Origin of the sequence: Acidaminobacter sp. JC074 (assembly GCF_022496765.1) — a bacterium.
In the GTDB taxonomy this organism is placed as follows: Bacteria; Bacillota; Clostridia; order Peptostreptococcales; family Acidaminobacteraceae; genus JABXKX01.
Genome location: NZ_VANV01000009.1, coordinates 57672 through 172585 on the forward strand (window position 1 = coordinate 57672; position 114914 = coordinate 172585).

Here is a 114914-nt window from a genome sequence, read left to right on the forward strand (position 1 = left end):
TGTCAGCAACAAGTGCTTGATCTGACTCTAAATTGGTAATCACAACTTTTAAGGGATTCACAACCGTCATAAAACAAGGCGCCGATAGTTTGAGTTCTTCTCTGACAAAATACTCTAAAAGCTTGTAATCAATAGTCGACTCATTTTTAGGTACACCTATTTCCTCAAGAAAATCAAATATCATTTTAGGTGTGATGCCACGCTTTTTTAACCCCTTCAAAGTAGGTAGCCTAGGATCATCCCAGCCTTCTAATACACCAGAAGCAACCAATTGCTTTAAGTATCTTTTTGATGTCACCACGCCTGTTAAATTAAGTCTTCCAAACTCAATTTGTCTTGGTAGTGGTTTATCTAAATTTAAATTATTTAAAACCCATTCATATAGGGGTCTATGGTTAACAAATTCATTAGAACACAAGGAATGCGTAACACCCTCAATGTAATCTTGAATTGGGTGGGCATAGTCATACATTGGATATATACACCACTTATCACCTGTACGGTAATGGTCTTTCTTTAAGATTCTGTAGATAACAGGATCTCTCATATAAAGATTGGGACTGGCCATGTCAATCTTAGCACGAAGCACACACCCGCCTTCTTCAATTTCACCCAAACGCATCTTTTCAAACAAGTCTAGATTATCTTCAATTGACCTGTCTCTATAAGGACTATTTGTGCCTTTTTCTGTTAAGGTCCCTCTATAAGTACGCATCTCATCTTGCGTAAGATCACATACATAAGCCAAACCTTTATTAATAAGCTCAAGTGCATAGTCGTATATTTGGTCTGAGTAATCAGAACCAAAATAAGCTTCCTGTCCATAATCAAAACCCATCCACTTGAAGTCATCTTCTATGGCATGAACATACTCTATGTCCTCTTTTGTAGGGTTGGTATCATCAAATCTCAGATTAAACTTGCCATCAAACTTCTTGGCCATCTGGTAAGATATATTGATAGCAAATGCTGACCCAATGTGTAAATACCCGTTAGGCTCTGGTGGGAACCTGGTTACAATCTTATTATGTTTACCTGCTTCTACTTCTTTTCTAATTATTTTTTCTATAAAGTTCATTTTCTCCTCCTTCTACTATATGCCAACATGTTTAAAAGTTCTGTTGATATATTTGAAGAACAAGTTCAACGAACGAATTTATCTCATTTCTTGCCCCATGATTCATCACTCTCCTTTATTTTAAGAGCTATTGTATAATAAATACCTACAATGTGCAAGTCTTATTTTGTCGCTATAGCACGTATAGGTGAGCCATCTGCTTGTTTGATCTTAAGCGGCAAGACATGAAGTGTAAATACATCATCTAACCGATCTAGGTTAGTCAGATTTTCTATCATAACCATGTCCTCTTTTAAGAGAATTTTATGTACATCAAAATCATGATTGTCCATAAGATCCACTGAAATACAATCCACACCTAGTCCCTTTAAATGAAGAGACGCTAGATAATCAGCAGCTTCAGTTGTGAGCGCTGGAAACCCATTAAAATAGTCTTTCCTTCCCCACTTCTTATCCCAACCAGTCTTTAGAAGGACAAAATCCACATCAGATAAATCATACTTCTTTAAATGGTCTAAAGAAACATCTCTAATGCAGTCTGTACAGTCAACGACTATGGCATTTCCAACAAAGTGATGGACTGCAAAATCGTCTAAGTTTTTACCCTGATCAAGCATATGGCTTGGTGCATCCATGTGGGTGCCGGTATGAGAATACATGGTCAAAAGTTTTTCTCTAAAACCGTCCTTTTCCATGGTACAAGCTGTCACCAGCTTTGGTTTTTCTGTACCTGGAAACACAGGCATTTCCTCTTCTAAAATATGTGTTAAGTCTATGACTCTCATATAGCCTCCTTTTATATAAAACTTTTTTGAATATTCACACTTTATTTGAGTATAATAAGAATAACCACTATTTGACAAGGAGAACACTATGAAATATCTATTCTTATCTTTATTTTTAATCATCAGTCTCATCAATGTCTTTACTCAAAACAAAAGATTTTCTCCAATTTATAAACGTATAACCAAACCACTGATTATCCCGTTTTTAATACTCTTTTATATGCAAACAGAAACCTATAACAACTTACTGGTCATGGCCTTATTATTTGGATGGATAGGTGACGTCTTAATTATATTTCATCACTACCTTAAAGATGGTCAAACATACAAGATTTATCCTATTATCAGTGGCCTTGCAGCCTTTTTAATAGGACATGTTTTCTACATTTTTCTATTCAAAGATAATGTGGTATTTTCACCACTTATACTTGCCTACATCATTGTTTATATAGCTACCAATATCTCACTATTTAAGATAGGGCTTTTAAAATCTGAAAGTAGCCTGCTTAAAACCAGTCAGAAAAAGCTACTTAAAACAGCCATTCTCCTCTACTCTTTTGTTATTTTGACCATGTCATATTTTAGCTTTTATGTCAATGCGACTGTCTTTTTAGGCAGCCTAAGCTTTTTAGTATCCGATACCATCCTATCTTTAAAAGAGTTCGGTCAAGTCAAACTACCAGAAGAAATGGTGATGATTACCTACATTTTAGCCCAGTTTCTAATTGTTCTAGGAAATATTTAAGCACTTAGATTAAGTCTCTAAGTGCTTTAAGTCCAGTCTCATAGTATACATGCTTTCACCTGGTGGATAATCTTTTATCTCACCAATAACATAAAAACCAAATTTTTCATAAAAATCTCTTGCCTGAAAAGAAAATGTTTCTAGACATATAAAATCCACCTGGGCTTCCTTTGCTATTTCAATGAGCTTTTTAAGCATCTTCGAGCCAATACCCGCATGCCTATTACTTGGTCTAACAAAGAACTCATCTAAATAAATCATCTGCCAGTACATTCTTGCAGACAAGCCACCAATTAATTTTTTATCCTCTTTTTCAGTAATCAAGATGTGCTTAACATAGCCTTCTTGCCTAGAAGCCTTATGATAGGGCGAGTGATCATCATTAAATGAACGTATGGACTTTTTCAGTTCATCTATGATGTCCTGTTTCTTCTCATATTTAATATCCATTAATCCTCCAAATAAGTAGATGGTCCAGGATATTTAGCCATAGCAGTCTTATGCTTCTTAAAGCCTAGTTTATCGTAAAATTCTTCAGCAACAAATGAAGAGGTCAGTCCAAATAATAAATGTTCACCCTCCATCAAATGGTCCATAATGCCCTTACCAATGCCTTTTTTCTGATAAGAAGGTCTGACACCTATATCATGAATCCAGCCATAACATTCACCATCAGAAATCATTCTGCCAGCACCGACAATGGTCTTATTATCCCAAGCTGTAACCACCTTATAAGTGTTTAGAAAGGCTTTCTTGATTTTATCTGCTTGGCCTGCTCTTGCTAAGCCTATAACACCATCTACTTCCGTGTACATATCAACAAGTGACGTCCAATCAATGTCTTTTGTTCCTAGTTTATATTCAATCATATAACCTCCTTATGCTTTAATTATACCTCTCTTTATTAAGGTCTAAAGCTATAATTTGGTTTTAGTCGTTCTTATCAGACATGTACTTGCTGTGAAAAACATGTCTAAGTCCTCTTGTCATAATGAGTGGAATGACTGACAAATGGGTTTCGTTATCAAAGATTGTCATGTTTAGATCTTTATAGCCCATGCCCTTAAGTTTTTCTTCCATCAGCTCTACATTAGAAACCATGCCTGCAAAGGCAGGTTCATAAATTGCTTCTAGGCCACCTACACCTAAGAAAATTTCAGCTTGACTGTTAAATGGATTCATCCACTTAAAGATTGATGATTGATCATAATAGATAGATGGACTGCCAATGATATATTTCGAAAAGATTTTTTTCTTTTGAAACAGGCTGTACAAGGCAAAGAGTCCACTGTAGGAATCACCAAATAATACCGACTCCTTAACAGGATACTTACTTTCTATATAAGGCATAATTTCACTTGTCATAAAATCATAAAACGCACCTGCCCCTCCACCTAAATCAGAATCTAATGACTTAGCGTGTAGATAGTCTCTGTCTCTTAGTGACATATGTTTGGCATCATCTGGATAGCCTATACCTACAACAATAATTTCAGGAATCTCCTGACCAAACTGAAGAAGATTAGAAACACCTTTAAAGATTTCATAAAATATATTGCTATCAAGAACATAAACAAGTGGATAGGTCTTTTCTTTTTCATAGCCAACCGGCAAACAAATAGATATTTTAAAATCATCTTCTATAACTTTACTATGTAAAATATATGTTTCTTCTTTTCTTAATTTCATGATACCCCCTTGTTTTAGGCTATCATATCTGTTTTTTTGAGTCAACAAACAACCAAATCCTCCGCTCTTCATAAACTCATAGCATCATCATTATCTATTTCTAGTTATATGGCCTTCTTTTATGATAGAATAGGTTCAACAAAATACCTTTTGAAAGAATGCTTGACCAGATACAAGCTGGTTTAACTTAATGGAGGAAATATGACGACTAAAAACAAATTAATCTATGGTACCATGGGCCTCGGTGGTGGCTGGGACAAGAATCCTATACAAGAAAAAGATATCCAGCAAGCCAAAGAAATGATTCAAACATGTTTAGATACAGGCATCAAGCACTTTGATCATGCAGATATATACCAGTTTGGTAAAGCTGAAACATGTTTTGGAAAGGCAGTAGAAGAACTGAACATAGATAGACAGTCCTTGATTTATCAAACGAAAGCCAGCATAGATTTAAAGAAAAGTGTGACTGAATACAACCAATCAGGCAATTATATAAAGACTCATCTAGATGACTCTTTGAAAAGACTCTCTACGACTTATGTGGACTACTTTCTGCTTCATAGACCCGACCCACTTACCCAGCTAGACTCATTAAAAAGGTCACTGCATAAGCTTAAAGATCAAGGAAAGTTTTTAAACTTAGGTGTTTCTAATATGAATCACCAGCAAATTGAAATGTTATCTAACAAGTTGGATATGCCGATTGTTGTCAACCAATTGGAAATGAGTTTATTAAAACATGGTTTTGTTGAAAGAACAATTCTTGTCAATCATGAAAACAATCACAAGGTGGATTTTCCAGAAGGAACCATAGAATATTGTGTGCGTCATGATATAGACCTTCAAGCTTGGGGGTCATCTAGTCAAGGCATCTTTTCTAAAACAACACCGGCTAGTATAGAAATAGAAAATACACGAAAGTACTTAAGAGACTTGGCTGAGTTAAAGAATACCACAATCGACAGTTTGGTCATCAAATGGCTGATGAAACATTTCGCTTCCATTTCCCCTGTGATTGGGACAACCAATAAAAACAGGCTTATGAAACTGGCGGATATGCATGCATATAACTTAAGTAGAGAAGAATGGTACAATATACTATTTCAAATTAGAGGAAAACAAATACCATAATCTTGTTTGTAAGGAGGTCCTTGACCTCCTTTTTAAGTTGAGAATACAATTTTTAAAAAAGTCTCTGATCAAAACTACCTTACTATTAATTTTTCATTTAAGGCATCTAAAACTTTACTAAGAACACATGTTCGTGTATAATGAAGGTGTAACTAGATAGATTGTAGGTGATGTGTTGAAAGTAGTTTGTAAACCAATAGAGATGATTGCTTGGTTTGAAAAGGACGGAAAAGTTCATCCTATTAAGTTTCGACTCAAAGAAGATGATCAGAATCAGGTAATCCCCATCGAACGTATTCGGTGTGTTAAACTAGAAAAGCTGGGTGGCAATCAGATGTATGTATTTGAGTGCGAAAGCCACTTTAAAGGTATTATGAAAATTTATGAAATCAAATATGAAATGGATACTTGTAAATGGATGCTCTTCAAAATATAAAAGGTCGCTTCAGCGACCTTTTGTCACACTTGTGACATTATCCTTTATAATAGACAATTGCAGTTTTTACGAATCGCCCTTCTTTTAAAGGTTTCGCCGGCCCAGGAAAATAACCATAGTGACCCATTATATAACGAATCATGGAACCAGAAACCTGACGGTGGCGATGATTCAACTCTAAATCATACTCATGATTCATATAGCCTTCTAAATCATAAACAACCGCTTCTAAGGCAGGACGTCCATTTTTAGTCGACCTGATCATCTTATCTATATTTTCCTCTTTTATAAGATGGTTAAATATCTTCTCAAGCGTTTGATTATCTGAAAACGATTTAAAACGTTTGGATTCTAATAGATACAGTTGAAAATGCATCACACCTCCAAAAGAACCTGTCTTAACTCATCTAAAGACTTAACAGAATAAGTTGGCTCTATATCAAATCTTTTCACATAATCATGTCTGTTTATCCAGCAGGTATCAATGCCAAGTTTTGAAGCCCCCATCATATCTGATGAAGAATCTCCGATATGAAGAATTTCATCTGGTCCACATTCAAAGTAGTCCATCACAGCCTTAAACATCATGCCATTGTCATTGGCCTTATAAGAACCAATACGTTCTGAGATAAAAACACGGTCAAACTGAACGGCCCTTACATGTTTTTCTAACATCTCCATATCTGCATCCGTTACCAAACAAGTCTTATAGACTTCATGAATATCTCTTAAAAAAGCCTTGCTATCCTTATACCAAACAGCTTCATTATGAGCCTGTAAAAAGACATTCACAGCTTCCTTATAATCAAAATCCAACTTTTCTTTTTCAACCATTTCATGAAAGCATTTGCTAAAGATTTCTCTTAAGGTTTGAAACTTTTCATCGTAGCTTTTAACTTCGTGAAATTGATTAACCAAGTACTTGCTCATAAAGCCTGCATGACTTTCACAAAGTTCTTCTGTATATTTTTCTTTTAATATGCTTTCCCATATATTATTTTTTTGACAGCTGACATCTACAAGGGTTTGAAACATGTCAAAACTGATTACTTTATATTTTTTCATAGTCACCTTCCAGTTACATCATACAAAAAAGCACTCCTAATGACCACTATTTTACATAATAATTCATGAAAATACACTTTTTTTATGTTTGTGATAAAACTGTGACATAAAATTTTTATACTATAATCACAAAATGGAACTCGTCTATTTAGAAAGGAGGAAAATATGACAAGTATCAGTAGTTACTCAAACGTCTACATGCAGCCTCGCCCTAATCCACCTAAAGTTGATACCAATAACGATCAATCTTTAGATTTAGAAGAACTTGAATCTTTCTCTAAAAAAGTAAGTGACAAGCAAGGGACTTCCTTTGATGCAGCTGAAGTTATGGCTAAATACGACACTGACCAAGATGGTTTGATTAGTAAAGCCGAAGGCAGCAGTCTCAAAGAAGACAATGCCTTCAATTTGGAATCCCCACAGGACGCCCAAATGAAGATGATGTCTTCTAGACCACCTAGACCGCAAGGCGGCGGACAAGGCAATATGAATGTTACTTCTACAAGCGATCTTGCATCAACAATGCTTGAAGCACTTGAAGAAGATGAAACAGATGATTCAGATTTAACAAGTCAATTGCTTAAAGCTTTAGATTCTAGTGCTACAAGTACATACTCGGCTGCTGAAATCGCAGAGTACGACACAAATGGTGACGGTCAAATTGATTCCATTGAAGAAGCTCTGATGAAGTTGACTTCAGAAGATTCATCAAATAGCGCCTTATTTGAAAAAGCTTTAAGTGCTTATCAAGATCAATTATCTGATATGAGTGACCCGAGTGATTTTAATACTTTTACCATCTAAAAAAGAGTTCAATTGAACTCTTTTAACATTTTTTCTCTATGGCCATTATATATGGCGGATTATTTCTTTGATTGATAAAAGATGACTTCATAACACTGTAGTCCTTCTGATTTAATCCTTTCAAGTAAATGTCTAATGCTTCAGATTCCTCAGCGCCTTCGTCATGACCTGGATAAACCACCACCCATAAAATACCATGGGTTTTTAAAAGTCTTAAAGAAGCCTCAATGGCTTCGAGTGTTGTTTCTTTTAATGTGGTAATAGTCTTATCAGCCTTCGGTAAATAACCTAAGTTAAAAATCACAAAATCCACAGGCCCATCAATATAGGTTTCCATGTTCTGATGACCGTCGCAAATCAGCTTGTAATTGCTTCTATCTTCTAACTGGGCTTTTGTCATTTCAATGGCTTGTTCTTGAACATCAAAACCATAAACCATGCCCTCAGGTCCAACTATGTCTGATAAAAACTTTGTATCATGACCATTGCCTGTTGTAGCGTCAATACATCTATAACCTTCTTTAACCACCATCTGTAACATCATTTTTGTCATAATGGTTACATTTTCTATAATTTTTCCTCTCATAAGAATCTCCTCTAAGCCATTATACACGACATATAGATTATTTAGAACAGGCATTTAATCTCTAGAACCATTTGATCAAAATGCCATGCATCCCCTTATAATAAATCATTTTACGTCCCTTTCTAAACAAAATAATAGCCGAAACCTCTTTTAGTGATGATATGATTTTTCTTATTTTCAAAAGAGTTCAGTTTTTCTCTTAATCTGCTAATGGTCACATCAACCGTTCTGATATCACCAAAATAGTCATAATTCCATACATCAGTTAGAAGTTGTTCTCTTGTAAAAACCTTATTGGGATGTCTTGCAAAGTATTCAAGAAGCTCATATTCTCTAGCCGTTAATTCAATCAAGCTACCATCACATTTGACTTCTAGGTTTTCTCTGTTAATTTCCAGGTTGTCAAAAATAAGAAGATGTTCTTCACTGATAGGACTCCTATCATGACTTGGATGTTCATAGACCTGGACACGCCTAATATTGGCATCCACTCTTGCAAGAAGTTCACGAATATTGAAAGGTTTGCTGATGTAGTCATCCGCTCCTAAGCTAAGGCCTAAAATCTTATCCGTCACGTCTTCACGCGCCGTCAACATGATAATCGGTGTTGTCATTTTTGTTCTTAGTCTGTTACAAACTTCAAATCCATTGATCTCCGGAATCATGATATCCAGTAAAACCAGGTCTGGTTTTTCTCTAGACGCCTTTTCTACTGCTTCAGCTCCATTGTATGCTTCTAACACCTTATAGCCTGATTTGCTCAAATGAAACTTTAAAATATCTACAATGGCTTTTTCATCATCTACAACCAATATCTTACTCATGTACGCCCCCTTTACAATGACTAACAACTTATTATTCCATAAAATAATCCTATTATTTGAGATTTAAAACTTTTGTAATCAAACTGTATAAAAAGAAACAATGATAGACTACAATTGAAGATGGAGGGCGTATGATTAAAGGCATTATTATATTCGGACCTAATGGTTCTGGTAAGACTACATTAGGAAGAGAACTTGCAGAAAAACTAAATTATAAGTACATGGACATAGAAGATTATCACTTCTTAAAATCCGACATTCCCTATACAAAATTTCGTTCAAAAGACATCCGCAATCAATTGATTTTAGAAGACATGGTTAAACATGAAAAATTTGTGTTATCTGCTTTAACCGGTGATTTTACAGACCAAATCATGTCTTTTTATGATTTAGCGGTCTACATATCAGCACCACTCGAAGTGCGTTTAAAGCGCATTAAAAACCGTGCCTATTTACAGCACGGCGAAAGAATCTTAAAAGGTGGCGATATGCATGACCAGGAAAATGAGTTTTTTAGTCATGTGAAAAACAAATCACTTGTGTCCATCGAAGCATTTAAAGATCAACTTAAGTGTCCCATCATTTATTTAGATGGGGAAAATAGTCTAGAAGATAATCTTGAAAACCTCTTAAACTCTATATCAAAGATCTCATATTAGGGTACTCATCATCCCCTACACCACCTGACATGGCATGGACTCTTGTCCTTACCAAACTGGCTCTTGAAATAATTTCTTTTCCAAATCGTTCCCTTAGATCGTCAATGGTCTGGTCCAGTCTTTCTATTTTTTCATCTTCTGGCTTTAAAAGATAAAGCTGTCTTGGTAGTTCTTCTTGCAATTGAGAAACCCTGACACCTAGATGCCTTATGGGTGTACCATCCCACAGCAAATCAAAAAGCCTTTTGGCTTCTTCATAAATATCATTGGTACTTGAAATGGTATATAAGAGCTTATGCTGTTTTTGAACCGTATTAAAGCCATTGGTCTTAATGTGAATGGCCACCACGCTGGCTCGCATTTCAATAGCCCTTAAACGCATGCCAACACTTTCAGACAAAGAAAGCATATAGTTATAGGCATCTATTCTTTCCGTTATATCATAAGGAATGGTCGTTGAGTTACCAATACTCTTTACTAAACTGTATTTGATGTCTCCCACAATGGAAACATCTCTTCCCCAAGCGAAATTATAAATAAGCTCTCCATGACTTTTTAAAATATGTCTTAAAAAAGCCAAATCGGAATTGGCTAAATCACCAACTGTATAAATACCATACTTAAGAAGTTTGGCCTCTGTTGCCCGTCCAACCATAAAAAGTTCCGAAACTTCAAGCGGCCATAACTTTTTCTCTACTTCATCAGGAAAAAGTGTATGAACATTATCTGGTTTTTTAAAATCAGAAGCCATTTTTGCTAAAAGCTTATTGGTTGAAATACCTATATTTACTGTAAAGCCAAGTTCCTCTTTGATCCGGTCCTTAATGGCTGTAGCAGCTTCTACAGGCGAACCAAACAAATGCTCTACCGATGTATAATCTAAAAAACATTCATCTATGGAGAATATCTCCACAGAGGGTGAATACTCTCTTAATAGAGCCATCATGGCCTTACTGGCCTTTGTATAAACATTGTATCTAGGTGGCACCGATACCAGGTGTGGACATAACTTAAAGGCGTCCACCAACGTATGTGCTGTTTTCACACCGTATTTTTTGGCTGGTATGGATTTAGCTAAAACAATACCAGACCTCTTTTTTGGATCCCCTCCTACTATAGAAGGTATTTCTCTTAAATCAATGGTTTCCCCATGTTGCAAACGGTCAATGGCTTCCCATGAAAGAAAAGCCGAATTGACATCTATATGAAATATTATTCTTGACATACCATCACTCCCACTTCCATCATACCAAACATACGTTTGGTTTTCTATATCAAATCACCACAAACGCTACATTTCATTATGAGAAGATTTGAATGTTTTTCTCACTCTAATATGATATAAAACAAATCATTTTCACATTTTGAAACATCTTGTTTATTTTTTCACATTTAGGATATGAGTAACATGATAAAAAGGAGGCAGTATGAAACTTTTACAAAAATTATTACTTATTATCTTATCACTAATCCTTATAACAAGTTTAGCGATTGGTATCTTTTCTTACTATAAAGCATCAACAAGTACCAATGATTTAATGATGAGTAAAGTTGGTGACCAACTAAAATTAAGGACAGAACTTATTGAAGAAAAAATAGCCAATACACAAAATACGATTTCACTTATCTCAAATGACAAACGTATAATGGATGTGCTTTCTGGCGGTTCTAAAGCTGAAGCGACAGAGGCATGTACGACTACTCAGAAACAGTACTCTGAATTGATCAGTTTAGTTTCCGTTGTTGATAAAAGCAATGCGGTACTCATTGCTGATGAAAAAAATGCAGGTGTTGTAGGTGCGGATTTAAGTCAAAGAGATTACATAAAAGATGCCATGAAAACAAAGAAAATGGTGGTCAGCGACCTGATTGTTTCTAAAGCTTCAGGTTCAAAGGTCATTGCCATCTGTCAGCCTTACTTTATAGGCAATGAATATCAAGGCTCTGTTGTAGCAACAATTGATTTCGCACTTATTTCAGATGTCGTTTCCGACACTAAAATCGGTACCAAGGGATACGGTTACATGATTGATATTACTGGTGATAATGCTGGTACATTTGTAGCCCACATCAATAATGAATATGTGGAAGACGAAACAAGTATGTTCAGCTTTGAAGATAAGGCCATTCACGCTGTAGCCAACAACATCATTAACAAAGCTTCAGGATCTGAATATTACACATTTGATGGTGTTTCCAAATATGCACAATACGTCCAAGTTGAAAACTGGGGTTTTGTTATTACAGCTGATGAAAGTGACTTAAATGCGACTTCTATTTCCATTAGAAATGTGATGATTATTACCATCATCATAGGCATTATTGCAAGTAGCCTTATTTCTTACTTCTTGGTTAAAAACATCATTACCCAGCCTATTACTCAACTAGAAAAGGCCATGAGTCAAGCAGGCGCAGGTAATCTGAACGTTGATGTTCAAATTCATTCCAAAGATGAAATCGGTAGCCTTTCAAGGTCATTTATGAAGATGATTGATTCTCTAAAGGATGTCTTAACAACCATTAATATCGCTTCTGAACAAGTCTTAACAGGCTCTCAGCAACTTTCTGATTCAAGTATGTCTTTATCTCAAGGGGCAACAGAACAGGCAGCCTCTATCGAGGAGCTGACTGCAACCATTGAACAGATTTCTGTACAGACAGAACAGAACGCACAAAATGCCAACAATACCAAACGTATCGTTGATGAAGCTAAAATACATGCAGAAACAGGCAACAAGCAAATGGATGAAATGCTTCAGTCAATGGCTGCCATTGATGAATCATCTAACAATATATCTAAGATTATAAAAGTTATAGATGATATTGCCTTCCAGACAAATATCCTAGCCTTAAATGCAGCTGTAGAAGCAGCTCGCGCAGGTGAACATGGTAAAGGCTTTGCAGTTGTTGCAGAAGAAGTTAGAAACCTTGCAGCACAATCTGCTGATGCAGCCAAGGAAACGACAGTTCTAATTGAAGGTTCCATAGAAAAAGTAAAAGATGGTACGACCATCGCCAATGATACGGCTGAATCACTTAAGAAGATTGTTGATGAAATCAACTCAACCACGACCCTTGTTACTGAGATTGCGGAAGCTTCTTCAGAACAAGCCTATGGTGTCAATCAGATCAACGACGGTATCACCCAAATATCAGCAGTTGTACAAACAACCTCTGCAACTGCAGAAGAAACAGCTGCTGCAAGTGAAGAGCTTTCAGGACAAGCTGCTATGTTACAATCCAAGGTTGCCACATTTAAATTATAGATGCAAAAAACCATCAGCCAAGCTGATGGTTTTTATAATGCTATAAATAAGATGCCTGTATGAAATACCATAGGCATGATGATGTTGTTGAAACGAAAATACATCTTCTGTAATATCAGCTGAGTGGCAAGACCGATAAGTATATAAACACCCAACTCACTCAATGTGATGCTTTTAGTTACAAAAGGTACCACACTGTATAATAAGCCTAGAATAATGCCTGCGATAACAATGCTACCCCATTTGCCAAACGAAGCCCTTAAACGATTGGCAGCATATCCTCTGAAGATGATCTCTTCACTTATTACGATTATAATGATTTTCAATAACAAATCTTGAGTATAAAATACCAAAGATAAAATCATCAAACCCAGTATCCATAAAGATTTTCTTTTACTCATACCAAGTGATGTTAATGTAGATTCCTGAAAATAAACCATACTGATCACACCAAAACATGGTACAACATACATAAAAATATTTACTATGAAGTTTTCTCTAGTTAATGATATACCAGATACAGTTTTGGTCCAGTAGACCAAAAGATAGGCAAAGAGCAAATAGATGAGTAAGAAACTCGTCGCAATCATCCCTTCTCTATCTGTGTGTTTCAATTGATTTCTTTCCAAATTTAGCCTCCACATTTCTGCTTCAGCATAACATGATTGTATAAAGGAATCACTTAAATAATCTGATTATGAATTAAACTTAATACCTTGATGTGATTATTAAAAACTTTGTAACGAAGATTCATAGTATCCAATAATAGTTAACGTTTCAGGAAAAAAATCATATGCGAACTTTTATCAGTTATAGGTTCTACAGTGTTGATATCACCCGACTCTAACATGATATTAAAGGCATTGTTTTTTATAAAGTCTCTAATCTCATCAACAGTCCAAATCTTATAGTCTCTGGCTATCTGTATTCTTCTCTTAATACGGTCATCCTTGAACTCAGTTACAACAATATGATCTTGTCTGGTCATTTCAAGAAAATTGAAATGACTTCTGATTCTATTCTCCACCCTCATCTTAGTTCTTGGATTTTCTAAATACTCAACCTTTTCTTTATCCTGATCTACAATCAAGCGATTGATATTTGGATATTCACACTCTATGACAAAGACGCCTACATCTGATAAATGTCTTTTAACAGATTCAAACATATTGTAAATCTCATCCTCGCTCATAATAGAATTGATAAGGTTACCTGCCGCAATGATCAAATCATATTTTTCATTTAAGTCAAATGAACACATATCCCCTAATACTATGGTTGTATTCTTTTCTAAATCATCATCTAGTTTTTCCTCATGAAGATGGATCATATCTCTATGAATCTCTAAACAAGTGACATCGTAACCTTCTTTTGCTAAACCAATACTAATGGTTCCACTACCTGAACCAAGTTCAAGAATCTTACCACGATATTTGTGGGCAATGTTAACATAGGCGTCCACATCTATCTGATTTCTATTTGTTAAATCACTCACTTCTGATAGTAAACCAATATACCGTTTCAATTTAGCCTCCTTATGCTTTAAGAATCATTTCATCCATTTCATTTATCAAGCTTTTCTTTTCTTCTTCGCTAAACTTCAGTTGACTTTTTAGCTTTCTTGATGTTTCATCAATATTTCTATCAAGTCTAGAAAGTTTATCAAGTGCACCATTGATCTTATCTTGTACCATCATATCCATAAAGAAACCATCAAAGAAGTAGTCTGCAAATCCCATATAATTTGCGATATCTATATTAGACGTCATGGTCATGTTTACATCTGAAAGTTCCTTAGAAAGTGTTTTCAGGCTATAGTTAAGTTCATTGATGATGTTTTGGGCCGTAGACATATGGTCTCTTTTGGCCATTGTAACCAATAGACCGCCTCCCATCATGTCCCAGACACCTAAGTTTTTAGCATCTTTTAACTCATTTAACGCCGAACCAGTTTTTCTTTTCACGGCATTACTAGCACCAATGGCTTCTGACAGTTCTTTTATGTCTGATTCAAGACTTCTTTTCTTGTTTTCCAAGCTTTCTAACCGCGTCCACAAACTAGGATTTTTAAGAGCTATTTCACTTTTCTTTTCTTCTAGCGCTTGCAGATAATCAGCTTGAACTTGGTGCTTTTGGCTGACTTGTTTTTTAAGCTCACTTATTTCATCTTGAAGTGACTCAACTTCAAAAACAATTGTATCATAAACCCTTTTGGCTTCTATAGCTTCAAGTTCTTCTTTTTCAAGCTTTTCCTGTCTATTGTTAAATAAGGTCGCCACAAAAGATTGAAAAGAAACACCAGCTATTTTTTCGACGTCCTTGTTTTCTTTTTTTAATCTAAGTAGAGCATCATCTCTTTTACTGATTAAATCTGACAGATCTCTAGTTAAACTTGATAACCTTTTTTCTGAGTGATTAATTTGAGCCAATGCTTGTGTAAGTTGTTCCATTGTTTGATTCATCTCTTACCCCATTTTCTCTATCATTCTAATAACTGAACGTTCCTTGGTATACTCTTCTATTTTATTTACAGGCACCCATTTTAAATCATGAGATTCATCTGAAACCTTTAAGGGCCCCCTATCATCTGCTTCGTAGATAAATCTAATATCATAATGATAATGCGCCTGCTCTGACTTTCTCTTTGGAATCAAGTGTACATCTACATCATAAATACCTTCTTCAACAAGTGTTAAGTATTCTAAACCCGATTCTTCAATACCTTCTCTATAAGCAGATGATTCTACACTTTCGTCAAGCTCAGTATGGCCACCCAGTTGTACCCATATGTTAAGCTTCAAATGGTGTGTAAGGAGTACCTTATCCCTTGTTTTGTTGACAATCCACGCAGAACCTGTGATATGACCTTTTGGATTGACTTTGCCTAAATAATCATCCGTGCTCTTTAAGTATTCAATGGTCTTTGTCACCATATCTCTTTCCTGTAAATCAAATGCCCTATATCTTTTTAAAGCTGCAATTAATTCTGTTTTCAATATTACCTCACTTTACTTGTATCAAGCCAGTCCAGACCAGTGCTATAATCAAAGCCAAATAAGGATACTGCTTAATATATCTAGAAGAATCCTTGTAGAAGACTTTTAAACCAATATAACCTATTAGGATTGAAAGCATCGCCAAAAGATCTGGCAACCAGATTTTCCAAGTACCTGACTCTATATCTTGTAGGACTAAGCTGAATAAGGAGGTACTTGTCGGCATGCACATCATCAGTAAATTGAAAAGTGCCACACTTAAATAAATCCATCTACCTTTACTCATCCTTCACCTCTCTTCTATTATACGCTAAGATGGTCTATATGCTAATGGTCAAGGAAGAATTTCTCAAAAAAGAAAAAGGTGACATGGTCACCTCAATAAATTAAATATAATTGCGTCTTATTTGTCTTCTCTTGTGTTGCCCATAAATGCGATTGCAAGCATACCTGGTCCTACATGTGAAGCAATTGTTGCAGACAACTCAGAAATGATAATCTGCTCTTCTTCCATATGCTCCAGTAATTGCTTTTTAAGCTTGATAGCCTCGTCTTCTACATGCCCATGACCAATGATCAACTTGTCATACGCATGGCCACTGAAATGTTCTTTGTACTTGTCAATGAGAAGTTTAATTGACTTTTTTCTACCCTTGACCTTTGCATAAGGTTTTAAAACCCCTTGTCTGTTAACGATTAAAATCGGCTTAATATTCAAAAGTGTACCCACAGCCGCTTCCGCTGGTGACACTCTACCACCATTTTTAAGATGGTGTAAATCATCTACTGCAAACCAGTGGTTGGCTTTCATTTTATTGTCTTCAAGCCAAGACTCAACTTCATCAATAGAAGCGCCACTTCTTACCATATCAACAGCTTTAACTGTTAAAACACCTAATCCAATAGATGCAGAAACTGTGTCCACCACCCTAATATCAGCATGAGGGTATTCTTCTTTTACAAGGTCTGCACCCTGTCTGGCATTATTAATGGTCCCACTCAGACCTGATGAAAATCCTATGTAAATCACAGTATCATGATCTTTTATATGTTCTTTAAACTTTTCAGCAAATCGATAAGCGTTGATCTGTGCAGTTGAAGGCAAAATTCCTTCTTTTAACTTGCCATACAAGGCTTCATGTGTAAAAGTCTTACCTAGATCATCGTAATACTCAAAACCATCAATGTTTACCGGCATACCAATGATATCTAGAACATCCTTATTACTTTCTACATAGCTTAGCGGTAAATCACAACAGGAATCTACCACGATAAATGTCTTCATACTTTCACCTCCTCATTTAACATTATAGTCAAATAGAATCAAGTTTAAATGAGCTAGGAATAATTTTATACTAAATTAATATCCACTTAAGAAAGCTTAAAGCTCAAGATAAACTCAAATCATCTTAGCTTTTGTTACTTATGAAAAATTTGTGTTTAAACAAAAAAAAGAAAATAACACTTTGGTTATCTTCTATACAAGCCCTTTTCTTTTAGATACTCATAAACCACTTGATTTTCTTTTAGGTATAGGTCTCTTGCAATTTCCTTATCACCAGGAAGCGTAGGATCAAAAGCATATTGAGCCTTTATGATGTCACATTCTTCTATGGTGCCGTCTTCGTAGATTTTAAAATGTTCATCAGAAAACTCATGGCTGATGCAGTAAAACTCTAAGTAATTGCCTCTATCATTTGTATCTTCAATAAATCGAATTTCCCAAGCGTCTTTTTTAATCACATGGCTGTTACTGCTATCGATTACACAGTCTTCTAATAGAAGACCCCACTTTAAGAATCGATTGGCAAATGCACGCTTTACATCTTCTTTAACTCTATACATAGCATCACCTCTATTATTTATATACCTGTTTTGTGGCAATTTAAGCATTTTCTTTGTACAATTGAAAAGAGGTGACTGATGAAGATAGATCGATTAATTGGAATTTTAATGCTTTTAATTAACAGAGACAAGCTAACAGCAAAACAACTAGCAGAACACTTTAACGTGTCTGTTAGAACCATACAAAGAGATATGGATACACTAACCCTTGCTGGCGTACCTTTGTATGCAGAAACCGGCTCAAAAGGCGGTTATCAATTGATGGAAAACTATAAGCTTAGTAAATCTTATCTCAATAAAAATGAAGCAGATATTTTAATGACTTTTTTAAAAGGGCTAGAACAGGCCGCTCCTTATTCTGATGTCAAATCCATGATCAACAAGTTTGATGCACTTTCAGAGAATCAAGGTTCGTTAGATAAAATGGTCATCCACCTAACACCTGGTCTTGATAACGATTTGTTTAAAAACCATTTAGCATGTCTATCAAATGGCCGAGACTTAACTAGAAAAGTCAAAATCACTTACTTAAATATCGACTATAAAGAAACTACCCGCATCATTTGCCCTTATACACTGGTCATGTACGGTAGTGTTTGGTATGTCTATGGCTACTGTGAACTCAGAAATGATTTTAGGATGTTTAAACTTTTTAGAATCCTATCTTGTGAACTTTTAGATGAAAGCTTTGAACTATTAGAATTACCATCGCCACTGCCATGGGAATCGACCATAGACAGTCGCCATGAAGTGGTAAGAATCAAACTGGAAATTGACAAGAAACTACAAGGCAAACTACCTGAATACTTCGACCCTAAACATATGACCATCTTAGAAGACAAGATACTGGCCACCATCAACTTTCCTTTAGATGAATGGGTCTATACCCTCTTAATGGGCATGGTGCCTTATGTTAAAATACTTGAACCTGATTGGCTACGAAGAGAATTCGTTTCTAGATTAAATAAATCCATCGTTCTGAACAACTATGACATATAGGTGTCATAATTACCTTGATAAAATGTATTCAAGGAGGAAATGAATATGAAAATATGTCAATCGTGTGGTATGCCTATGAATGATGAGGCAATGTTTGGTAAGAATGCAGATGGTAGCAAAAACGAGGAATACTGCCTTTACTGTTATCCTCAGGGTCAATTTAACAAGCCTGATGAGACTTTTGAGGAGATGGTTGAAACCTGTGTGCCTTTTATGATGAAAGAGGGGCATACAGAAGCTGAAGCTAGAAAATACCTAACAGACAATCTTAAAAACTTAAAAAGGTGGCAATAGATTCCTCTATTACCGCCTTAAGTCTAAAGTTATTTTATTAAACACTTCTATGGAGGTGTTTATTTCATTTTCATAGGCTTTCTTAGCATAATTATCTACAGCCTTTACATCTTTCGGTCCATGATGCATGGTAACTGGACCTTTTATACAACCACCCTTACAGGCCATACCTTCTATAAAGACATCCTTTAATTTCTTAAACTTCAACTGCTTAAGGGCCTTATCACACTCTTTGATACCATCACAGTTGATGACATCTAAAGGTTTATCTGTTAGGTCCTTATAATAGGACACAACAGCACTCGAAACCCCACCAGAGGCAGCAAACTTTCTGCCATGATAAGACGCATTGTTAAGGGGTGATCCTTCTAAAGTTTCAAGATCAATGCCTTTTGCATCAATTAAGGCATCGAGTTCTTCAAATGTTAGCACATGAGCGATTTCAGGATAAGATAGTTTCTCATGTTTTTTGGCTATACAAGGTCCAATAAAGACAATCTCACTTTGAGGATCTATCGATTGAATCAAACGAGCCGTTGCCACCATTGGTGAAACAGTGTTTGATACAGAAGTCAAAAGCTCTGGATAATTTAACTTGATTAAGTTAACAAAGCCTGGACAGCAAGAAGAAGTCATTGAATCGGTCTCTTTTTCCATGAATTCTTCTACCTCATGTTTAACGATTAAATCAGCACCGAGGGCAACTTCTACAACATCTCTAAAACCAAGTTTTTTTATCCCGGTTATCACTTGTTCTAGGGGAACATATTGAAACTGTGTTGCAAAAGCAGGTGCCAAAATAGCATAAACATTAGAAGAGCTGTCCAAAAGCTTTATCACTTCCAAAATCTCTGATTTATCTTGAATGGCCCCAAAGGGACAGTTATAAACACAAGCACCACATGAAATACATAAGTCATAATCTATAACAGCGGTCTTATTCTCATCCATATGAATGGCGTTTGTCGGGCAACCTTTTCTACAAGGACGCATAACATCTGCAATGGCACTGTAAGGACAGGCGTCCTTGCACTTGCCACATTCTATACACTTTTTATGGTCAATTTCTGCTTTGCCAGCTCGAATGCTGATAGCATCCACTGGACAAGCGCCTACACATCTATGGGCTAAACAGCCTCTGCAGGTTTCTGTTACAACATATCTGTTGACCAAACATTGGTCACAAGCTGAAGGCAACACTTCAACTATTTCTTGTTTGTTTTTATTACCACCCATGATCAGATCTATACGTTCACATGTAACTGCTCTCTCATGGTGGACACAACATCTTACACGACCTTCAGGACCTGGATTGATCAATTTAGGGAGCTTAATAATCTCTTCAATTAATGTGTTTTTCATGGCTGCTTTTGCCATCAAACTCAATACTTCATGTTTTACTTTCTGTACTTCATTTTCATATTGTCTCATCTCATCACCTGTCCGTATCTATTAAGGTTACAATTTTCCCCATTGTCCTTAATTCCTCAACAATACCTTCCACCACCTTAACCTTTATACTTAAGTCGCTTGGGAAGTTAGGATTTTGGTGCGCTGGATTAATGGCATGTCCCATATGTATGTTGATGTGGGTTGAATCTTCAATAAGCAGTTTCAAAAGTTTACTAACACCATCTTCTTGATTGAAGATAGGTTCTTCACAAGAAGTGTTTAGCCTTTTGAGTTCGTCATAAACCATCTTTAAAGTCAGAACCCCTTCTGTCACAAGATCGATGCCTCTTATTTTGGCTATTGGAGGTATCTTAGGATCCAGATATTTAATATCCGTAATGATCTCTCTTTTAAGTTCTCTAGATACAATATTGGCTGCTGTACCGCCACAAACAATCTTTTTACCTTGTTTCTTAATAAAGGTCTCAACAACATCTTTATCTAAGTCACTATCTGTAGGTGGTCCAGTCAACAACTGTATCTTCTCAGGCAGCCTGATCTTAATGGCAATAGCAGTTGTATCATCACCTGGTTTATTGTCATAAAGCTTATGACAGACTTCAATAAGTCTTCTATTTAACTTATCAGCCGACTTGAGCTCTTGATTTTCTATGTATTCAGCTACATGTCGCCATTCCCATCCATGATTTAAAAACTTACCTACACCTGCATGGATAACCCCGTCTGATACCACAATGATTTCATCTCCAATTTGAAGTTTAAACTCAGAAACCATGACTTTTTTCCCCGATGAATAAATTGGTTTCTTATCAACCGTTCTTAAACGGTGTTTCCTTAAAAGAAAGGTTGGTGGATTATCAAACTCAATAATCTTGCAGTTTAAGTCTTTATCTATGTCTACAATGGTAAATGTTGCATAGGCAATTTTTCTTACCTGACAGACAGGCAAGGTATTGGTGATGGTATCAATGGTATCTTGTAATGTAGCCCCTTTATCCAACATGGTAATCATAATCTTACTTGTTAGGGTTGCTAGGATATTGGCTTTTACACCCGAACCAAGCCCATCAGCGAGTACAACAATGGTCCTATTTTCTGATTTTATGACTTCTACCTTATCACCACAAAGTTCCTCACCATACTTATTTAAAGAGTGATAAGACAAATCAACATAATGTGCATTTATCATATCTTGTCCTCTCCTAAAACGATGTCTCTTAACTTGTTAAGACCAATCTTAGTCTCTGCAGTGGTCTCACCAAGAAGACTTGCAATTTCCTGAGCAACTCTCATCTGCTTGTTAATGACCTCTTGTACCGTATCAAGGGTCTGTGTTTTCATCACAGTCATCTCTTCTTTTTTTCTTTCCTCATAAGTCACATCCGTAAGAATCCCCACATAAGTTTTCCCCTCATGTATACGGATTAGATTCATAAAAAAAGTCTTGTCCACATGGTCTAGATATAGCTTTTGACTCACATGTTGTGTTTCTGGATCTCTGAGCTTATCAAATACATCGCTAGAGATGACAGCATGTATAGGCCAACCATCTAACTTAATCTTATCTTCATTAAAGATCTGATTGAATGCAGGATTGACCTCCTGAATTCTTTGCTCCTCATCTAATATACAAATAGCATTTGGACTGTTATCAAAGATGATACTTTGCAAGCTTTCTACCTTATGCTTTAATCGATCCATACACAGATCAATGTCTGAATAACCCTTAACAACTGCAATTGCCTTGTTATAACATGTTTTATAACCACATGCACCGCAATTGATTTGGTCACTTTCCGTGTATTTCCCCATATCCATTAAAACATTAAAAACTTGTGCTTCATCGACTTCCTGATTCACATAGGTCATATCCTTAAAAAGACGGGTAATTTCAATGTCTGTAACTTCTTCGAAATGATCCTCAGTTTTTTGATCCATATAGGCAATCAGTTTTTCCATTCTTCTAAATGTATTAGGCGCTTGCTTTGGTATTTCTGGACCATTTAAACAGCCGCCGGAACAAATATTAAGTTCTGCACAAAAGCCGTTAATAGAATCCGATTCGACTGCTTCTAAAAAACTGTTGCACTCTTCTATGCCTTGCAAATGAAGGTGTTTGTAATCCGCTTGTGAAAGTCTCCCACCAATTGGAAAAGATCGTCCTCTCATGGTAGATGGTGTATCAAACTCAGACACTTCAAGTTCTTTTAAATCTATTTCAGCTTCCTCAAACCATTCCTCAAGCTCTCTAAAAGTCATAACTGCATCAATGGCATCTTCAAACTCTGAGGCCTCTGCTTTTTTGGCTATACATGGTCCGATGAAGACCGTTTTTATATCACCGTATCTTTTCTTCATATCACGACCATGAGCCACCATTGGTGAAATGACAGGCAAGGCTTGGTCTGTGGATTTTCCAAAGTTATGCTGGAGTAAATACATACCTGACGGACAGCATGATGTAATGATGTTTTTCATAGCTTGGCTTTCAATAACACGGTCATAAGCTTGAGATACAATCTCAGCCCCTCTTGCTGTTTCTTCTACATATTCAAATCCTAAATTCCTTAAAGCCTTGGCCATTTGAAGTGGGTGGTCCATAACAAATAAACCTGCAAAAGATGGCGCTATAGAAACGGCTACCTTATTTTTACCAGCCAACAATGTTTTTACTCGGTGTTCATCTTTATGAATTGTTAGTGCACCTTGTTTACAGTGAACCAAACACTGACCACACTTGATGCATAGATCGTCCACAATATGTCTGTTATTAGGTGTGAATGCTATTGCCTTAGTAGGACAAAATCTCAAGCATTTAAAACATTCATCACATTTGTCTGAATGAAATTCTATAAATTTCATACCATCACCCCTTCATGACCTTGTCCATGACCTCATTAACTGTTAATGGTGATACTGAAACAATTTCCTTTTCATCTATTTCTACTGAAACAGCTTGTGAGCACTTTCCTAAACAGAACGATGACTTTAAAATGACTTCTTCTGTTAAATGATGGTCATCAAGGTATTTTTCAATACCTTTGATGACATCATAAGAGCCTTTTAAATGACATGCGCTGCCGATACAAACTTTTATTATCATATCTGCTCCTTATGCTTTAAATGCATTCATGTACATTTCTTTTATTTCACTGATTAATGGGTATCTAGGGTTGGCACCAGTACACTGGTCGTCGAATGCCTGAATACTCATATCTTCTAATGATTTCATAAACTTCACTTCTGAAACACCAGCCTCTTTAATAGAAGCAGGAATATCTAAAGATTTTTTAAGACCATCAATTGCCTTGATTAAGTTCTCAACCTTCTCATCATCTGTTTTGCCGCCTAATCCTAAGTAGTCAGCTATTTGAGCATATCGCCACTTAGCATTTGGATACTTGTATTGAGGGAAGGCAGCTTGTTTTCTTGGATTATCAACTGCATTAAATCTGATGACTTCACCTATAAGCAGTGCATTAGCCACACCATGTGGTATATGGTGTTTAGAACCTAATTTGTGTGCCATTGAATGGCAAACACCTAAGAAGGCATTGGCAAAGGCCATACCAGCAATCGTTGAAGCATGTGCCATTTTTTCTCTGGCTTCCACATCCTCAAGACCCGATTCATAAGCTCTTGGCAAGTAGTCAAATATCAATTTAATGGATTCTAATGCCATACCATTTGTAAACTCTGAAGCCAGTACAGAAACATAAGCTTCTAAAGCATGTGTCAAAGCATCTATACCTGATGCAGCCGTTAATGATTTTGGCATGCTCATCATAAGTTCAGCATCTACCAAAGCCATATCCGGTGTTAACTCATAATCTGCAAGTGGGTATTTAACATCTGTTTTTTCGTCTGTAATAACGGCAAAAGGTGTTACCTCAGATCCTGTACCTGCTGATGTTGGTATAGCCACCATCATAGCCTTTTGGCCTAGTTTAGGGAATGGATAAACTCTTTTTCTGATATCCATAAATCTCATAGCAAGATCTTCGAATCTTACCTCAGGATGTTCATATAAAACCCACATAATCTTAGCTGCATCCATTGGCGAACCACCACCAAGGGCAATGATTGTGTCAGGCTTGTAAACAAGCATCTCTTCAGCACCTTTTCTTGCAGTCATAAGCGTTGGATCCGGCTCCACATCATAGAAAATCTTATAATCTATGTCCATTTCTTCTAAATGATTGGTTACTTTTTCTACAAAGCCTAAATCATAAAGCACCTTATCAGTTACTATAAAGACCTTTTTCTTGTTCATATCTTTTAGATCTTTTAGGCCAACACCTAAACAACCATACTTGAAATATACTTTTTCAGGAACTCTATACCACAACATATTTTCTCTTCTTTCTGCAACATTCTTAATGTTTAATAAATGTTTTACACCTACATTTTCAGAGATTGAGTTACCACCCCATGAGCCACAACCTAGTGTTAATGATGGCGCTAATTTGAAGTTGTATATATCACCGATAGCGCCTTGAGAAGATGGCATATTAATAATGGTTCTACCTGTCTTCATTGTTGCACCAAATAATTCGATTCTGTCTTTTGATTTGACTTGATCCGTATAAAGTACAGACGTATGTCCAAAGCCACCAAGCTCAACCAATCTTTCAGCCTTTTTTAGAGCTTCTTCAAAAGTCTTTACCTTGTACATAGCCAGCACTGGTGACAGCTTTTCATGTGAAAATGGTTCAGAAAGTTCTACTGATGAAACTTCTCCAATTAAAACCTTAGTTTTTTCATCAACTTTTATGCCTGCCATCTCAGCAATCTTGCTTGCGCTTTGACCAACTATATCAGCATTTAATTTGCCATCCTTTAGGATAACCTTTCTCATGGCCTCTGTTTCTTTCTTACTTAAGATGTAAGCCCCTCTTAATAGAAACTCTTTTTTAATGTCTGCGTATATAGAATCATGGACAAGTACTGATTGCTCCGATGCACAGATAACACCGTTATCAAAACTCTTTGATAACAAAATTGAGTTAACTGCCATTTTAATATCTGCTGTTTCATCGATAATTGCAGGTGTGTTACCAGCACCAACACCAATGGCTGGTTTACCTGATGAATAAGCCGCTTTTACCATACCCGGACCACCTGTTGCTAGAATTAAGTCCGTTGAACTCATAACCGCCTGAGTCAGTTCTAAAGAAGGTTCATCAATCCAACCAATGATATCTTTAGGCGCACCTGCTTTAACAGCTGCATCTAAAATAATTTTTGCCGCTTCAATGGTTGCCTTCTTGGCTCTTGGGTGAGGTGATAAAATGATACCATTTCTAGTTTTAAGTGTTAGTAATATCTTAAAGATTGCCGTTGAAGTTGGATTCGTTGTTGGAATAACTGCTGCAATAACACCAATTGGTTCTGCTACCTTCAATAAGCCAAATGAGTCATCTCTTTCTATAACTCCACATGTTTTTTCGTCTTTATATTTGTTGTAAATGTATTCTGATGCAAAATGATTTTTAATCACCTTGTCTTCTATAATGCCCATACGTGTTTCTTCATGGGCGAGTCTTGCAAGATCAATTCTAGAATTATTAGCAGCAATGGCTGCTTTTCTGAAAATCTCATCCACTTGCTTTTGATCAAACTTTGCAAAAGTCTCCTGTGCTTTTCTTACATCTTCGATTTTCTTATTTAATTGCTCTACTGTTTTTACTATCATCGTAAACTCCTTTCAAGCTCAAGTTCGTCCTTACATCGTTAATATTATCACAATCTTTTCTAAAGTCTATACTTTTCAATCAAAAAAACAATTACAAATACGACATGAAAACGATTTTTATGTTACAAAATTGTAACACGACAATCTAAAATCAAAATATTTCATTTAGTTTTAGAATTTGTTACATTTTAGAAATCAAATTATTACATATATGAAACAATCACCTTCCCATTCATTGTTTTACCTTAAAATCACTTCGTTATTATTTTAACAATATCATTTAAAAAAGAAAACACGAAAAAAGGATGGGGGCGTCCATCCTTTTTCTATGATTCGGGAAGTAATCTGTACAATATATTTTGGGGCTAAGTTATGTTATAACTTGTATAAATCATAACACCATTGAGAATAATTATCAATAAACTTTATACTTTCTTAATGAAATTGATTCTCAATTACTTTTCTATCCTATCCACCACAATAATTTCTGTAAAGCCTTCACTCTCTAATCGGTTCATCTTCTTACCAATCTTGTTTTTCTTAACTTGGTATATAGAAGTAATTTTACCTTGTCCAGTTAAGTCCTGAGATAACTCAACCGCTTTTTCTAGATATTGATCATCCATATATACAAAGGCAATCTTCTCTTGTGTATCTACAGAAACACCTTTAGATTTTAGTAAGTCTACAATTCTTTCAAAACCAATAGAGAAACCTACAGCTGGGATCGGGTCATTTTGGTACTTGTTAAGTAGGTTGTCATAACGACCACCACCACCAAGTGAACCTTTAAACTCACTTGACTGTACTTCAAAGATAGCGCCTGTGTAATAACCCATACCTCTAACAAGCGTAGGATCAAATTCAATTGGATAGTACTTAGAAACAATATCAATGATTGTCTGAATCTCTTTTGCTGCTTGTAAATCCATATCAGCAAGCTTTGTATCCATTCGAGCTATTAAGTTATCAATTTGAGCCTCTGATAAGTCTTTGCCAGCAAGTTCTTTTCTTACACCTTCAATGCCAATCTTATCTACCTTATCAAGGATGATACAAACAGAACCAAATAAAGATTCGTCTATATCAGCTGATACAACCATATCCTTTAAAAGTCTTCTATCATTGATCTTGATTGTAAAATTATCAAATCCTAATCTTTTAATAGCCTCAGGTACTGTTGTTAATAACTCAATTTCTGAAACAATTGACGCTTCTCCAATAATATCAACATCACACTGCATGAATTGTCTGTAACGCCCCTTTTGAGGTCTTTCTGCTCTCCATACATCACCAATTTGAATGGCCTTAAAAGGCGTAGGTAAATCATTTCTATTGTTGGCATAAAATCTTGATAATGGCAGTGTTAAGTCAAATCTTAAACCTAAGTCTGACAAATCTTCTTCTTTACCATTTAAATCTAATTTGTCACCTCTCTTAAGAATCTTAAATAACATTCTTAAGTTTTCACCACCATCACTGTTTGTTAACAAGTCGATGTTCTCAACAGAAGGTGTTTGAATTTGAGTAAAACCTTTTTCCTTATAAGTATTTCTAATTGTATCTTGCACATAATTTCTAAGTGCCATATCTTCAGGTAAAATGTCCTGTGTGCCTTTAGCGGGCTTTGTTCTAAATTTCATACGTGCTCCTTTCAAAAAAATAATAAAAGCCATGTGTCTCACATGGCTTTTAATCTCGTTAAACCATCATAGACACAACAAATGGACCTGCATCTATGATCTCATAAATGCACGTCTAGCTATGATGATGATGTTTTTTAATCTCTAAATATAACATAATCCACCTCTAACGTTTGCATCATTATAACATATTTATCTAAAAGTATTCAACTGCTTAAGTCAGATTCAATTAACTTCCATAGAAAAATAGCCTTTAGTATAGAGCTTACCATTGATTTGAAGTGTAAGCGTGTAATCGCCAGTATAAAGTTTCTTTGTAGTCATGACTTTAAAAGGATGTTTCTTATGGATTTTTAAGTGGTCATATTTTTTTAGATTCGCCTTTTTGATCTTAAAAACCTTGCTTGATCTTTTACCACCAGCCATAGGATAATCTATCTGATAATCTATCATGGCTTTCATGTCCTCAAGCGCTCTTATTTCAAATTCAAACTCAAGAGATTGCCCGATATGAATAGAAGGTGTCAAAACTCTAAGGTCATCTATTTCAAACTTTGCATCATGTTTATAGCCCAGTAGGTCTAAAGCGCCTATATGGCCTTTTTTAACAAGGGTTCTGGTAGAATGACTGATGATGTAATCCATTTCCTTTTTTTCCTGTTTAACAGAGTCCTGCCATCTAGATAAAATAGATACCACTACATCAGGCTCTATTTTCGACAGGTCGTTCAAGTGATTAGCAACCGACCGCGTCACGTAGCGCTCCTTGTCATCATACAGGTTATCTAGGACACTTACCGCTTTAAGAGGATCAAAATCTATGGCTTTGCCCCAAGGCAGTTTCGGTCGCATCCCTTCACTAGAAAGCCTTCTTTGATTAAAATCATCACTTAAGGACCACTCAAGCATTTGTTTGAAACTTTGTTCTGGAAAATCATTGATAAAAGCCCTGATGGCAAATTCAGCTGAAAATACCTTGGTATATTCTCCGAGCATGATTAAGGAATGGTCCAAATACTTTTCATTACAACCATGTTTTTCTACATACTCACTGAAGGCGCCATAAACAAAAGATTCCTTTCCTTTAGTAACTTGACATGCCTTAAGCATAATATCGGTCGCTAAAAGATAATCACTCGGCAAGAAGTCTTCAAGTTTTTCTGCCATAAAGGTCATACGTTCTTTTAACTCTCTTGAATCAAAACCTGAGACACACTCTTCTATATAAACATCACACTCAAAATCTTCATAGACCTTCTTAATGGATGATGCCAGTTCCGATACAGTCTCTCTATTAAACAGTTCATCTTTTAAAACATAATTATCCGCCATTTTATTCTCCTAAGTTTAAGTGTTTTTTAAAGAAATTTCTAAAGGCCTGACTTTGACTATCACCATCATTTTTTCTTGCCTTCATATCATATACAAACTCGCCAGTCTCTACATCTTTTGTTATGGAGTTTAAAGGAAAACCTTCTACTCTTCTTTCATGGCAGGCATCAGTCAAATAAAAGGATTTAAAAGATATATCTTCACCCTGATGTTCATAAATGTGGTCTTCGTCTAAAACAAGTACAATACCATTTATATATTGTCCTTTTATCTGACCACCATTAGATTTTGCGAGACACCTATAATGTTCAATCATTTGATCATCGTCCATATGGACACCTGTATATCTTCTAATATAAGTCCCCGGCTGTTCTAGATGAGGATCTTCAACAAAATACAGGCCAGAGTCTAGTGAAAAGACAGGCATTTTAAAGGCTTTATAGTAGGCTAAAGACTTGATTCTTGCATTATCAAGAGGCTCACGTCCATTTTCATCAATTTCAGGTAAGTCTCCTGATAGGTCATTTAAACCAATCACTTCTATGCCTAGTGGAGCAAGTGTATTTCTCATGCCATTTAGTTTGGCTGGGTTACCTGTACCGTATAATATCTTAGTCAATTAAACCTCCTACTACATGAACCAATAAGTCGTCCTTGATGGCTTGATTCATGGTCACTATATACATAACCTCTTCATTGATTACTAGAATTCTACTTTGATCTGGTCTTATCTTGTAAACTTTTACATCTTCATAATCTATCACAGATGCATCAATATCTGGTTTTACTTCATCAGAATGTCTGTAGTTATAATCAAATATGAGTGGTATCATCATATCTTTTACCCAAGCATATTTTGTTTGAATATATTCCACTTCAAGATAAATATAGTCATCTTTATTCTCATGACGGGCCAAGTAATTAAAACTAAGGGGTACTAAAAGAGTAGATTCAACTTGGTCTAACTCTGGTTCAAAAGCATAGTCATAGCCTAAGTCCTCGTAGTTTAATATTGACACATCAGGCATATCATACACTGGTCTTTCAAAGTCAAGGTGACTACCAACAACAGAGAACATGATAACCACACTGCCTATCCAGGTAATAAAGAATAAGGCAATTAAAATTATGGTGTTTACTAGTCTTGAGTGTTTTATTTTCTTTACCTTTAAGAAGAATAAATAGAAGACACCCCACATGCAAGCTTGAGTTAAAATAACTGTTATTAAAATATAAGTTGGAACACCTCTAAATATGATGTTAGCAAATGTTAGAATCAAGTATAGGGTGCAAAATATCATAGAAGATAACCTGATACGATTATTTCTTTTAATGACCTTCAATGAATCATAAAGAATGGTCTCTCCCTTTTTAACTCTAAAGTGATTTCTTATAATAAATCTCACACTTGGGAGTAAACAAATCAACAACATACCACTAAGTACAAGAGGGGTTAAAAAATTAAAGGTTAACTGAGAATCCATAAAATCTCTATAACTGAGGAAGTTTACATGCATCATCAGCTGAAATATTTGTAGCATTAAAAGGACAATTAACATGGCTTCACTTCTTAGAAAACCTTTGAACAAGGATGAATATTCTGATTTTGCATCTGTATGTATGGCCACTACATGGTTGTCTTTAGATTTACAATAGACATGAAATAAATTGTTATGACAGACATGTTTCCAGCCACTATCTTCACAAAATTCCTGGTAGAGGTCATGTTTGTCTTTATTAGGATAGTCTACTGGTAGTTCTGCCTGAAACAGTGTCACTGAAAAATCAAGTTCTGCAGGTTGGCATTTTTGAAACTTATCAAATGCACCTGTCACATTTTCAATCATCCAGCCTTCAGCAGCCATTTTTTCATAACGTTCTTCTAAAAGTTTTAACTCAGACGTATAAATCATCCTTAGTTTCTTTTTTTTATCTCTCTTAATCATATCATTTTTTCTCCATCAGCAATCAAAGTTTTAAGTCTTTTAATTTCTGCATCTAATAATTCATATCCCTTGTCTGTTAATTGATAAGTTTTCTTTTTACCTGATGTTTCAACCCTTTGAACAATATCTTCTTTAACAAAACGGTCCATCAAATTATAAAGCGTACCCGGTCCTACCTTGACTCTGCCCTGGGTAACTTCATCAATTTTTTGCATGATGCCATATCCATGTAGAGGTTTTTTCAAACAAAGTAGTACATAGTACATGGGTTCTGTTAAGGTTTGCAATTGCCTTCTTGCCATAAAAACTCCTTTTATATCGAGTATTGATATATTCATATTATATCAATACTCGATATAAATCAAGCAAAGAAGTCACTTTGATTGACATGTTACTCCAAATTGAACAAGAGATTTCTCTGGTTATACAGTTTGCCATTGTAGGTGAAATTATGAATTCAGGCATGAAATGCATACCCAGCGCCAAACTGAGTGAAGTAACTGATTTAGGGATTGTTTATGAAGATGCTAAAGGTGACAAACACACTTTAAATGCTGACAATGTCTTATTCGCAACAGGTCTAAAAGCAGAGAATAATTTATACAATGAACTTCTAAAGGATTATGTTGATGTTTATCCTGTAGGTGACTGCACAAAAGGACACGAACCAATATCGGTTCATGTCCTTTTCTTATAATTCTTTTGCTATATTATAGGCATCTGACATTGCCTCTATGATTCTTCTAGGTTTCATAGCATCACCCACTCTGTATACTTCTTCGACTTCATTGTATAAGGCATCAAATAATGAGTTGTCAGTCTTATAACCGATAGCAACTACTATAGTGTCCACCTTAATGGTTTGACTACCTGATTGATCCTCAATGACAAGACCTTGATCTGTAATCTTAGATACCTTTGAAGCAAGTCTTGGCTTGACTGTCATTTGGGTAAGTTCTTGGATGATATCAAACTTGTTAAAGACTGTTACATCTGCAACTAGCTCTGACTGCATTTCTACAATTTCTACTTGTTTTCCTTGTTTTGCAAGATAATAAGCAGCTTCAGTACCAACTAGTCCACCACCGATTACTGCAACCGAATCACCAACTTCAACTTGACCCTTAAGCACATCTGAAGCTAGCACGGCTTTTTCCATGCCTTCAAGCTGAGGTACAATCGGCTTAGCGCCATTAGCCATTATTACTACATCAGGAGACATATTCGTGACAAAGTCACTGTCCACTTTTTGATTTAAAATAACTTCAACCTGCGACTTTTCTAATTGTGTCTGAAGGTATCTGTTAAAATCGCCAATCATATATTTATAATCAGGTGCAGCTGCTTCATGAAGCATGCCACCTAGTTGTTTTCTTTTTTCTACAAGTATAACTTCATGGCCACGCTTAGAGGCCGTAATTGCTGCTTGCATACCGGCAGGTCCACCACCTACTACAAGTACCTTTTTAGAAACGACTGCCTTTGAAAGCAACGCATCTCTTTCCTTACCTAAAGTTGGATTAACAGTACAACCAATATACTTTGCCTGCATAAGAATTCTTTCATAACACTCCATGCAACGAATGCAAGGACGTATATCTTCTAAGCGCCCCATTCTCAGCTTGTTGGCATAACTTTCATCTGCTAGAAACTGTCTTGCCATACCGATAACATCTGCTTCCTTGTTCTCAACAGTTTCTAATAAAAAGTCTGGCTCACCAAACTTGCCATCTATAATGACAGGTTTAGAAATCTCTTTTCTAAACTTGCGTACATTCTCTAAAACCATACCATCTGGATAATGTGCATTCGGTGTCATTTGAATAGGATTTAAGTAAGAACCATTTCGTATATGAAAACCATCTATGTTCATCTTCTCAATTTCTTTACAAAGATCAATTGTTTCATCAATGGTTCTTGAACCTTCCACGCAGTGGTCTAAAGCCATACCAACGATTATTGGATAATCCGGTCCAACATACTGTCTTGCTGCTTCTAAACACTCACTAAAGAATCTCAAACGATTTTCGAGGGATCCACCATATTCATCAGTCCTTCTATTCCAACATGGCGAAAGAAACTGATCAACTGTATTTACATGAGCCAGTAAGTAGAGTGCATCAAAACCTGATCTTTTAACTCTATCAGCAGCCTTACCATAGGCATCTACTAAATACTTAATCTCTATCTTTGTAAGCTCTCTGGCATACTCTGTTGGCTTAAAAATCAACGGATTCGCTGAAGCTGATGCTGGCCACTGTTCAGTTAGTGGATGTTGACAGACAATACCTGATCCAGCTGATAACTGGGCTGCAATCTTTCCTCCATAACGATGAATACTTTCAGTTAACTCAGCCATTTCCTTAACTCTTTCTTCTGAATCCATTACAGGAAAACATTGATTCAAAGGATATGGATCTAGTGTTTTCTCAGCCTTTATATGACCAGTGATGATTAAACCAACACCACCCTTTGCCCTTCTTTTGTAATACTCAACATGCCAGTTGGTATATGTCGCATCATCATGATCACCTTCGAAAAAGTGTGGATTCATTGGTGACATTGCCAATCTGTTTTTAAGTTCCAGTCTGCCAAAATTAACAGTCTCAAATACCGGTGCGTATTTCTTCTTCATCATAGCCTCCCTTAATCTCTATTCTTGATTTCTATATATTCCGTTTTATTTTAGAACAAAACCAATACATAAAAATGAACATTATTGTAGACTTGATGAAGAATATTGCATGAAAAAACCAGAATCAACTAGCAATTCTGGTTAAATATTATAGTTTTCGCTTTTCTACAAGCGCTTTTTTAGGAATCGACGGAATGCCACCATAACCCTCAATCACTAAAGAGGCTGCTGCATTACCTGTTTTAAGTGCTTGTCTAATCGAGTTTTTATCCAGATTATCAAATCCAACTTTAAGTATCTCTGATACAGTCGCTCCAAAGAAGGAATCACCTGCACCAGTTGTATCTTTTACTTGACTCTTAAAACCTTCTACAATGCCAGTAGACGATTCATGATAGTAAAGACTGCCTGCTTCACCTAAAGTAACAGTCACTAATTTGATGCCCATATCGTATAGCTTTTTTGCAGCCTTCTTGTAATCACTTTCTCCAGTTAAAAGAACAGCTTCTTCATCAGATACTTTGATCATATCTGCATACTTGATACCAAGCATCATCCCTTCAACGGCCGCTTCCTTAGATGGCCATAAGGCCGGTCTGTAGTTTGGATCATAAGAGATAAGCTTACCTTTTGACTTGGCATAGTCCAAGAGTTCAAGAACCGTAGACTTTGAAGGTTCATCAGTAAATGACAGTGATCCGAAGTGAATCACTTTAGCCTGATCAACTAAGTCATAAGGAATATCTTCTTTTGACAACATAACATCTGCACAACCTTTTCTATAAAAAGAGAAGCTTCTGTCACCATCATCTGTCAAATGAACAAATGCCAGTGTTGTAGGTGTTTCGTCTGATAAGGTCAAGCCATCTACATTGATACCCGCATCTACTAGGGTCTGTCTTAATGTTTTTCCAAACTGATCATTACCTACCTTGCCAACAAATGCTGTACTTGCCCCCATTGAAGAAGCCATAGCAAGCATGTTGCAAGGAGCACCACCAGGATTTGGTTGAAAGCACTTCACTGAATCTGTTTTAACTGGTGTAAAATCAATTAAGAGTTCTCCTACAGCTAAAATATCTATCATTATAAAACTCTCCCATATTCATTACAAAGTGGGTGTAAAATAGCCTCATCTTCTTCCACTGTTGAAAATCTTGCAACTGGCTCTGCATTATAGTTGTCTGTATTGTCATCATTAATAGATGATACTTCACCACAGATTAAGTCACCCATGCCTTCTTTAGCCCAGAATAAGTGGTATACATAAGGTCTAAGTGTAATAGATTCACCTGGCATTACATGTACTTCTTCACCAGCTTTAAAAGTATGTCTTACACCATCTAAGTCAATTTGCACGTCAGAATCATAGTCTACATCACCATTTTCAAGCGAGTTATATAGTTTAATTGCAAGGACGCCGCCACCTCTGTTGATGATATCTTCAGTTTTACTTGCATGGAAGTGATTCGGTAAACGCTGACCATCTTTTAAGATAATTAGTTTTTCAGCATATGGTACACCTACTGTATTATCTGTTAAAGAACCATTTCTTAAGGTAAATAAAACAGCCCCTAATTGATCAAATGTATCCATACCGTAATCTGTAATATCCCAGCCTAACATGACTTCTTTAATTGTCTTCAGACTCTCAGATTTTTCATGCCAGTCCTTCATTGTCCAGTAACCAAATGGCGGTAGTTTAATTTTGTTTGCTTCTAATAAGTCTTTTGCCCATACTAAGGCACTGTTGATTTCCGATCTTTTCATTTTACACCTCAATCTCTAATTTATACGTCTTAAAATCTATGTGATTTTCATCTAAGTCTCTGCACTCACCTACATAAAAACTAGGTGGTGTATCCGAAACACTCGAACAAGTCTCTACATGAGGATACCCTGCTTTCATGGTAAAGAAACTTAGATAAGGATCATTGGGTTTAAATATCACTGACATAAAGTCATCTGGTGATAAAGTCTTGTTTTCAATTTTTTCTTCTAATACGGTGTGATGATGTATAGACATAGTAATGATCAAGTCTGTCTTATTAGGTAAGTCAATTAACATAAAATCTTCATGATCATTATGATATAAGAAGTTACTAGGCTCTGATGAGTTGATGGTCACACATATAAGCTTATGTGGTCCAAACTTGTCGTCACACTCATAAACTGAAGCATGTTTAGACTGCCCCTTCTCAGTTTCTAAAATATCTTTTCCCGGACGAATGCGTCTGATGACACCGTATGATTCTAATTTCTCCAACACCTCTTCACTAACAGGGATTGGTTTTACTTTAATATTCATAAGACCTCACTTTGTTACACTTTGTTACTAACTAAAATCAGTGTATCATCTTTTCTGGAAAAGGTCAAAAAAAATCTAGACCAAAAGATCTAGATTCTCTAATAAATGATGTATAACCAAGGCAATACTGCCAATGCCTTCTACTTCTACACTACCTCTTAAGACAGGTGTATTAGAAGAATAGTTTGAAAAAACATTTTTACCCACAGATTCTATCGCCCCGTTAAAAACGTCATCAGAAGTAGCAACGATACCACCTAATATGATGGCTTTAGGGTTATGTATATTAATAAGATTAGACACACCAACACCAAGGATATGTCCTACTTGACTTAAAAGTGCCTTTTTATAACTGACATCACTTTCTAAGATTTCAGTGTAACTAGTCGCCATAGTGCCTTCAGCCTGAAATAATTTAATGATAGAACCCGCTGATACATACATCTCCAGGCACCCTCTGCTACCACAATAACAAGACCTACCATTGTAATCGATGACATGATGACCAAACTCTCCAGCAACACCATTAAAACCTTCATAAATGGTATTTTCATGTACAATACCACAACCGACACCTTGATCAACGAAGACATATATAAAGTCATCATAGTTTTTACCATGACCAAACCATAGCTCTGCAAGTGTTCTGGTTCTTGCTACATTGTCTACATGAACCCTGAAATCCATTTGATTTTCAAACCAGGCCTTAACGTCCATGTTCTCCCAACCCTTTAAAATGGAATAAGGGATGTCTTTTACATATTTGAAGTTTGTACCTGGTGTACCAATTCCGATACCACCTACTTGGCTTTCTTCTATAGCGTGCTTTTCAAGCAGTGAAAGTACTTGATCTTTTACCTGAAAAAGAATTTGGTCTGGTGTACTGTCTGGTAACTCCTCTGACGCCCACGAGTCAATAATCTGACCTAACATGTCAGTCAAAATAATGGTGGTTTTGACAGCTATTTCTACACCAATAAGGTACTTAAATTCTTTATTAAGAGAGATAAGATTTGGTTTTCTTCCACCTGACGAATCACCTTTACCGATATCTACAAGCACCTTTTGACTGATTAACTCATCCACAAGTCTCATCACACTCGGAAGGGCTAAGCCTGTCTTTTTAGCCAAGGCTGATCGGCTGATTTCTTTATGTTTAAAGACCAACTCTAAAATTAGTCGACGGTTCATTTTCTTTAATAATGCAGGTTTCCCTGACTGATATTTTGAGGCCATATAACATCCTTTCTTCACAAATCATTATATTGCCAATCATATAATTAATCAAATAAGATGACTTCTTAATAATTTTATTTCTTCAGCATAGCCACTTATTTCATTCGGTGTTTCCAAGTTAAATGGAACATCTCTAAAAACAGGATGATTGATCATTTTGATGACGCCATCTAAGCCAATAGATCCCTGACCTATTTTTTCATGACGGTCCTTGTTAGATGCAAAAGGCATTTTAGAATCATTTAAATGGACTGCCTTTAAACGATCTAATCCAATAATCGTATTAAAGTCATCTAAGACTTTATCTAAGTCATTTACTATATCATAACCTGCAGAATACAAGTGACAAGTATCTATGCAAACACCTAGGTTTTCATTGTGTTTAACACCTTGAATGATCTGACTTAACTCCTCAAAAGACCTACCGATTTCTGTGCCTTTTCCAGACATGGCTTCTAAACATACAATGACATCCGATGGCTCTGTAATAGCCTCATTAAGCGCCTGAATGATATATTCAATGCCCTTTTCAGTACCTTGTTTCACATGAGAGCCTGGATGAAAAACATAAATAGCGCCAGGAATCATTGCCACTCTTTTTAGGTCGTCCTTTAAAAGTTCTTTAGCATATGTTCTTGTTTCTTCTTTGTTAGAACATAAATTCATGGTGTAAGACCCATGAGCCAGTAAGTGACCAAAATCATGTGTCTCCATAAGTGTTTTTAACTTATCTAAATCACCTTGATCTAAAGCCTTGGCCTTGCCCCCTCTTGGATTTCTTGTAAAAAACTGAAAAGAATTGGCCCCAATAGACACCGCTTGTAAACCTGCCTTATAAAAACCATTTGCAACTGATAAATGACATCCTAATTTCATAATTTCTCCTTCACTAAAAAAGCAAGTCCTAAGACTCACTTTATACTATGGCTAGTTTAACCTTTTAACTCTTAAAAATCAAGACTGGTCGTAATCCACCAATTCTCTATTTTGCTGTTTGATCCTGTCTTTTAGAATTTCATGTTCAAGTTCAGCACCTTTTTTCAAATAAGTAAAGGCTTTCTTATAATTCTCAAGGGATTCATAAACGTCTGCATATAGCTTGTAGACGATAGATTCATCTCTTTTAGAATGATGTTTAAGGGCAACAACCATAGCTTCCTGTAAATGCCTAAATGCATAGTCATATTCTTTTTTAATAAAGTATATTTCACCTATAAAAGCATTAAGTTTAGAAACGTTTTGGTAATCGCCAAAATCTATAGCCTGCTTAAGGGCTCTGTTGTATATAATAAGTGCTTCATCATACTGCTTTAGCCCCTTGTATGCCCCACCTATGACCATGTTGGCTACTGATTTAAACATGTCCTCTTGACTGTCTTCTAAAAACAACAAGGCCTTTTCTGCGCTCTGGAGGGCATCTTCATGATAACCAAGACCTTGATAAGCAAGTCCTAAAGTCACATAAGGTACAAACATTCTATGAATTTTTTCCTCACTCATAAAGTCTACAACATGCTGGCATATCTTGATGGCCATTGTATAGTCTTCTAAATAGATATAAGTTTCAGCTATGTTGTTCATAAGCTTGCTATAGTATTTTTTATCATAGTCGTAAGACAAGTCTTTTGATTTATAAAGATACTTTAAAGATTCACCAAAATTCCCCATCATACCAGCAATGGTTCCTAAAGAAAAATAGGCTCTTGAAATCCCTTGCTTGTCTTCAATTTTTTCAAATAATTTTAAGGCATCATCAAATAGGTCTATGGCTTTATAACGTTGACCTTCTTTTAAAGCATAAGATCCTAGTCTTAACAAAGACCAAGCCTCCCCCTTCTTATAGCCCTCTGCCTTAGAAAGCTCATAAGCTTCATCTAAAGCTTCTTTACCTTTAACAGAATCCGTATAAATTTTCTGTCTTGCAATTTCAAGTAATCCATCTACTTTTTCCATAAGCGCCTCCACTATTTTTATACCCTATATAGGAGACTTCACTCATTGTATTTGAATTTTGTAATACCATAGAATACAAAAGAAGGACCAAGGTCCTTCACTAAATGATTTCAGTATGAACATTTTCTGCATATGCATAAGCCGCTAAATAGCTTTTCATATCCTTTAAAGCATCTTCTAATCCCTCACCAGTCCCAAATGCATGTATGACCATTAAGACTCTTTTGGTATCTTCAGTGACCATGGTTCGAAGTGAATCAGATGTTGCAGACCCAAAAGGTCCCAAATCATCTTTTAAAACCGGCAGGTTCTTGATATTTAAAATACCTCTTCCTATGCCTTCATAAACTTCATCAGCCCCTACTCCATAAAGTATATGACCCTCAACTTTATCTAAATCATAAGCACCAACACTCCAAAGTGTTTTTAAAGAAATGATGTTGTTGATATCTACAACATTGTTGACATGGTACATGCCCTTGTCTTTAATCAAACGCCTAAATAAAGAGTCTGATGAAATCCTATATCTAGATGGATCTTTACCCAGCTTTTTATAGATGTCCCTAGAAGCTTCTAAACTTTCATTTCTGTAGTTTTCAAGTGTAAAGGCTTTAACTCTTTGAACTTGTTCATCTAATAAGGCCAAAATATTATCACATGACGGCTTCACTTGAACATCTGCCGTTAAAATACCTAGCTTTACAGGCAGACCAGTTTCTATTATTTTTTCAGTAATCTTTATCATCATAATCTCCTTCAACTCATCATAACACACCTTATGAAACATGAGAATAATTTTATTGTCAACTCTTTATAATACCAGTTGACAATACCACTTAAATAACCTATTCTTATGTGGGAGGCATTATGAAAAAAGCAATCTTAAAATTATTTGATTTACCTTTAGATACTCTTATGTCACAAGCAGATGACTTAAGAAGAAAATACTATAAAAATCACTTCGACTTATGTTCCATCAACAATATAAAAAGTGGCAAATGCAGTGAAGACTGTAGCTTCTGTTCACAGTCTATTCACTTTAAAACTGATAGCCCGGCTTACGATCTAATCGACCAGGTCAAGGCATTTACAGAAGCCAAATCTTTATCTGACCAAGGTGTACATAAACATTCATTGGTTTCTAGCGGTCGACACTTAGATGAATTGGATCTAGAAAACTTACTGCCAATTTACAAAACATTAGATCAAACACCACTGAGCCTTTGTGCATCACATGGTTTGATTACAGAAGAACAAGCACTTAAACTGAAGGCCATCGGCGTTAAAAGATACCACCATAATCTAGAGTCATCTGAGTCTTATTATCCTGAGATTTGTACAACTCATACCTACCAAGATAGAATTGACACCATTAAGGTCTGTCAAAAGGTTGGTCTTGAGGTTTGCTCAGGTGGTATATGGGGACTTGGTGAGTCTAGACAAGATAGAATCGACATGCTCTTAACACTTAAAGAACTAGACGTTGACTCTGTACCCATCAATATACTCTGTCCAATTAAAGGTACACCACTTGAGGACATGGCACCTCTTGATCCTGAAGAAATTATGAAGACCCTTTGCATCTACAGAATTGTCCTAAAAGACAAGGAAGTCAGACTGGCTGGCGGCCGTGTTAAACTAGAAAATCTAGAACAGGTATACAAGTGCGGTGTCAACGGCATCTTAACAGGTGACTATTTAACCACAACAGGATTTAGCGTAAAAAAAGACATTGAACTATTAGTAGAACTAGGATACACAGTTTAAGCCACTTCATTGAAGTGGCTTTATCAATTCTAGGAACTTCTTTTCCGTAAGGATCTCGTTGGTTACCAGTTGACCATCCAGATAAAGTGTATAGGTTGTAAATGGACATGGCGCTTCTTTGGCCTTTTGTACAGAGTCTAAATGGATAATTTGAAGTGGAAAGCCTTTAGATTTGGCAGCTTTTTTAACAATGTCTACATATTTTTCAGTGTAGGGACACTGGTGGCTGTAGTAAAGCTTATTCCCTTCAACTAGACCCACATGGTCCATAAAAGTCGGTTTATCAGATTTATTAAGCGGTAAATACAAAAGTTCATAATCAAGGACAGTATCAGCTACTTCAAAACCCTGTTTCTTGAGAAAGATTGGATCTGATAAAAATGTCTTTTTCTTATGAGATGACAAGACAAGCAGACCATCTTTTTTCATGACTTTTGCGTCTTCTATGGCCTGGTCTAAAAGCATCTTGCCATAACCCTGTTTTTGATATCTTCCAGATACCCAGAAACAATTGATGTAAAGATAGTTATCCGCCTTAACTGGTGCAAAGGCATATTCAGCCGGTATATACTCCATAAACACCTTGCCTCTAACATCTAGTTTTCTAAATACCAAGCCATTTGAAAACTGTTTTTTCATCCATTCTTTTTTTAATACAATTCCTTCATCTTTTGATGACAAAGAACAACAAATATGTTCACTCTCAATATTCAATTCATCTACAATTTTAAACATAAGCACCTCCCTTAACTTAAGTATACACCACCAATTACGACATGGGTATGTCATAGATCCGTCACTTTTAAGCACTAAATAATCATTTTACTGTTATTAGCAATAATTTCTCATTTTATAGGATACAATATAAATATAAGGAGGATATTTATGGGATTTTTCAACATTAAAGGTGATGAACCTACAGGTAATGAACCACTGAACATAAGAAAGGATCCAAGTGATTCAAAGTTTAATCTTATAGCAGGGATTGTAATTGTAGTGGTATTTGTAATTGCCTTCTTATTCTTTGCATAGAAAAAACCGTTTCAGCCGAAACGGTTTTTGTCTTATTTTAATACAGCCAAGACAAGCTCTCTTAAAGTCTTACAAGCGACTGCTGTAGACATGCCTGAATGATCATAATGTGGTGATAATTCTACAATATCTGCACCGACAATATTTAGACTCGACAAAAAGACCAGTGCTTTTATAAGCTCCTTATAGGTGATGCCACCCGGTTCTGGAGTCCCTGTCCCTGGAAATATTGAAGGATCAAGTACATCTAGATCGATCGTCACATAAACTGGTGTATCTCCTAAGATGTCTTTAAGTTTTTTTATAGACTCTAGAGAAAAAGGATTAAAATCCGTATGTTCTTTTGCCCATTCAAACTCACTTTTTTCACCTGATCGAATACCGTATTGATGGATCTTTCCTGGTGATACAAAATCAGCCACACGTCTAATAACTGTTGCGTGAGAAAACTTTTGTCCCATATAATCTTGTCTTACATCTGCATGAGCATCCAAATGAATGATATGCATATCAGGGTATTTTTTAAAGACACTCTTAACGACAGGCAGTGTCACTAAGTGCTCTCCACCGATCATCACTGGTTTTTTATGGTCTTTAACCAGTCCATCCGTATATGTTTCAATGATACTTAAAACTGTCTGTACTTCACCTAAAGGAAAGAACATATCCCCTGCATCATGAATAGAATGGTCTTCTAAATCCATATCCAAATAGGGGCTGTAAGTTTCTATACCTTCCGATTCATTTCTTACATGCATAGGACCAAATCTTGTACCAGGTCTGTATGATGTTGTGCCATCAAAAGGAATGCCAAAAACAACTACTTCAGATTGTTCATAGGCATGATCCATAGCCATAAAAGGTCTGCCCTTATCGATATTCATTTTAAACCTCATCTAACATATCTTGTGCAAATGTTGGTAACATAAAGCATCCGATATGAATATTTGTATTATAGTACTTAGTCTTTAAACCTAACTTATTCCAAGCATCTAAATCAGCGTCCTTTAAAGGATCATACTTCTTAGATGCAAAACCAAATAGCCAGTGGCCTGATGGATAAGTCGGCATATGGAATTGATATACCTTTGAAACTGGGAATAGTTTCTTTATTTTTGAATGAGAACGCTTCATTTCTTTAGCATCTCTATCATAATATGGACTCTCATGCTGGTTGACCAAAATACCTTCATCTGTTAAGGCTCTAAAACAGTTGTCATAGAAAGCCTTTGAAAACAAACCTTCTCCAGGTCCAATCGGGTCTGTAGAATCAACTAAAATCAAGTCATAAGCTTTTTCTAATCCATCTACAAATGCCACACCATCTTCAAAGTATAGGTTTACTCTTTCATCTTCTAACTTAGAAGCTGTAATTGGCAAATACTTTTGAGACAGTCTTACAACTCTTTCGTCTATTTCTACCATATCGATTTTTTCGATTGATGCATATCTAGTTAACTCTCTAACGGTACCACCGTCACCACCACCAATTACTAAAACCTTTTTAATATTAGGGTTGGTTGCCATTGGTACATGTACAATCATGTCGTGGTAGGCAAACTCATCTTTTTCATTTACCATCATTAAACCATCCAATGTAAAAAACTTACCGAACTCATAAGAGTCAAAAAAGTCTATACTCTGGAATTCACTTTGCTCACTATGAAGCTGTTCTTTAACTTTTATAGAAAATCTTACATCATCAGTATGTTCTTCTGTATACCATAATTCCATTTTAGTCCTCCTTTATACAATAAATATAATCACCATTGGTATCCTCTAATCCAGAGAGTGTACCATTTTCTTTTTTTAACAGTTGAATATAGTCTACAATTTCTTTTGTGATATGTTCACCCGGTGCTAAAATCGGGATCCCAGGTGGATAAATCATGACAAACTCACCAGAAATTCTCCCAACGGAACATGACAAGTCGAGTCTTTCTTTTTCAGAATAAAAAGCCTGTCTCGGTGAAAGTTTAACACCGGTAGCACTAAAATGCTTAAAGTCTAGTTCCAACTTATCTTTCCTGTAATTGTTACTGATAGCATAGAGTGCCGAAACCAGTTGGTTGACTTCCTTGTCTGAATCACCTATGCTCAGGATGGCTAAGATATTATGTGCATCTCCCATCTCGATCTGAATATTATAGTCATCTCTAAGGATTTCATACACATTTAAACCAGTTAATCCAATCCCTGTTACATTGATGCCTAGTTTGGTCTTATCAAAACCATAACAGCCTTTTTTAGAAAAACTATCCTGATCAAAAGCAGTCAAGCCATCTATACGATTAATCTTTTCTCTAGCTGACTCAGCAAGAGCAATGACTTTATCAAATTTATCTTTACCTTCATCGACCAAATACTTACGAGTCAAATCAAGGCTGGTCATCAAAATATAAGATGCACTTGTTGTTTGAGTTAAGTTGATAATGGTCTTTACATGATTTCTTAAGATCCGTCCATTATTCAGTAATAAAACCGAACTTTGAGTTAAAGAACCACCCGTCTTATGCAGACTAGAAGCCACCATATCTGCTCCTAAGGCAATTGCCGAACATGGAAAATCATCATGAAATGGAAAATGTGCACCATGTGCTTCATCTACAATGACATGCATGTCATGTTTATGCGTAAGCTCTATAATTGCTTCTAATTCTGAAACGACACCATAATAAGTCGGATTAATAATGAATATAGCCTTAGCATGTGGTGCTTCCTTAACAGCTCTTTCTACATCTTTCAGAGAAAGGCCCGTCACCATCCCATAGTCTTCCTCAATATGAGGGTATATATAATGAGGGATAGCCCCACTTAAAATCAATGCATTTATAGCAGACTTGTGGACATTTCTCGGCATGATGATGGTATCACCTTCAGATACAGCACTCATGACCATAGACTGAACAGCTTGAGAAGTACCGTTGACAATAAAGAAGGCTTCATCAGCACCATAAGCATCTGCCATTAAATCTTCTGCTTCTTTAATAACACTGATAGGATTACATATGAAATCTAAGGGTTTCATAGAATTCACATCTGCTGCCATCACTGATTTGCCTAAAAAGTCCCTAAGATAGTCATTGCCTCTTCCTCTTTTATGGCCAGGCACATCAAAAGGAATCACACGTGAATCAATGTGATCTTGTAAAGCAGCATATAAAGGCAATTTCGAATGGTCTAGCTTATAATCATGTCTACGCATAGTTTTTACCGTAATAGATTTCTTCCATTTCAGTTCTAAGTTTCTTTCTAATTTCTAAGCGTTCTTCTTCGCTTAAGTTTATTTTTTCTGTTGAGAATAAATAATTATCTAAATCAAATTCTTTCAAAAGCATTTTTGTATGGAATATCTTTTCCTGATACACATTGGTATCAATACAGGAATATGCCGCCAAAACATCTTCTGGTATATAGTCTTGAATTGAAGTGATCTTGTGATCTATAAAATGTTTGTTGCCATTTAAATCTCTTGTAAAACCCCTCACCCTATAATCCAAGTTAAGAATGTCAGAATCAAATGAACTTATTAAAAGTTTTAAGGCTTTTAGTGGTGATATTTCGCCACAGGTTGATACATCAATATCAACTCTAAAGGTAGATATACCATCATCCGGATGACTTTCAGGATAAGTATGTACTGTAATATGACTTTTATCCAGATGGCCTACAACTGAATCCCTAAACTCTAAGATACCTTTGTTACACGAGTCATCTAGTTCCTCATCTGTTAAAGGTTCTTCTGAAATTAAGATTGTTACACTGGCCCCTTGAGGTTCATAATCTTGTTTTGCAATGTTTAGAATACATGCCCCAATTGTTTCAGTAACTTGACTTAAAATATCTGTCAAACGCTTTGCATTATACTGCTCATCGATATACTCGATATATCTTTTCTGATCTTCTTTTGTTTTTGTATAACAGATGTCATAAATATTAAAGCTTAAGGTCTTTGTCAGGTTATTGAAACCATATAATTTTAACTTATTGTTCAATCACTTATTCTCCCTTCAAATTAAACAATTTAATACAAATAAATACTAATCATATTATCATTTCATGGCGGTAAAAAGTCAACAAAATTTTACTTCCAGACCATAAATATTTATGTTATTTCTACATTAAGAAAATCTACCCACTTTTTCATCATGAAATCATTCAAATTTCAATAGTTTAAGACACAATTATTTTACTATAAAAATAAGAGCAGATCTTTGCTTTTTTACAAAGTCTACTCTCTATAATATATACTTATTCATCTAAAGAAATTAATCATTACATTTATGCTACTTTTTATCATTTTCATATATTCTGACAGCCTCTTTAACCGCTTCTTTAATACCCTTTGAACTGTAAGTTGCACCTGATACAATAGCGACTTCTGAAGAATTATTTTCAATCATTTCTTCTATGACGGACTTAGCACTCTCCATATAATTAGTCGTATCTGTGTGACTTGTTACGACGACATCTAAAATCTCATCCTTATAAAAAACAACACTTACATCAACTTGGCCTTTATAACCTTCACCACTGGATTCAACTACTACAACGTCTTCTGGATACTTTGACATATCTACCGCTTCACTAGCAGCACTTGTATGATTCATTCTAATTGTTGCAAATGTTAAAATAAGCACCAGAAAAATCTTGATTATTTTTGGTTTAAAATCCGGTTGAAGAGCACCTTTTACAGGACATGCGCCAATGCATTCATGGCACCTGATACAGTTTAAATCATTGATTTCTTTTCTTTTCGTAATCTTTATAGCCATGGCACAGTTACGTTCACATTTTTTACATTTGACGCACTTGTCATTTCTTGTGATTGTGAATAACCTTCCAATTGACAACAACGAATACTGGGCACCATTTATACAGAAAAATCTACAGAAAAATCGATCTATAAAGAGGCTCATCAGTGTAAATAAGCATAAAGCTACAAGTGATATTATCTGTATGGACTTAAATGTAATCAAGGTTTGCATTGTAGAAAAAGGATCTAGTATGGACAACTTTACAACAAGAAATCCTAAACCAGTCAGTGAAACTAAATAGATTAAGTAGCGTGAATACTTTAGGATATCATTTAACTTATCAGAAACCTTGATAGGTTTTATTTTAAGAAACGACCTAATCCTAGCCGCTATATCCTGGACAAAGCCAAAAGGACACATCCAGCCACAAAATACTGGCCCTATTAAAATACTTAAAACCAAAATAACCAACCAAAATCGTGTTAAAGTGCTCATACCTATAGCGATGAAAACTATGAGTGCTGTTAACTGTACCAATGACCTTACCTTCGATAACATTTTCATATAACCTCCAAGTTATTGTTTCCAGGAAATATTATCACACACCTTTTCTCATTTGTCAATATTGTTTCCAAGAAACTTTATTTACAAAATCATTGGTATATGTTACTCTTATTTGGGAGGCATTATGACAAGTAATAGCAAAGAACAATTAATTGAAGACATGAAAAAACTCATCAACACACTTATTGATAACCAGACATCAAGTGATGATAAAGAAATAAAGTGGATGTATGACCACTGTCAAAATGATGCGCTAAAGCCCATCATCAGAAAAATGACAGTCTTAATGCTGCATGTCCTTGAATCCATTGATGCACATGAAAATATCAACTGTAAAGTAATCTCTGAAGAAACAAACATCCTAAAAGGGACAGTTTCGAAAATTGCAAAGAAACTACTAGATTTAGGCCTGGTCACTTACGAGTATCAAGAAAACAACAAGAAAGAAAAACTTTACAAGTCAACAAAACTCGGCAGTGAAATGTCTATTTTACATATGAATATGCATAAGGTTTATCATAAAGCGCTTATTTCACACCTATCTTCTTTCTCAAATGAGGACTTTGACACCACTTCAAAGATGATTAAGGCCTTTCTTGACTTTGATATAAAAAAATAAAAAATCCTCCTTCACATAAAGTTGTGATTGGAGGATTCTATTATTTAAACTTAAATGACTACTTTAAATTTTATTCTGCTCGACTAGTTTATGCATCATCATTTCATACAAGTCATTAATGAAAGAGAACTCTTTTACATGTGGGGCATACTTTGCACGTATTAAGGCCTCGTCAAATCCATCAGACTTATCTTTATTGTCATCATTAAGATTTCTTACACATGTATCTAAACAATCCACTGCTTTTGCAAACTTAGCCTCTCTTGATTCTTTAGACTCATACTCATGTATGATTCTTGAAAATCTTTCTGATTTGGGTATCAATGATTTAATCTTATCAAGAGCTAGTGCTTCTTTTTCATCTTTTCCCTTAAGTTCCTCAGGATTGTTAAACTTAGCATCTCCTGCAAATACTTCAACAAGGTCATGATACAATAGGTATTCCAGTACTTTCAGTCTATCTAAAGGCTCATCTATATAATCTATTAAAATATCTGCAATCAACATGCATGACCACGAGTGTTCAGCAGTTGACTCCTTTCTGCTACCTACATTGAGTCCTCTATCTACCAGTTTTAACTGCTCCAACTCCTGTAGGCATCTTATCAACTTATCCATGTTCTCCTCCCAAAATCAATGATTTACTTTCATACATATACTAACATACTTGCTTCTAATAGTATCATACCTACAAGTCAAAAGCCCAGTTTCCTGGGCTAATTTTAAAGTAATATGTGTGATTTTTCTTTAATCTTAAAAGTCTTCAAGTACTTGTTTTCCATGGGTATCCATTTACTTTCAAATACCTTAAGCTTGTCTTTGCCGTTTCGTCTTTCTATCCGGTCTCTCTGGTCTGACTCTGTCACCAAACAATAAACATTCAAATCTGAATAATCACCGAAATAAGGATGCCGACTGTATGAACCTTCTACAATGATAAATGGTCCTGATTTAACCACGAGTTCTTCAGTATAGTCCATCATTCTACAGTCAAACCTGGTATAGGAAAAATCTCTACCAGACCTTAAGTGGTCTACTACCTGATCTTTAAAGCGTTCATAATGAACATTACCTCCAGCCTGATCAAGTCGCTCTTCTGAACGAAGGTTTGGTGGCAAGAAGAAATCATCCATATGTACAACACTCGATTCTAGGACTTTTCCTAAAACGCCTGCTAGTGTTGTCTTTCCAGAACCTGCTGGTCCATCAAAACTAATTACAAATGGATAATCACTATCCATATTGGATATTTTCTCAAGAAGTGGTATCAAACGTGTATAAGTATTATCTACTATATAGAACTTCTGACCTTCTTTATCAGAAGAGATCTTGAAATCATTAGATACTTCATATCCTCCAGCTACTTCTTGTAGCCATTTTTCAAACTCTACTCCTGAACAAGCTTGTGTTAAATCAGATAACTTTTTTAACCACTCTAGTGGCAAGCCTTTTTCTTTCCAGAAGCTGATAGATACCAAAGAACATTTTTCCAACTTCTTTAATAAAGATGATTGATCGCTTAAGTTCATATCCATAACCTCACACATTAAAATCTTACTTCTTGAAGTTTCATTATTTCACTCTTCAATGAAACGACTAAAACTGGTATCAATATCAATTGCAAGATAATACCCGGTATAGCAGTCACAAATGCTCCCGCTAGGAACATTTCCCATGAGAACATAATACCAAAGGATTGTGAGAGGATGTACCTAACACTTCCCCACATGACTCTACCTGCAAGCATAGAAAGCATCAAGCTCAGATAAATTGTTAGACTACCAAAACCATACTTTTCTTTAAACACTTTAAATGCCAAACCTGCAACCATGCCATAAACGGCAAGCTCAAAGGCCATTGATATACCTACCGGCATCAAAGGTGGCATACCAAACATAAGCCCTCTTAATATTGGGGCTATAAACCCTACTGTTAATCCATACTGCCATCCACAGATCAAACCACAAATCAAAACAGGTATATGCATGGGCAATAACAACCTGCCTATTGTCGGGATTTGTCCTGTTAAAAATGGTAATACTAAAGCCAATGCTAAGAATAACGACGATAAAATAACTTTCCTTAAATTCATTTTTCTTCTCCTTTTGTAAGTTACAAAAGCAGCTTCTGCAGCATGAATTGACTTCCTGTCAATTATATTTTTTTACTTGTTCTATTGCAAGATTAACCAGATCACCTACAGATGATTCTGTGACACCTGCAACAATATTGTCACAATGATTCATAGGAATAATGATGCGTTTTGCATGGCTTTGACCTATTGCAACAGCCATGGCTGGCGTAATCTCTCCATATAAAGAATCTGCAATTACCATGCCTATAGGGCCGATGATGATATCTACCTTTCTAGCATTGACTATGACTGCATTTTCTCCAGTAGCAGCAAAATCAGCTCCTGCTTTTAACATGGCATTCGTTGCCATACTATTTGTGCCTACTGCGATAACACTTGCATCAGAAACAGATGACTTTATAGCCGTCACTATTTGTCTTCCAAGTCCTCCGCCTTGTCCATCTAATACTAAGATTTGCATGATTCACCTCCCTACTCGTTTGTAACATAGTTCATTTTACTCTAAAGCGTGTCCTACTGCAATTCATTTATAAAATAAAAAAGAATCATATCTCAATTAAGATATAACTCTTTAATAAACTTATTTGATATCTTTTAACTCATATAACTTCTGAAGGATATCCAAGCAGTACTGCTTGCTGCTTTCAGATTTTGAGAACTTAAAGTCCTCCACCAGACGGTAGCCAAAGAATAGGAGCATTTGCTCATAAATGTATAACTCCTTATAAGCAGACATATCTACAAACTCTGAAAGACCTTCTATATAAGCCGGCACACATGTCTTGTAATAGTCAATAACCATGTCAGGTGCGGTTTCGTCAATTATTAGACTGGCTATGTCTTCACCAATAGCACCCCATCCAGTCGTATCCCAATCAATTAAACGTATCTTTCCATCCACATAAAAGATGTTGGTAACCCAGTAGTCTCTATGACTAAATGTCAGAGGAAGTTTTTCTATCTCTTGCCAAACGTCTTTAGATCTTTCATCATTGTCTATTAAAAGCTTACAGATATGCTTTGGCAGTTCACAAGACTCGCTTCTCACATAGTCATAGGTTTCAGGCCAGGCGACATATGCATGATAAACTTCTTTTATCATTGACTCACGACTTAGGTTGTTCAAGCTACTCAGTACTGGTGGCTTATCACGAAGAAGCTTTCCTTGAAAACGACCTATTTCTCTAGAAGCAACCCCAAACATTTCAAGTGTTAAATCATGGCCTGATATACCATCTATGTACTCCATCCAAATCTCTACTTTGTCTTCTTTTTTCTCCAAATGATAACAAGATGGCCATCTCAAGTCATCTGACATGACAGTATCTAGTTCAGAGTGATACAAGTCATATTCTCTAAGCCATGAATCAGGATCTGCATGCCTTTTCCACTGCTTTTGAATTTTATGGACCACTTTATAAGGGATATCTTTGTTTTCACTTGTCGTGGCAAAACCTTCTACAAGCTCGACTTCGCCTACGGTACCACCATGTAGTTTTGTTGTTTTACCAGTAACTTTTGAAATTTCTGTCTTGAGCATATTTGTCAGTGCGGTATACAAACCTTGGTTGTTTTTAAACTCTAAATACTTTGTCAATCCTTTACGGCTCCTTAATCTAGTTCATCTAACTGTTCTTTCAACTAAATCCTATCATACTCTTAGCTTTCTATAATAGGACGACTTTAGTTTAATACTTTTCTTACATTAAGAAATCAATGACCCCTTTAACGTAAGTTCACCTTTTCATTGACTCAACTCAATGATTTAGTTATTGAGAAAGTCATCCTAAACAATTAGTATTTAAGTAGGAGGAACATCATGAAGACACTTAAAACAAACTTAGTTAAACTAAGAAAAAAGTACGATATGACTCAAAGAGATTTAGCTGATAAATTAGGACTGACTTATCAGACCATCAGCAAATGGGAAAACGGAAACTCCCTACCCGACATTAGTCTTTTACCTTCACTTGCTGACATCTTTCATGTATCTACTGATCAGCTACTTGGCATTTCGCCTCTAGCTGAAGACCGATATCACGATAGAAACAAAGATTCTTCGGATTATAGAGATAAAATACTGAGTCAATTCGAAGCAACCAGAAGACTCTACTGGAACGAAGACTATCTTGAGTTTATCGTAAAGAAGGTTTGGAAAATTGACTCTCCTGTTCATATTGCAGAAATTGCAAGTGGTAATGGCCTCTTTTCTAAGCAGATTCTCAAATACCTTCCTGAAGGAAGTACTTATACAGGCTTTGAAAAAAGTCAACTTCTGCTTGAGGATGGTATTAAGAGACTTAGAAATAAAAACATCACTCTTCTAAGCTTTGAAGAAGCATATGATATAAGAGATAAATACGATATTGTCATTTGTCAAAGTTATTTAAGAAATCATGCAAGTCCTGACAAAGGCGTTGAACTCATGATTAAGCTCGCAAAACCAGGTGGTTTAATAGTCGCCCATGAATACAATAAACCATTTGAGAATTTTGGTTTGTTATTAGGTCATGAGGATGACAATAGTTTTGAGAAGAGCACTTTTTTACATAAACTCTGGCTAAAGGAACTTGAAAAGGAAGGTCGTGATTATAGAGTTGGACTAAAACTACCTCTTATGTTCAAACAAGCTGGCTTAAGAAATATTGGTAGTCGAATGAATGACCACATAGACATCTTATTAGGCGATGATGCGTCTAAGAATAAACTTGAGCTCCTAAACGAATACTACCGTCTGACAAGTATCTCTGAAGAGAACTTCCTAGACTTTCTTATAGAGAGAGGTCTTTCAAGATATGAAGCCCTTAGATACATTGAACTTTATAATCACCGAAAAGAATTCATGAATCAAGCATCAGAACATGTTGAAATGGTTCATATAAGCGGATTGATACTTACCTGGGGTAAAAAAGAATCTCTATAAAAATAATCACTTCACTGTCAATTGCAATGAAGTGCTTTTATATTACTCGTATTAATGGCTACTTGTGTTTAAACTCTCTTTTATGACCAACTACAATAAGAATTAACATGACTAGTGCAAAAAGAATTGAGGGGATATTAACCATGGCACCTGGAGCAGTTCCAACAGTAGGAACAGGTTTAAATACTGGAAAATAAAATGCTCTAAAGGCATATTCCACTCCCATCAGAAGATACATAAGTGGTATCATTGCACGATATCTAAATGCTACAAGTAAGTAGATTAAACCGATGATCAACTGTGACAATCCCCAAAGTCCAAATACCCCGACCACGGCTTGTGAACCTAATGAAGTAAATGAATCTAATGGAATTGTAGCAATGGTTTGGGCACCTCCATCTGGTGCAAATAGGTGATGCTGACTTCTCCACAGGGTAACTGCTGTTAAAAGGTAAAATGCATAAAGGGCAATCTTATAACCTCTATATTGATTGTCTATTTTCTTTGGGAATATAATGTTTATTATTTCTTTCATATTGTTCCTTTCTTATCGTATGTATCTTTAATTCAAATAAATGAGACATTTGACTCACTTATAATCTCAATGTATAATACTTCTAAAATGAAGTCAATAAAATCGATTCAAGTGAGACAGGAGGCTATCATATGTATCATTTATCTTCTAATAAGAAGACACATCAATCAGCCGAGCTTATTTATAATGGATTGTGTGAACTCATTTCTGAAAAGGATTATTCTGCAATCACGATAAAGGAACTTGTCGAAAGAGCAGGTGTGGGCAGAGCAACCTTCTATAGACTCTTTGATTCAATAAATGATGTACTTAAGTATAAATGTGATATGTCATTTGACCTCTTAAGACAGTCGGTCACTCAGTATAGAATAAGTCAAAGGCTTTCTGAACCTACAGCCTCTACTAAACTCTTAAAGCCAATACTTCGCTTTTGGTATTTAGACTCAATCATCATTGAAGTAATCATAAAAGCAAACGCATTGGACATTTTACTTAGTAATATTGAAAAGCTATTTGATGATTTGTTCCACAGTTTAGATAAAAAAGTCAACCCAGACTTCCATGAGGATTACTTTGTAGCCATTAGAACTGGTATACTTTTTAATATACTTATCAAATGGGTCAAAAACGGAAAAAATATCCCTCCAGACCAGCTGACGGATATTCTTTTGAAACAAATGCAAGAAGTGAAAAATGTCAACCTCTTATTCTAAACAACTCATTCAAGTGAGAGTTCATAAAGTAGTCCTCACTTGAAAACACTTCTTTATCTTTATAAACTCATGTCTTACTAAACACTTGGACTTTATATTAACTCGGTTTTAAGAAAGTCCACTAGCTGATTATTCTTATCATCTTTTTCTTTACGAACGGCACAAACCTCATAATCATAAACTTTTTCTAATGCGACTTTAACAACATCATCTCCTTTAAAATAATCACACACATACTCACTGGCAAAGGTTATACCAAAACCCTGACGAACTAAGTCAAAAATCATGGATAGATTTTCATAATTAGTTTGAGTTTGAATATCTAAGTCAACACCTGCCTGTTTCAAAATATACTCGGTCATTTTATGAGGATACTCCTGAGGTGCGCTTGATATCAATCTGTTCCCCTTTAAATCGGCTAATTTGATTGACTTTTTTGACCCCAATGGATGGTCTTTGCTTAATAGTACATACAATCTTTCTCTAAACAAAATATCATATACCAACTTATCATGTTTCTTTTGGATAGGTGTGTACTTTATGATTGCAATATCTAGCTTATCCTCTATTAGCATTCTTTCTAAATCTGATATGGATTCAACTTTTATCATATAATTATCTTCACTATGATGGGCCATAAACTTCATGACGATGTTATTGATAGGTGTTGTATAAGATAGTTTATATAGGCCAATATGCCTAGTGATGCCTTGGTTTTTATATTGATCGATTTTTCCGATAAAATCATGGTAGTTTGAGACTAACTGCTGTGAGTCTTCAATAAATCTTTTCCCATGTTCCGTTAACTGCATCCCCCTTTTAGACCTTATAAACAGATCCACACCTAATTTGGACTCAGTATTTCTCAAACTTTGAGATAAACTTGGTTGACTTATATGTAAAAACTCTGATGCTTTTGTTAAGTTTCCAAAATCAGCAATGGCCTTAATATAAATGATCTCTCTTATTTCCATGACAACTCCTATCATAGGCAAAACCTATCATATTCATAATTATTAACAGTTTTATTTAATTCAAATTATAGCCTATACTTTAAGTAAGAACAAGAAAGGAGAACAAATGTCAAAAATAGAATACAAAATATACAAAGGTGATAACGTGGATTTTCTTGAAGAACTAGTTAACAAACTCATGTCATTTCAAGCTGAACACGCTAAGATTCATCCAGAGATTATGGCAAGTATGAACTACAACAATCGACTGAAGTTAGAATATAAAGGTTCAAATAATGAACTTATGTATGTTGCATACGACAATGATCAGCCCATAGGTTTTGCATATGGAACAATCAGTCAAGTAGCAAATGAAAGTGTTCACTCATTACCCGAGGTAATCTCTAACATGGGTGGAAAGGGATTTTATCCTGATGATTATCAAGTACCAAAGTCTATCGGTACCTTTAAGCTTCTCTATGTTGATGAAAAATATCGAGGTTTTAAAGTTGGTAAAGAACTTTCAGATTATTTAATGGACTGGTTAAGATCTAGTGGTGTAGAAGATCTATGGGTATATGTAGCAAATGGAAACGAAGTGGTCGGAAAGTTCTATGAAAAATATGGTTTTAATTTTAGTCATAGTGTATGCAATGGTTTTATCGATGCCTATAAACAAGTCTTATAAATCATACCACTTAATGATACCAGCTGTATTGTTTTCAGCTGGTGTCATTATTACTGGCAAATTTGCAGTCCAACACTACGGCTCTTATACCATTATTTTTTTTAGATTCTTAATAGCTTCAATCATTCTTTTTCCATTTGCAAAAGCAAATTATACCCCCTTCAAGTTAAGGGATTTGCCCATATTGACAATTATAGGTTTCATCGGCTTTTTCCTCTACAATACACTAATTGTAAAAGCCCTCATATCTACAAGTGCCAGTAATATTTCTATCATTTCTGCACTTATCCCCATTACTACATTATTAATCGAAACCATCGTTTTTAAGGCTAGATTAAGAAGAAATCATTTAATAGCAATAGCATTATCATTTTTGTCCGTCATGTTTGTTATTACAAATGGACATATACTTATGATATTTGAAATATCATGGTCTAAGGGAGACTTGCTGATGTTACTAGGTATTTTTTGTATCTCTATCTATAGCATTTTCAACTCACGAACAAAACTATCCTATCCACCCTTACAATTACTTTTGTTTTACTTTATTATAACAACTATTATTTCAACACCTCTTGCACTAAATGAAATGCCCTCTCAGTTTTCTCTTGTGGGAACTTTATCAATCATTTATCAAGGCGTCATGGGTACTGGTATCACATATATACTCATTCAACTTTCATTAAAGAAATACGGTGCAAACCAAACATTGATCTACTTTAACTTCATTCCAATCGTTGCACTGGCTTTATCAATAATTATTTTAGGTGAGCCTCTTTCTTTTTCATTAATAGTCAGTAGTATCTTGATGATTGCATCTATTAGGCTTGTATTTACTCCAAAAGCCTTCAAACTTAAGCATGCAACTACAAGCATTTCTAAAGGGTCCTCTTAATTAGAAGACCCTTTCCTAACTTTATCAAATCGTGATTTACTTGCTAAATTAGATTCAAAATCTTGAGTAAATTGTCTACATCTTTTTCATCCATACCTAGAGCATTTAGGAACAATCGGTGTTCACTTTGAGACTCCAATTCAAACTTCTTATGCCATTCTCTAAGATCTTCATCAGTATAACCCGAATCAATAAGAAACTGCGACCATGTTGTCCTGTTAAAATCAGTTTTATCATTTAAGATGACTTCATCAATTAATACAGCCAATATCATATTCTCCTGTTTTTTTAATAGTGCTATATCATTTTGAATGGATTTTAATCTTCCACTAAGAATCTCTGAAACACTGTTATCTTTAATGTTAAATAGTTTTTTTATATCATCTAATGGAATGCCTGCCGCTCTATGCCTAACAATCATTTTCAAGCGCTCAACATCCTCTTCTGAATACAACCTATAGTTACTTTCGCTTCTCTCAGATGGGCTAAGAAGGCCTATTTTATCATAATAAAGCAAGGTACTTCTCGATAACTTAAATTGTTTTGATAACTTACCTACTGTATACATCAAAAGCCTCCTTAGATGAGTTTACCTATTTAAGTAATTGACCTGTCTGAAGATAATAATTAAGTGAATCCTCCCATAGTTTCATATGTCCATTGAAAATATCTTGAGTATTTTCATTATGCATTTTCTCAATATAAGCATCCTCTATTGCAGTATACGTATAAGTTATATCGCAATAAGTAGTTTGCCTATCACATTCAGATAGACCTATATCAATTATAACAATCATTTCACCTGGAATGAATTTAACGAACTGTATTACATACTCAAGATGATCATATCTAGTCATTACCCATTGATAACTTCCGAAATCGTTCTTTGTTTTAAAAACACATCCTTTTTCAGCTAAACCACTCTCAGAGTAAATCATTTTGTATGACCAGCCATTTAACCATTCGGTTTCTCGTTCTGGACAAAGAAGCTCAAATACAGCATCCTTAGAACCATAAATCGTTTGTCTATAATTTCTTGATAACCTACAATCTTTACTCATTTGTTCCTCCTAACTTACCTAACTTAAGACCATTGCAATTGCAAAAGATAATTAAATCTAATATAAATATTTATAGTGTTAAGTTCATCTTAAAGTGTAAACCTATAGACAGGTCAAGGATAAATAAAAAGAGCTTCATTAAAAAGCTCAAAATAGGATTCTCATATGTTAAATAATAAGTTATTCATATTCAATAAATACTCACTTTAATTTCAGTTGATTTTATTTGTTCAAATATGACTTTGTGAATTTACTTAAGTTCTGTAAATCATCAGCATTAGGTCTTCCCTTATGCATTAATGTAAACTTACCTCTGCAATGATACTCTTGTTCAGACATCTTCAAACCATTTTTTTCTGCGATTTTTTTGACTTGAGCATATGTTGATTCAATAATTGCAGCAGAGCTAATATTAACAATCTCACCGACCTTTACATCAATGTTACCAATAAACTTTTTTACATCATTTGATACACCGGACCCATAAACAGAACTCGCGAGAAATAAAACATCTATATCCTCTTTTAATGGTTCATCAACTGTTAATGCTTGTACACCCGCTTCTTTAGCAACAGTATCTGCAAGCTTTTTGGTATTGCCTGTCTTTGAATAATATCTTACTGCAACTCTCATTTATTACCTTCCTTTCATCCACTAAACAATATACTTTACACTTAATCTTGATTGAAACTATATATCTGATATAATTATCACATATACAATCATAATGGTAAATACTATTAGTTTTGATTGGTACTATCAAAAATGATAGTGCTAATAAAGGAGACCTATGAATCCAAAATATATCTGTGAATGTTCAGATTGCAAAATTAGTGATGACATCAAAATACAACTCTGCCCTTATTGCATGGCACAAAAGGTCATTAAAGGAAAGTGGAAACTGCTTATTTTTTTGGCATCTACAACAGGGGACCAAAAGATTTAATGAGCTCAATAGACTTATTCCTTGTACGCAGGCAACATTAAATCGACAGCTAAAAGAACTTGAATTTGATGGAGTGGTTCACCGCGAAGTCTACAATGTCATACCTCCAAAGGTTGAATACTCTTTAACAGCCTTAGGTGAACAGTTTAACTCCGTTATCTCAAGCATGGGTGATTGGGGGATTACGTACTTCAAGGCACAAGGCATGGAAAACGAAAGTAATTTAATGCTAGAAGCAAGAAAAAAATAGACTAGATTCAATATCTAGTCTAACTATAAAGAGCTTCGTCCATAGAACTACCTTAGACAGAGAATACATCAATACCCACTACTTAATAAAGCTCTTCTAATAACATCGAATGTTTCTTCTATTGGAGCTACTCGCCCTTGTTCAACATCATCATGTGCTACAGCTAGTGTTCTTATCAGTTCTAATTCTGTTAATAACTGTCTAAACTCCTGAATACCGATAGCTTCAATATTTGCTCTAACATCTTTCGTATTCATTATTTGACTAGCGATTCTTTCATATTGCCTCTTTGCAACAACTTTTGATTTCAGTTCTTCAGCAATATATAAATAAATCTGTTCTAAGTTATTAATTGCCTCATCAGTAAGCTCTATTTTATATGATGTCATATAGAATTTTTCTTTCTTATTGAATCAAAAGCTTCTGATGCCTCATGAACTCTTCCTGCTGCAGCATCAGCATAACCCTTGTCTAACTTATCGTATAACTCTGTTTCAGTCATAGTTCCTACTTGAAGACTATCAGGAGCGCTAGGCAACTTGACTGGGAATGGAATCCCTCCTGTCATGCTGATTTGTCTTAAATACATGTTAATTGCAGTAGACATAGGAATACCTAGCTCTTCCAATACTTCTTCAGCCTTTTGCTTAACTTTAGGGTTAATCCTTATATTTAGTGTTGTTGTATTTGCCATTATAACACCTCTCTCTACATTAATTGTAACGCAAAATGCGTTACATAACAACAGAACGATGATATTCCAAACCTACTCTAATAAAAAACTCCTCCGTGAAGAGAAGCTTTCAATCATCATTCACCTATTATTTTTACCAATACTCTTTTAAACTTTCCGTAGCGAATTATTCTTAATGGTATGGAAACTCAAGATCTCAAATTATCTTGGAATTAATAAAAGAAATTAGTGATTCAAATAATACTAAGATAATATCCATTTTGTATTTACTCATACGCATTTAACATGTCTAAGTAAGTTCTAATAGAAATAATTTGCTTATCCTTTAAGTAACCAAGGAAGTGATAACCTGGCTTCTTATCATCAGGTAACTCATTAATACTTTTGTGTTCATATTTCCCATAATGTTCTTCTAGACCTCTTAGGAAATCGTTAGCTACTTTAGTGAGATTTGCGTTTTCAGTTGTATATGTATTTCCTTTAGACCAATTGTATAAATTTCTCATTGCAGAAGGTATATCTGAAACAAAATAGTCTACGAACTGAGTATGTCTAGGATTAATAACTCCATTTAAGTTAACATTCCACATGTTTTCAGGAATTAACATAGAAGCTCCCCAAAATGTATTTGAAACTTCTAATAGTTCTTCTTCTGATAAATCTTTTGTAGGAGTATTCCAAGCATCAAGAACTTGATTTGGAACAGCTGATGAAGGGAAATATCCGAATCGTTGATTTCCAACATCAAAAAAATGGTCCTTGTCAATATCGTTAAAAGCATAGTGATTGTGCCTGTTTATCAAAAGGTTAGTTGCACCTTCATCAGACATAGTAAGTGGATTTAGGGGTTTTTCCAGTCTCATTTCATCTTTTATTGTTTTTAACTCATTCGGACTTAAAGAACTAAGATATTCTTTTGCAGTCATAGATGATGATTCATATCGTCTAAGAATATCTTCGAAATTACTTGCTTCCTTTACTGTTGAAACCTTATTTAAACTTATATTAATATTGCTTATTGATGATATCATACTATTACCTCCTAAATCTCTATCGGCAACTATAAATAACACATTCAATCAATATCCCAAATTTTTCTAATAAATTATGTAAGATTCAATAGAGTTTGAATATCAGACATATATATGCAAATATCACCAGCATAAAAAAACTTCTCTTTTAATTCGAGAAGCCTTTCAATCACTATACACCTATTATTTTCACTAATACCCTTTTCTTACGAAGTCCATCAAACTCCCCGTAGAAAGCTTGTTCCCAAGGTCCAAAATCTAACTGCCCTTCTGTGATGGCTACAACGATTTCACGTCCCATTACTGTTCTTTTTAAATGGGCATCACCATTGTCTTCATAGCCGTTATGATCGTACTGACTATAAGGTTTTTCTGGCGCTAATTTCTCTAACCATCTTTCAAAATCTCTATGTAGGCCTGATTCATCATCATTGATAAACACACTTGCTGTAATATGCATGGCATTACATAATAAGAGACCTTCTTTAATGCCAGATTCTCTTATACACTTATCCAGTTCAGGTGTGATGTTGATAAAGCCTCTTCTATTAGGTACATTAAACCACAGTTCTTTTCTATAATGTTTCATCATTTCCTCCCGTTTAAGTTATAACCAATCCGGGTACTTTTATAGGGATTGGAGGTTCATATGAATATTATACCTTATTTAGATTTTGACGGAAACTGTGAAGAAGCTTTAAAGCGATACAAGGAAATTTTTAATGGAGAAATCGTCTACTTGCAGCGATTTAAAGATGGTCCTGATATGGAAATGAGTCAATCAGATCTAGAAAGAATCATGCATGCTCAACTTAAGATTGGTGATATGGTCCTATATCTATCGGACACCTTTCCAGGAACACCACTTGCTGAAAAAAGTCGCATTTCTTTAAACTTAGGCTTTACAGATTTAGAAGAACAAAAAAGAGTATACGATGCCTTATGTAAAAATGGTACCATCACCATGCCATTAGAAGAACAGTTCTGGGGAGATGTCTTTGGTGCTGTTACAGATGAGTTTGGTATTCCGTGGTCTTTAGCAGCAACTAAAAAGTAGGATTAGCCTACTTTTTTCTATTGCAATTTCACTAAAATTTGTATATGATTAAAAAGGAATATACAGGAGGTCATATGCATAAAATAGATTTATATTTATTAACAGGTTTTTTAGGTGCAGGTAAAACGACTTTCTTAAAAGCTATGCTTGAGCAAGCTGGTGATAAGAAGGTCGGCATCATTATGAATGAGTTTGGTAAAGTTGGTATTGATGGTGATTTGGTAAAAGACAAGGCTAATGAATTAATTGAAATCAACAGGGGTTCAATCTTCTGTTCATGTTTACAATTATCATTTGTAGAAAGTCTTAAAGACATGTCTGAAAAGCCAATTGATGCTTTATTTGTCGAAGGATCAGGTCTAGCAGACCCATCAAACATCGGTGAGATTCTAGAGGCAACTGAAGTTTTAATCGGTGAAAAATACAGATATGCAGGTTCAATTTGTATCATCGATGCAGTTAACTTCATTGACCAGGCTAAAGACTCTGAGACTTTAGAAAGACAAATCAAGCACAGTCACTTAGCTGTTATTTCTAAGACTGACATAGAAGACAAATTTGATCTTGTTAAAAGTGAAGTTTTAAAACACAATGCTGAGATTGAAATTGAAAAAGCAGATATGGGTAAACTGCCATTTAACTTCTTTGAGAAGTTTACAAATGAAGCAGCTATCATCAAGGATGAAACAACCAACAAGGTTGAAAACAAGCCTAAGACACTTAGCCTAGAACTACATGAACCTGTAGAAAAAGAAAGACTTGAAGTTTTCTTAAAGACACTTTCTGCTGATGCTTTCAGAATGAAAGGTTTTGTAGAACTAACAAGTGGCGATAAGGTACAAGTTGATGTCGTTAATGGTAAAATTGATTATCAAACAGATACTGAGAACCATGATTCAAGTATTGTTATTATCTCAAAAATCGGTCCACAGATTATCAAGAAGATCATTCCACTTTGGGATAGCAAAGTACAAACTGCTTTTAAACTAAGAAACTAAAAAAGACCAAATGGTCTTTTTTTTATATATATTTTTGAATGAAATATCTTGTCAACAAATAATCGATGGCTGCCCATAAGCCTAGAAATAGCGAAAAATGACTATAAGCCACATTAAATATATTTAAGCCATAAAATGGGCTGTGACATAAGGTAAATAAAAGTCCTGATAGACCTGTAAGAAAGTTCAATGATTCAAGTAGATAAACAATAACACCAGTCAGTGAAATTGCCAGCAGTTGATACCCTGTCCATTTAAAGCCTTCATTAAAAATCATATGAACATTGATGCCTAACCAGACAAGCAGAAAGACCAGTGACACCGCAAAATTAACAGGCTTTACAAGCATATCTGGATTCAGACTAATTGTCACTGTATTAAATATCATTGAAAGTGTGTATATGAGTAGGAGTAGTTTCTTCATACTTAACCTCTATTATCTTAAAAAGCTCCAGTTGCCTGGAGCTTCAATTATTTGTTAGCCTTATTGTAACGATGTCTGTCGTGAGCATTCAGTATTCTTTTTCGTAATCTGATAACTGCTGGTGTTACTTCAACCAATTCATCCGCTTCTATAAACTCAAGAGCTTCCTCTAAAGTAAAGACTCTTGGCTTTCTAAGCTTAATGGCATCATCCGAACCAGAAGCTCTTACATTTGTAAGTTTCTTGTTCTTACCAGGGTTAACAATCATATCGTCTCTACGAGAGTTCATACCAACAATCATACCTTCGTAAACATCCACTGCAGGATCTACAAACATAGTTGCTCTTTCACTTAAGTTAAAAAGTGCATAGGCCATTGTTGACGTACGCTCTTGGGCGATCAGTACACCATTTTGTCTCTTAGGTACTTCACCAGCATGTGGGAAATAACCTCGGAAAGATTGTACCATGGTACCCTCTCCACGAGTTTCGTTGATAAACTGTGATCTATAACCTAATAAACCTCTTGTTGGAATAGAGAATTCAAGTCTTGTATAGCCGTTTTCAGCAAACATGTTCTCCATAGTACCTTTTCTTGTATTCATGGCAGATATAACAGCACCACAATACTCGTCTGGTACGTCGATAATCACATTTTCATAAGGTTCTTCAAGACCGTTTTCAGTTTGATGCATCAATACCTCTGGTTTAGACACACCTAACTCATAGCCTTCTCTTCTCATATTTTCAAGAAGTACAGATAAATGGAGTTCACCTCTACCTGATACCTTGTAACCATCCGTTGAATCAAGTTCTTCAACTCTTAAACCAACGTTCACTTCTAGTTCTTTAAAAAGTCTTTCTCTAATATGACGTGTCGTTAAGAACTTACCACTTTGTCCTACAAATGGTGAATCATTAACATAGAAGTTCATTGATAGTGTTGGCTCTTCAATTTCTATCATCGGTAGTGGTTCTACTGTTTCAAATCCAAATGTTTCACCAATTGAAACATCTGCAAATCCAGCTAAAATTACGATATCACCAGCATGGGCAACATCTTTTTCTACACGTTTTAAACCTTCGTTCACAAGCAGTTTAGAGATCTTGCCTTTTTTAATAGACCCATCTCTTTTAGCTAAAGATAAGTATTGACCCTTTTTAATCACACCCTTTGTGATTCTACCAATACCTAAACGACCTAAGAAGTTATCATAATCAAGTGATGACACTTGCATTTGAAGTGGTTCATCATCTAAGTTAGGATAAGTTTCGAAAGACTCCGTTAAAGTTTCAAATAAAGGATCTAAATTCTTCTTTTCATCTTCTAAATCAGCTACGGCAACACCTTCTTTGGCAATACCATAAACAATTGGGAAATCAAGTTGCTCATCTGTTGCACCTAACTCAACGAATAAGTCAAATGTCATGTCTACAACTTCTTCTGCTCTCTGATCTTTTTTATCAATCTTATTAATAAATAAAATCGGTCTTAAACCTCTCTCAAGTGCTTTCTGAAGTACAAATCTTGTTTGGGGCATCGGCCCTTCACTTGAGTCTACTAATAGTATTGCTGTATCAACCGTTCTAATAATTCTTTCAACTTCTGATGAGAAATCGGCATGACCCGGTGTATCAACAATATTAATCTTTATACCATCATGTTCAATGGCACAGTTCTTTGAATAAATTGTGATCCCTCTTTCACGTTCCAAATCGTTAGAGTCCATCACCTGTTCTACTACAGCTTCATTAGCTCTGAACACACCACTCTGAGAAAGAAGTGCATCCACTAAAGTAGATTTTCCTGCATCTACATGGGCAATTACTGCCACATTCAATATATCTTGTCTCTTCATAAGTTCCTCGTTTCTTTACACTCAAGTACCTAGTATACACCAATAAATCAAGAAAAGATACAAAAAAAGAAAAAAACCACGCTTTGCATGGTTAAATGACTTGATTCTTGCCACTTTCTTTGGCTTTATACAACTTCATATCTGTTAAATGAAGGGCTTGTTCAAAGGTGCAATCTACAGACTTTTCGAAAACTCCAGCGGAAAAAGTAAGGTCACAATCTAAAAAGTCATACTTAACATTAAAAAACTTTTTTGAAAGCTTCTGTATCCTTTCTAAACTTTCTTGTCTATTACAATCTAGTATAAGTAAAAATTCTTCACCACCGTATCTAATAGCAAGCTCGTCCTTTTCCATCATTTGAAGAATCAATTGTCCCAAATCCTTTAGGACTCTGTCACCAGTGATATGACCATATTCATCATTGATGATTTTAAAATCATCTATGTCTATTAATACAAATATTCTCTTTTCTATAATAAGATCATCAATGGAATCTAAAATGTGTCTATTATAAAGTCCAGTCAATCTATCTGTCAGAGCAATTTCGGATATTCTTAATCGTTTACTTGTTTCATCAGATAAAATTTTGGCATACATATAAAAACAAACCATGGTTAAAGACATCATCACACATCTAATCAAGAGTCTTTCAAGCGAAAACTCCGAAGAAGTAAAAAAAGCGACAAGAGCATAAAACCCTATGATATGCAGACTAACATTTCGAATTAATTTTTTATTTCTAATTAAGAGCACATAACCCAATACTATATAATAGCCTAAATAAAAATCACTCCTTAATCCACCTCTTATACCTATAAATAAGGAGATGACGGTGATGTCTATATACAAGGTGTATTTTTGAAATAATTTATTATCTTTATATCTTGTGTATCTTGCTACAAAAGCATAAAACATATATACAGAAGCAGATATTACATTTAATCCTAAATCAAAAGGGTAATCTGATAACAACATCATGAATACAGCGACTATCACACCAATTGTTCTAACAAGAAATTGAAAGCGAATTGTATCCAATGTATATAGCTTATTATTCATCAATGTCTTCTCTATAATCATAAAACCCCCTTAGTCATATATACCACAATAAGGGTTTTTGTGCAATTATTTCGATAGTAAAACTATTTTACCGTTTCTAAAATTAACTCATCAATCAAGTTTTTATTAATGAATATTTTAATAAGTATAAAGGTTTGATTTTCTTCCCCTGTTACAATGAATCCTATTATCGCCAACGAAAAAAACAACCATAATCGCCCTTAAAGCTTGACGGTTGTTTCTATAAACTAGTAAAGGATTTTGATTATATTCCTATCTGAATTTCTATTTTTGAACCTTCTTTATAACCATCTAGTTCTTTTACTATAGCAAGGACATTGTTTCTTAGTATGTCTTGAACAAAAGGCACCATGGCAATGTCTTCATCATCAATCTTAAGTGATATATTATTATTAGATAGAAGACAGTCACTTCTGGTTTTATTGCCTTTTACAATTTCACCTGCTAAAGCTTCACAAGACATACCACATAGACCGCAACATTTTTCATCAAAGTTAGGCAAGATTTCAAATGTTTTTTCCTCTATCATATCAACTAGTTTTTCAATGTCTCCCATAGCGCTTAATGCAGGTAGTTCATGATATGACTCTATGATATCAGCAATTCTTCCAGAAACCATAAATGTTCTATCGTCTATTTTCTTTGTAATACCATCTTCATCTTTAGCACATACTATTTTAGGAAAGTTGCCTTCAGCCACGCCTTCTAAAATGACATAGTCATGATCGTAATGCTTAAGAATCTTATAGACGTCAAGGTGTTCTGGGTATAATATGTCGGTTTCATACAAACCTCTAGCGGTTACTAGATCAGCACCAGCCTTCTTATGTCTATCTGTATTGGTACCTTCTATATCAATTGCAAATTCTTCATAGTGAATGTCTTTTAGACTCCCCACCCTGTAGCGTCTTTTTTTTAGTTCTGTAATTATTTTTTCAATAGTAGTTGTTTTCCCAGACTGGGTAAAACCAACAACAGACAATACTTTCATTCCTACTCCTTATACAATCAGAAATGCCATCAAACAAGTAAATGCCATAATGATATAATCTCTGTTTTTCATCTTAAGTTTTAGATGACTTGTTCTTTTCTCCATGGCCCTAAACCCTCTCATTTCAATGGAAAGAGACAAGCGTTTAGCCTTTTCAAGTGCACCAATGACGATTGGTGTCATGATATAACCATAAAGGTCGAGCTTCTTTTTTAGCTTCAAGCCCTTTACATCCACACCCCTTAACTCTATAGCTGTCATGGTGTCTTTAAATTCTTCAACGAATATAGGCATAAAGCGAATGCCTATGGCTACCATAAAGGCAAAGTCATAAGGGATCTTGATCTTTATTAAGGCGCCTATCAATTCAGTTTCCGTTGACGTTGTTAAGATGGTACCTGATACCAAGATAATCATAACTCTTAATAGATAAAGCATTCCCTTAGTAAGACCTATATCTGTAAGAAGTTTGATACCGCCTACCTGTAAAATAACCAAACCTTCACCAGTAAACAAACTTTGTATAATGATAAGGCCTATGATTACAGAAAGCATTTTTCTCAGTCTTTTTAAGACCAGAAAGAAATGACCACCAAAGAACTTAGCCATTACAGTGCCTAAGACAAACAGAAAAAGCATGGCCAATATATCATTTAAAATGATGGCTAAAGTTGAAATCACCAAAACAACAAACAATTTCGTACGAGGATCTATTTTCATAAATCCCCCATTTCTATGATTTCATCTGCATAGCTTTCTACAAACTTCTTATCGTGACTGATTAAAAGAATACCAACACCCTTTTCTTTTACCTTCTTCAAAGACTGACCCAGCATTTCCTTGCGTACTTGATCAAGGCTTGTCGTTGGTTCATCTAATATAAGATATTCAGGTTCTCTCATAAAAATTGAAGCCAGGGCCACTCTCTGCTTTTCTCCTTGACTTAAAAGGTGACACTTAGAATCTATAATCTTCTCCAAGTGAAAGAGATCTGTCATGCTATCTATCTTTTTATGGATGATTTCTTCTTTTTCACCATTCATACGAAGAGGAAAACCCAAGTCATCTCTTACTGTAACTGCAAAAATCTGCTTGGCAGGATTTTGAAAGAGATAGCCTATCCTGCCACCCAAATAAGATAAATTATTATTAGATATATCTAAGTCATCATAATAAATACAGCCTCCTTCTGGTTTTAAAATACCCATTAAGAGTTTACCTATGGTTGTTTTACCTGAACCATTAGGACCCACTAGAGCTGTACATTTCTTACCATCTAAAGTCAGGTTCAAGTCATTAATGATGTCTTTTTTCCTATATTTAAATGATATATTTTCAAATTTTAACTGCTTCATAAAAGTTCACCATCAAATGTTTCTAATAGTCCATTTCTTAAAACCATGACCCTGTCTGCTATATCTAAATGATCTAAATCATGTTCAATCATGAGAATGATCTTATTCTTTTCTTTTAAACTAAGGATGCGCTTTTTTATTAAATCACTGCCCTTATCATCCACTTGAGACATGATTTCATCTAATAAAAGAACATCTGGTTCTAAAACCATGATGGCTGCTAAAACCACAAGCTGTTTTTCACCACCTGATAGCTCATTAGGATTTCTGTCCAGTAAATGCATCATATCCAGTGACTTTGCCACACCAGTAACAATCGATTCAATCTCTTCTAGTGGATAACAATAATTCTCCAGTGCAAATGAAAGTTCTGCTCGTACTGATGAGAAGACGATTTGAGAATCAGGATCTTGATAAACCGTCCCAATATACTTAGAAATCTCCATGACACTGTCACTTTCAATTGGTCTTTTATTCAAAAGAACACTGCCAGTCACTTCCCCCTTGTGATCATATTTTAAAACACCATTAATACTGCTTAAAAGGGTCGTTTTACCACAGCCACTGAGACCTACAATAGACGTGATTGTACCAGGCACCAGGGTTAAGTTGATATTTGAAAGAATGGGCGTCTTATGACTCTTATACCTAATGGATATATCTCTTAGCTCTAACATTACTGCACATCCGTAGATAAGGCATATTTACACCAGAATTGGCTGAACTGATCTTTTGATACAATGATCATATAAGGACCGCTGCCACCTTGATCTCTTGTACCAATAGCTTCTCCATTTACCATATAAGTGATGTATACATTTTCTGCATCTACTACCTTTTCTCCTTCTAAAGCTACTGTGTATCCATCAGCAGCAACATTGATTATGGTATCGTCTTTTCCTACACTTACACCAGCATCTTCATACAACTTAATAAGTGGTACACCTGTATAAGTGAACTCTTCAGGGCCTGAATCAGACGTATCTTTAGTTGCCACAAAGTCTGTTTCACCTAAGGCTCTGATATCTTCCATACTATAAGTTTTTTGGTCTTCACCCTTATACTTCACAATAAAAACAGCATCATTGTTAAGGGCTGCTTTTTCAGCCACATTTTCTTTATTTAAGTAGGCCGTAACCCCGATTACTAAAATCAGCACAGCGATAATGCCTACGATAACTTTCGTTTGTTTACTCATTAAAAATCTCCCCACATAAAAGGTATAATCAAGTCTTCATATCTAAACTCACCATGACTGCCACCTTCAGAAGTAGTATGCATGCCATGGTCTGCTGTGATGATGACATGACCATCCCACTTACTTACCAATTCTTCTACATAACCATCTAATAAAAACATTTGATCTAAGGTTCTTTTGTCCATATCACCATAATCATGGCCATACTCGTCTAGGCTATGAAAATGTACAAAGACAAAGTCATTGTCCAAATTTTCTAAAGCAGATTCAAATATCTCGTCATCTGTCATACCATTATCGTTTTTATCCAAATTAAGAATAGGCTCTACAGAGGTATCAAGTATTTTGATATTGCCTTCTATAATAACAGATGATTTGCCTTGTTCTGATGCCAAAGAAAATATATCCGACTTATTTAAAGTCCTATAAGACCTATCTAAAACGCCGTTTACTTTAGGTATCTGACCAGTGATCATAGCTGCATAACCAGCATTGGTTACCGGTTTAAAAATGGTATTGGCCTTTTCACACGCAAAACTCTTCATAAATGCATCCGTCTCTTTTAAGACTTCATATTGATTGTATGAAAAGCCGTCTATAAAAATAACCATAACAGGCTCAGATAAAGATGATCTGACAGCTTCATAAGTATCCATAACAGTCATTTGAGGTGGATTTATCATAATCCCTTGAAGCCCATTATAGACATCATAAGTCTTTGGTATGATGTAGTTTAAAGACGTGCCATTTAGCTCAATATAGCCCTCATCAAAGAAATATTCATAGTCACCTTCATTTGTCATCATTAAAGATAAGTTTGAAGCTTTATCTGTTAAGTCACTTAAGGAAAGAACCTTCTTAAGCTTCATGCCAGGCACCTTATAGGTTTTACCCTCTGTGGTCTTTTCAGAAATGCCATCTAAGTAAGCAAAAGACCTATAAGGTTTAAGATAGAGCTCCCCCACACTATAATGAAGGGTTGTTTTATCTTTTGGATCAACAATGTTCAAACCATAAGCATGGTTCACAGATCCTGTATCGTTGACAATTAAAATCTCTGATATGCCTCTGATGCCACTATTAGGTGGATGTTTATCTGACACAAAGGCCCATCCATATTCATCAGAGTATCCTATATAAGTCCCATTTAATGACTCACCGTCTAGACTGTTCATAAAGCCGTCAGCTGATTTTAAGTAAATCCTATTCTTTTCATAAATAAGTGGCAGTTTACTTAATAAAAGGCCTGCATCAATAGCCAACATCTTTGTATCTTTATAATCCATTTTTTCAAAACTCTTGTTTTCAGCTTCATAGAGCGTTTGTAGATCAAAATTTTCTGTTAGGTCCCCTATCACTTCTAAGGATTTAGGCTCGGCCGACGAACAACCCACCAGTAGAAAAATGAAGAATATCAAACTAAGCTTTTTCATCACTGCCACCTGTTGCTTCCTTTATTTTTTTGCATACTGCATAGGCAATCAAACCACCTAATCCACCTGATAATATTGCTGCTGAAAGGCTCAGCATAAGTGGTACAAGAGGTAATCTAAAAAAGACCAGATTGGATAGATAAGTCCCCGATACATTGGCAATGACACCAGCTGCAAAAAAATCGATAGGCTCTTTGATTTTCCTTCTAATAAGAAAATACACCACATCGATCATAACCCCTGGTAGGGAATAAGTGAAAATACTTACAATACCATGGGTTCCAAACGAACCTGTTATTGCTACAATTACACCTTGAGTAATGGCAATAAGTGCTGCCACGCCTCGTTTTTCAATTAATCCAGCCCCCAGTACCAACCAGAGCATATAAAAGCCACCTGCTACAGCACCACCTGGTATAAACAAGGGGCCTGTAATCATATGTGTCAGTGGTACTATTACTGGCTTTATAGCAAGACCGATGGCGGCCATTAAGGCCACCACAACGATCTCAAACACACTAAAATTTTTAAGTATTCCGTGTTTCATATTTCACCTATTTAACTTCTATTGTTGCGATATTCTTTACCCAGAAGTTACTTGTTAATGAAGATGTCATCAACTGAACATGGCCTTTTTTCTCTTTGACCGGTTGGCCATCTTCAATAACACCTAAAAGCATATTTTCATCGACTTGGTCTCTTGTAAATACCATTTCATAACCATCAGTTGCAACAACCTTTAGTTCAGTAAAATCTTCTACTTGTAAGAAATCTAATACATCTAAAATTCTATAACCTTCCCAAACTTGGTCATAAGAAGCACCGTCTTTAGAAGTCTTAACAGCCTCTACAGTGTATAAATCCAACTTTCTCTGAGCACGGTCACTTGTAAACTCAAAAGAACCATCAGATAAGCCTGTAAACTCTATGCTCCAAGCTGGTAGTTCAGCCACTTCAGTTTCTGAAGCTTCAGCTTGATCAGCACCACCTGCACCAGCAGCTATACTGTAAATATCTTTAACAGTTGTGTTTTTAGGCTGGCCTTCAAACTTAACTTTAAAGATGTCTTCATCTTTGATTAAAATACCTTTTTTCACATCCTTACCTGATAACTCTACTGAGTAACCATCTGTAGATGTAAAGACATATGAATCTGCTTTAATGCCTGCTTGGTCAATCAACTCTATTAAAGAAACACCTTCATTGTCTTCAAAAGACATGCTTGTAAATGCCTCCATAGCATTGTTAGCCGACATAAATGCTGTATTACCTGATGTTAATTGAAGAATCATCTTAACATGCATGCCTTTTGGTAAGTCTGGCGACATAAAAAGAGGTGCATTTTCTCCTGTTAACTTTAATAGACCTTGCTCTAACACTTCAAGTTTCTCTGTCTTTTCAAAACCATCTGTTGCCACAAATACAACTGGGTCTGATGCTTGAATAGACTTAAATAAGTCTGTTACCTTAACACCCTTATCGTCTGCTTCATAATATGTAATATCCACTTGATCTAAGGTCTTAGAAGCTGGCTCTATAAAAACAATTTGATTAAGTGCAACTGATTCAACCTCAGCAGTTTCAGTTTCCATCAAACACTGAACTTCCATCAAATTAGAAACCCAGTACATTGAACGCTCATCATTAATGGCCATTCTAAGTGGTAACTTCTTATCCACATAATTTTCACCATCTTCTGACCATATGAGCATGATGTCTTTATCAGCGATGATTTCTGCCGGTACATCTATGGCATAGCCATCTCCAGCAATACCCCTAATACCATTAAAATCAGCTAAAGACTTACCTTGTTCCTTTAAAAGTCCATTTAAACTGACACCAACAATATCAGTTACTATTTCCTCACCACTTGAAGTGACCGTCTTATAAGTTTCTTTGACTGGTGTCATCTTATAGATATCATTGTATGGAATTTCAACAGTCTGATCACCCATCTCAATCTTTAATGAACCATCATACGACAAACTTGCGGCCTCTTCATTACTACATCCCATGGTAAACAACATCATGAGAACAAGTAAAATAACACTTACTTTCTTAAAATTCATTTAAATACCTCCAATAATTCTCACTGCAGTCATTGATACCGTTCACTATTGCCTGTGTTGTAATCGTTGCACCTGTTATGGCAACAATTTCATTTTCAGAAGTTTTTGATAACTTAACAACTTCTAATGGTTCATTCACATAAACTTGCATGCGCTTTTCAAACCAGTCCTTAACAATATAACCACCATAATCTTCAGTTTCATGATGTTCTATCACTTTGAAGTCTTGGACTTTTCCCTCACAAAGGACGAGATAGTAAATCATATCTTCGTGATAAGCGTCTGTATGAACCACTTGAATCATCTTTTGGTCTTTCACATAAACGCGTACAATATCCCCTTGTTCATAAGACTTTATGCGAATCCCATCTTGAGAATAAGACTTGTACTCGTCAATTTGAAAAAAAACAACCATTGCAAGTATTACAAACATAGCAAAATAATGAATCAATTTCATGACTCCCCCTAATTTAGCTCAAATTGGAAATAAAAAAATCCCTCGAAAGAAGGATTCCATTCTCCTTTCCACAATGGGAGGCATAGAAATTTCTCTCTACACCCATCGGTCTTACCATCGTAGAAAATCCTTAGACTGTAAGACTCAGAGCTCTATAATAAGCTTATCATTAACAAGTATAATGTCAACAGATATGCAACAAAACATCCTTGATTTTACAGTCTAAATTCAATTATTGTACTATTTTATATTTCTTTTAGTAAGTTTGCCATTTCAATAGCAGCCATAGCAGCTTCAACACCCTTGTTGCCGGCCTTAGTGCCTGCTCTTTCAATTGCCTGTTCAATGGTATCTGTTGTCAATACACCAAAGATAACTGGTACTTCAGACTCTAAAGAAACAGAGGCAATACCTTTTGATACCTCACTAGATACAAAATCAAAGTGGGCTGTCGCACCTCTGATAACAGCACCTAAACAAAGTACACCGTCATAATCTTTCTTAGCAAGCTTCTTTGCAACTAGTGGGATTTCAAAAGCACCAGGCGCCCAAACAACATCAATATCATCATCAGAAACACCATGTCTTACAAGTGTATCTACCGCACCTGATAATAACTTTGACCCGATAAACTCGTTAAATCTTCCAACAACAATCGCATACTTTTGTCCACTCGCAATCATTTTACCTTCAATTGTTCTCATCTTAAACCTCCTCTAACATATGTCCCATACGTTCCTTTTTCGTTTTTAAATAATAAGCATTTTTTTCATTATGATTCATTTCAATAGCCACACGTTCTACAATCTCTATACCATAACCTGATAAACCGGATAGTTTCAGTGGATTATTGGTCATCATTCTAATTTTTTTAGCCTTTAGATCTAATAGTATTTGAGCACCAATACCGTAATCTCTAAGGTCCTCACCAAATCCTAAAGCAAGATTGGCATCAACAGTATCATAACCTTGGTCCTGAAGTGCATAGGCTTTGATCTTGTTGATTAAACCGATACCACGTCCTTCCTGTCTCATATAAAGCAAAATGCCATTTCCAGCCTCGTCAATTCTTTTAAGTGCATTTTGAAGTTGGTCACCACAGTCACATCTAAGCGAACCAAACGCATCACCTGTTAAACATTCCGAATGAACTCTAATTAAAGTTGGTGTATCTTCTTTGATTTCACCCTTTACTAAGGCCACATGGTGTTCTCCAGTCAGCTTGTTGATATAACCCACCATTTTAAAATCGCCATACTTGGTCGGCATATTGGCTTCAGACACTCTTTCAATTAAAGAATCGTTTTCAAGTCTATAGGCAATCAAGTCAGCAATTGTAATCATTTTTAGATTGTGCTTTTCCTTATATGTTATAAGATCATCTACTCTAGCCATAGAACCATCATCTTTCATAATCTCACAGATAACACCTGCAGGCTTTAAACCAGCTAATACCGATAAATCTACAGCTGCTTCTGTATGTCCAGCTCTCTTTAAGACGCCACCTTCTTTTGCTACCAAAGGAAAGATGTGACCTGGACGTGTAAAATCTGAAGGCTTAGAAGTCTCATCAATTAATTTAAGAATTGTTTCAGCACGTTCAAAGGCTGAAATACCTGTCGTTGAATTGACATGATCTACTGAAACTGTAAAGGCAGTTTCTTTAGGATCTGTATTGTTGTGAATCATCATTGGGATCTCTAGAGCCTTTAAAGACGCTTCCTTCATTGGCATACAAATCAAGCCTCTGCCATGTGTGGCCATAAAATTAATAGCCTCTGGACTGGCATGTTCTGCTGCCATTAGTAAATCACCTTCGTTTTCTCTATCCTCATCATCTACAACAATGATCATTTCCCCGTTTTTTATAGCCTCAATTGCTACTTCAATCGAATCAAACATTTTTACCTCCTACATAAAGCCGTGTTCGGCTAAAAAATCCTTATCTATACCTGTCTTTTGTGTTAATCGTTCAATGTATTTACTGACCATATCATTCTCTAGATTGACGATGTCGCCAACCTTCTTTTTTAGAAGTGTGGTATCATCTTGAGTTTGAGGAATAATCGACACTTCAAACTCTGACGACCCAACCGATACAATGGTCAAACTGATGCCATCTATGGCAATAGAACCCTTCTGAATCATATACCTCAGTAAAGCCGAGCTGCATGAAATACTGATCCTATAAGCAATTTCATCTCTTATGACTCTTTTTATATAACCAGTGCCATCTATATGGCCTGAAACCATGTGACCACCAAAACGATCGCCAAGTCTCATGGCTCTTTCTAAGTTAACAGGATCTCCTACTTTTTTCTTTGAAAAACCACTCATGTGAACAGTTTCTGGCATTAAGTCAGCTTCAAAGTAATTACTGCCTAGGGCAGTTACCGTCAAGCAAACACCATCTGTTGAAATGGAGTCCCCGATTTTTGTAGACTCCAAAACTGTCTCACAGGTGATAGAAAGCTTAATGGAGTGACCCGATTTTTTTATGCTTTTAATGAATCCAATTTCTTCTACGATGCCTGTAAACATGTCAGCTCCTTTCTATATAGCCTTCAACCATCAAATCATTACCAAATGTATAATAAGTCACTTTGTTTAATAAAATGGCCTCATTCATCTTCTTAAGTTCTAAACCTCTTATAGGAGAAATGCCCTCTCCAAGAAGTTTAGGTGCTACAAAGGCCTGGACTTTATGAACAAGATTTTTCTCTAAAAAGCTGCCATGGACACGTCCGCCACCTTCTACCAAGATACTGTCTATATTCATGTGTCCAAGTTTTATCATCAATTCCTCTAAATCAACTCTGCCGTCTAATGACTTGGTTACAAGGACTTTTGCCCCTTTGTCTTCTAGTTCTCTTTTTGTGCTTTCTGACATAAGTTCAGTAGTAGCGACAATAGCCCGGTCTAGTAATCTACTGGTTAAAGGTATGCGTCCTCTTGAATCTAATACAATGGGCCTTGGATGACTGCACTTGCCATCTAACCTCGTGTTAAGCATGGGATCATCTTTTATCACTGTATCCACACCAACCAAAATACCTGAAACTATTTGTCTTACTTGATGAACATATTTTCTAGATAAGTCACCACTTATCCACTTGGAATCTCCAGTCAAAGTGGATATTTTGCCATCTAATGTCATGGCATACTTCATAATGACAAATGGCCTTTTATGTATGATAAAGTGATTAAAAATCTCATTCATGATTTTAGATTCATCTTCTAAAATACCTACTTCAACTTCTATACCATGGTCTCTGAGTATCTGAACCCCCTTACCCGCAACCAATGGATTGGGATCAAGTGTGGCTACAACCACATGTTTGATACCGGACCTGATAATAAGTTCCGTACAGGGAGGTGTTTTTCCATAATGACAGCAAGGTTCTAAAGTCACATATAAGCTTACATCCTCCAAATCTTTCATTTGTCCGATGGCATTTACTTCCGCATGATTGCCACCGTAAACTTCATGATAACCTTCACTTATTATTTGATCATTTCTAACAAGAACTGCACCCACTAAGGGGTTTGGACTTACAAATCCTCTGCCCTTCTTTGCAAGCTCTATAGCCCGTTTCATATATTTAGACATAAGTCTCCTTCCACTTCAAGGCAATAAAAAAAGCCCTGAAGATAAATCTTCAGAGCACATCGTCAAAAATAGGGTCTTCCCCTTTTAAAAACACTTTTCACCTTCTACCATCCAGACTTTACTGTCGGTCTTGGAATTTCACCAAGTCAGCCAATCGGCTCGCGGACTATAACCGCCGGTCGGGAATTTCACCCTGCCCTGAAGGATATTCAATTTGATAAAAGCTTAACAAATTTTTTTTGCTTTTGCAAGTACAAAAAAGAAAAAGTCAGTAAACTGACTAAAAAACCCACCAAATGTTTTTAAAATGATCATGGTCACACTCAAAGATACATATGGCATCTGTTTCATGAGCAAAGTTATCAAATTCTCTTTCAAACACCACCAGCTTATCGCCCATAACCTGGGTCTTTTCAACGAATATCTGGGTGGGTTGATACTTGTTTTGTTTCTTGAAAACTTCAAGTGCCTGCGCTTTGTTAGATGCTACTACAGAACCATCTGTTACATTTCTAATTACAATTTTCTCATCCCAAGTTTCACTCATGCCCTCAATGTCTCCAGCATTGTAAAGCTCAATAGCCTTTTCATAGAGTTCAACAATATTCATCATGTCACTTCCTTCAGTTGATATGGATAATAATTGTATTTTGTATATTATACCTATACCTCTAATACATCAACTTAAACATGCAAATATTGTGTAACTTGTTTTAAATTCTCATCATAGAAAGGATCATCCAGCTTTTTTCGTCTGATACACCACGCTAGGCCACCAAATCCAAAGAAGAACTCATAAAGTGGTAGAGCATTGTCTAGATCTGGTAATGGACTCATGGTCTCATAACCTTCAATAAAAGGTGCCTTGGTTTCAGGATACTTGTCCCATAAATCTGTCTTGATTTTTGTAAAATCCAGTCCTGGTGCACCACCTCTAGCAGATTCAAAGTCAATCAATCCTGTAATCTTATCGTCCAAAATAAGGACATTGCCAGGCCTAAAATCAAAGTGTAAAAGTGATGGTCCTCCATAGTCTGTAAGCTTATTTAAAAGTCTTTTAAATGCATGCTCACACTGACTGATAAAGTCTGAATCATAGTGGTGACGACACTCCTCAACCCATTCAGAAAATCGGTTTGTAAGGGCCAGATGCCAGTCGTTAGACGGCGTTGAAGACAAACAATAATTATCCATAGGTACCTTGTGAAGCGATCCAAGAAGAAGGCCTAAATCATAGGCTAGCGCTTCAGTCACCTGACCTGTAATCGGTTGACCTGGTAGATAGGACAGTAAAAGTGCACCTATGACTTCTTCATCACCTTGCCAAAATCCAAGAACCTCCGGTACTGGAAAATGTCCTTTAAGCTTATCAAGAACCCCCTTTTCTCTGAAAAGTTTACTCTTGTTATAGGGAATCTTTAGGACTACTTTTTCATCATCTTCTAAAGTCAAAACATATACTGTAGAACTGTAAGATTCAGGTACATTATCTATTGTCTTAACATCTAAGCCGAATACATCTAATACTTTTTCTATATTCATAAACACCTCTACTTGTACTTATTCAGAAGTTCTTCAGGTATATGACAGTAATCGTCAGGACATCTTTCTAGTCTATCCTGATGTTCCTCTGCACTCTTTACATAGTTGGTTAAAGGCAAGATTTCAACCACAATGGCATCCTTATCATTTCTTTTATCAATAAAAGCTAGAGCTTCTTTTAAATGTTTAGGGTCTTCGCTATATAGACCAGTCCTGTATCTTAAACCAACATCCTGGCCTTGTTTATTCAAACTATAGGGATCAATGATTTCAAAAAAATAAGTCATCAAGTCACTTAAAGTGACTATTTTAGGATCAAATTCTGTTTTAACACATTCAGAAAAACCATCATAATCACCTTCTAAGCTTTGGCTTGAGCCATTGGCTCTACCGGCTTCAGTTTTTACAACACCAGGAAGTGTCCTAATAAAGGCCTGAACACCCCATAAACAACCACCTGCAAAATATACTGTTTCCATAAAATCTCCTTTTTTATTCACATAAGTATTATAGTCCATTTAAATAAAAAATCAAAAAAAAGTTCTGGGGTAAACCCAGAACACTTCACCTAATTGATACCACCGATTGTCTTAATAATGTTTGCCCCGCAACCACAACCATTATCAGGACCACAGCCGCATGATTCAGATGATAATACATGTTTCTCTATTAAAATATCTTCGTTAGAAAAACCCAGTGTCTTTAAATGTGACCTCGTCTCAATAACGAAAGCATCACTGCCAATAACATAGATATAAGGTTCAACTTGATGCTTTTCCATTAGAGTCTGCATCTCAAAATCCAATCTTGAATAGAATGTCTTTCTATCATCTAGGTAAATAGACCTAAATGACAAGCGTTTCTCAAAGTCATTCATTTCTTCTTGAAATATTTTTCCGTGTCTGTCCACATTGATTTGAAGCATCTCTGGAATGCCAAGTGAATCTTTTTCATACTTCTTAATATAGGCCCTTATGGCTGCAATACCAACACCATTGGATATAAGTGCAACCGGTCTGTTTTCTCTTTTCAGTCTAAGCCCCTCTTTAGGGCTAGATACTTTTAAAACATCACCTATTTTATGTTCATGTAATTTAGATTTATAAGAGCTAGGTGAGCTTTTGATACGTGTTGTAAACCTGATCAAGTCTTCATCTTCTAGGGTTACATAGGAAAACCTTCTGGCTTCCTCTTTACCATCCACGTCTAATATCAGTTTTGAAGCATCACCTTCATGCCATGATTCTAAGTCTCCTTTAAAATCATAAGAATAGGTAAACTCGTCATGTTTGATAATATCTATAATTTCTAGTTCATATCTTTCTTTTGGTCCACAAGAGCAAGACATAAAGCCTCCTTTCAATTGAAAATCATTTTCAATTGAAAGTATACCACTCTATTCCTTACGCGTCAATACTTTACCAAAACAGTATATATTATTCTTCAAGAATTTCTACAAAACCCTCTGTTGCGTTTAATCTAATTTTTTGACCATCCTTAATAAGGTCCGTTGCATCTTTAACACTGACTATAGCAGGCAAACCATATTCTCTTGCTATAACCGCTCCGTGAGTGGTAAGACCGCCTACTTCTGTGATCAAACCTTTAATAGATACAAAAGCTGGTGTCCATGATGGATCCGTAAACTCAGTAACCAAAATATCGCCTTCTGTTAGATGAGTGTCTTTAAAGGCTTTGACAACACGAGCACGGCCCTCAACAATACCATGTGAAACAGTTATGCCAAGAAGTGCATTATCTGGTACATCTTTATCATACTCGCCTTCTATGACTTGACCTTTTGAAGTTAAGAGTCTAGGTGGTTTTAACTGAGCATAAGCTTGGTATTCTTTCTTTCGGTTTTCAATAATAGAATAGTCTAGCTGACCGCCACTGACCAAATCTTTTAACTCATCAAACTCCAGGTAATATATGTCCTGAGCTGATTTTAGAATGCTCTTATCAACAAGTCTTTCTCCTTCTTTTAACATAGCCATTTTGTAGTAATAATACCTTTTCATATACGAAAACTTGGGATACTCTCTATAGCCAATATAATTTCTTACTCGACTAGAAACCTTTAAAATTTTCTTAGCCTTTCTTTTACCAAATGGCAGTTTTTCGACCTCTCTTACAAGCTGATTCAATCTCTTTTCAACTTGTTCTTTTCCCTGGTTGTACTTAGTCGTCGAGCCACCTGCTTGAAAGTTTTTTAAGTTACTTAAAATTACCGGGACTAAGTTGACTGGGTTTTCAATCCATCTTTCAGCTGTAATATCTATATCTCCAGAACATCTCATACCATACGTTTTTAGATAGTCATTTAATGAAGCTGCAACTTTTTTTCCACCATCAAGCTCTTCTATATCTTCAAAAAAGCTGGCTTGTCTTGGACTTTTTAGGTAATCAATAACCTCAGGATATTGCCTTACAACATCTGTTACATCTAGTAGTGACAAACCTGTCTCACTTGTAACACTATTGGGTACAGACATGATGATGGAGTCTGCTGCATGACTTTCTTTTAACCACTTGTTCACTTTCTTATCGAGCCAATTTGAAGATAACATAGCAGCTGTTAAAACACCTGCATTCGGTGGTTTTGTCAACTTGAGTCTTCTATTGTCATGATCTTTATAAATATAGTCTAGAGCTTCTATGCCAGACAACTTTTCTAGTTCTAAGCGCATGATTTCAATGCTGCTTTCTTCTTCTTCAATAAGCCTTTTAACAATATCTGAATCATTTTCTTTATAAGCCTTATAGGCGTGTTTCATAATTGACAGTGCGCCGGAGTTATTTTCAATATTGAAGACTTTTTCATTTGATTTTGCAAGGTTATCAATGAGTTTCTTATCCTTCATAACCTTGTCTACTGCATTGCTTAAAAGACTATCCCCCAAAACCTTCAAAAGACTTCTTGCTATCAGCCTACCAAATCCTGTATTAAGATCACCTGTTAAGTCAAGATAAAGTCGACCACCAACCATCTTAGAAGGTGGATTTGAAATCACAGACTTAAAAAAGAAAATGCCCAGGGGTTTTATTGGTGCAGTCATCATCTGTAAATGACCTGATGACATATATACCCTTGTATCCCCCTCATCTTCAGGCATAGGATAGAGTCTTGTTATCGGCCTTGATTGTACAATATATAGCCGATCATCAATACACCATTCTATGTCTTGAGGACATGAAAAATGTGATTCAATTTTTCTAGAAAGTGCCTCTATTTCAAACAATTGCTGATCACTTAAAATAGCCCTCTTACTTAGATCACCTTCTATGATTTCTTTTATAACCTCATCTCTTGCATAAAGAGCTTTTACCTTTACACCGATATTTCTACTTGTTATCTCTCCATTAGAAATCTTATAGTTATCGTGTTCGACATGACCAGATACATAGCCTTCCCCTAAACCGTAAGCTGCATCAATAGAAACCGTTTTTCTATCGGAACTGCTAGGATCTGCAGTAAATACAACACCTGAACATTGGGACTTTATCATCTTCTGAATAATTACAGCTAAATAAATATCATCATTGAAACCGTTCTCTTTTTGGTAGATAAGGGCACGTTCACTATAAAGGCTCGCCCAACATTTCTTGATATGATCAATAATAGCTTGTATGCCTTTGATATTTAAATAAGAATCATACAAACCTGCAAAAGAGGCAGTCGGCAAATCTTCTGCTGTCGCACTTGACCTAATGATATATGCTTGGTCATTACCTAGTTTTTCGAGTTTTTCTTTAATCAAGTCAAGCAAATCACCTGGTAATTCGCTGGCTATAATTATCTTGCGAACATCACTCGAGAGTCTTTTAAGCATCTTGTCGTCATTTGTTTGTGCCAGTTGATTCATTAGGTCTTTGAGTTCATGATTGTCCACCATATCTCTATATGCTTTCGTTGTAACGACAAAACCTTGAGGCACTTGAACACCTTCTAAAGAAGACAGGGCCATTAAGTTATAGGCCTTGGCACCAACATCGGAAAGTTCTACTTGTAAATTATTCTTCAAATCACATGCATACATAACTACCTGCCTTTCTTTTCAATCCCATAACGTATCATATTTAGGAAACGTTTCTTTTTCTCAAATATATCAGCCCAATAATCGTCATCCATTAACTTATCCATATCTGTCAATTCTTTTGATATCAGACTTCTAAAATGATTGTTGACGACTTCTACGAGTTCATAGGCTTGATCACTTTCCAAATCATCTCTCAAGTCTATTTCATCAAACAAGGCTTTCATCCTTTTGGCCTTTAAGAATTCAGCCTGACCGTACTTCTTTTTTATTTCCATTGTAAAAACATACATATCATCTCTAAGTTCATCTGGTGTCGCACTGTATGCTTCATATAGGAGTCTACTAATATCAGGGTGTTGCCTTAGATAAGTGATCTTACTGATACCACTTTTCTCTTTAGCCTCAAAAAAGTCATCAAAAGAAGACACAGGCTCCTCTTCAAAGTCTATAGCCATTTTTTCAAAGCATCTTTCTAATAACGTCATATATATTTTTTTCTTACTTTTAAAGTGATGAAACAGTAGAGCCTTAGAAATGCCAGCTGCCTCTGACAACATAGCTGTTGATGTTTTAGAGTAGCCATTTTCAACAAATAGCTTAAAGCAAGCATCCAGTATTTTTTCTTTTTCATATAGTTTTAAGGGCATAAGAACCTCCTTTTGCTGACTAGTGGTTAATATAATTATACTCCTTTACTAACCATTGGTCAACAAACAGCAAGTTAATCTGACAGAATTGTCGAAACATTTGCAATATGTGATGTTAAAATGATACAATTAAAACAATCTACAGACATGTATTTACAGGCTTATAGGCCGTTAACGATATTAAAAACACAGAAAGGCTATTATGTCGAAAAAAGCTAAAGTATTTATTAAAGAAACAGGAAAATCTGAACAAGTATATTTCACAGATGACAACAAACCTAAGATAGATAAATCTGTCATGGACAAGTGGCAGATTATTACCAATATCCTCGCCAAGTTAATGGATGCCAGAGCCAGCCTTATCAACCGTTTGGATACAGAGTTCCTTGAAATATTCATGATGAGTCAAAACGAAAAGAATCCATATAAAGTTGGTCTTTGTGACCCTGTTGGTCAGGGTGCCTACTGTGAGATGGTGGTTGGTAAAAAACAGAAACTTGAAGTTTCTAATGCCATAAAAGACCCTGTTTGGCATGACAGCTTGTACGTTGATTTTAACTTCATCTCCTATTATGGTGTTCCAGTTGTATGGCCTGATGGTGAAGTATTCGGTACACTATGTGTGATTGATGACAAGGAAAACCATTTTAATGAGGAATTTCAGAGTATTTTTAGAGAGTTTAAGCTGTCTATGGAAAAAGATCTAGAAATCCTTATGAAAAACGCTGAACTTACAAAAGCGGCTGAGTTTGATGCCTTGACAGGCGTTTACAACCGCAGAAAGCTAGATGCAATTTTAGAAGCAGAATTTCTAAGAAGCAAACGTACTAAACATGTCTACTCTACTGTTATCATGGATTTAGATGGATTTAAGCAAATCAATGATCTTTATGGTCATCAAATGGGTGACAAGGTCTTAATGACCTTTGCCAAATCTTTTATAAAACGCATTCGAAAAACTGATTTCTTCGGAAGACTAGGCGGCGATGAGTTCTTGTTAATATGCCCAGATACCGATGTTCAAGGGGCACTGAATCTAATCAACTCATTTTCAGCTGATTTAAAGGCAAATATGACCAAGCTTATAAAAGGGTTTGACTTTTCCTATGGAATTGCCTCTTTTCAAGATGATCAAAAGTTCGAACACGTTCTTCGAAGAGCTGATGAAGCCTTGTATGATATGAAAAAAATAAAAAAAACAATATAAAGAAAATCACTTTTTCGTTCCAGAAAAAGTGATTCTTTTTATGCATTGAGTTTGTAAAATGATTTCTTGTTGTTAAGATAAAGAGACTTAAAGACAGGAAAATTATTATCATAAATTTCAGCCGCTTTTTTATCCGGTTCATAACGTTCCTTTACTTGAATAAAGTGCTTGGCATCTTCTAAATCCTTTATCCATCCAAGTCCAACACCAATCAGAACAGCCGCACCGACAGACCCTATATTTTGAGGATTGTAGACCGTTTCAATAGGCCTATTTAGGACATTTGACAGTAGCTGACAAGTCAGTTCAGAAAGTGCACCACCACCGACAAATCGCAAGGTTGGAAGCGTCTTAGTCCTTTTCTCACTGGCTTCTAATTGCCACTTAAGGTGATAGCAAACCCCCTCTAAAACAGCATGAATCATATCCCTCTTACCAGTATCTAAACCGATATTAAAGAAGATACCTCTTGCATGATGATCTTCAAATGGACACCTGTTACCATGAAGCCATGGTGTAAACATGACACCATGACTGCCAGCAGGTACATCTTTAATCACTGACATCATATAATCATATAGGGATTCGCTCACAGCTTCATCCTCTGTTACTTTTACTTTTTTCAAGTAAATATCAATTTCATCTAAGGCCAAATGGTCTCTTACCCATTCCATACACTTACCAGCGGTCTCAAGCTCAGCAAAATAATTGAGGTATCTATCGGATGCCCCTTGAATGGATGCAATCATAGATGATATATCTACAATCTTTTTATCAACCACTGTTGATACCCATCCTGACGTTCCCATATAAATATGAGATTCATGTAAAGAGACTGCACCTGCGCCTACACCAACCAGGGCTGCATCACCACCACCACCAAAAACTGGCGTATTTTCAGCAAGTCCCAGCTCTCTTGCTACTCTACTAGATAAGTGACCGACTATATCAGTCCCCTTTACAATACGTGGCATATGGTCATAGTTAACTCCAAATAAGTCACAAATTTTTTTAGAAAACTGTTTTTCTTTTACATCGTATAAAAGGGTTGCAAATGCACTATCTTCAGTCATGACAGTCTGACCAGTCAGTCTGCTGATCAAGTATTCCTTGATGTCTAACCATTTGTAAACCTTTGAAAAAACATCCGGTTCATGACGCTCGACCCACTTGTACTTCCATACAGGGTCTTTTATACTTGCAGGCACTGCACCTGTAATTTTTAAAGCTGTAAGAAGCTTCTTTATGTTCATGCCAGATATCTTCAGTCCATGTTCTAAACCCATTTCTTTTTCTTTACTGGCACGGTTATCCATATATGACATGGCGGGCCTGACAGGATTACCATTGATATCTATAAGCACAAGGCCCTGCATTTGAGCACAAAAGGAAATCCCCTTTATCATTGCAGGCTCTAGTTGAGTCTTTGAAATGACTTTTTTTGTTGTCTCACACATGGCCTGGTACCAGGTATCAGGATCTTGCTCTACCCCACCATTTTTAAGAACATTTAGTTCATAACCCTTAAGCTCACTCGCAACTAAGTGAATGTTGTCTTGTATCAAATACAAACAAGTTTTAATGCCTGTTGTACCAATATCGTATGCTAATACATAATTCATTTGGCACCTCCAACTTGTTTAGAGTATTTATATTTATAAACCAGCCTCATCAGAATGCGTTCAAAAGTATGAATGGGTTTGACCTTACCAAACAAGGCTGCAGTCATATAAGCAAGTCCAGCCTTTTGAGTCACAATCTTTAAGGCTTCAAAGTCTTCCTCAGCCTGAATATATGCGCCATAACCCTTTACTAGAGTCACAGGATGATCCTTGATTTCAGACATTTGATTCACTACAGGCGCTTTAATGCCTGTTAGCTGAGCGAAGTCATCTAAAAGCGGCAAAAGGGGTATGCCTAGTTGTGACATGGCCACTAAAGACGGTGTAGAAACAAATTGTTCATCTAATTTAGGAGGATGATATTCTTTCAATTGACCGCCCAAGGCAAGTGCTGCATTTTCATAAGGGTCGCCCGTTTTATCAAGATAAGTATGGATATATGACTTACACATATCCTCTAGGTCTATAGCAACCTTTAATGTCTCCTCTGGTGACTGACCAAAACATACAGCACCATGATACTTCATAATCACAGCATGTTTAGATACACCTAAGGCCACCCTTACATGATTCATCAGCTGTTTAGTGCCAGGCAGTGCATAACTTGCACATGGTACTGTGTAATCCAGTGGAATCTCCTTTAAGACTGTTGCCCCTAAAGCAGAAGCATATGACTGGTGGGTATGAATCACACACTGGACATGAGGCTTTAACTCATAAACAGAAGAATGAATGCCTTTTTCTGAAGAAGGTTTAATATGACCTTCATAGTCAAGTGATTTCATGGTAACCAGTACAACATCTTCTGGTGACAGGCTTTCATAAGCCCTGCCAGATGGTGTAATTAGAAAATGATTGTCGTCTACTTTTATAGAAACATTGCCCCAAGTCCTTGCAATCAAACCATGTTTGATTAATGCATGACTCAGTTCTATAACTTGCTTTTTCTTATCTAAAAGACTCATAATTATCCTATCTTTCCTACATGTTTAAATACATTTTCAAATCGTTTTAAAACATCTTCTAACATATCATCTGTATAAGCTGCTGATGTATAAAGTCTAGAACCAGCTAGAGTTACTAGGCCTTCTGCCATATAAGCAGCACCGATATGTTCCATCTCTTTTTTTCTTTTAGAAGTCTCCTCAAGTACTTTTGGTATGGTCCATGGCTTAGACCAATTGATATGAAAATGCATGGTACCTACAGTCTCAAGATGACAAATAGAGCCCTGATTATAAGCCACAAATGGTAAATCATATTTTTTAATCAGTTCCTTCAAACCAGCAATAAGTTTATCTGCAAACAAGCCCGCCTTTTGAGTCGCTTGTGTTTCTTCTATTCTACAAAGTGTGTAATAACCAGCCAAACAAGACAAAGGATTTGCTGCCATGGTACCACCAACGAGAGCTTTCTTATGTTTACCACCACCACTGATACCGGCAGTTAAATACTTCATAACTTCTTTCTTGCCACCTAAACCACCTGCTGAAGGGTAACCACCCGCTACAACTTTACCGAATACAGTTAAATCAGGTGAAACACCAAAATAACCCTGGGCACCGCTCATGCCGATTCTAAAGGCTGTTACTACTTCATCAAATACAAGAAGGCTTCCATACTGTTTACAAAGCTTTTCTACACCTTTTATAAACTCACGACTAAGGGGTCTTGTACCACTTTCAGGTCCCACAGGTTCAATCATCACACAGGCTGTACCACCTCTTAATTGATTGCGCTTGAGTTTTTTCTCTAAGTCCTTTAAGTCGTTAGGAAAGAACTCACCAGTCCATTTAAAGATATGTTTAGGTACACCATTTGCTTGTGTATGTTTGGTTCCAGGCACCCTGATGCCATAAGCGAGTTGGTCAGACCATCCATGATAAGCGCCGCCCATCTTTAAGACATGTTTCTTTTTAGTAGCAAGTCTGGCAACACGGATAGCCGCCATACATGATTCGGTACCCGAACCTAACATCCTAAACATCTCTACAGCAGGCATGGAATCAGAAATCTTCTTAGCCAGTTTGTATTCATATTCATGAAAAAGGCCTGTAGAAGGACCACAAGTATTAAGTAGGCCAATGACCTTCTCTCTTATTTCTGGTGGGTTAGATCCAAGGACTGTTGGACCACCGGCCTGTAGAAAGTCATAATAAGTATTGCCATCTAGGTCTTCTAAAAAAGCCCCTTCTGCCTTTGTAAAAACCAAAGGAAATGGATGGTTAAAAGCAAGATTATGCTGAACGCCACCTGGAATGATCTCTTGAGCTTTCTGGATAATCTCTTTTGACATTTTACACTTAATGTCGAAATATTCTGAAATATAAGTCGATAAAGCTTCCGGCTTAATAGAATAAATAGGTTTTGTGATAAGTTCATCCAGTTCTCTTGTGACTTTTTCCACATCTGGATACTCTGTAATAGCAAACTGATTCATTTTACACCTCCGTTGAGTGAATATTCACTCACTTTTTTATTTTATTATAACACATATGAAAAATATTTGTTATAATATTTTTATAGCAAAGGAGATTTTATGACTTATTCCAATCCAGTATTTGATAAAATATCAGAAGAAAAGAAAAATCGCATCATAAATATAGCCATCGATGAGTTCTCAACCAATGGCTTTTCAAGAGCCAATATCAACACCATTGCAGCAAAGGCTGGCGTTAGTGTCGGCTCCTTATATAAGTATTTTAACAACAAACACGATATGTACTTGTATGTAGTATCAACCACTGTAGAAAAAATTAAAGGCATACTAGAAGATATTGTAATAGATAATTCCGATCTTTTCGAAACCATCAGAAAAATCATTCGTGCCATACAAACTTATTCAAAGGTAGATGCCAATGCAACCAGACTTTATAATGTCATGGCAACGGAAAGAAATGAAGAACTGGTAGTTCAGCTCTGTACCCAAATGGAAGGGGCAACTGCTGATGTCTATGCTGGTTTAATTGAAAAATTTCAAGCCCAAGGAAAAATCAGCAAAGACCTTCAACCCAGATACTTTGCCTTCTTTTTAGACAATCTTTTTATGATGCTGCAATTTTCTTATACATGTGAATACTACAAACACCGTTTAAAGCTTTATGTTTCTGAAGATGCACTTGAAAATGATCAAGTCTTAGAGGATGAACTCATGCGCTTTATTACAGGTGCTTTCCAACTAAAAAACTAAGATGCTGGCATCTTAGTTTAATACTTTATCCAATACTTTTTTTACAGTCCCTTCTTGCATGGGTTTAACAATAAAGTGTTTGGCCCCTAACTTTAAGGCCTCAAGCACATGGTGTTTCTGCCCCATGGCACTGACCATGATGATTGTTGCACTTGGATCTCTAGACATGATATTTCTTACAGCTTCAATACCACCTACATTAGGCATACTGATATCCATCGTCACTATATCAGGTTCTAGTTGTTGATACAACATCACGGCCTTTTTCCCGTCAGTAGCCTCCCCTATTACTTGATGACCCAAGTTTTCAAGTTCCATCTTGAGCTTTAATCTGAAGTATGTAGAATCATCAACAATTAAAACTGTTGCCATATCATCCCCCTAATCCTTTAAACGATCTATTGGTATGGTCAGAATAATATCTGTACCTTTGTCAATCTCTGTCTTTACTTTTATTATACCACCTAATTGGCTTACTGAATCAAATAAGCCTATTAAACCCACACCGCGACCAGATACCATATCGGCTTCATCATTTGTCGTCAAACGCTTACTGTAAACCAAATTAATCAAGTCCTCATCAGATATGTCGTCTTCATCTGAAATCAAGCCAAGTTCTAAGGCATGCATTCTAATGATGATAGGATCAATGCCTCTTCCATCATCAGAAAATGTGATTATTAAGGTTTCATTCTCTATTGCTAAGTTACATTCTAGATGCCCGTAAGAATCTTTTTTCTTATCCACTCTTTCTTCTGGTTCTTCAATCCCATGAGTCAGTGAATTTCTAATGATACCAACCATTGAAAGCACAAGATTCTCTGCGGCTTCTGGTTGGACCATGACATCTTGTCCTGTAATATCAAATGGCAATACTGCCTTACCAAGTTCATTAGACAATCTTTCTACATAATTGTTGTATCTAGAAATCATCTTCTTTAAATTGATGCTCTTCAAACGCTTTATTGCGGACAAGAAGTCTTTGTTCACTTGATGATTTTCTAAATAGAGTTTTTCTAACTCTATGATTTCAGATTTCTTTATGGCATATTCTTGGTAACTTGTATTAAAGTAATCTTTACCAACATGTCTTTCCAACATCCTTATAGCATCTAAAAGGGCTATCTTCATTCTGTCTATCAGTTCACTTGCATCATAATCATGCTCTAGGGTCGTTTCAATTTGATGAACAGTTCTTTCAAACTGAATAAATCCAAACTGGCCTAGGTTTCCCTTTAAAGTATGAAGTTCAACTTTGTTTTCCTCTGTAAAACCTTCAAGTCTTAAAATCTCTAAAAATCTCTGGGTTTTTCGGATAAAGTAGGAAAGCTCATTTTTAGACTTTAAAGCATTGATGAAGAATCGCTGCATTTCCTTTTGATCATGTATTTCTCTTTCTAATGCCTTACTTAAGGTCACATCATTAAGTGTTATTCTAACAAAGCGTTCTGCCCTGTCATAAACACGGTAGGCGATGACATACTCTCTGTAATTAATACTTGTTTCAGTCGGTAGTAAATCTAAAAAACCATCAATAAAATCAAACTTATTATCGAAAATATTAGTAAATATATCCTCTACAAAATCAAGTTCATTTTCAAACAAAAGGTCACCTAAATGAGCGCCTACTATCAAACGATCAAAGATGGCATTACAGGTATTGCTATATTGGCCCACAACCTTTAGATGTTTGTCGATAGTAAAAGTCCCTGTTAAACTTAAACTGTTTTCAAGGTCCACATCCTGATCACTGGCCATTTGAAGCATTTCAAAATAAAAGACAAATAATACAACCGAAGCATACATGACAACCAGTACCGGCATATCAATTAGAAAACCACTTGCCTTGGCCGTTGATGTGATGTAAACAAGTTTTACAATGGAAACACCAGCCAAAGAAAAGGCTATAATTAAGAGCAAGGCGCTCGTAGCTGCCCTTCTTCTGTAATAAACCAAGGTGAAAACAAGCTGCAAAATAGCCGCTATTAAGAACAAGTTTAAAACTTGATATGAATCACGCCAAGCCACCATATTAGTGGTTGTAAAGACTTTGTAGAGTATGAGTGCAAGGCCCACCATACCTAAGTTGAACTTGATTTTTGCATTTAACATATGTGAGATGGCAAGTGCCGCAAAGGTGATAGAAACATGATAAGAAACCACCGTTATCTTCTTAAAAATCAGATAATCAAATGGTAGTAAGCTTGTTAGTCTGTAATCATATAAAGAGATACCTAAGGCTATTATAGATATCATAAAGTAGATATAGACACGTTTATTGTAGAGTTCATCCTTCCATGCGATGATCATTAAGAAGATGATGACTGCAACGATAAAGGCAATGTTTGACGCCATTTCAATTAATGACATACCGCTAGATACCAATGATGACAGTTCATTGTACTCAACATCGGTCATAAAAACAATGTCACCAGATACACCGGTCATATAGTCTGACTTCATCATAATAGTCAACTCATTGGATTCATGAAGAAGATCTTCATTAAAAATTGCAAAAATAGTTCCATTCCAAATGTTTGCCCTGCCATTAAAGGAACCAAAAGTACCGATTGTCCGATCATTGAGCTGGACTTCGACATACTGTGCATCTGGTTTTTCAATCATTAAATAGATATTTTCATTCTTATTTTTATTCAAAGACAGTTGTCTTAGAATGGACTTGTCGAAATTATATTTATAGACGTGTAACTTTTCCTCATCTAAAGATAACTCTCTATTTTCTATATTTTTATTGTCATCAATGACATCATAAAAAGAAGCTTTATCTAGAATAAGCGTATTTAAGTCTTCTGTATGCATTTGATAATTCCACTCATAAAAAATACCATATAGATATATAAAGCAGATAAATAAAATAAAGAATACAAGTACTCTACGATATCTGGACATAATGCCTCCTTATAGCCATTTATACCTGATTTTCATGAAAATATTCACTATTTGAAAAGATTCACCTTTTTAACATCTCTAAAAATAATGCTCAGTAGATAAGGCCTGTCTTCAGCCTTGACCTCATCAATAGATGCAGCTGCAGCGATGGACAACCAAGATTTAAAGGCTTTATTAGTTGACCCTGTGATAGACAAATAATATCTTAAATAAAGGAACCTAAATAGGTTCATATAGCCTTTACTCAGTTTTTCTCTTTTAAGTGACAGTTTAAGCCAAGTTAATGCCACATCACTTAAAGGATGACCTCTATAGGCATTGTCCCAGTTAATCACCCGGTAATGATCCACATAGATGATATTGTCTAAATCAAAATCTCCATGACATAAAGCCCCTTTGTTTTCTAGGTCATTTAATCTGTCTATAAGCTCATTTTTAACATCAGGACTGAGATGTTTGCTGGCCATAATTTTCTTGCTGAAAAAGAATTTCTGGTCTACAAGACCCCCACCATCTTCTACATGTATTTTTTCTTGAAGACCTGCAAATATCTTGGCCATAGATTGCACTCTAGATGTGTGAGCCAATAATCTTTTGAGCATGGACTCCCCTTTAACATATTCAAAGGCGATATGGTTTTCTTTTTCTATACCATAAATTTTTTCAGAACCAAACTTCTTACTAACTTCATGAAGCTTGTATTCATACTGAATAAAGGCATCTGTAATGCCATCAGGATAAACCTTAATCACTTTCCCTTCATGTAAGTATATATCTACTTGACTGCTCTTTTTAATTAATTCCATAATTACTCCTCAACTCATTTTAACATATGATAAACTGATATTGGAGGTATCTATGAATTTACAAGAAGCTGATAAGATAAAAGATCAATTACTCCTTCACAGATTAGACACACTTCTCTTTGAAGTCATGCAGGCATGTGGTGCAGACATGTGGCTTGTTTTAGGTGATGAATACAATGAAGGTCCTTGTTTAAAAACCTTTCTCCCCAGTACTTTCTACCAAGCCAGAAAAAGGACCATACTGGTCTTTTACAACAATGGCAAGTCCGTAGAAAGGATGATCGTATCCAAGCCAGACTTTACTATTGAAAAGTTTTATAAGCCCGTTCTTTTAAAGCCACCTAATTTTGACTATGAAATGTTTTACACTACATTTGCAAGTTCTTATGATTTAGACTATATCAGAAGTCTACCAGTAGAAGATGAAAAAGCTTGTTTAAAGAGAATCATCCAGGAAAGAAAACCTAAAAACATCCTGGTCAACACCTCTGAACTTTCTCCTTTTGCTGATGGTCTTAGTCATAATAACTATAAGTTTTTAGAATCTCTGGATATAGAACTTAAGTCCAGTGAAAAATTAACCCTTAGATGGTTAGAAACTAGAACCGACATGGAAATGGTCTATTTAAAAGACATTGTCCATAAAACCCGAGAAATCATTGATTCTTGTTATACTAGACAAGTCATCAGGCCTGGAAAAACAACCATAGGACAAGCAAGATATTATTTGATGACAAAAGCCTACCAAGCGGGTATGATCCCGTGGTTTGATGCTACAGTCTGGATAAGAAGGAAAAATAAAAGCCATCTAGAAAATGATGATGAAGTCATATTAGAAGGTGACTTGCTTCATTGCGATTTCGGCGTAAAGTTTTTAGGACTCTGTTCTGATATTCAAGAAATGGCTTATGTAGATGATGGTAATCAAGCCCTGATAGAGGCCTATGAAAAACTGCACGACCAAGCTAAGGCATTTCAAGATATAGTAATGGCAAACTTTAAAGAAGGTCTAACGGGTAATGAGATATTAAAAAATGCCCTTGAGGCATCTAAGCACATACCAGGTGCTAGGCTATATACCCATCCAATAGGCTTTTATGGTCACGGTCCAGGCCCTACAATAGGACAGTTTTCCAATCAAGATTTTTTAGAAGGCATGGGAGAATATAAGCTTCATAACAAAACATGTTACGCCTTAGAACTATGCATCAAAGACTATGTCAAGGAAGTAAATGTAGACATTCTTTATGGACAAGAGATTGATATTTACTTTGATAATAAAGCCCATTATTTTGCTGGCAGACAAGATAAGCTCCATGTATTTTAATACCTTAAATTGCACCTTTTGTGCATATGAACAAAATAATGAATCTTCTTAAGCTATACTAATTTAAAAAAGGAGGCAATTATGATAATTACAACAACACCTCATATTGAGGGACATGACATTAGAGAATACAAAGGCATTGTTTTTGGAGAGGTTATCAACGGTGTGGATTTTGTAAAAGATTTTGCAGCAGGCCTAACAAACTTCTTTGGCGGCAGATCCGGTTCTTATGAAGGTGAACTGATTCAAGCAAGAGAAAATGCTATAAAGGAAATGGAACAACGTGCCCGTCAAATTGGCGCCAATGCCATTGTCGGCGTAGACATTGACTACGAAGTACTAGGCACATCAAATAACATGCTTATGGTTACTGCATCAGGAACAGCAGTTATTATTGACTAAAAAAATCGCTTATAGCGATTTTTTTTCTAGACAAATACAATTGTCTTTCTTACCATTTTCAGAGCCATGGGTATAACCTACCACATTAAAGTGTTTTGAAAACTCTTGAGCCATTTCTTCATACCTGTCACATCGACCTCTGATGCATGTCGATAAATGAATGGTATCTACTCTGGCACTTTGTAATTTTTCTATCTTCTTATCAAAATTCTTATCCTGTCCATCACAATGGTCGCATCTCGTAAAGGCAACCATCTGAACATCCTCATATCTTGAAAAAGCATCTTGTTTTTCATTAAATGCCCTAAAGCATCCATTTCCTGTACATTTGTGAGAAACTTGTCCACAAACCATAATCGCTATTCTTTGCAAATTTGCCTCGACTTTCTTATACGTTCTCTACCATTGTAGAAAGATATAGGCAATCTGTCAACTAGTCCATTAAGTCAATGATTTTTCTGATGGTTTTTATGTTTCTGGTCGTTGCGGTCCTATCCAACTTCTTTTCTAAAAAGTTGTTGCTGATCTTTGTTTTGCCATAACCACTTGGTGCATAGAAATAGAAATGATCCTTTTTTATTTCATAGACTTCATCGTCCTTTTTCTTTTCATCAATCAAACTTTCATAGCCATCTACAGGTCTATCGAACAGGGTAATATAGGCATTTTTATCACCATCACTTAAGTGATAATTGTCAGAATAAGCTTTTAATTCATCAGATTCTTTAATGATGACATGAATCGAAATTCCGAAGTTTTTTTCTATAAGCCCTTCAAACTCACCAAGACTTATATGACCATCAAATATGACATTACCGGTATTTAAATAGGTTTTAACATGACTTAGACCAAAGTCTTCTAAGAGTGTCTTTAAACTTTTCATATCTACCTTGTTCTTGCCTGAAACATTGATACCTCTTAAGAATGCAACTTTCATAAAGCCTCCTTTTTAATAAGTATACAACAAAAAAAGAATCCTAAGATTCTTTTTTTAGTGTCCTTCATTGACATTAAATCCAATTTCAGATTTCTTGTCATCTATATTCAACATAAAATCGTTCACATATGGCTCAGGAAGTTCAAGTCCTAGTGCCTCAGTTAGTACCTCTTCAATTTTCTTGACATAAACGAAAGTTAATTGACTCTTAACTTCTACAGGTACATCTTCGATATCTCGCTTGTTTTCAAATGGTAAGATAATCTTCTTAATACCTGATCTGTGTGCAGCAATCACTTTTTCCTTTATACCACCTACTGGAAGCACTGCACCTCTTAATGATACCTCACCTGTCATTGCCAGTTTTGAATCGACAGGTTTATTGGTTACAAGTGATGCAATTGCAGTTAACATAGTTACACCTGCTGAAGGACCATCCTTAGGTGTAGCACCTGCTGGTACGTGAACATGTAAATCTAATTTAGCAAAGTCTTGTGGTGTCATATAAGTATGGAGTCTTGATTTAATAAGGCTTAGAGAAATTCTTACGGATTCCTTCATAACATCACCCAATTGACCCGTCACCATTAAAGAACCTTTGCCAGGAATAAATGCTGATTCTATGAATAAGATATCGCCACCTACTGGTGTCCATGCAAGGCCAGTGACAACGCCTGGGCTGTTCTCTTCTTTTACCAGGTCATATCTTGCAATTTCATGGCCTAAAATTGATGTCAGCATATTTTCTCTTATTCTATATGGTCTTTCAACCTTGCCTGTTACAATCTTTTCAGAGCTTACTCTCACCAATTTATCCAATTGTCTCTTAAGATTTCTAACACCAGCTTCTCGTGTATACTTATCGATAATCGCCTTAAAAGCATTTTCAGACAACTTGATGTCATCTTCAGTTAAACCGTGTTCTTCTAAAGACTGGTTAAATAAGTGTCTGACTGCGATATGGTATTTTTCTACTGCTGTGTAAGAACCGATTTGAATGATTTCCATACGATCACGAAGTGGTCCTGGAATGGTTCTTAAATCATTGGCAGTTGCTATAAAGAAGACATCACTTAAATCATATGGTGCATCTAAATAATGGTCATTAAATGTATTGTTTTGCTCAGGGTCTAATACTTCTAATAGAGCTGCTGCAGGATCACCACTAGCTGATACCATGAGCTTATCAACTTCATCTAGTACAAATACAGGGTTTTTACTGCCAGCACGCTTCATGCCTTGAATGATCTTACCTGGCATAGCACCAATATAAGTTCTTCTATGGCCTCTGATTTCAGCTTCATCACGAACACCACCTAAAGAGATTCTTACATACTCTCTATCTAAGGCTTCAGCAATGGATCTTGCAAGACTTGTTTTACCTGTTCCCGGAGGACCTACCAATAAAAGAATGGAACCTTGTTTGTTTTTCTTAAGTTTCATAACTGTTAAGTGCTGAATGATTCTTTCCTTAACCTTCTTAAGACCATAATGTCTACTATCTAAAGCTTCTTCTGCTTCCAAAATGTCTATGTCTTTGACTTCACTTGCATGCCAAGGTAAAGAAAGAATTAAATCCAAGTAACTTCTAATGACATTAGATTCAGCACCATTTGGTCCCATTCTGTCCAACTTATCCACTTCTTCTAAAGCAATTTCTTCAATGTCTTCTGGTAGTTTTGCCTCTTTGATTTTGGCTCTGTAGTCTTTTTTGGACTTGCCTTCTTTTTCACCCAATTCTTCTTGGATTGATTTTAATTGTTCTCTTAAAAGTCTTTCCCTGTAAGTTTGATTCATTGAATCAGAAAACTTGCTGTTCATTTCAATTTGAAGATTTAATTGCTCTTTTCTTTCAATCATGATATCTAGAAATCTCAAGCTTTTCTTTCTTATAGATGTCATCTCAAGTACTGCCTGCTTCTCTTCTGTTGAAAGATGTAAATATGGCATCAAAGCAGCAATCAACTCATTCATAGATGTCATTTGCAACAAGTGTTTTGTAAAGCCTTCAGACCCAGGAATATTCTTGCTCATTTCCTCAGTCATGTTCTTAACATAACCCACCATCTCTTCTTCAGATTTTGGATCCATATCAACCATATCTGCTAAAGGCTCATAAGTTGCTATAAAAGCATTTGGCTCCACATCAAATGATGAAACAATCACACGTTCTAAAACATCCATTGAAAGTCTATAGCCATTTGATTCTCTGCTTACCTTAGTTACTTTTATCAGATTACCTATATGATAGAAATCTTTTTCATTGTATATATTTGTATCGTTGTACTCTTTTAGTGTTAAAGCAATGGCATAACCATCATTTTCATCTATACGCTTTTGCAATAACATATCATAATGCTCATCTGCATTAATATGAATTTGACCTTTGCTGAATAACACCATATCCTTTAAAGGCATTACCACATGTTTGTTCATACGAACCTCCTACACGGCCTCTACATAGCCGATTTGTTCATTAATATCTTCAGATAAACTCTTTAATACATCTACCGACCTTTTATACATTTGCCAACCCAATGCTTCCATTCTTGGCTTTAAAACCAGTTGTTCCAAAAAGACTTTAATAAAAGCGAATACAATGACTACCAAAGCACTAAACAACTCTGTACCATGTCCTAACATTTCAGAATGTGATACATTTGAAATTAAGATAACCAAGATAACCGATAGTAAAATCTCCAATACATTTAAAAGACCATGTGTGTTCATAAAAATGCTTGAAATCATCTTTTGTTTTCTTATTTCAGAATGGTTTTTATATCTAAAACGTTCATACTCTTTATTAAGTGTTTTAGAGAAAATACACTCCTTTTTAATCTTTGTATCTACGACATCCTTTTTATAGTCATCTAACTTATCCTGAGCATCCTTAAAAGCCCAAGATAAATTGTATTGCTCTCTGTTCGTATAAATCTCATCGAACTGGTCAAAAAACTGTCCCACTAACTTACCTCCCAATTAATTAGTTTTGGTTTCCCTAACTATCTTTGTAAAAAAAATAGATTTAGTCTATTTTTAATAATATATTGCTTAAAGTTTCTATGTCCTCATCATCTAACTTAGACATAAGTTTTTCTGCCATGTAAACATTGGTCATGATACCTAAATCCACTATTTGTTGCCCTTTTTCTGTTAACTTCAGATAATAGACACGCCCGTCTGAAGGACAAGATTGTTTATATACAATACCCATCTTAATGAATTTTTTTACCATTTCTGTTACAGTCGGTTTTGATAGATCCAGCTTTTCAGCCAGTTGACTGGTTGTTACACCACACACATTGTTCAAGCTTTTCAAATAATCCATTTGTTTTAAACTTAATTCTGATAAGTTCAAGTCGTTTAAGACATTGGCATAACAGCTGCCCTTAAGTTTAAACAAATTACCTAAGCTTTTAATCAATTTTTCGCGACTATCCATCGTACACCTCTTAGTTAGTTTGGCTTTTCCTAACTATATGATACAACCAGAAGTCCTCCTTGTCAACACTAAAAAATAAAAAAGATACACCCATATGAACAGGTGTATCAGAATCAAGTTATATCAACGTTTTTACGACTTCTAGAGCTGCATCATAATTTGGCTCATTTGTCACTTCTTCAACATATTCAACATGTTTGATTGTATTGTCCTTATCAATAACCACTACGCCTCTTGTTAAAAGTCTAAGGCCATCAATTAAGAAACCGTACTTCATACCGAAGTCATGTGCTTGGTAGTCAGAAACAACTGTTAAGTTATCAATACCTTCTGCTGCACAATATCTCTTTTGAGCAAAGGGTAGGTCTACTGTAATTGTCACAAGATCCACATGGTCTTTTAGTTTTGCAGCTTCTTGGTTAAAGAAGATAGTTTGTAACGAGCACACACCTGTATCAATTGATGGTGCTACAGAGATAACTTTTACTTTGTCAGTATCTAAGTCACTTAGTTTGAATGGTGAAAGGTCTTGCTTTACTGCTGTAAAGTCAACTGCTTTTTCACCGACTTTAGTTTCATTACCTAATACATTGATTGGATTACCTGCAAATTTGATCATTTATGCCTCCTCGTTTTTAGCTAAATAATATAATGGTTTTACAGCCGCGCCTGTACCACCTTTTGATAAAATACCTTTTTCTTTCTTAGAAAATGCTGTGCCTGCAATATCGATATGTGTCCATGGTAGGTCACCTGTGAACTCACCAATGAATAGACCTGCAGTAATGGTACCTGGATTACCAGCAGTATTGGTTAAGTCAGCCTCTTCATGTTTGATCAGTTCTTTATACTCATCAAATATAGGCATTCTCCAGATCTGCTCACCTGACTTATTAAAGCTTTCATTGACAGCCTTAAAGAAATCATCGTTGTTTGAAATTGCCGCTGAAGCTGCATCACCTGTACAATAAATAGCTGCTCCTGTTAATGTGGCAATATCTAATACCTTGTTAACATTTTCTCTTGTTACTATATAATGCATGGCATCTATTAATGTTAAACGACCTTCAGCATCTGTGTTGCCGATAAAGATCGATTTACCACCCATAGAACCAATAATATCTCCTGGTCTGTATGCGTTACCTGAAATCATATTCTCGCATGCTGCTACAACTGCTGTTACGTTGACCTTTAACTCCATATCAGCGATGGCAGTCATGGCACCTATTACTGCTGCCGCGCCACCCATATCTGACTTCATTGTCACCATACCTGTTGTAGGCTTAATTGACAAACCACCTGAATCGTACGTTAAACCTTTACCGACATAACCAAGTACTTCATCACTATCAGGATTGCCCTTGTATCTCATAACAATCAATCTAGGGTCTCTATCAGATGCCTTTGCAACTGATAAGAAAGCTTCCATCTCCATTGCCTCGATTGCTTCTAATTCAAATATTTCTACTTCAAAACCTTTTTCTTCACCAAGCTCAAGTACTTTTTCTGCCAGTGTTTCTGGATACATTAAGTTGGCTGGTTGGTTAACAAGGTCTCTTGCAACTAAGTTAGATTCTGCTAATACATAGGCTTCATTGATAATTTTCATATCTACTGAAGTAATCATGTCAAGCTCAATCTCTTTGTCTTCTTTTTCTTTTGTCTTAAGATCAAATGAATAGTCAGCCATGAGTACTGCCTCTGTTGCAGCCTTAGCTAGTATCTCCTGATGCTCAAGATTTTCTATATGTAAAACAACTTTTTCAGTTTTTTGCTTTTTGACCAAACGATAAGCATCAGCAAAACCATTTAGTAATTTTCTAAAGTTTAAGTCATCTTTCTTACCTAAACCGAGAAGTACGATCTCTTTTAAAGAAGATTCAACAACAGCTGTTAACTTATATGTTGTACCCATCTTACCTTCGAATTTCTTTGAACCTTGTAGTTCATCGAGCGGTAATGACAATACCTTTGTTGCTAATCCATCTTCATAAAGCGGTAAAATCATACCGTCATATTTTTCAACTTGGTCCCTAATATTTAGTTTCATATCTCTACCTCCTGATTACATTGTACACAATTTAAATTATTATGCAATAGTAATTTGTAATAATTACAATTTTGTATAATTTAAATTCGACTCCCTAAGCATTCCCTACATTCATATTTTACACCAAAAAAAAAGAAAAAATCCTGCCTAAGCAGAATTTAACCGATTTTAGTCAATATTTCTTTTAACTCAATGACCCTATTGTCATTGTTGTTGATGGCCGTTTTACTCGATTGTAAACTCATGGATAAATCACTGGTATGATTAGAAGCGTTTTTCATCAAGAATTCTAGTCGATCGCTCACATGATTAAGAAGGTCTGTATTTTCGTTGTGACTCGAAAAATTAGTGTATAACTGTGATGAGTTCGTACACACAGCCTTAAATGCTTTTAGAGATTCCGAGCTTGTCTTATCCAACAACAAGCCATTGTCTAGTATTTTAGACATCTTGCCGTTCATGTCATCCATTTTTTGAATCATTGATCCAACACTAGCATCAATGTGAAGTGTCGCCTCCTGTGTTTGTGATGATAATTTTTTTATTTCATCTGCGATAACCATAAATCCCTTACCTAGAGCCCCTACTCGAGCAGCTTCAATGGAAGCATTCAGCGATAATAGATCGATCTGCTTAGATATCTGATTAACCAACTGAATAGCTTGTCCTGCTTCTTTGGATTCCTCATATAATTTAGAAAACATCTGGTAATTTTCCTCTATAAGGCATGATGTTTCTTTGGAAACCTCATAGTTTTCTAAAGCATTTTCATTCATAGCCAGACAGATTTCATGCATACCAGAAATCAGTGTAAAGTCATCTTTGGTAGTTTGGACCAAATCACCAATATAGGTATTGATGGTCTTGATGTCTGATGAAATAGCTTGATGTGAATCGTGAAGTTTCTCCTCATGTATAGAAACAGTATCCATTGTTGTTGTCAGCGTACTGCCAGTATCAGATAAAACTTTAGTGGTCATGTGGATTTCATCCATAACCTTAGATTGTATGTCATGCTTGCGTCCTAGCTCCTTTAAAAGTTTGTTGTTTTCGTCTTGTGACGATTCTAGGTCCAAAAGCATTTTTTCCATCTTTAATAGGGTTTTGTAGGCCTTGTCTCTGCTAACACCTCCTAATAAGGCAAACAGACCTAAAAATAGCGGTGCTGAAAAAATCATATAGTGAAGCGGATTATTGGATACAACTTCTCTAAAATTAATCATACTAAAACTCATATCATGGATGATAAAATCTAAAACTAATGCGCCTACTGGAAAACACATACCAAATAAAATGCCTATTAACAGGTAGGTAACTGAATAACGATGTCTCATATCATGTCCTTTCAAAATAGTGTATTCCTACTATAGCAGTCTAGAATAAACAATCTATAAACAAAATGTGAATCTATTGTATCAGATAAGCCATACTTAATAAGCCTTAATACACATGTTGAGAAAAAATGGTCACTTTTTATGTCATTTGGACAAAAAAAACTGAGTATTTCTACTCAGGATTTACAAAAGATATTTATTTGAGTCTCTCGGTGCATGCTCTCTTTGATCTATGGTGTACTTTCTTATAACATAGTAATCGTCTATATTTACCCTAAAGGGTTTAATTGATGCAATCAAATCATCACTTACATGAGATAAAGCATGAATCAAACAAAGCATGCTGCTGTCAGTCAAGCTCTTGTATGCATCATAGGTGATATTAAGATCCAATCCTTTAAGATGGTTCATAAGCTTGGTATACTCCTCTGTTCTAACCAAGACCACCTTTTGGTCTTCATGAACTCGGTCATCAGCCACTGTAATGGTATAAGTCTCAAAGACTTGATGCATGCCTTTGTCTTGAGCTATTCTGTGTTTGCTGTCATTTCGCCATTTCACCAAAGCTTCTTCACTTTCCCATCTTGATAAACTTAACAGCTTGTCATCTTGGGTTAAAGATTCAAATCTTTCACCATGTAATAAACCTGTATACTTATTGAGTTCAGGTTTTAGTCCTGCTGCTGTCTCTAGATAATCTTCGAAACAGCCTTCTTTGGTCACTACTTCAAATAATACTGTAATCATATCAGCCTCCTGTAAATACAATACAGGAGCAGTTTTTTTAACGCTAGCAGTTTTCGGCTATCATATTCTTATACCAACCCTTTTGCAAAATCTATGGCATTTTCCAAATCTTCTTCATTAGGATGAGATTTGTTCATGCCACCGAAAAACCTTAAAAAACTATTTGTATTATAACCTTTACATGAAAACTCACCTAAAACCTTACATCCCTTACTTTTTAATATATTTCGCAAGGCAGTATGATCTTTATAGACTTTGTTTTCACCCTGAACAGCGCTTGTAGAAAAGATGAATACCTTTTTAGATTTGCTCAAACTCAGTGATTTAGCACATTCAAGTAAAGGCAAGTAATGATGACCACTGTCAATACCCGCACCAAAACCAATAAGGTCATATTCAGTTAAAACAACTGAACTAATTTGTTCAGGAGTGATAATCTCAGCCTTCAAAATGCTTGCCATCTTTTCAGCTACTTGTCTCGTATTATTATGATGGTAGGAATAAACTATTATCAAACTCTTATTCATCATGCATCCTCCTAAATTAGTTCCCTATACTTATAGATACACATGAAAATGATAAAAGTTTCATTATCTCATTACATTTTCAGCTAAAGGATACAGTTCATGATCTTCTTTATCCATTCTTTTACGAACCTTATTAAAGACATCTTTTATTTCTTTTTCAGCATTGTCTAGCTGACTTAAGATCTTAGAAGACGTATTGTACTTGTCTTTAAAAGCCATAAAGACAGGACTCAGTTCTCCCATTTCATTTTCGTATTGTGTCGCTAGTCGCTTCAATTTGGTGTCTGCATTTTCTTTCATCTTTGGATATAAGAAACGATCTTCATTGCTTAAATGAATTTTTAGAACGCCTGCTAGTTTGCTGATGTTTTTTGAAATCATACCTGCGTTAGCTTCCACATCTTTTAATAATACTTCTGTTTCCTTCATAATTTCATATATGTTGGCATGAGCCTCTTTCATCTGTTCAAACTTTTTCATCATACACCTCTCGCTTTCTTAATTACTTCCTAAAGAAAGTGTACCAAAGTTGTAAAAATAAATCTGTAACTTAAATTACAAGTCTAAAATTATCGGTAAGGAAATGCAGCCACTGTCATCTTTAAAAACACTGCCTTTATGATGAGCTAAGTAATAGGAGTTTACAGCGCATAAAAGACCATCAATCATATCCTCTGTGTGTTTGTAATCTTTTTTTGTTTGAATGCCATCAAGTTTCAGCTCAAAGTCAAAAGACTGGCCAAGTGCTTGTAAGAGCTTATTGGCATTTGACTTGATTTCTTCCAAAGACTTTTTAGAAGACAACTTATATTTATTTTCAAACAAGTCTGGGAACAAAGACAGGTAGATCCCTGTAGGATATGTTTCTACTATATCTTTTCCAAGCTTTAGTGAAGAGACTTTTTCAAGTATCTTTTCACCCCTAATTGTTTGAAAGACCCTTAACATATAAGACCTTGAAGTCGCATAGAGTTTTAAGTATCTTCCATGAATAGGCGTTTTCATTAACAGACTGTCTACAGACCTGCCACCTTTTTCGTTCTTAACCACAAGAGGAGCATCTATAGAGACTACTGAGGGTTGATAATCTAATATCAGCCCTACTATCTCATCATCTGTAAATACTTTTGATTCCAAGTAAATGCATTTATTATCCTCTAATATACAAATGCCTGTTTCATTTTTTTCTGTCCATGCCAGGTCTATGCCAATGTAATACATCCTACCTCCACTCTTGATAGAGCAAATCTATTTTCTTGGATAAAAGGGTCTTGTCTTCTTCTAACTTCATAAGCTCAAGATAGTCCTTTTCCTTAACCATCTTATCTTCAAGCTGACTGTATGCTTCTTCAAGCTCTGTCAGCTCCTTTTCATAATCTTTTTCTTTAAGGGAAGTCTTTTTAACCACCTTTTTTACCACAGGTTTTATCTCAGCTTTTCTTACAAGTGACTTTCTATAGGCCTTATAATCATCAAAGGATAAAAGCCTGCCATCTTTAAGTGCCAGGCACTTTTTTGCGAGTCTGTTGATAAAGTATCTGTCATGAGAGACAAACAATAGGGTACCTTCAAAGTTTTCTAAGGCTTTTTCTAAAGTCTCAATGGTCTCTATGTCTAAATGATTGGTCGGCTCATCTAATATTAGCATGTTGACCTTGTTATATAAAAGCATGGCAAGCTTAAGACGAATCCTCTCTCCACCTGATAGACCTTTAACTTCTGTAAAAACATCTTTACCGTAGAACATATACTTAGACAGATATTCCCTTGCCGGTCCCTCATGAATAACAAAAGTCTCCCTGAACAAGTCCAAAACTGACAAGTCTTCATTGTGAAAACTAATATGCTGAGGCAAGTAGCCGGCTTTAACATTTGCGCCTAGTCTTATTGTACCACTATCTGGTGATGTAAGACCCATTAAAAGCTTAATCAGTGTCGATTTACCACTGCCATTTCCACCGACTAGGGCCACATGGTCACCATAGCCAATCAGATGAGAAATATTATCTAAAATCTTTTTATCATATGATTTAGATAAGTTTTCAATGATAATGGCTTCTTTACCTGAACGGTCTTCAAAAGATAGATCCAATCGCATGTTTCTTTTTTCAAAAACAGGTTTCTTGATAATTTTCATCTTATCAAGCTTTATTTGAATACTGGCAGCTCTTTGAAAAAATTTATTATTGTCCGATTTCATAGCCCACTGTCTCAGTTCCTGAATCTGTTTTTTCATAGATTTTATAAGCTTTTGCTGTTCATGATAATCTGCATCTTGAATACGAAGAAGCTCATCCTTTTGATACTTGTAAGCTGAATAATTGCCTTTATACATCTTGGTGGTTAAGAACTCTATCTCCAATGTTTTATTGGTCACCTGGTCTAAAAAATAGCGGTCATGGGACACAATCATCACAATCCCTTTATAAGATTTAATATAGTCTTCTAACCATTCTATAACCTCTACATCCAAATGATTGGTTGGCTCATCTAATAAGAGAATTTCAGGCTTTAGGGCTAAAGTTTTAGCCAGCTCTACACTTGTTTTTTCACCACCGCTTAGACTTGAAAATTTCTGTTCTAAAAAACTCTCTGTAAACTTCATACCAGTTACGACTTTAGAGATCTTTGCCTCAATATTGTAACCGTCTAGTGATTCATATTCACTCGAGATCTTAGAGTATCTACTTAAAACAGCATCTAAATCCTCAGTCCCCGACATCTTAACTTCTAGGTCTCTCATCTCTTTTTCAATCTTATAAACATCCGAAAATGCCATTTCTATGACTTCTTTAACAGTGTGATCACCTTCATATTCTGGCATTTGGTCTAGATAAGCCACCCTAATGTGTCTAGGTAAAGATATCCAGCCATAGTCATAGCCAGGGCTCCATGAACCTGGAAAGAGTTTTAACTTTTCAATACCGGCGATTAACTTTAAAATAGTGGATTTACCTGATCCGTTTTCGCCAATCAGTCCGACTACATCACCTTCATAAACATGAAAATTAACATCTTTTAAAATGAGGTTTGTCCCCATATGTTTCATAATTTGATTTAACGATAATTCTAACATTTGTGCCTTCTTTCTATCATCTGTGTAGACAGAAGAAGCTAAATAATATAAAAAGCTGTGAATTTCTCCACAGCAAAAAAACATGTTTATCACACTTCTCGCTGTCTACTTAAAACTGTACGACAAAAAGACCCTTAGAGCCCTCGTACTTTTTAAGTTGTAATCTATGATTACTTGCGATCTGGTGTCATAAATTTATATTCTCCTTATATATTTTCTCATTTTAAGTATAACAAGATCATACAAAAAAAATAGGTAGACTTTATTTTAAAAGACTACCTACCTTCTGTGCTTCATTAAAACAAAAGACATGGCAACAAGAATAATAGAAAACAAACCTGCTAAAATAATCGAATCTCTTTGTAAGCTATCAGCTACCTCCATATCAGCTTCTAAAGTTTTTTGTCCCTGCATCTCTCTATCAGGAACCTGCATTTCTCCACCAGGACCTTGCAACTCTTGACCAGGGCCCTCAACATTTCTTGTTTGTTGATCTCCCATCATAGGATCTTGTCCACCTATCAGTTGAGCTCTTTGATCTTGTGTCAGCTGATCCATCAGTGATTTCATGGTTTCTCTTGGTACTTGTTCGCCTGCTTCAATGAGTTTTAAGATATCAGAATCAATCTTGTCTCTTCCAATAATCTCAACTAGAAGGGTCATATCAGGTGCTTGATTCATAGGACCATCTTTTTGGCCACCTTGTACTTGACCATCACCTGGTTTTCTCATGCCGCCCGATCCGCCGTTGCCTTGTCCATTGTTACTAGATTCTATCTGTCCGCTCAACTGCATGGCCACATTTTCATTTCTTGCTTTCATAAAATCAATGATGCTGTCACTTCCAAAAATAGCTTGATCAAACTCTTCATATGAGTAAAAAGAAGTTGGGTCAAGTGACACATAAGATTTGATCATAGTGTAGACCTCTAGTACTCTTTGTTCAAAAATGTCATCATTTAAATAATCATTCATGAGCATACTTAGATAATCATGGTATTTTGAAAGATTCTCATCATCAGATAAAACCGTTTCAACCAAAGGATACTGACTCATATCCCCGATAACGGGTTCATCAATGTAGACCTTAATGGCCTCTTCATCTGTTAAGCCTGACATTGGAAAACCGTTAAAGGTCATATTTAAATCCCATGAAATCCATTCAAAGGCACCATCGTTATAATAAAGATAATAATTATGAAACATGCCGCCTTGATAAGCATCAAAGTGAATCATCATTGAGCTTACAGCTAAATACTTTAAGAAGCTGTCTGTATTCATAATCTCTGATACATCGCCTGCTTCGATGGCCTCAACTAGAGTTTCAAAATGACTCAAATCATCCGAGCCAAACTCATCTACAATACCAGAGTAATCATCTGATACACTCAAGTCGGCACCACCACCCATTTCTGGCTTGTAAAGCTCTCCATTGGCATTGCCATAGTGATTGATAACAAAGGCTTCGTCTACTTCTTCTACAGCAAGATACAAGCCCTGGAGTTCACCATTGATGGTCAAGTTAACATAAGTTGTTCTTGCAACATCAGCACCTATGGAATCAAGGGCTTCATAAGACAAGTACTCAGCCATCATGGAAGGATCAGAAAACAGATTATTCAAGTTGAGTTTCTCTAGACCAAGAAAGGATTGTTCATCAATGTACTCATCAAAATCAAGTTTGAAACTATAACGGTCGCTGACACTATTTGCAACCGACTTTAAACTGGAATTGCCTTTAGCCCTTATACCAACACTTTCTATACTGACACCGTTATAAGTGATGTCTGCCATATAAACAGTTTCATTCATGGCATTAAGGTTTAAATCATCCAAATCCTCTGGAGCCATTCTTATGTTTACTTCCACAACTTGATCATGAGGAAATATAAGGGTATCTGCATTGTAGTCACTTTGAGTATTTGCACCAACTAGGGATTGAATAGCAAGTAAAACAACCAAAGTCAAAACAATAAGTGCTGTGCTCTTCATCCACCTCATAGGAACCTCCTAAACTGAGTACTCATGACTGCTGATAAGTGATGCTTGTAAAATACCATTGATCTCAAGTAACTTGTTGATTAGACCCATTTGATCTTCCTTGACCCTTAACTCAATCATCAACTCAACAATATCAGAACGGACTGTTTTTGTCTTAACCTGGTATTTACCCACACTTGACTTTATTTTGTCTAATGCCAATTTTTCTACATCGTGATTTTCTGCTGATAAAACAAGCAAATAAGGTTTTGCTGTCACAACATTCATATTCAACAAGATGATCATGGCACCGATTACTATGGAACCTATAATGGCCAGTAGATAGAATCCTGCACCTATTACAATACCTACAGCTATTGACCAAAACATAAAGACAATGTCCATAGGATCTTTTATGGCAGCTCTGAATCTTACAATTGATAGGGCACCAACCATACCAAGAGATAAAACGACATTTGCTGTTACTGCTAAAATAACCAAAGATGTTACCATGGTCATCATAACCAGTGACACAGAAAAACTTTTGGTATAGACCACACTTTGATAGCTGTTTTTATAAACCTGATAAATAAATAAGCCTACCACAAAGGATAAAATTAAAGTTATACTTATATCAACCACCGATAAAGATGAAACACCTTCTAAAAAACCTGCATTAAAAATATCTTGAAATGACATAATAGCCTCCTATACAATTGCTAATCTCGAAAAAACATATTTGGATGATGAAGTCTGCATATGCCTATTCGATTCTAATAACCTACAAATAAAATCTGGTAACACACCATTAAACTTAACTTCCATAATGACATGATTATCCTTTAATAAAGGGCTGTACTTGTCCTCTGAATCAAAGAGGTCTGGTCCATGTTTGACCCCTCTTACATTCATATCAAAGGTAATACGCAAATTACCGAGGGGATGAACGTAAGCAAGTCTTTCATACCTCACCAAGGATACTGGCTTAATGACACCATATTTAATAAGAAACTCAAATTCTCGATTCAGTTCATAATTTTCTTCAACCCAAACACTCTTCTTATGCGTCATTTGCTCGGTTTTCGATTTTTTCTCAAGCTTTATTCTAGAGTAATCAGAGTTGTAATAACGCAGTCTATACTTATACCTTGACGCATAACCTTCTACTTTTTCCTTTAAAGCAGTATCATAGTGATCATCATAATACAAACTGGTTATTGTATAAGCCTTGTCCTGGCTGTATGGATCTCTTTTAAGAACACCATCTAAACGATGTTTGTATATTATAAAATCGTGATAATCAATCACATACTTAATTTCATGTCTGTACATCTATGCCTCCCTTCTTTGTAAGTCAAGTCTAACAAGTCTCTATCACATCACGTTGACACATTAAGAAAAGTTTGTGACATACTTGTGACACATTTAGGGTACAATAAAGTCAGGAGAGTGATTTATGAAAAGAAAAATACTTGTTGCAGACGATGAACCTCGTATGCTTATGTTAATAAAAGATTTTTTATCTACTGAATATGAAGTCATCCTTGCCTCAGATGGTAAAGAAGCCTTTGATCTATTAAATAAAGAAGCCATCGATATGGCTATACTGGATATAATGATGCCTGGTTATACAGGCCTTGATTTAATTCCTATCATTAAAGAAAAAAGTCAAATACCCATCATCCTTTTAACAGCTAAGACAACAGAACTCGATGAGTTGACTGGCTTTATATCTGGGGCGGATGAGTACATCAAAAAGCCCTTTAGTCCCTCTATACTTAGAGCAAGGGTAACAGCTTTAATGAAAAGAACCTATCATGATGACAAGCCAGAGATATATGGTCATATTCAAATCAAAAGAGATCAGGCTCTTATCTATCTCGATGAAGATAAACTGGACTTATCCTCTACAGAATATAAGTTACTGCTTCATTTCATAGACAACAAGGGCCTTGTCTTTTCAAGAAATGCCCTCTTAGATGCCGTCTGGGGACAAGACTACATTGGTACAGATAGGACGGTGGATACGACCATTAACAGACTGAGAATCAAACTCAAAAAGGCCTCTTATTATATTGAAACCATAAGAGGACTGGGCTATAGATTTGAGGTGCATCATGACTAGTATCAGAAGAAAACTTTTTATGCAGATTGGATCTTTAACCATCTTGTTAATCGGACTTCTTATAATTTCAAACACCATATTCTTAGAGCCCTTTTATAAGTCTAGCAAGCAAGATACTTTAATAGAAATATACAATCAAATCAACGATATGGATGAAAGCGAGTACAATGAATCCCTTTATGGTCTCAATGTTATTGAAGCCAAGACACGCTTTGAAATCATCATTGGTAACTCTGATAAAGAAATCATTTACTCTACTAATCCAAGAATAGACCAGTATCATAAGTTCAAAACCAGTCCGCCTGATCCGAGAGGACCAAAACTGCTTATTGAGTCTGAAGAAGTCATCAACGACAAACAAACAATTTATGTCACTTCAGATATAAACAATGGCATGCGAGCTTTTGTTTTAGAAGGTATGCTTGATAATGGTTATTCAATTACCCTCTATTTCCCATTAGCTGCTATAGAAGCCAATATTGATATCATCAACTCTTTTCTCTTAATCATAGGCACACTTATATTTCTCTTAGCGCTTGGTCTAGCCTATATGATATCTAAGTCATTTACCCAGCCCATTGTTGAGATGAATGAGGTCACCAAACAAATGAAAAACTTTGAGTTTGATAAAACATGTCAAATAAATAGTAACGATGAAATTGGTCAACTCTCCTTATCCATCAATGAGTTGTCTTTTGAACTCTCAAATGCACTTGAAAGCTTGAACCAGAAGAACATCGACTTAGAAAAGGAAGCCAAAGAAAAACAGATACTAGCAGATAAAAGAACCGAACTTTTAAAGAATGTTTCTCATGAACTTAAAACACCTCTAGCACTTATTCAAGGCTACGCTGAAGGCTTAAACATCATGATTCATGAAAAACCAGAGAACATAGAAAACTATACCTCTATTATTTTAGATGAATCTCATAAGATGAATGAGCTTATTGAAAGAATCTTAGATATTGAACAAATTGAAAATGGTCATTTAATTGTCAATCATCACAAGTTCGATATAAAGGAACTGATAGAAGCACAAAGGCAGTCACTTAAAACCCTTATTGATGAAAAGCATGTCCTTTATACATCAAGCCTAGCGTCTTATGAGCTAGAAGGCGATCAGGTATTAATTGAACGTGTTGTCAGCAACCTACTAACCAATGCCATTTATCATTCAAAGGCTCCTAAAGAGGTTCATGCAAAGACAGAAGACATAGGCACTTTTATCAAGATATTCATTTCAAATACATCTGAAGTATTCAGCCAAGAGGAACTTGAATCTTTATGGGATAGCTTCTACAAAAGAGATAAAGCAAGAACCAGACACCAAGGCGGTCATGGTTTAGGTCTTTCAATTGTTAAAGCAATTTTAGATGCACATAAATCCAAGTATGGTATTGATCAAGATAATGGAACCATTGTATTTTGGTTTACACTAAAAAAAGCAAACTAAGTTTGCTTTTTTAATACCTATATTCACTTAAGGCTTTATTCACCTCTTCTACAAAACTTGCACCAGCCCCCCAATCAAACTTAAAGATGGCACCTTGTCCACCACCAGATCCTACAGCATGTACACAGGTTACATCAGACAAATTCTCAATGGTGACCGTCAGTGACGCTCTACTGGAGTTTCTCATATAGTACTTTTCAAATACAAGTACAATGACCATATGCTCACTTGAGTTTTGTTCATAGCGATCAATCAACTCCGTACTCACACTTTTGCTGACAATGTATGATTCAAGCTCATTGGCTGCTTGGTCTGGAGAAAGCTTGACTCTAAAATTTAATCTATCCATCATGACCTCCCTATCCTCACTATATCAGATACTGATTCTAAGTATTATGGACAAAGTAAGAAGTTAAGAAAATCCTTATTTCTTTAAGCAAACCATAAGATTTACATAGTCTCAGCCTTGTCATAGATGGCTTTAACCTCTTCTTTAGATACAAGCTTTTGAATCACATAGGCTATGATCATGATACCTATGATATCAACAACCAATCTTGTTATGGCAAATCTAGGTCCTAACGAAGTAATTTCAAACATAAACATGGGAATCTTAGTTGTTGACCATGCCCCTATAAATATAAGTACATTTGAAAACTTTGCCCCCTTTTTCATCAACACAGCTGCTATAGGAAAGGCGCCATAAAGTGGACCTGCTGCAGCTGATCCCATTATAAAGGAAATTACCACACCTAATATACCTGAATGTTCTCCAAGAAATTTGATCATGGTTTCTTTAGGAATCCATACATCCAGTAGACCCAGTAAGATAAATACGGGTGGCAGTATCGATACCATCTCAAGAATTGAATTGCTTGTGATCTCAGCTGCCTTTTTTCCCAACTCATGATTGATCAAGTATAAAATAACCATTGAAATAGTCATAATAATAGGAAATCTATATTTCTTTAAAACCATACGCCACCTGCTACTTTCCCAATAAAAAATGCTACTACAAAAGATAATAGAAAGGCTAAGCCATTTCTAATAAGTGTTACCTTCTTGCCAAAATACTCAATTTCCACTGGCATGGTCATAATCCCAACCATCATCAGTGTTGAAACGAAAACACCAATCTGCATGTAGCCTGCCCCATTATCCAATAGAACCTTGGCAGTAGGAAAGGCAACAAAGCCAGGTATTAAAGTAATTGCTCCAATGACACTTGCAAGTATTGTTCCTACAAAACCTGATTCAGCACCAATTAAGGTAGAAATCACTTCTTCATCAAATACAGCCAACATGATACCAACCAGGCCGATAACACCTAAAAACTTGGGTAAAATATTCATAAATGATTTCCATGCCTTTTTAAGTGCCATTTTAGTTTTTTTCTTATCTTTGAAAAAAGATAGGAGTAAAAGCCCTAAGGCTATCAAGTACATCATTTTTCTCCTCCATGACAACATTTCTTATTCATTATTTCATCAGATGGTTCAATGGTTAGTAAAAGCGATATTTCTTCAATAACATCTTCTAAGGCTTCTTTATTTACATGGTAGTGCATGTAGTAACCTGACTTTTGCCCTGTTACCAAGCCACAGGCCTTTAAAATCTTCAAGTGTTGAGAAACAGCAGGCTCTGATATGCCAATCTTTGTCGATAGTGCTCTTACACAATGCTTCTTCTCCAAAAGAAGACGTATGATCCAATACCTGTTTTCATCTCCCAGTGCCTTTAACTTATCTATCATATTTCCTCCGATTAATTGATTAACTAATTAATTAATTACTTAATTAGATTACATCCATAGCTTAAGAATGTCAACACTTCCTTGCAAAAAAACATTTATTCAACTAATATAGTATTCATAGAAAGGAAGTATTATGGCTAAAAACTGGTATCCAATCATTAATGAAGAAGACTGCATTGAATGTGGTAAGTGCATCGAAAGATGTAAAAAAGGCGTGTACGACAATACAAAGACTGTCGCTACAGTTATCCAACCTGACAACTGCTCATTTAGATGTGAATGTTGTAGTGCTTTATGCCCTGTAGGTGCAATTTCATATTATTCAGAACCGACATTATTCAGTATTGTTAAAGGTTCATGTGGACATTAAAATGAC

At 35.7% G+C, this 114914-nt stretch carries 128 protein-coding genes, 1 pseudogene and 2 riboswitches (1 of these 131 only partly in view); of the genes and pseudogenes, 26 read left to right on the forward strand and 103 right to left on the reverse strand.

Annotation, left to right across the window (positions count from 1 at the left end):
• Window positions 1-1078, reverse strand: partial view of a glutamine--tRNA ligase/YqeY domain fusion protein gene (locus EZV73_RS10660; protein ID WP_240840297.1) — the 5' portion only. Its footprint begins 533 nt before the window's first position; the window shows 1078 of its 1611 coding nt (coding positions 1-1078); the start codon lies at window positions 1076-1078; the stop codon falls past the left edge of the window.
• A 161-nt stretch (window positions 1079-1239) separates the two neighbouring features.
• On the reverse strand, window positions 1240-1863 hold the full coding sequence (locus tag EZV73_RS10665) for a cyclase family protein (RefSeq protein WP_240840298.1): 624 nt from the start codon (window positions 1861-1863) through the stop codon (window positions 1240-1242).
• An 88-nt stretch (window positions 1864-1951) separates the two neighbouring features.
• On the opposite strand from EZV73_RS10665, the gene EZV73_RS10670 reads away from it, so the two are divergent.
• A complete protein-coding gene (locus EZV73_RS10670; RefSeq protein WP_240840299.1) occupies window positions 1952-2608 on the forward strand; it encodes a lysoplasmalogenase in 657 nt (218 codons plus the stop codon).
• Between the two features lie 9 nt (window positions 2609-2617).
• Here the strand turns inward: EZV73_RS10670 and EZV73_RS10675 are convergent, their stop codons facing one another.
• From EZV73_RS10675 to EZV73_RS10685, 3 genes are all read right to left on the reverse strand, one after another.
• Window positions 2618-3058 (reverse strand): GNAT family N-acetyltransferase, encoded by a 441-nt coding sequence (locus tag EZV73_RS10675; protein ID WP_240840300.1) that lies wholly within the window; start codon window positions 3056-3058, stop codon window positions 2618-2620.
• Complete coding sequence (locus EZV73_RS10680) at window positions 3058-3477, reverse strand: GNAT family N-acetyltransferase (protein WP_240840301.1); 420 nt, start codon at window positions 3475-3477, stop codon at window positions 3058-3060. The genes EZV73_RS10675 and EZV73_RS10680 overlap by 1 nt, the downstream gene beginning before the upstream one ends.
• Before the next feature lie 61 nt (window positions 3478-3538).
• Window positions 3539-4297: an alpha/beta hydrolase gene (locus EZV73_RS10685; RefSeq protein ID WP_240840302.1), complete on the reverse strand. Its 759-nt coding sequence runs from the start codon at window positions 4295-4297 to the stop codon at window positions 3539-3541.
• A gap of 201 nt (window positions 4298-4498) precedes the next feature.
• Here EZV73_RS10685 and EZV73_RS10690 point away from each other — a divergent pair, with 201 nt between their 5' ends.
• Complete coding sequence (locus EZV73_RS10690; protein WP_240840303.1) at window positions 4499-5431, forward strand: aldo/keto reductase; 933 nt, start codon at window positions 4499-4501, stop codon at window positions 5429-5431.
• A 175-nt stretch (window positions 5432-5606) separates the two neighbouring features.
• Entirely contained in the window at window positions 5607-5867 is a 261-nt protein-coding gene (locus tag EZV73_RS10695) for a hypothetical protein (RefSeq protein ID WP_255813185.1), read from the forward strand.
• Window positions 5868-5904: 37 nt separating this feature from the next.
• Here the strand turns inward: EZV73_RS10695 and EZV73_RS10700 are convergent, their stop codons facing one another.
• Both EZV73_RS10700 and EZV73_RS10705 read right to left on the reverse strand, forming a co-directional pair.
• On the reverse strand, window positions 5905-6243 hold the full coding sequence (locus EZV73_RS10700) for a hypothetical protein (RefSeq protein WP_240840305.1): 339 nt from the start codon (window positions 6241-6243) through the stop codon (window positions 5905-5907).
• Window positions 6243-6932: an HAD family hydrolase gene (locus tag EZV73_RS10705; RefSeq protein WP_240840306.1), complete on the reverse strand. Its 690-nt coding sequence runs from the start codon at window positions 6930-6932 to the stop codon at window positions 6243-6245. Before EZV73_RS10705 ends, EZV73_RS10700 begins: the two co-directional genes overlap by 1 nt.
• Window positions 6933-7097: 165 nt before the next feature.
• Here EZV73_RS10705 and EZV73_RS10710 point away from each other — a divergent pair, with 165 nt between their 5' ends.
• Window positions 7098-7736 (forward strand): EF-hand domain-containing protein, encoded by a 639-nt coding sequence (locus EZV73_RS10710; protein WP_240840307.1) that lies wholly within the window; start codon window positions 7098-7100, stop codon window positions 7734-7736.
• 22 nt (window positions 7737-7758) lie between these two features.
• Here the strand turns inward: EZV73_RS10710 and EZV73_RS10715 are convergent, their stop codons facing one another.
• Both EZV73_RS10715 and EZV73_RS10720 read right to left on the reverse strand, forming a co-directional pair.
• The gene (locus tag EZV73_RS10715; protein ID WP_240840308.1) at window positions 7759-8322 is read right to left on the reverse strand and encodes a class I SAM-dependent methyltransferase; all 564 of its coding nucleotides are present in this window, start codon (window positions 8320-8322) and stop codon (window positions 7759-7761) included.
• A 122-nt stretch (window positions 8323-8444) separates the two neighbouring features.
• A complete protein-coding gene (locus EZV73_RS10720) occupies window positions 8445-9146 on the reverse strand; it encodes a response regulator transcription factor (protein WP_240840309.1) in 702 nt (233 codons plus the stop codon).
• 131 nt (window positions 9147-9277) lie between these two features.
• On the opposite strand from EZV73_RS10720, the gene EZV73_RS10725 reads away from it, so the two are divergent.
• Window positions 9278-9805, forward strand: coding sequence for an AAA family ATPase (locus tag EZV73_RS10725; RefSeq protein WP_240840310.1), 528 nt, complete (start codon window positions 9278-9280; stop codon window positions 9803-9805).
• On the opposite strand, the gene EZV73_RS10730 is transcribed toward EZV73_RS10725, so the two are convergent.
• Entirely contained in the window at window positions 9783-11030 is a 1248-nt protein-coding gene (locus EZV73_RS10730) for a DNA polymerase IV (RefSeq protein ID WP_240840311.1), read from the reverse strand. The genes EZV73_RS10725 and EZV73_RS10730 overlap by 23 nt on opposite strands.
• Before the next feature lie 202 nt (window positions 11031-11232).
• Between EZV73_RS10730 and EZV73_RS10735 the strand changes: the two genes are divergently transcribed.
• Window positions 11233-13071 (forward strand): methyl-accepting chemotaxis protein, encoded by a 1839-nt coding sequence (locus tag EZV73_RS10735; RefSeq protein ID WP_240840312.1) that lies wholly within the window; start codon window positions 11233-11235, stop codon window positions 13069-13071.
• Window positions 13072-13103: 32 nt separating this feature from the next.
• Here EZV73_RS10735 and EZV73_RS10740 read toward each other — a convergent pair whose 3' ends face one another.
• The 7 genes from EZV73_RS10740 to EZV73_RS10770 form a co-directional block, all read right to left on the reverse strand.
• Window positions 13104-13700 (reverse strand): CPBP family glutamic-type intramembrane protease, encoded by a 597-nt coding sequence (locus tag EZV73_RS10740; protein ID WP_240840313.1) that lies wholly within the window; start codon window positions 13698-13700, stop codon window positions 13104-13106.
• 140 nt (window positions 13701-13840) lie between these two features.
• Window positions 13841-14596 carry a class I SAM-dependent methyltransferase gene (locus EZV73_RS10745; RefSeq protein WP_240840314.1) on the reverse strand — a complete coding sequence of 252 codons (756 nt, stop codon included), beginning with the start codon at window positions 14594-14596 and terminating at the stop codon, window positions 13841-13843.
• Window positions 14597-14606: 10 nt separating this feature from the next.
• Window positions 14607-15533, reverse strand: a complete 927-nt coding sequence (locus EZV73_RS10750; protein ID WP_240840315.1) for a hypothetical protein — start codon at window positions 15531-15533, stop codon at window positions 14607-14609.
• A gap of 3 nt (window positions 15534-15536) precedes the next feature.
• A complete protein-coding gene (locus EZV73_RS10755) occupies window positions 15537-16067 on the reverse strand; it encodes an NUDIX hydrolase (RefSeq protein WP_240840316.1) in 531 nt (176 codons plus the stop codon).
• A 7-nt stretch (window positions 16068-16074) separates the two neighbouring features.
• Entirely contained in the window at window positions 16075-16353 is a 279-nt protein-coding gene (locus tag EZV73_RS10760; RefSeq protein ID WP_240840317.1) for a hypothetical protein, read from the reverse strand.
• A 117-nt stretch (window positions 16354-16470) separates the two neighbouring features.
• The gene (locus EZV73_RS10765) at window positions 16471-17352 is read right to left on the reverse strand and encodes a DegV family protein (protein WP_240840318.1); all 882 of its coding nucleotides are present in this window, start codon (window positions 17350-17352) and stop codon (window positions 16471-16473) included.
• Between the two features lie 185 nt (window positions 17353-17537).
• Entirely contained in the window at window positions 17538-17912 is a 375-nt protein-coding gene (locus EZV73_RS10770) for a hypothetical protein (protein WP_240840319.1), read from the reverse strand.
• Window positions 17913-17990: 78 nt separating this feature from the next.
• Between EZV73_RS10770 and EZV73_RS10775 the strand changes: the two genes are divergently transcribed.
• Both EZV73_RS10775 and EZV73_RS10780 read left to right on the forward strand, forming a co-directional pair.
• Complete coding sequence (locus EZV73_RS10775; RefSeq protein ID WP_240840320.1) at window positions 17991-18911, forward strand: YafY family protein; 921 nt, start codon at window positions 17991-17993, stop codon at window positions 18909-18911.
• A gap of 45 nt (window positions 18912-18956) precedes the next feature.
• Window positions 18957-19205: a zinc ribbon domain-containing protein gene (locus EZV73_RS10780; protein ID WP_240840321.1), complete on the forward strand. Its 249-nt coding sequence runs from the start codon at window positions 18957-18959 to the stop codon at window positions 19203-19205.
• A gap of 9 nt (window positions 19206-19214) precedes the next feature.
• Here EZV73_RS10780 and EZV73_RS10785 read toward each other — a convergent pair whose 3' ends face one another.
• The 10 genes from EZV73_RS10785 to EZV73_RS10830 form a co-directional block, all read right to left on the reverse strand.
• The gene (locus EZV73_RS10785) at window positions 19215-20636 is read right to left on the reverse strand and encodes a monomeric [FeFe] hydrogenase (protein WP_240840322.1); all 1422 of its coding nucleotides are present in this window, start codon (window positions 20634-20636) and stop codon (window positions 19215-19217) included.
• Window positions 20637-20640: 4 nt separating this feature from the next.
• Window positions 20641-21807 carry a SpoIIE family protein phosphatase gene (locus tag EZV73_RS10790; protein ID WP_255813195.1) on the reverse strand — a complete coding sequence of 389 codons (1167 nt, stop codon included), beginning with the start codon at window positions 21805-21807 and terminating at the stop codon, window positions 20641-20643.
• A complete protein-coding gene (locus EZV73_RS10795) occupies window positions 21804-23480 on the reverse strand; it encodes a [Fe-Fe] hydrogenase large subunit C-terminal domain-containing protein (RefSeq protein ID WP_240840323.1) in 1677 nt (558 codons plus the stop codon). The genes EZV73_RS10790 and EZV73_RS10795 overlap by 4 nt, the downstream gene beginning before the upstream one ends.
• 4 nt (window positions 23481-23484) lie before the next feature.
• The gene (locus EZV73_RS10800) at window positions 23485-23721 is read right to left on the reverse strand and encodes a (2Fe-2S) ferredoxin domain-containing protein (RefSeq protein WP_240840324.1); all 237 of its coding nucleotides are present in this window, start codon (window positions 23719-23721) and stop codon (window positions 23485-23487) included.
• Between the two features lie 9 nt (window positions 23722-23730).
• Window positions 23731-26313 carry a bifunctional acetaldehyde-CoA/alcohol dehydrogenase gene (gene adhE, locus EZV73_RS10805; RefSeq protein ID WP_240840325.1) on the reverse strand — a complete coding sequence of 861 codons (2583 nt, stop codon included), beginning with the start codon at window positions 26311-26313 and terminating at the stop codon, window positions 23731-23733.
• A gap of 455 nt (window positions 26314-26768) precedes the next feature.
• Entirely contained in the window at window positions 26769-27956 is a 1188-nt protein-coding gene (hisS, locus tag EZV73_RS10810; RefSeq protein ID WP_240840326.1) for a histidine--tRNA ligase, read from the reverse strand.
• A gap of 225 nt (window positions 27957-28181) precedes the next feature.
• Complete coding sequence (locus EZV73_RS10815; protein WP_240840327.1) at window positions 28182-29288, reverse strand: hypothetical protein; 1107 nt, start codon at window positions 29286-29288, stop codon at window positions 28182-28184.
• Window position 29289: 1 nt separating this feature from the next.
• Entirely contained in the window at window positions 29290-29907 is a 618-nt protein-coding gene (locus tag EZV73_RS10820; RefSeq protein WP_240840328.1) for a non-canonical purine NTP pyrophosphatase, read from the reverse strand.
• Entirely contained in the window at window positions 29900-31234 is a 1335-nt protein-coding gene (locus tag EZV73_RS10825) for a DUF2812 domain-containing protein (RefSeq protein ID WP_240840329.1), read from the reverse strand. Before EZV73_RS10825 ends, EZV73_RS10820 begins: the two co-directional genes overlap by 8 nt.
• Complete coding sequence (locus EZV73_RS10830) at window positions 31231-31536, reverse strand: PadR family transcriptional regulator (protein WP_240840330.1); 306 nt, start codon at window positions 31534-31536, stop codon at window positions 31231-31233. The genes EZV73_RS10825 and EZV73_RS10830 overlap by 4 nt, the downstream gene beginning before the upstream one ends.
• A gap of 77 nt (window positions 31537-31613) precedes the next feature.
• Here EZV73_RS10830 and EZV73_RS10835 point away from each other — a divergent pair, with 77 nt between their 5' ends.
• Window positions 31614-31931: an NAD(P)/FAD-dependent oxidoreductase gene (locus EZV73_RS10835; protein WP_240840331.1), complete on the forward strand. Its 318-nt coding sequence runs from the start codon at window positions 31614-31616 to the stop codon at window positions 31929-31931.
• Here the strand turns inward: EZV73_RS10835 and EZV73_RS10840 are convergent.
• From EZV73_RS10840 to EZV73_RS10875, 8 genes are all read right to left on the reverse strand, one after another.
• Window positions 31926-33869, reverse strand: coding sequence for an FAD-dependent oxidoreductase (locus EZV73_RS10840; protein ID WP_240840332.1), 1944 nt, complete (start codon window positions 33867-33869; stop codon window positions 31926-31928). The two genes, EZV73_RS10835 and EZV73_RS10840, sit on opposite strands and share 6 nt — an antisense overlap.
• A 148-nt stretch (window positions 33870-34017) precedes the next feature.
• On the reverse strand, window positions 34018-34956 hold the full coding sequence (locus EZV73_RS10845) for a carbohydrate kinase (protein ID WP_240840333.1): 939 nt from the start codon (window positions 34954-34956) through the stop codon (window positions 34018-34020).
• Complete coding sequence (locus EZV73_RS10850; protein WP_240840334.1) at window positions 34956-35639, reverse strand: D-lyxose/D-mannose family sugar isomerase; 684 nt, start codon at window positions 35637-35639, stop codon at window positions 34956-34958. The genes EZV73_RS10845 and EZV73_RS10850 overlap by 1 nt, the downstream gene beginning before the upstream one ends.
• Before the next feature lies 1 nt (window position 35640).
• The gene (locus EZV73_RS10855; protein WP_240840335.1) at window positions 35641-36177 is read right to left on the reverse strand and encodes a hypothetical protein; all 537 of its coding nucleotides are present in this window, start codon (window positions 36175-36177) and stop codon (window positions 35641-35643) included.
• Between the two features lie 75 nt (window positions 36178-36252).
• Entirely contained in the window at window positions 36253-37413 is a 1161-nt protein-coding gene (locus EZV73_RS10860; RefSeq protein ID WP_240840336.1) for an ROK family transcriptional regulator, read from the reverse strand.
• Window positions 37414-37461: 48 nt separating this feature from the next.
• Window positions 37462-38289 (reverse strand): deoxyribonuclease IV, encoded by an 828-nt coding sequence (locus EZV73_RS10865; RefSeq protein WP_255813199.1) that lies wholly within the window; start codon window positions 38287-38289, stop codon window positions 37462-37464.
• Window positions 38290-38367: 78 nt separating this feature from the next.
• Complete coding sequence (locus tag EZV73_RS10870) at window positions 38368-39366, reverse strand: tetratricopeptide repeat protein (protein WP_240840337.1); 999 nt, start codon at window positions 39364-39366, stop codon at window positions 38368-38370.
• A gap of 100 nt (window positions 39367-39466) precedes the next feature.
• Window positions 39467-40111, reverse strand: coding sequence for a B3/4 domain-containing protein (locus EZV73_RS10875; RefSeq protein ID WP_240840338.1), 645 nt, complete (start codon window positions 40109-40111; stop codon window positions 39467-39469).
• Between the two features lie 122 nt (window positions 40112-40233).
• Between EZV73_RS10875 and bioB the strand changes: the two genes are divergently transcribed.
• The gene (bioB, locus tag EZV73_RS10880; RefSeq protein WP_240840339.1) at window positions 40234-41133 is read left to right on the forward strand and encodes a biotin synthase BioB; all 900 of its coding nucleotides are present in this window, start codon (window positions 40234-40236) and stop codon (window positions 41131-41133) included.
• A gap of 6 nt (window positions 41134-41139) precedes the next feature.
• Here bioB and EZV73_RS10885 read toward each other — a convergent pair whose 3' ends face one another.
• Complete coding sequence (locus tag EZV73_RS10885; RefSeq protein WP_240840340.1) at window positions 41140-41868, reverse strand: GNAT family N-acetyltransferase; 729 nt, start codon at window positions 41866-41868, stop codon at window positions 41140-41142.
• 150 nt (window positions 41869-42018) lie between these two features.
• Between EZV73_RS10885 and EZV73_RS10890 the strand changes: the two genes are divergently transcribed.
• Window positions 42019-42165: a hypothetical protein gene (locus tag EZV73_RS10890; protein WP_240840341.1), complete on the forward strand. Its 147-nt coding sequence runs from the start codon at window positions 42019-42021 to the stop codon at window positions 42163-42165.
• A 32-nt stretch (window positions 42166-42197) separates the two neighbouring features.
• Here EZV73_RS10890 and speB read toward each other — a convergent pair whose 3' ends face one another.
• The 5 genes from speB to EZV73_RS10915 all read right to left on the reverse strand — a co-directional run bounded on the left by speB (window position 42198) and on the right by EZV73_RS10915 (window position 47486).
• Complete coding sequence (gene speB / locus EZV73_RS10895) at window positions 42198-43049, reverse strand: agmatinase (RefSeq protein WP_240840342.1); 852 nt, start codon at window positions 43047-43049, stop codon at window positions 42198-42200.
• A gap of 1 nt (window position 43050) precedes the next feature.
• The gene (gene speE, locus EZV73_RS10900) at window positions 43051-43899 is read right to left on the reverse strand and encodes a polyamine aminopropyltransferase (protein ID WP_240840343.1); all 849 of its coding nucleotides are present in this window, start codon (window positions 43897-43899) and stop codon (window positions 43051-43053) included.
• Window position 43900: 1 nt separating this feature from the next.
• On the reverse strand, window positions 43901-45370 hold the full coding sequence (locus EZV73_RS10905; RefSeq protein WP_240840344.1) for an aminotransferase class I/II-fold pyridoxal phosphate-dependent enzyme: 1470 nt from the start codon (window positions 45368-45370) through the stop codon (window positions 43901-43903).
• Window positions 45363-46160, reverse strand: a complete 798-nt coding sequence (gene speD, locus EZV73_RS10910) for an adenosylmethionine decarboxylase (protein ID WP_240840345.1) — start codon at window positions 46158-46160, stop codon at window positions 45363-45365. Before speD ends, EZV73_RS10905 begins: the two co-directional genes overlap by 8 nt.
• 291 nt (window positions 46161-46451) lie before the next feature.
• Window positions 46452-47486 (reverse strand): 4Fe-4S binding protein, encoded by a 1035-nt coding sequence (locus EZV73_RS10915; RefSeq protein WP_240840346.1) that lies wholly within the window; start codon window positions 47484-47486, stop codon window positions 46452-46454.
• A 124-nt stretch (window positions 47487-47610) separates the two neighbouring features.
• Between EZV73_RS10915 and EZV73_RS10920 the strand changes: the two genes are divergently transcribed.
• The gene (locus EZV73_RS10920) at window positions 47611-48105 is read left to right on the forward strand and encodes a MarR family winged helix-turn-helix transcriptional regulator (protein WP_240840347.1); all 495 of its coding nucleotides are present in this window, start codon (window positions 47611-47613) and stop codon (window positions 48103-48105) included.
• A 63-nt stretch (window positions 48106-48168) separates the two neighbouring features.
• On the opposite strand, the gene EZV73_RS10925 is transcribed toward EZV73_RS10920, so the two are convergent.
• The 5 genes from EZV73_RS10925 to EZV73_RS10945 all read right to left on the reverse strand — a co-directional run bounded on the left by EZV73_RS10925 (window position 48169) and on the right by EZV73_RS10945 (window position 51797).
• Complete coding sequence (locus EZV73_RS10925) at window positions 48169-48723, reverse strand: HD family hydrolase (protein WP_240840348.1); 555 nt, start codon at window positions 48721-48723, stop codon at window positions 48169-48171.
• 104 nt (window positions 48724-48827) lie between these two features.
• Window positions 48828-49634, reverse strand: coding sequence for a uridine kinase (locus EZV73_RS10930; RefSeq protein ID WP_240840349.1), 807 nt, complete (start codon window positions 49632-49634; stop codon window positions 48828-48830).
• A 17-nt stretch (window positions 49635-49651) separates the two neighbouring features.
• Window positions 49652-50197, reverse strand: a complete 546-nt coding sequence (locus tag EZV73_RS10935; protein ID WP_240840350.1) for an ECF transporter S component — start codon at window positions 50195-50197, stop codon at window positions 49652-49654.
• Between the two features lie 58 nt (window positions 50198-50255).
• Entirely contained in the window at window positions 50256-50660 is a 405-nt protein-coding gene (locus EZV73_RS10940) for a DUF3842 family protein (RefSeq protein ID WP_240840351.1), read from the reverse strand.
• A gap of 120 nt (window positions 50661-50780) precedes the next feature.
• Complete coding sequence (locus EZV73_RS10945; protein WP_240840352.1) at window positions 50781-51797, reverse strand: phosphotransferase; 1017 nt, start codon at window positions 51795-51797, stop codon at window positions 50781-50783.
• A gap of 222 nt (window positions 51798-52019) precedes the next feature.
• Here EZV73_RS10945 and EZV73_RS10950 point away from each other — a divergent pair, with 222 nt between their 5' ends.
• The gene (locus EZV73_RS10950; RefSeq protein ID WP_240840353.1) at window positions 52020-53123 is read left to right on the forward strand and encodes a DNA (cytosine-5-)-methyltransferase; all 1104 of its coding nucleotides are present in this window, start codon (window positions 52020-52022) and stop codon (window positions 53121-53123) included.
• 58 nt (window positions 53124-53181) lie between these two features.
• Here EZV73_RS10950 and EZV73_RS10955 read toward each other — a convergent pair whose 3' ends face one another.
• The gene (locus EZV73_RS10955) at window positions 53182-53658 is read right to left on the reverse strand and encodes a hypothetical protein (protein WP_240840354.1); all 477 of its coding nucleotides are present in this window, start codon (window positions 53656-53658) and stop codon (window positions 53182-53184) included.
• 131 nt (window positions 53659-53789) lie between these two features.
• Between EZV73_RS10955 and EZV73_RS10960 the strand changes: the two genes are divergently transcribed.
• Complete coding sequence (locus tag EZV73_RS10960; protein WP_240840355.1) at window positions 53790-54371, forward strand: TetR/AcrR family transcriptional regulator; 582 nt, start codon at window positions 53790-53792, stop codon at window positions 54369-54371.
• Window positions 54372-54463: 92 nt separating this feature from the next.
• On the opposite strand, the gene EZV73_RS10965 is transcribed toward EZV73_RS10960, so the two are convergent.
• The gene (locus EZV73_RS10965; RefSeq protein ID WP_240840356.1) at window positions 54464-55345 is read right to left on the reverse strand and encodes a LysR family transcriptional regulator; all 882 of its coding nucleotides are present in this window, start codon (window positions 55343-55345) and stop codon (window positions 54464-54466) included.
• A 106-nt stretch (window positions 55346-55451) separates the two neighbouring features.
• On the opposite strand from EZV73_RS10965, the gene EZV73_RS10970 reads away from it, so the two are divergent.
• Window positions 55452-56012, forward strand: coding sequence for a GNAT family N-acetyltransferase (locus tag EZV73_RS10970; protein ID WP_240840357.1), 561 nt, complete (start codon window positions 55452-55454; stop codon window positions 56010-56012).
• On the forward strand, window positions 55939-56907 hold the full coding sequence (locus EZV73_RS10975) for a DMT family transporter (RefSeq protein ID WP_240840358.1): 969 nt from the start codon (window positions 55939-55941) through the stop codon (window positions 56905-56907). The genes EZV73_RS10970 and EZV73_RS10975 overlap by 74 nt, the downstream gene beginning before the upstream one ends.
• A gap of 43 nt (window positions 56908-56950) precedes the next feature.
• Here the strand turns inward: EZV73_RS10975 and EZV73_RS10980 are convergent, their stop codons facing one another.
• The 3 genes from EZV73_RS10980 to EZV73_RS10990 form a co-directional block, all read right to left on the reverse strand.
• Window positions 56951-57475 (reverse strand): MerR family transcriptional regulator, encoded by a 525-nt coding sequence (locus EZV73_RS10980; protein ID WP_240840359.1) that lies wholly within the window; start codon window positions 57473-57475, stop codon window positions 56951-56953.
• Window positions 57476-57500: 25 nt separating this feature from the next.
• Complete coding sequence (locus EZV73_RS10985) at window positions 57501-57968, reverse strand: hypothetical protein (RefSeq protein ID WP_240840360.1); 468 nt, start codon at window positions 57966-57968, stop codon at window positions 57501-57503.
• A gap of 222 nt (window positions 57969-58190) precedes the next feature.
• A complete protein-coding gene (locus EZV73_RS10990) occupies window positions 58191-58601 on the reverse strand; it encodes a flavodoxin family protein (protein WP_240840361.1) in 411 nt (136 codons plus the stop codon).
• A 235-nt stretch (window positions 58602-58836) separates the two neighbouring features.
• On the opposite strand from EZV73_RS10990, the pseudogene EZV73_RS10995 reads away from it, so the two are divergent.
• A pseudogene (locus EZV73_RS10995) lies at window positions 58837-59164 on the forward strand (winged helix-turn-helix transcriptional regulator).
• Window positions 59165-59232: 68 nt separating this feature from the next.
• Here the strand turns inward: EZV73_RS10995 and EZV73_RS11000 are convergent.
• The 4 genes from EZV73_RS11000 to EZV73_RS11015 all read right to left on the reverse strand — a co-directional run bounded on the left by EZV73_RS11000 (window position 59233) and on the right by EZV73_RS11015 (window position 61478).
• Complete coding sequence (locus EZV73_RS11000; protein WP_240840362.1) at window positions 59233-59553, reverse strand: hypothetical protein; 321 nt, start codon at window positions 59551-59553, stop codon at window positions 59233-59235.
• A complete protein-coding gene (locus EZV73_RS11005) occupies window positions 59550-59858 on the reverse strand; it encodes a type II toxin-antitoxin system RelB/DinJ family antitoxin (RefSeq protein ID WP_240840363.1) in 309 nt (102 codons plus the stop codon). Before EZV73_RS11005 ends, EZV73_RS11000 begins: the two co-directional genes overlap by 4 nt.
• A gap of 266 nt (window positions 59859-60124) precedes the next feature.
• Window positions 60125-60889, reverse strand: coding sequence for a hypothetical protein (locus EZV73_RS11010; protein ID WP_240840364.1), 765 nt, complete (start codon window positions 60887-60889; stop codon window positions 60125-60127).
• 172 nt (window positions 60890-61061) lie between these two features.
• Window positions 61062-61478, reverse strand: a complete 417-nt coding sequence (locus EZV73_RS11015; RefSeq protein WP_240840365.1) for a secondary thiamine-phosphate synthase enzyme YjbQ — start codon at window positions 61476-61478, stop codon at window positions 61062-61064.
• 60 nt (window positions 61479-61538) lie between these two features.
• Between EZV73_RS11015 and EZV73_RS11020 the strand changes: the two genes are divergently transcribed.
• Complete coding sequence (locus tag EZV73_RS11020; protein ID WP_240840366.1) at window positions 61539-61946, forward strand: VOC family protein; 408 nt, start codon at window positions 61539-61541, stop codon at window positions 61944-61946.
• A 74-nt stretch (window positions 61947-62020) separates the two neighbouring features.
• A complete protein-coding gene (locus EZV73_RS11025; protein WP_240840367.1) occupies window positions 62021-62944 on the forward strand; it encodes a GTP-binding protein in 924 nt (307 codons plus the stop codon).
• 22 nt (window positions 62945-62966) lie between these two features.
• Here EZV73_RS11025 and EZV73_RS11030 read toward each other — a convergent pair whose 3' ends face one another.
• The 22 genes from EZV73_RS11030 to EZV73_RS11135 form a co-directional block, all read right to left on the reverse strand.
• Window positions 62967-63368: a hypothetical protein gene (locus EZV73_RS11030; RefSeq protein ID WP_240840368.1), complete on the reverse strand. Its 402-nt coding sequence runs from the start codon at window positions 63366-63368 to the stop codon at window positions 62967-62969.
• A gap of 47 nt (window positions 63369-63415) precedes the next feature.
• Window positions 63416-65227, reverse strand: coding sequence for a translational GTPase TypA (gene typA, locus EZV73_RS11035; protein WP_240840369.1), 1812 nt, complete (start codon window positions 65225-65227; stop codon window positions 63416-63418).
• Between the two features lie 91 nt (window positions 65228-65318).
• The gene (locus EZV73_RS11040; RefSeq protein ID WP_240840370.1) at window positions 65319-66308 is read right to left on the reverse strand and encodes a GGDEF domain-containing protein; all 990 of its coding nucleotides are present in this window, start codon (window positions 66306-66308) and stop codon (window positions 65319-65321) included.
• Between the two features lie 244 nt (window positions 66309-66552).
• Window positions 66553-67299, reverse strand: coding sequence for a molybdopterin-guanine dinucleotide biosynthesis protein B (gene mobB / locus EZV73_RS11045; protein WP_240840371.1), 747 nt, complete (start codon window positions 67297-67299; stop codon window positions 66553-66555).
• Between the two features lie 9 nt (window positions 67300-67308).
• A complete protein-coding gene (locus EZV73_RS11050; protein WP_240840372.1) occupies window positions 67309-68019 on the reverse strand; it encodes an energy-coupling factor transporter transmembrane protein EcfT in 711 nt (236 codons plus the stop codon).
• Window positions 68016-68654 (reverse strand): energy-coupling factor ABC transporter ATP-binding protein, encoded by a 639-nt coding sequence (locus EZV73_RS11055; RefSeq protein ID WP_240840373.1) that lies wholly within the window; start codon window positions 68652-68654, stop codon window positions 68016-68018. The genes EZV73_RS11050 and EZV73_RS11055 overlap by 4 nt, the downstream gene beginning before the upstream one ends.
• Complete coding sequence (locus EZV73_RS11060; RefSeq protein ID WP_240840374.1) at window positions 68651-69331, reverse strand: ABC transporter ATP-binding protein; 681 nt, start codon at window positions 69329-69331, stop codon at window positions 68651-68653. The genes EZV73_RS11055 and EZV73_RS11060 overlap by 4 nt, the downstream gene beginning before the upstream one ends.
• A complete protein-coding gene (locus tag EZV73_RS11065) occupies window positions 69331-69852 on the reverse strand; it encodes a hypothetical protein (protein WP_240840375.1) in 522 nt (173 codons plus the stop codon). The genes EZV73_RS11060 and EZV73_RS11065 overlap by 1 nt, the downstream gene beginning before the upstream one ends.
• On the reverse strand, window positions 69852-71285 hold the full coding sequence (locus tag EZV73_RS11070) for an alkaline phosphatase family protein (RefSeq protein ID WP_240840376.1): 1434 nt from the start codon (window positions 71283-71285) through the stop codon (window positions 69852-69854). The genes EZV73_RS11065 and EZV73_RS11070 overlap by 1 nt, the downstream gene beginning before the upstream one ends.
• Window positions 71272-71832: an ECF transporter S component gene (locus EZV73_RS11075; protein ID WP_240840377.1), complete on the reverse strand. Its 561-nt coding sequence runs from the start codon at window positions 71830-71832 to the stop codon at window positions 71272-71274. The genes EZV73_RS11070 and EZV73_RS11075 overlap by 14 nt, the downstream gene beginning before the upstream one ends.
• Before the next feature lie 7 nt (window positions 71833-71839).
• A complete protein-coding gene (locus EZV73_RS11080) occupies window positions 71840-73354 on the reverse strand; it encodes a hypothetical protein (RefSeq protein WP_240840378.1) in 1515 nt (504 codons plus the stop codon).
• Window positions 73344-73811: an FMN-binding protein gene (locus EZV73_RS11085; protein WP_240840379.1), complete on the reverse strand. Its 468-nt coding sequence runs from the start codon at window positions 73809-73811 to the stop codon at window positions 73344-73346. Before EZV73_RS11085 ends, EZV73_RS11080 begins: the two co-directional genes overlap by 11 nt.
• Window positions 73812-73856: 45 nt before the next feature.
• Window positions 73857-73973, reverse strand: a riboswitch (molybdenum cofactor riboswitch).
• A gap of 83 nt (window positions 73974-74056) precedes the next feature.
• Window positions 74057-74515, reverse strand: a complete 459-nt coding sequence (ribE, locus tag EZV73_RS11090; protein ID WP_240840380.1) for a 6,7-dimethyl-8-ribityllumazine synthase — start codon at window positions 74513-74515, stop codon at window positions 74057-74059.
• A 1-nt stretch (window position 74516) separates the two neighbouring features.
• Window positions 74517-75713, reverse strand: coding sequence for a bifunctional 3,4-dihydroxy-2-butanone-4-phosphate synthase/GTP cyclohydrolase II (locus tag EZV73_RS11095; protein ID WP_240840381.1), 1197 nt, complete (start codon window positions 75711-75713; stop codon window positions 74517-74519).
• Between the two features lie 9 nt (window positions 75714-75722).
• A complete protein-coding gene (locus tag EZV73_RS11100) occupies window positions 75723-76352 on the reverse strand; it encodes a riboflavin synthase (protein WP_240840382.1) in 630 nt (209 codons plus the stop codon).
• Between the two features lies 1 nt (window position 76353).
• Window positions 76354-77421 carry a bifunctional diaminohydroxyphosphoribosylaminopyrimidine deaminase/5-amino-6-(5-phosphoribosylamino)uracil reductase RibD gene (ribD, locus tag EZV73_RS11105; RefSeq protein WP_240840383.1) on the reverse strand — a complete coding sequence of 356 codons (1068 nt, stop codon included), beginning with the start codon at window positions 77419-77421 and terminating at the stop codon, window positions 76354-76356.
• A gap of 95 nt (window positions 77422-77516) precedes the next feature.
• A riboswitch (FMN riboswitch) is annotated at window positions 77517-77631 on the reverse strand.
• 70 nt (window positions 77632-77701) lie between these two features.
• Entirely contained in the window at window positions 77702-78034 is a 333-nt protein-coding gene (locus tag EZV73_RS11110; RefSeq protein ID WP_240840384.1) for a hypothetical protein, read from the reverse strand.
• Window positions 78035-78105: 71 nt separating this feature from the next.
• The gene (locus tag EZV73_RS11115; protein WP_240840385.1) at window positions 78106-78963 is read right to left on the reverse strand and encodes a phosphotransferase family protein; all 858 of its coding nucleotides are present in this window, start codon (window positions 78961-78963) and stop codon (window positions 78106-78108) included.
• Window positions 78964-78971: 8 nt separating this feature from the next.
• Window positions 78972-79442, reverse strand: a complete 471-nt coding sequence (locus EZV73_RS11120; RefSeq protein ID WP_240840386.1) for a peptide-methionine (S)-S-oxide reductase — start codon at window positions 79440-79442, stop codon at window positions 78972-78974.
• Between the two features lie 89 nt (window positions 79443-79531).
• Entirely contained in the window at window positions 79532-80311 is a 780-nt protein-coding gene (locus tag EZV73_RS11125) for a hypothetical protein (RefSeq protein ID WP_240840387.1), read from the reverse strand.
• 88 nt (window positions 80312-80399) lie between these two features.
• Complete coding sequence (gene ppsA / locus EZV73_RS11130) at window positions 80400-83003, reverse strand: phosphoenolpyruvate synthase (RefSeq protein WP_240840388.1); 2604 nt, start codon at window positions 83001-83003, stop codon at window positions 80400-80402.
• 2 nt (window positions 83004-83005) lie between these two features.
• A complete protein-coding gene (locus EZV73_RS11135) occupies window positions 83006-83650 on the reverse strand; it encodes a TetR/AcrR family transcriptional regulator (protein ID WP_240840389.1) in 645 nt (214 codons plus the stop codon).
• A 202-nt stretch (window positions 83651-83852) separates the two neighbouring features.
• Here EZV73_RS11135 and EZV73_RS11140 point away from each other — a divergent pair, with 202 nt between their 5' ends.
• Window positions 83853-84857, forward strand: coding sequence for a sensor domain-containing diguanylate cyclase (locus EZV73_RS11140; RefSeq protein ID WP_240840390.1), 1005 nt, complete (start codon window positions 83853-83855; stop codon window positions 84855-84857).
• Window positions 84858-84895: 38 nt separating this feature from the next.
• Here the strand turns inward: EZV73_RS11140 and EZV73_RS11145 are convergent, their stop codons facing one another.
• The 3 genes from EZV73_RS11145 to EZV73_RS11155 are packed head-to-tail and all read right to left on the reverse strand — an operon-like array spanning window position 84896 to window position 88919.
• Entirely contained in the window at window positions 84896-86479 is a 1584-nt protein-coding gene (locus EZV73_RS11145; protein ID WP_240840391.1) for an FGGY-family carbohydrate kinase, read from the reverse strand.
• The gene (locus tag EZV73_RS11150; RefSeq protein WP_240840392.1) at window positions 86476-87444 is read right to left on the reverse strand and encodes a class II aldolase/adducin family protein; all 969 of its coding nucleotides are present in this window, start codon (window positions 87442-87444) and stop codon (window positions 86476-86478) included. Before EZV73_RS11150 ends, EZV73_RS11145 begins: the two co-directional genes overlap by 4 nt.
• A 2-nt stretch (window positions 87445-87446) precedes the next feature.
• Window positions 87447-88919: an aspartate aminotransferase family protein gene (locus EZV73_RS11155; RefSeq protein ID WP_240840393.1), complete on the reverse strand. Its 1473-nt coding sequence runs from the start codon at window positions 88917-88919 to the stop codon at window positions 87447-87449.
• Between the two features lie 99 nt (window positions 88920-89018).
• Here EZV73_RS11155 and EZV73_RS11160 point away from each other — a divergent pair, with 99 nt between their 5' ends.
• A complete protein-coding gene (locus EZV73_RS11160; RefSeq protein ID WP_240840394.1) occupies window positions 89019-89669 on the forward strand; it encodes a TetR/AcrR family transcriptional regulator in 651 nt (216 codons plus the stop codon).
• Between the two features lie 12 nt (window positions 89670-89681).
• Here EZV73_RS11160 and EZV73_RS11165 read toward each other — a convergent pair whose 3' ends face one another.
• The 3 genes from EZV73_RS11165 to EZV73_RS11175 are packed head-to-tail and all read right to left on the reverse strand — an operon-like array spanning window position 89682 to window position 93385.
• A complete protein-coding gene (locus EZV73_RS11165; protein ID WP_240840395.1) occupies window positions 89682-90041 on the reverse strand; it encodes a response regulator in 360 nt (119 codons plus the stop codon).
• 9 nt (window positions 90042-90050) lie between these two features.
• A complete protein-coding gene (locus tag EZV73_RS11170) occupies window positions 90051-92579 on the reverse strand; it encodes an ATP-binding protein (protein WP_240840396.1) in 2529 nt (842 codons plus the stop codon).
• Between the two features lie 47 nt (window positions 92580-92626).
• Window positions 92627-93385, reverse strand: coding sequence for a phosphotransferase (locus EZV73_RS11175; RefSeq protein ID WP_240840397.1), 759 nt, complete (start codon window positions 93383-93385; stop codon window positions 92627-92629).
• A 52-nt stretch (window positions 93386-93437) separates the two neighbouring features.
• Here EZV73_RS11175 and EZV73_RS11180 point away from each other — a divergent pair, with 52 nt between their 5' ends.
• Together EZV73_RS11180 and EZV73_RS11185 are read left to right on the forward strand one after the other, a co-directional pair.
• The gene (locus tag EZV73_RS11180; RefSeq protein WP_240840398.1) at window positions 93438-94712 is read left to right on the forward strand and encodes a M24 family metallopeptidase; all 1275 of its coding nucleotides are present in this window, start codon (window positions 93438-93440) and stop codon (window positions 94710-94712) included.
• Window positions 94713-94793: 81 nt separating this feature from the next.
• Window positions 94794-95114, forward strand: coding sequence for a putative heavy metal-binding protein (locus EZV73_RS11185; protein ID WP_240840399.1), 321 nt, complete (start codon window positions 94794-94796; stop codon window positions 95112-95114).
• 9 nt (window positions 95115-95123) lie between these two features.
• Here the strand turns inward: EZV73_RS11185 and EZV73_RS11190 are convergent, their stop codons facing one another.
• From EZV73_RS11190 to EZV73_RS11265, 16 genes are all read right to left on the reverse strand, one after another.
• Window positions 95124-95486, reverse strand: a complete 363-nt coding sequence (locus EZV73_RS11190) for a CGGC domain-containing protein (protein WP_240840400.1) — start codon at window positions 95484-95486, stop codon at window positions 95124-95126.
• Between the two features lie 61 nt (window positions 95487-95547).
• Window positions 95548-96051, reverse strand: a complete 504-nt coding sequence (locus EZV73_RS11195) for a DUF1697 domain-containing protein (RefSeq protein ID WP_240840401.1) — start codon at window positions 96049-96051, stop codon at window positions 95548-95550.
• A gap of 54 nt (window positions 96052-96105) precedes the next feature.
• Entirely contained in the window at window positions 96106-98487 is a 2382-nt protein-coding gene (gene lon / locus EZV73_RS11200; RefSeq protein ID WP_240840402.1) for an endopeptidase La, read from the reverse strand.
• Between the two features lie 9 nt (window positions 98488-98496).
• Window positions 98497-99015 (reverse strand): hypothetical protein, encoded by a 519-nt coding sequence (locus tag EZV73_RS11205; RefSeq protein ID WP_240840403.1) that lies wholly within the window; start codon window positions 99013-99015, stop codon window positions 98497-98499.
• A gap of 61 nt (window positions 99016-99076) precedes the next feature.
• Window positions 99077-99493, reverse strand: coding sequence for a MarR family winged helix-turn-helix transcriptional regulator (locus EZV73_RS11210; protein WP_240840404.1), 417 nt, complete (start codon window positions 99491-99493; stop codon window positions 99077-99079).
• 118 nt (window positions 99494-99611) lie between these two features.
• Complete coding sequence (tpx, locus tag EZV73_RS11215; RefSeq protein ID WP_240840405.1) at window positions 99612-100112, reverse strand: thiol peroxidase; 501 nt, start codon at window positions 100110-100112, stop codon at window positions 99612-99614.
• Window positions 100113-101543 (reverse strand): leucyl aminopeptidase, encoded by a 1431-nt coding sequence (locus EZV73_RS11220; protein ID WP_240840406.1) that lies wholly within the window; start codon window positions 101541-101543, stop codon window positions 100113-100115.
• Between the two features lie 158 nt (window positions 101544-101701).
• Window positions 101702-102877: a methyl-accepting chemotaxis protein gene (locus EZV73_RS11225; RefSeq protein WP_240840407.1), complete on the reverse strand. Its 1176-nt coding sequence runs from the start codon at window positions 102875-102877 to the stop codon at window positions 101702-101704.
• 183 nt (window positions 102878-103060) lie between these two features.
• Window positions 103061-103624: an antibiotic biosynthesis monooxygenase gene (locus EZV73_RS11230; RefSeq protein WP_240840408.1), complete on the reverse strand. Its 564-nt coding sequence runs from the start codon at window positions 103622-103624 to the stop codon at window positions 103061-103063.
• Window positions 103625-103692: 68 nt separating this feature from the next.
• Complete coding sequence (locus tag EZV73_RS11235; RefSeq protein ID WP_240840409.1) at window positions 103693-104154, reverse strand: flavodoxin family protein; 462 nt, start codon at window positions 104152-104154, stop codon at window positions 103693-103695.
• A 60-nt stretch (window positions 104155-104214) separates the two neighbouring features.
• Window positions 104215-104631, reverse strand: a complete 417-nt coding sequence (locus tag EZV73_RS11240) for a hemerythrin domain-containing protein (RefSeq protein ID WP_240840410.1) — start codon at window positions 104629-104631, stop codon at window positions 104215-104217.
• 75 nt (window positions 104632-104706) lie between these two features.
• Window positions 104707-105372, reverse strand: a complete 666-nt coding sequence (locus tag EZV73_RS11245; protein ID WP_240840411.1) for a DUF429 domain-containing protein — start codon at window positions 105370-105372, stop codon at window positions 104707-104709.
• 1 nt (window position 105373) lies between these two features.
• Window positions 105374-107227 (reverse strand): ribosomal protection-like ABC-F family protein, encoded by a 1854-nt coding sequence (gene abc-f, locus EZV73_RS11250; RefSeq protein ID WP_240840412.1) that lies wholly within the window; start codon window positions 107225-107227, stop codon window positions 105374-105376.
• Window positions 107228-107506: 279 nt separating this feature from the next.
• Entirely contained in the window at window positions 107507-109228 is a 1722-nt protein-coding gene (locus EZV73_RS11255) for a CotH kinase family protein (protein WP_240840413.1), read from the reverse strand.
• A gap of 9 nt (window positions 109229-109237) precedes the next feature.
• Window positions 109238-109906, reverse strand: a complete 669-nt coding sequence (locus tag EZV73_RS11260) for a DUF4956 domain-containing protein (RefSeq protein ID WP_240840414.1) — start codon at window positions 109904-109906, stop codon at window positions 109238-109240.
• 9 nt (window positions 109907-109915) lie between these two features.
• A complete protein-coding gene (locus EZV73_RS11265; RefSeq protein WP_240840415.1) occupies window positions 109916-110539 on the reverse strand; it encodes a polyphosphate polymerase domain-containing protein in 624 nt (207 codons plus the stop codon).
• Window positions 110540-110663: 124 nt separating this feature from the next.
• Here EZV73_RS11265 and EZV73_RS11270 point away from each other — a divergent pair, with 124 nt between their 5' ends.
• Together EZV73_RS11270 and EZV73_RS11275 are read left to right on the forward strand one after the other, a co-directional pair.
• Window positions 110664-111332, forward strand: coding sequence for a response regulator (locus tag EZV73_RS11270; protein WP_240840416.1), 669 nt, complete (start codon window positions 110664-110666; stop codon window positions 111330-111332).
• The gene (locus EZV73_RS11275) at window positions 111325-112785 is read left to right on the forward strand and encodes a cell wall metabolism sensor histidine kinase WalK (RefSeq protein ID WP_240840417.1); all 1461 of its coding nucleotides are present in this window, start codon (window positions 111325-111327) and stop codon (window positions 112783-112785) included. The genes EZV73_RS11270 and EZV73_RS11275 overlap by 8 nt, the downstream gene beginning before the upstream one ends.
• 10 nt (window positions 112786-112795) lie before the next feature.
• Here the strand turns inward: EZV73_RS11275 and EZV73_RS11280 are convergent, their stop codons facing one another.
• From EZV73_RS11280 to EZV73_RS11295, 4 genes are all read right to left on the reverse strand, one after another.
• On the reverse strand, window positions 112796-113134 hold the full coding sequence (locus EZV73_RS11280) for a DUF6054 family protein (protein ID WP_240840418.1): 339 nt from the start codon (window positions 113132-113134) through the stop codon (window positions 112796-112798).
• Window positions 113135-113235: 101 nt separating this feature from the next.
• Window positions 113236-113763: a permease gene (locus EZV73_RS11285; protein ID WP_240840419.1), complete on the reverse strand. Its 528-nt coding sequence runs from the start codon at window positions 113761-113763 to the stop codon at window positions 113236-113238.
• The gene (locus EZV73_RS11290; protein WP_240840420.1) at window positions 113754-114233 is read right to left on the reverse strand and encodes a permease; all 480 of its coding nucleotides are present in this window, start codon (window positions 114231-114233) and stop codon (window positions 113754-113756) included. The genes EZV73_RS11285 and EZV73_RS11290 overlap by 10 nt, the downstream gene beginning before the upstream one ends.
• Window positions 114230-114538: a helix-turn-helix transcriptional regulator gene (locus EZV73_RS11295; protein WP_240840421.1), complete on the reverse strand. Its 309-nt coding sequence runs from the start codon at window positions 114536-114538 to the stop codon at window positions 114230-114232. Before EZV73_RS11295 ends, EZV73_RS11290 begins: the two co-directional genes overlap by 4 nt.
• A 133-nt stretch (window positions 114539-114671) precedes the next feature.
• Here EZV73_RS11295 and EZV73_RS11300 point away from each other — a divergent pair, with 133 nt between their 5' ends.
• Window positions 114672-114908 (forward strand): ATP-binding protein, encoded by a 237-nt coding sequence (locus tag EZV73_RS11300; RefSeq protein WP_240840422.1) that lies wholly within the window; start codon window positions 114672-114674, stop codon window positions 114906-114908.
• Window positions 114909-114914: the final 6 nt, after the last annotated feature.

Bases quoted from the DNA above. Each gene is read 5' to 3' on its own strand.
- EZV73_RS11150 (WP_240840392.1), bottom strand. From the start codon at position 87,444: ATGAGTCTTTTAGATAAGAAAAAGCAAGTTATAGAACTGAGTCATGCA.
- EZV73_RS11160 (WP_240840394.1), top strand. From the start codon at position 89,019: ATGACTTATTCCAATCCAGTATTTGATAAAATATCAGAAGAAAAGAAA.
- EZV73_RS10905 (WP_240840344.1), bottom strand. From the start codon at position 45,370: ATGCGTAGACATGATTATAAGCTAGACCATTCGAAATTGCCTTTATAT.
- EZV73_RS11050 (WP_240840372.1), bottom strand. From the start codon at position 68,019: ATGAAAATAGATCCTCGTACGAAATTGTTTGTTGTTTTGGTGATTTCA.
- EZV73_RS10830 (WP_240840330.1), bottom strand. From the start codon at position 31,536: ATGGCAAGAAGGCAATTGCAAACCTTAACAGAACCCATGTACTATGTA.
- EZV73_RS10720 (WP_240840309.1), bottom strand. From the start codon at position 9,146: ATGAGTAAGATATTGGTTGTAGATGATGAAAAAGCCATTGTAGATATT.
- EZV73_RS11175 (WP_240840397.1), bottom strand. From the start codon at position 93,385: ATGGAATTAATTAAAAAGAGCAGTCAAGTAGATATATACTTACATGAA.
- EZV73_RS10715 (WP_240840308.1), bottom strand. From the start codon at position 8,322: ATGAGAGGAAAAATTATAGAAAATGTAACCATTATGACAAAAATGATG.
- EZV73_RS10765 (WP_240840318.1), bottom strand. From the start codon at position 17,352: ATGAAGACATTTATCGTGGTAGATTCCTGTTGTGATTTACCGCTAAGC.
- EZV73_RS11210 (WP_240840404.1), bottom strand. From the start codon at position 99,493: ATGGATAGTCGCGAAAAATTGATTAAAAGCTTAGGTAATTTGTTTAAA.
- EZV73_RS11095 (WP_240840381.1), bottom strand. From the start codon at position 75,713: ATGTTTGATTCGATTGAAGTAGCAATTGAGGCTATAAAAAACGGGGAA.
- EZV73_RS10840 (WP_240840332.1), bottom strand. From the start codon at position 33,869: ATGAAGAAGAAATACGCACCGGTATTTGAGACTGTTAATTTTGGCAGA.
- ppsA (WP_240840388.1), bottom strand. From the start codon at position 83,003: ATGTATGCATGTGATTTGAAGAATAATTTACAAGTAGAACTTTCCGAT.
- EZV73_RS11155 (WP_240840393.1), bottom strand. From the start codon at position 88,919: ATGAATCAGTTTGCTATTACAGAGTATCCAGATGTGGAAAAAGTCACA.
- EZV73_RS11080 (WP_240840378.1), bottom strand. From the start codon at position 73,354: ATGAATTTTAAGAAAGTAAGTGTTATTTTACTTGTTCTCATGATGTTG.
- EZV73_RS10955 (WP_240840354.1), bottom strand. From the start codon at position 53,658: ATGAAAGAAATAATAAACATTATATTCCCAAAGAAAATAGACAATCAA.
- EZV73_RS11065 (WP_240840375.1), bottom strand. From the start codon at position 69,852: ATGAGTAAACAAACGAAAGTTATCGTAGGCATTATCGCTGTGCTGATT.
- EZV73_RS11115 (WP_240840385.1), bottom strand. From the start codon at position 78,963: ATGAATATAGAAAAAGTATTAGATGTATTCGGCTTAGATGTTAAGACA.
- EZV73_RS10990 (WP_240840361.1), bottom strand. From the start codon at position 58,601: ATGAGAGTTGCAGTAAGATATTATTCAAAGACAGGCAATACCAAAAAG.
- EZV73_RS10780 (WP_240840321.1), top strand. From the start codon at position 18,957: ATGAAAATATGTCAATCGTGTGGTATGCCTATGAATGATGAGGCAATG.
- EZV73_RS11125 (WP_240840387.1), bottom strand. From the start codon at position 80,311: ATGTCTTGCTCTTGTGGACCAAAAGAAAGATATGAACTAGAAATTATA.
- EZV73_RS11145 (WP_240840391.1), bottom strand. From the start codon at position 86,479: ATGAATTATGTATTAGCATACGATATTGGTACAACAGGCATTAAAACT.
- EZV73_RS10700 (WP_240840305.1), bottom strand. From the start codon at position 6,243: ATGCATTTTCAACTGTATCTATTAGAATCCAAACGTTTTAAATCGTTT.
- EZV73_RS11025 (WP_240840367.1), top strand. From the start codon at position 62,021: ATGCATAAAATAGATTTATATTTATTAACAGGTTTTTTAGGTGCAGGT.
- EZV73_RS10855 (WP_240840335.1), bottom strand. From the start codon at position 36,177: ATGAATATTAAAGTAAAACCAATCCCTGTTAGTGAAGAGGTGTTGGAG.
- EZV73_RS11140 (WP_240840390.1), top strand. From the start codon at position 83,853: ATGTCGAAAAAAGCTAAAGTATTTATTAAAGAAACAGGAAAATCTGAA.
- EZV73_RS11075 (WP_240840377.1), bottom strand. From the start codon at position 71,832: ATGAAACACGGAATACTTAAAAATTTTAGTGTGTTTGAGATCGTTGTG.
- typA (WP_240840369.1), bottom strand. From the start codon at position 65,227: ATGAAGAGACAAGATATATTGAATGTGGCAGTAATTGCCCATGTAGAT.
- EZV73_RS11120 (WP_240840386.1), bottom strand. From the start codon at position 79,442: ATGGAAACAGTATATTTTGCAGGTGGTTGTTTATGGGGTGTTCAGGCC.
- EZV73_RS11260 (WP_240840414.1), bottom strand. From the start codon at position 109,906: ATGTCATTTCAAGATATTTTTAATGCAGGTTTTTTAGAAGGTGTTTCA.
- EZV73_RS10875 (WP_240840338.1), bottom strand. From the start codon at position 40,111: ATGATAAAGATTACTGAAAAAATAATAGAAACTGGTCTGCCTGTAAAG.
- EZV73_RS11220 (WP_240840406.1), bottom strand. From the start codon at position 101,543: ATGAAACTAAATATTAGGGACCAAGTTGAAAAATATGACGGTATGATT.
- EZV73_RS11270 (WP_240840416.1), top strand. From the start codon at position 110,664: ATGAAAAGAAAAATACTTGTTGCAGACGATGAACCTCGTATGCTTATG.
- EZV73_RS10790 (WP_255813195.1), bottom strand. From the start codon at position 21,807: ATGATAAATGCACATTATGTTGATTTGTCTTATCACTCTTTAAATAAG.
- EZV73_RS10870 (WP_240840337.1), bottom strand. From the start codon at position 39,366: ATGGAAAAAGTAGATGGATTACTTGAAATTGCAAGACAGAAAATTTAT.
- EZV73_RS10800 (WP_240840324.1), bottom strand. From the start codon at position 23,721: ATGATAATAAAAGTTTGTATCGGCAGCGCATGTCATTTAAAAGGCTCT.
- EZV73_RS11185 (WP_240840399.1), top strand. From the start codon at position 94,794: ATGATAATTACAACAACACCTCATATTGAGGGACATGACATTAGAGAA.
- EZV73_RS10865 (WP_255813199.1), bottom strand. From the start codon at position 38,289: ATGAAATTAGGATGTCATTTATCAGTTGCAAATGGTTTTTATAAGGCA.
- EZV73_RS10970 (WP_240840357.1), top strand. From the start codon at position 55,452: ATGTCAAAAATAGAATACAAAATATACAAAGGTGATAACGTGGATTTT.
- EZV73_RS10860 (WP_240840336.1), bottom strand. From the start codon at position 37,413: ATGGCCTCAAAATATCAGTCAGGGAAACCTGCATTATTAAAGAAAATG.
- EZV73_RS10815 (WP_240840327.1), bottom strand. From the start codon at position 29,288: ATGGCGGATAATTATGTTTTAAAAGATGAACTGTTTAATAGAGAGACT.
- EZV73_RS10760 (WP_240840317.1), bottom strand. From the start codon at position 16,353: ATGAGTAAAGGTAGATGGATTTATTTAAGTGTGGCACTTTTCAATTTA.
- EZV73_RS11295 (WP_240840421.1), bottom strand. From the start codon at position 114,538: ATGATAGATAAGTTAAAGGCACTGGGAGATGAAAACAGGTATTGGATC.
- EZV73_RS10735 (WP_240840312.1), top strand. From the start codon at position 11,233: ATGAAACTTTTACAAAAATTATTACTTATTATCTTATCACTAATCCTT.
- EZV73_RS10675 (WP_240840300.1), bottom strand. From the start codon at position 3,058: ATGGATATTAAATATGAGAAGAAACAGGACATCATAGATGAACTGAAA.
- EZV73_RS11290 (WP_240840420.1), bottom strand. From the start codon at position 114,233: ATGATGTACTTGATAGCCTTAGGGCTTTTACTCCTATCTTTTTTCAAA.
- EZV73_RS10730 (WP_240840311.1), bottom strand. From the start codon at position 11,030: ATGTCAAGAATAATATTTCATATAGATGTCAATTCGGCTTTTCTTTCA.
- abc-f (WP_240840412.1), bottom strand. From the start codon at position 107,227: ATGTTAGAATTATCGTTAAATCAAATTATGAAACATATGGGGACAAAC.
- EZV73_RS10785 (WP_240840322.1), bottom strand. From the start codon at position 20,636: ATGAGACAATATGAAAATGAAGTACAGAAAGTAAAACATGAAGTATTG.
- mobB (WP_240840371.1), bottom strand. From the start codon at position 67,299: ATGAAAGTATTGTCTGTTGTTGGTTTTACCCAGTCTGGGAAAACAACT.
- EZV73_RS11030 (WP_240840368.1), bottom strand. From the start codon at position 63,368: ATGAAGAAACTACTCCTACTCATATACACACTTTCAATGATATTTAAT.
- EZV73_RS10725 (WP_240840310.1), top strand. From the start codon at position 9,278: ATGATTAAAGGCATTATTATATTCGGACCTAATGGTTCTGGTAAGACT.
- EZV73_RS11285 (WP_240840419.1), bottom strand. From the start codon at position 113,763: ATGGTTTTAAAGAAATATAGATTTCCTATTATTATGACTATTTCAATG.
- EZV73_RS11195 (WP_240840401.1), bottom strand. From the start codon at position 96,051: ATGAAAGTTGCATTCTTAAGAGGTATCAATGTTTCAGGCAAGAACAAG.
- EZV73_RS10795 (WP_240840323.1), bottom strand. From the start codon at position 23,480: ATGAAATTTATAGAATTTCATTCAGACAAATGTGATGAATGTTTTAAA.
- hisS (WP_240840326.1), bottom strand. From the start codon at position 27,956: ATGAAATTTAGAACAAAGCCCGCTAAAGGCACACAGGACATTTTACCT.
- EZV73_RS10670 (WP_240840299.1), top strand. From the start codon at position 1,952: ATGAAATATCTATTCTTATCTTTATTTTTAATCATCAGTCTCATCAAT.
- EZV73_RS10680 (WP_240840301.1), bottom strand. From the start codon at position 3,477: ATGATTGAATATAAACTAGGAACAAAAGACATTGATTGGACGTCACTT.
- EZV73_RS11255 (WP_240840413.1), bottom strand. From the start codon at position 109,228: ATGAGGTGGATGAAGAGCACAGCACTTATTGTTTTGACTTTGGTTGTT.
- EZV73_RS11020 (WP_240840366.1), top strand. From the start codon at position 61,539: ATGAATATTATACCTTATTTAGATTTTGACGGAAACTGTGAAGAAGCT.
- EZV73_RS10750 (WP_240840315.1), bottom strand. From the start codon at position 15,533: ATGAATCAAACAATGGAACAACTTACACAAGCATTGGCTCAAATTAAT.
- EZV73_RS10965 (WP_240840356.1), bottom strand. From the start codon at position 55,345: ATGGAAATAAGAGAGATCATTTATATTAAGGCCATTGCTGATTTTGGA.
- EZV73_RS11245 (WP_240840411.1), bottom strand. From the start codon at position 105,372: ATGTATTACATTGGCATAGACCTGGCATGGACAGAAAAAAATGAAACA.
- speE (WP_240840343.1), bottom strand. From the start codon at position 43,899: ATGGAATTATGGTATACAGAAGAACATACTGATGATGTAAGATTTTCT.
- EZV73_RS10935 (WP_240840350.1), bottom strand. From the start codon at position 50,197: ATGAATTTAAGGAAAGTTATTTTATCGTCGTTATTCTTAGCATTGGCT.
- EZV73_RS11015 (WP_240840365.1), bottom strand. From the start codon at position 61,478: ATGAAACATTATAGAAAAGAACTGTGGTTTAATGTACCTAATAGAAGA.
- EZV73_RS11275 (WP_240840417.1), top strand. From the start codon at position 111,325: ATGACTAGTATCAGAAGAAAACTTTTTATGCAGATTGGATCTTTAACC.
- EZV73_RS11005 (WP_240840363.1), bottom strand. From the start codon at position 59,858: ATGGCAAATACAACAACACTAAATATAAGGATTAACCCTAAAGTTAAG.
- EZV73_RS11055 (WP_240840373.1), bottom strand. From the start codon at position 68,654: ATGAAGCAGTTAAAATTTGAAAATATATCATTTAAATATAGGAAAAAA.
- EZV73_RS11165 (WP_240840395.1), bottom strand. From the start codon at position 90,041: ATGGCAACAGTTTTAATTGTTGATGATTCTACATACTTCAGATTAAAG.
- EZV73_RS10890 (WP_240840341.1), top strand. From the start codon at position 42,019: ATGGGATTTTTCAACATTAAAGGTGATGAACCTACAGGTAATGAACCA.
- ribD (WP_240840383.1), bottom strand. From the start codon at position 77,421: ATGTCTAAATATATGAAACGGGCTATAGAGCTTGCAAAGAAGGGCAGA.
- EZV73_RS10885 (WP_240840340.1), bottom strand. From the start codon at position 41,868: ATGTTTAAAATTGTAGATGAATTGAATATTGAGAGTGAACATATTTGT.
- EZV73_RS10825 (WP_240840329.1), bottom strand. From the start codon at position 31,234: ATGATTAAGAGAGATAAAAAAAAGAAACTAAGGATGATTTATACGTCT.
- EZV73_RS11235 (WP_240840409.1), bottom strand. From the start codon at position 104,154: ATGATGAATAAGAGTTTGATAATAGTTTATTCCTACCATCATAATAAT.
- EZV73_RS11070 (WP_240840376.1), bottom strand. From the start codon at position 71,285: ATGAAAAAGCTTAGTTTGATATTCTTCATTTTTCTACTGGTGGGTTGT.
- tpx (WP_240840405.1), bottom strand. From the start codon at position 100,112: ATGATCAAATTTGCAGGTAATCCAATCAATGTATTAGGTAATGAAACT.
- bioB (WP_240840339.1), top strand. From the start codon at position 40,234: ATGAAAAAAGCAATCTTAAAATTATTTGATTTACCTTTAGATACTCTT.
- EZV73_RS11300 (WP_240840422.1), top strand. From the start codon at position 114,672: ATGGCTAAAAACTGGTATCCAATCATTAATGAAGAAGACTGCATTGAA.
- EZV73_RS10685 (WP_240840302.1), bottom strand. From the start codon at position 4,297: ATGAAATTAAGAAAAGAAGAAACATATATTTTACATAGTAAAGTTATA.
- speB (WP_240840342.1), bottom strand. From the start codon at position 43,049: ATGAATATCGATAAGGGCAGACCTTTTATGGCTATGGATCATGCCTAT.
- EZV73_RS11100 (WP_240840382.1), bottom strand. From the start codon at position 76,352: ATGTTTACAGGCATCGTAGAAGAAATTGGATTCATTAAAAGCATAAAA.
- ribE (WP_240840380.1), bottom strand. From the start codon at position 74,515: ATGAGAACAATTGAAGGTAAAATGATTGCGAGTGGACAAAAGTATGCG.
- EZV73_RS11135 (WP_240840389.1), bottom strand. From the start codon at position 83,650: ATGCCCTTAAAACTATATGAAAAAGAAAAAATACTGGATGCTTGCTTT.
- EZV73_RS11240 (WP_240840410.1), bottom strand. From the start codon at position 104,631: ATGAAAAAGTTTGAACAGATGAAAGAGGCTCATGCCAACATATATGAA.
- adhE (WP_240840325.1), bottom strand. From the start codon at position 26,313: ATGATAGTAAAAACAGTAGAGCAATTAAATAAGAAAATCGAAGATGTA.
- EZV73_RS10930 (WP_240840349.1), bottom strand. From the start codon at position 49,634: ATGAACTTAAGCGATCAATCATCTTTATTAAAGAAGTTGGAAAAATGT.
- EZV73_RS10985 (WP_240840360.1), bottom strand. From the start codon at position 57,968: ATGAGTAAAGATTGTAGGTTATCAAGAAATTATAGACAAACGATTTAT.
- EZV73_RS11010 (WP_240840364.1), bottom strand. From the start codon at position 60,889: ATGATATCATCAATAAGCAATATTAATATAAGTTTAAATAAGGTTTCA.
- EZV73_RS11225 (WP_240840407.1), bottom strand. From the start codon at position 102,877: ATGAGACATCGTTATTCAGTTACCTACCTGTTAATAGGCATTTTATTT.
- EZV73_RS11000 (WP_240840362.1), bottom strand. From the start codon at position 59,553: ATGACATCATATAAAATAGAGCTTACTGATGAGGCAATTAATAACTTA.
- EZV73_RS11280 (WP_240840418.1), bottom strand. From the start codon at position 113,134: ATGGATAGATTAAATTTTAGAGTCAAGCTTTCTCCAGACCAAGCAGCC.
- EZV73_RS10690 (WP_240840303.1), top strand. From the start codon at position 4,499: ATGACGACTAAAAACAAATTAATCTATGGTACCATGGGCCTCGGTGGT.
- EZV73_RS11170 (WP_240840396.1), bottom strand. From the start codon at position 92,579: ATGTCCAGATATCGTAGAGTACTTGTATTCTTTATTTTATTTATCTGC.
- EZV73_RS10705 (WP_240840306.1), bottom strand. From the start codon at position 6,932: ATGAAAAAATATAAAGTAATCAGTTTTGACATGTTTCAAACCCTTGTA.
- EZV73_RS10960 (WP_240840355.1), top strand. From the start codon at position 53,790: ATGTATCATTTATCTTCTAATAAGAAGACACATCAATCAGCCGAGCTT.
- EZV73_RS10850 (WP_240840334.1), bottom strand. From the start codon at position 35,639: ATGAAAAGATCGGAAATCAACAGTGCCTTAGTATGGGCAAAAGACTTA.
- EZV73_RS10845 (WP_240840333.1), bottom strand. From the start codon at position 34,956: ATGATAGATATTTTAGCTGTAGGAGAACTCTTAATTGATTTTACACCA.
- EZV73_RS10925 (WP_240840348.1), bottom strand. From the start codon at position 48,723: ATGGATAAGTTGATAAGATGCCTACAGGAGTTGGAGCAGTTAAAACTG.
- EZV73_RS11085 (WP_240840379.1), bottom strand. From the start codon at position 73,811: ATGAAATTGATTCATTATTTTGCTATGTTTGTAATACTTGCAATGGTT.
- EZV73_RS11060 (WP_240840374.1), bottom strand. From the start codon at position 69,331: ATGTTAGAGCTAAGAGATATATCCATTAGGTATAAGAGTCATAAGACG.
- EZV73_RS10915 (WP_240840346.1), bottom strand. From the start codon at position 47,486: ATGAAAATGTTATCGAAGGTAAGGTCATTGGTACAGTTAACAGCACTC.
- EZV73_RS10770 (WP_240840319.1), bottom strand. From the start codon at position 17,912: ATGTATAGAGTTAAAGAAGATGTAAAGCGTGCATTTGCCAATCGATTC.
- EZV73_RS10975 (WP_240840358.1), top strand. From the start codon at position 55,939: ATGAAAAATATGGTTTTAATTTTAGTCATAGTGTATGCAATGGTTTTA.
- EZV73_RS10710 (WP_240840307.1), top strand. From the start codon at position 7,098: ATGACAAGTATCAGTAGTTACTCAAACGTCTACATGCAGCCTCGCCCT.
- EZV73_RS10665 (WP_240840298.1), bottom strand. From the start codon at position 1,863: ATGAGAGTCATAGACTTAACACATATTTTAGAAGAGGAAATGCCTGTG.
- EZV73_RS10980 (WP_240840359.1), bottom strand. From the start codon at position 57,475: ATGTATACAGTAGGTAAGTTATCAAAACAATTTAAGTTATCGAGAAGT.
- EZV73_RS10950 (WP_240840353.1), top strand. From the start codon at position 52,020: ATGAAGACACTTAAAACAAACTTAGTTAAACTAAGAAAAAAGTACGAT.
- EZV73_RS11110 (WP_240840384.1), bottom strand. From the start codon at position 78,034: ATGATGAATATTGTTGAACTCTATGAAAAGGCTATTGAGCTTTACAAT.
- EZV73_RS11040 (WP_240840370.1), bottom strand. From the start codon at position 66,308: ATGATTATAGAGAAGACATTGATGAATAATAAGCTATATACATTGGAT.
- EZV73_RS10920 (WP_240840347.1), top strand. From the start codon at position 47,611: ATGACAAGTAATAGCAAAGAACAATTAATTGAAGACATGAAAAAACTC.
- lon (WP_240840402.1), bottom strand. From the start codon at position 98,487: ATGAACAAACATGTGGTAATGCCTTTAAAGGATATGGTGTTATTCAGC.
- EZV73_RS11180 (WP_240840398.1), top strand. From the start codon at position 93,438: ATGAATTTACAAGAAGCTGATAAGATAAAAGATCAATTACTCCTTCAC.
- EZV73_RS11230 (WP_240840408.1), bottom strand. From the start codon at position 103,624: ATGATTACAGTATTATTTGAAGTAGTGACCAAAGAAGGCTGTTTCGAA.
- EZV73_RS10775 (WP_240840320.1), top strand. From the start codon at position 17,991: ATGAAGATAGATCGATTAATTGGAATTTTAATGCTTTTAATTAACAGA.
- EZV73_RS11265 (WP_240840415.1), bottom strand. From the start codon at position 110,539: ATGTACAGACATGAAATTAAGTATGTGATTGATTATCACGATTTTATA.
- EZV73_RS10940 (WP_240840351.1), bottom strand. From the start codon at position 50,660: ATGCAAATCTTAGTATTAGATGGACAAGGCGGAGGACTTGGAAGACAA.